The organism is Mycolicibacterium sp. XJ1819, assembly GCF_053483675.1.
This window is the reverse complement of record NZ_JBEFST010000011.1, coordinates 56,065-169,480: the sequence shown is the minus strand read 5'-3', so window position 1 is coordinate 169,480 and position 113,416 is coordinate 56,065. Positions and strand designations below refer to the sequence as shown.

At 67.5% G+C, this 113,416-nt stretch carries 113 protein-coding genes, 3 tRNA genes and 1 pseudogene (1 of these 117 cut by a window edge); 89 read left to right on the top strand and 28 right to left on the bottom strand.

Annotation, left to right across the window (positions count from 1 at the left end):
- The first annotated feature begins 126 nt into the window (after positions 1–126).
- The 11 genes from ABQE89_RS14185 to rplA all read left to right on the top strand — a co-directional run bounded on the left by ABQE89_RS14185 (position 127) and on the right by rplA (position 4,822).
- A tRNA-Thr gene (locus tag ABQE89_RS14185) sits at positions 127–199 on the top strand.
- A 35-nt stretch (positions 200–234) separates the two neighbouring features.
- Positions 235–308, top strand: a tRNA-Met gene (locus tag ABQE89_RS14180).
- Between the two features lie 37 nt (positions 309–345).
- Positions 346–513 carry a 50S ribosomal protein L33 gene (gene rpmG, locus ABQE89_RS14175; protein WP_448417531.1) on the top strand — a complete coding sequence of 56 codons (168 nt, stop codon included), beginning with the start codon at positions 346–348 and terminating at the stop codon, positions 511–513.
- A gap of 75 nt (positions 514–588) precedes the next feature.
- A complete protein-coding gene (gene hadA, locus ABQE89_RS14170) occupies positions 589–1,038 on the top strand; it encodes a (3R)-hydroxyacyl-ACP dehydratase subunit HadA (protein ID WP_448417607.1) in 450 nt (149 codons plus the stop codon).
- Entirely contained in the window at positions 1,025–1,453 is a 429-nt protein-coding gene (gene hadB, locus ABQE89_RS14165; protein WP_448417529.1) for a (3R)-hydroxyacyl-ACP dehydratase subunit HadB, read from the top strand. Before hadA ends, hadB begins: the two co-directional genes overlap by 14 nt.
- Positions 1,454–1,456: 3 nt before the next feature.
- The gene (gene hadC, locus ABQE89_RS14160) at positions 1,457–1,984 is read left to right on the top strand and encodes a (3R)-hydroxyacyl-ACP dehydratase subunit HadC (RefSeq protein WP_448417527.1); all 528 of its coding nucleotides are present in this window, start codon (positions 1,457–1,459) and stop codon (positions 1,982–1,984) included.
- A 146-nt stretch (positions 1,985–2,130) separates the two neighbouring features.
- A tRNA-Trp gene (locus ABQE89_RS14155) sits at positions 2,131–2,203 on the top strand.
- Positions 2,204–2,272: 69 nt separating this feature from the next.
- Positions 2,273–2,713 carry a preprotein translocase subunit SecE gene (gene secE, locus ABQE89_RS14150; RefSeq protein WP_448417525.1) on the top strand — a complete coding sequence of 147 codons (441 nt, stop codon included), beginning with the start codon at positions 2,273–2,275 and terminating at the stop codon, positions 2,711–2,713.
- Positions 2,714–2,741: 28 nt separating this feature from the next.
- Positions 2,742–3,527, top strand: coding sequence for a transcription termination/antitermination protein NusG (gene nusG / locus ABQE89_RS14145; RefSeq protein WP_448417523.1), 786 nt, complete (start codon positions 2,742–2,744; stop codon positions 3,525–3,527).
- 86 nt (positions 3,528–3,613) lie between these two features.
- Positions 3,614–4,042, top strand: a complete 429-nt coding sequence (gene rplK, locus ABQE89_RS14140; protein WP_448417521.1) for a 50S ribosomal protein L11 — start codon at positions 3,614–3,616, stop codon at positions 4,040–4,042.
- 60 nt (positions 4,043–4,102) lie between these two features.
- Entirely contained in the window at positions 4,103–4,822 is a 720-nt protein-coding gene (rplA, locus tag ABQE89_RS14135; RefSeq protein ID WP_448417519.1) for a 50S ribosomal protein L1, read from the top strand.
- Here rplA and ABQE89_RS14130 read toward each other — a convergent pair.
- Both ABQE89_RS14130 and ABQE89_RS14125 read right to left on the bottom strand, forming a co-directional pair.
- Positions 4,819–7,575, bottom strand: coding sequence for a helix-turn-helix transcriptional regulator (locus tag ABQE89_RS14130; RefSeq protein ID WP_448417517.1), 2,757 nt, complete (start codon positions 7,573–7,575; stop codon positions 4,819–4,821). The genes rplA and ABQE89_RS14130 overlap by 4 nt on opposite strands.
- A gap of 78 nt (positions 7,576–7,653) precedes the next feature.
- Positions 7,654–7,950 (bottom strand): hypothetical protein, encoded by a 297-nt coding sequence (locus tag ABQE89_RS14125; protein ID WP_448417515.1) that lies wholly within the window; start codon positions 7,948–7,950, stop codon positions 7,654–7,656.
- 183 nt (positions 7,951–8,133) lie between these two features.
- Here ABQE89_RS14125 and ABQE89_RS14120 point away from each other — a divergent pair, with 183 nt between their 5' ends.
- Complete coding sequence (locus tag ABQE89_RS14120; RefSeq protein ID WP_448417513.1) at positions 8,134–9,651, top strand: PE-PPE domain-containing protein; 1,518 nt, start codon at positions 8,134–8,136, stop codon at positions 9,649–9,651.
- A 15-nt stretch (positions 9,652–9,666) separates the two neighbouring features.
- Here ABQE89_RS14120 and ABQE89_RS14115 read toward each other — a convergent pair whose 3' ends face one another.
- The 6 genes from ABQE89_RS14115 to ABQE89_RS14090 all read right to left on the bottom strand — a co-directional run bounded on the left by ABQE89_RS14115 (position 9,667) and on the right by ABQE89_RS14090 (position 15,950).
- Positions 9,667–10,563 (bottom strand): cyclopropane mycolic acid synthase family methyltransferase, encoded by an 897-nt coding sequence (locus ABQE89_RS14115; protein ID WP_448417511.1) that lies wholly within the window; start codon positions 10,561–10,563, stop codon positions 9,667–9,669.
- A 118-nt stretch (positions 10,564–10,681) separates the two neighbouring features.
- On the bottom strand, positions 10,682–11,551 hold the full coding sequence (locus ABQE89_RS14110; RefSeq protein ID WP_448417509.1) for a cyclopropane mycolic acid synthase family methyltransferase: 870 nt from the start codon (positions 11,549–11,551) through the stop codon (positions 10,682–10,684).
- Between the two features lie 111 nt (positions 11,552–11,662).
- Positions 11,663–12,526 (bottom strand): cyclopropane mycolic acid synthase family methyltransferase, encoded by an 864-nt coding sequence (locus tag ABQE89_RS14105; protein ID WP_448417507.1) that lies wholly within the window; start codon positions 12,524–12,526, stop codon positions 11,663–11,665.
- 54 nt (positions 12,527–12,580) lie between these two features.
- The gene (locus ABQE89_RS14100; RefSeq protein WP_448417505.1) at positions 12,581–13,486 is read right to left on the bottom strand and encodes an alpha/beta fold hydrolase; all 906 of its coding nucleotides are present in this window, start codon (positions 13,484–13,486) and stop codon (positions 12,581–12,583) included.
- Positions 13,487–14,845, bottom strand: coding sequence for an ABC1 kinase family protein (locus tag ABQE89_RS14095; RefSeq protein WP_448417503.1), 1,359 nt, complete (start codon positions 14,843–14,845; stop codon positions 13,487–13,489).
- Positions 14,846–14,954: 109 nt separating this feature from the next.
- Positions 14,955–15,950, bottom strand: a complete 996-nt coding sequence (locus ABQE89_RS14090) for an oxygenase MpaB family protein (protein ID WP_448417605.1) — start codon at positions 15,948–15,950, stop codon at positions 14,955–14,957.
- A 94-nt stretch (positions 15,951–16,044) separates the two neighbouring features.
- On the opposite strand from ABQE89_RS14090, the gene ABQE89_RS14085 reads away from it, so the two are divergent.
- Both ABQE89_RS14085 and ABQE89_RS14080 read left to right on the top strand, forming a co-directional pair.
- Positions 16,045–16,641, top strand: coding sequence for a TetR/AcrR family transcriptional regulator (locus tag ABQE89_RS14085; RefSeq protein ID WP_448417501.1), 597 nt, complete (start codon positions 16,045–16,047; stop codon positions 16,639–16,641).
- A gap of 175 nt (positions 16,642–16,816) precedes the next feature.
- On the top strand, positions 16,817–17,155 hold the full coding sequence (locus ABQE89_RS14080; protein ID WP_448417499.1) for a hypothetical protein: 339 nt from the start codon (positions 16,817–16,819) through the stop codon (positions 17,153–17,155).
- Here ABQE89_RS14080 and ABQE89_RS14075 read toward each other — a convergent pair.
- The 3 genes from ABQE89_RS14075 to ABQE89_RS14065 are packed head-to-tail and all read right to left on the bottom strand — an operon-like array spanning position 17,079 to position 19,187.
- Entirely contained in the window at positions 17,079–18,050 is a 972-nt protein-coding gene (locus tag ABQE89_RS14075) for an alpha/beta fold hydrolase (protein ID WP_448417497.1), read from the bottom strand. The genes ABQE89_RS14080 and ABQE89_RS14075 overlap by 77 nt on opposite strands.
- Complete coding sequence (locus ABQE89_RS14070) at positions 18,050–18,658, bottom strand: DinB family protein (RefSeq protein ID WP_448417495.1); 609 nt, start codon at positions 18,656–18,658, stop codon at positions 18,050–18,052. The genes ABQE89_RS14075 and ABQE89_RS14070 overlap by 1 nt, the downstream gene beginning before the upstream one ends.
- Position 18,659: 1 nt before the next feature.
- Positions 18,660–19,187 carry a DinB family protein gene (locus ABQE89_RS14065; protein WP_448417493.1) on the bottom strand — a complete coding sequence of 176 codons (528 nt, stop codon included), beginning with the start codon at positions 19,185–19,187 and terminating at the stop codon, positions 18,660–18,662.
- Positions 19,188–19,249: 62 nt separating this feature from the next.
- Here ABQE89_RS14065 and ABQE89_RS14060 point away from each other — a divergent pair, with 62 nt between their 5' ends.
- On the top strand, positions 19,250–20,209 hold the full coding sequence (locus tag ABQE89_RS14060; protein WP_448417491.1) for a helix-turn-helix transcriptional regulator: 960 nt from the start codon (positions 19,250–19,252) through the stop codon (positions 20,207–20,209).
- On the opposite strand, the gene ABQE89_RS14055 is transcribed toward ABQE89_RS14060, so the two are convergent.
- Positions 20,199–20,750 (bottom strand): hypothetical protein, encoded by a 552-nt coding sequence (locus ABQE89_RS14055; protein ID WP_448417489.1) that lies wholly within the window; start codon positions 20,748–20,750, stop codon positions 20,199–20,201. The genes ABQE89_RS14060 and ABQE89_RS14055 overlap by 11 nt on opposite strands.
- 45 nt (positions 20,751–20,795) lie before the next feature.
- Between ABQE89_RS14055 and ABQE89_RS14050 the strand changes: the two genes are divergently transcribed.
- The 13 genes and pseudogenes from ABQE89_RS14050 (at position 20,796) to ABQE89_RS13990 (ending at position 44,002) form a co-directional block, all read left to right on the top strand.
- The gene (locus ABQE89_RS14050; protein ID WP_448417487.1) at positions 20,796–21,563 is read left to right on the top strand and encodes an endonuclease/exonuclease/phosphatase family protein; all 768 of its coding nucleotides are present in this window, start codon (positions 20,796–20,798) and stop codon (positions 21,561–21,563) included.
- 27 nt (positions 21,564–21,590) lie between these two features.
- Positions 21,591–25,745 (top strand): glycoside hydrolase family 38 N-terminal domain-containing protein, encoded by a 4,155-nt coding sequence (locus ABQE89_RS14045; protein WP_448417485.1) that lies wholly within the window; start codon positions 21,591–21,593, stop codon positions 25,743–25,745.
- Positions 25,742–26,290, top strand: a complete 549-nt coding sequence (locus ABQE89_RS14040) for a DUF7158 domain-containing protein (protein WP_448417483.1) — start codon at positions 25,742–25,744, stop codon at positions 26,288–26,290. Before ABQE89_RS14045 ends, ABQE89_RS14040 begins: the two co-directional genes overlap by 4 nt.
- Positions 26,290–27,192 (top strand): ROK family protein, encoded by a 903-nt coding sequence (locus ABQE89_RS14035; protein WP_448417481.1) that lies wholly within the window; start codon positions 26,290–26,292, stop codon positions 27,190–27,192. The genes ABQE89_RS14040 and ABQE89_RS14035 overlap by 1 nt, the downstream gene beginning before the upstream one ends.
- 58 nt (positions 27,193–27,250) lie before the next feature.
- Entirely contained in the window at positions 27,251–27,679 is a 429-nt protein-coding gene (locus tag ABQE89_RS14030) for an anthrone oxygenase family protein (protein ID WP_448417479.1), read from the top strand.
- 273 nt (positions 27,680–27,952) lie between these two features.
- On the top strand, positions 27,953–28,483 hold the full coding sequence (gene rplJ / locus ABQE89_RS14025) for a 50S ribosomal protein L10 (RefSeq protein ID WP_448417477.1): 531 nt from the start codon (positions 27,953–27,955) through the stop codon (positions 28,481–28,483).
- A gap of 51 nt (positions 28,484–28,534) precedes the next feature.
- Positions 28,535–28,930, top strand: a complete 396-nt coding sequence (gene rplL, locus ABQE89_RS14020; protein ID WP_448417475.1) for a 50S ribosomal protein L7/L12 — start codon at positions 28,535–28,537, stop codon at positions 28,928–28,930.
- Positions 28,931–29,125: 195 nt separating this feature from the next.
- Positions 29,126–30,211 carry an ABC transporter ATP-binding protein gene (locus tag ABQE89_RS14015; RefSeq protein ID WP_448417473.1) on the top strand — a complete coding sequence of 362 codons (1,086 nt, stop codon included), beginning with the start codon at positions 29,126–29,128 and terminating at the stop codon, positions 30,209–30,211.
- 21 nt (positions 30,212–30,232) lie between these two features.
- Positions 30,233–32,389: pseudogene (locus ABQE89_RS14010) on the top strand (molybdopterin-containing oxidoreductase family protein); the annotation flags it as partial.
- Between the two features lie 85 nt (positions 32,390–32,474).
- The gene (locus ABQE89_RS14005; RefSeq protein WP_448417471.1) at positions 32,475–34,226 is read left to right on the top strand and encodes an alpha/beta hydrolase; all 1,752 of its coding nucleotides are present in this window, start codon (positions 32,475–32,477) and stop codon (positions 34,224–34,226) included.
- Positions 34,227–34,312: 86 nt separating this feature from the next.
- Positions 34,313–36,220 carry a hypothetical protein gene (locus ABQE89_RS14000; protein WP_448417469.1) on the top strand — a complete coding sequence of 636 codons (1,908 nt, stop codon included), beginning with the start codon at positions 34,313–34,315 and terminating at the stop codon, positions 36,218–36,220.
- A 274-nt stretch (positions 36,221–36,494) separates the two neighbouring features.
- Entirely contained in the window at positions 36,495–39,995 is a 3,501-nt protein-coding gene (rpoB, locus tag ABQE89_RS13995; protein WP_448417467.1) for a DNA-directed RNA polymerase subunit beta, read from the top strand.
- Positions 39,996–40,039: 44 nt separating this feature from the next.
- The gene (locus ABQE89_RS13990) at positions 40,040–44,002 is read left to right on the top strand and encodes a DNA-directed RNA polymerase subunit beta' (protein WP_448417465.1); all 3,963 of its coding nucleotides are present in this window, start codon (positions 40,040–40,042) and stop codon (positions 44,000–44,002) included.
- Positions 44,003–44,063: 61 nt separating this feature from the next.
- Here ABQE89_RS13990 and ABQE89_RS13985 read toward each other — a convergent pair whose 3' ends face one another.
- Complete coding sequence (locus ABQE89_RS13985; protein WP_448417463.1) at positions 44,064–45,011, bottom strand: YihY/virulence factor BrkB family protein; 948 nt, start codon at positions 45,009–45,011, stop codon at positions 44,064–44,066.
- Between the two features lie 67 nt (positions 45,012–45,078).
- Between ABQE89_RS13985 and ABQE89_RS13980 the strand changes: the two genes are divergently transcribed.
- A complete protein-coding gene (locus ABQE89_RS13980; protein WP_448417461.1) occupies positions 45,079–45,831 on the top strand; it encodes a deoxyribonuclease IV in 753 nt (250 codons plus the stop codon).
- Positions 45,832–45,897: 66 nt separating this feature from the next.
- Positions 45,898–47,016 (top strand): phosphatase PAP2 family protein, encoded by a 1,119-nt coding sequence (locus ABQE89_RS13975; protein WP_448417459.1) that lies wholly within the window; start codon positions 45,898–45,900, stop codon positions 47,014–47,016.
- Here ABQE89_RS13975 and ABQE89_RS13970 read toward each other — a convergent pair.
- Complete coding sequence (locus ABQE89_RS13970; protein ID WP_448417457.1) at positions 46,941–48,182, bottom strand: hypothetical protein; 1,242 nt, start codon at positions 48,180–48,182, stop codon at positions 46,941–46,943. The genes ABQE89_RS13975 and ABQE89_RS13970 overlap by 76 nt on opposite strands.
- Before the next feature lie 142 nt (positions 48,183–48,324).
- On the opposite strand from ABQE89_RS13970, the gene ABQE89_RS13965 reads away from it, so the two are divergent.
- Genes ABQE89_RS13965 through ABQE89_RS13950 form a run of 4 tightly spaced genes read left to right on the top strand, consistent with a single transcriptional unit; the run spans position 48,325 to position 52,383 of the window.
- Complete coding sequence (locus ABQE89_RS13965) at positions 48,325–49,953, top strand: acyl-CoA dehydrogenase family protein (RefSeq protein WP_448417455.1); 1,629 nt, start codon at positions 48,325–48,327, stop codon at positions 49,951–49,953.
- Complete coding sequence (locus tag ABQE89_RS13960; protein WP_448417453.1) at positions 49,950–50,888, top strand: crotonase/enoyl-CoA hydratase family protein; 939 nt, start codon at positions 49,950–49,952, stop codon at positions 50,886–50,888. Before ABQE89_RS13965 ends, ABQE89_RS13960 begins: the two co-directional genes overlap by 4 nt.
- Entirely contained in the window at positions 50,888–51,622 is a 735-nt protein-coding gene (locus ABQE89_RS13955) for a PaaX family transcriptional regulator C-terminal domain-containing protein (protein WP_448417451.1), read from the top strand. Before ABQE89_RS13960 ends, ABQE89_RS13955 begins: the two co-directional genes overlap by 1 nt.
- Positions 51,619–52,383, top strand: a complete 765-nt coding sequence (locus ABQE89_RS13950; protein ID WP_448417449.1) for a crotonase/enoyl-CoA hydratase family protein — start codon at positions 51,619–51,621, stop codon at positions 52,381–52,383. The genes ABQE89_RS13955 and ABQE89_RS13950 overlap by 4 nt, the downstream gene beginning before the upstream one ends.
- Positions 52,384–52,395: 12 nt before the next feature.
- Here ABQE89_RS13950 and ABQE89_RS13945 read toward each other — a convergent pair whose 3' ends face one another.
- From ABQE89_RS13945 to ABQE89_RS13935, 3 genes are all read right to left on the bottom strand, one after another.
- Complete coding sequence (locus ABQE89_RS13945) at positions 52,396–54,051, bottom strand: glycine/sarcosine N-methyltransferase (protein ID WP_448417447.1); 1,656 nt, start codon at positions 54,049–54,051, stop codon at positions 52,396–52,398.
- A 296-nt stretch (positions 54,052–54,347) separates the two neighbouring features.
- Positions 54,348–54,755 carry a DUF3060 domain-containing protein gene (locus ABQE89_RS13940; protein ID WP_448417445.1) on the bottom strand — a complete coding sequence of 136 codons (408 nt, stop codon included), beginning with the start codon at positions 54,753–54,755 and terminating at the stop codon, positions 54,348–54,350.
- On the bottom strand, positions 54,752–55,180 hold the full coding sequence (locus ABQE89_RS13935) for a DUF3060 domain-containing protein (protein ID WP_448417443.1): 429 nt from the start codon (positions 55,178–55,180) through the stop codon (positions 54,752–54,754). The genes ABQE89_RS13940 and ABQE89_RS13935 overlap by 4 nt, the downstream gene beginning before the upstream one ends.
- A gap of 87 nt (positions 55,181–55,267) precedes the next feature.
- Between ABQE89_RS13935 and ABQE89_RS13930 the strand changes: the two genes are divergently transcribed.
- The 8 genes from ABQE89_RS13930 to ABQE89_RS13895 all read left to right on the top strand — a co-directional run bounded on the left by ABQE89_RS13930 (position 55,268) and on the right by ABQE89_RS13895 (position 62,660).
- Positions 55,268–55,801 (top strand): DUF3558 domain-containing protein, encoded by a 534-nt coding sequence (locus ABQE89_RS13930; RefSeq protein ID WP_448417441.1) that lies wholly within the window; start codon positions 55,268–55,270, stop codon positions 55,799–55,801.
- A 2-nt stretch (positions 55,802–55,803) separates the two neighbouring features.
- Positions 55,804–56,337 (top strand): DUF3558 domain-containing protein, encoded by a 534-nt coding sequence (locus tag ABQE89_RS13925; RefSeq protein WP_448417439.1) that lies wholly within the window; start codon positions 55,804–55,806, stop codon positions 56,335–56,337.
- 77 nt (positions 56,338–56,414) lie between these two features.
- Positions 56,415–57,032: a TetR/AcrR family transcriptional regulator gene (locus ABQE89_RS13920; protein ID WP_448417437.1), complete on the top strand. Its 618-nt coding sequence runs from the start codon at positions 56,415–56,417 to the stop codon at positions 57,030–57,032.
- 293 nt (positions 57,033–57,325) lie between these two features.
- Complete coding sequence (rpsL, locus tag ABQE89_RS13915) at positions 57,326–57,700, top strand: 30S ribosomal protein S12 (RefSeq protein ID WP_448417435.1); 375 nt, start codon at positions 57,326–57,328, stop codon at positions 57,698–57,700.
- Positions 57,700–58,170 carry a 30S ribosomal protein S7 gene (rpsG, locus tag ABQE89_RS13910; RefSeq protein ID WP_448417433.1) on the top strand — a complete coding sequence of 157 codons (471 nt, stop codon included), beginning with the start codon at positions 57,700–57,702 and terminating at the stop codon, positions 58,168–58,170. Before rpsL ends, rpsG begins: the two co-directional genes overlap by 1 nt.
- A gap of 81 nt (positions 58,171–58,251) precedes the next feature.
- Positions 58,252–60,357 (top strand): elongation factor G, encoded by a 2,106-nt coding sequence (gene fusA / locus ABQE89_RS13905; RefSeq protein ID WP_448417431.1) that lies wholly within the window; start codon positions 58,252–58,254, stop codon positions 60,355–60,357.
- A gap of 92 nt (positions 60,358–60,449) precedes the next feature.
- Positions 60,450–61,640 (top strand): elongation factor Tu, encoded by a 1,191-nt coding sequence (tuf, locus tag ABQE89_RS13900; RefSeq protein WP_448417429.1) that lies wholly within the window; start codon positions 60,450–60,452, stop codon positions 61,638–61,640.
- 159 nt (positions 61,641–61,799) lie between these two features.
- On the top strand, positions 61,800–62,660 hold the full coding sequence (locus ABQE89_RS13895; protein WP_448417427.1) for a cutinase family protein: 861 nt from the start codon (positions 61,800–61,802) through the stop codon (positions 62,658–62,660).
- Here the strand turns inward: ABQE89_RS13895 and ABQE89_RS13890 are convergent.
- A complete protein-coding gene (locus ABQE89_RS13890) occupies positions 62,626–64,017 on the bottom strand; it encodes an MFS transporter (RefSeq protein ID WP_448417425.1) in 1,392 nt (463 codons plus the stop codon). The two genes, ABQE89_RS13895 and ABQE89_RS13890, sit on opposite strands and share 35 nt — an antisense overlap.
- Positions 64,018–64,096: 79 nt before the next feature.
- Here ABQE89_RS13890 and ABQE89_RS13885 point away from each other — a divergent pair, with 79 nt between their 5' ends.
- From ABQE89_RS13885 to ABQE89_RS13875, 3 genes are all read left to right on the top strand, one after another.
- Positions 64,097–64,906, top strand: coding sequence for an SHOCT domain-containing protein (locus ABQE89_RS13885; protein ID WP_448417423.1), 810 nt, complete (start codon positions 64,097–64,099; stop codon positions 64,904–64,906).
- Positions 64,907–64,953: 47 nt separating this feature from the next.
- Positions 64,954–65,808: a mycofactocin-coupled SDR family oxidoreductase gene (locus ABQE89_RS13880; protein ID WP_448417421.1), complete on the top strand. Its 855-nt coding sequence runs from the start codon at positions 64,954–64,956 to the stop codon at positions 65,806–65,808.
- A gap of 61 nt (positions 65,809–65,869) precedes the next feature.
- Positions 65,870–67,042: an NAD(P)/FAD-dependent oxidoreductase gene (locus tag ABQE89_RS13875; protein ID WP_448417419.1), complete on the top strand. Its 1,173-nt coding sequence runs from the start codon at positions 65,870–65,872 to the stop codon at positions 67,040–67,042.
- Here the strand turns inward: ABQE89_RS13875 and ABQE89_RS13870 are convergent.
- The 3 genes from ABQE89_RS13870 to mftR all read right to left on the bottom strand — a co-directional run bounded on the left by ABQE89_RS13870 (position 67,037) and on the right by mftR (position 69,585).
- Positions 67,037–68,305 (bottom strand): VOC family protein, encoded by a 1,269-nt coding sequence (locus ABQE89_RS13870; protein WP_448417417.1) that lies wholly within the window; start codon positions 68,303–68,305, stop codon positions 67,037–67,039. The genes ABQE89_RS13875 and ABQE89_RS13870 overlap by 6 nt on opposite strands.
- Positions 68,302–68,820 (bottom strand): RNA polymerase sigma factor, encoded by a 519-nt coding sequence (locus ABQE89_RS13865; protein ID WP_448417415.1) that lies wholly within the window; start codon positions 68,818–68,820, stop codon positions 68,302–68,304. Before ABQE89_RS13865 ends, ABQE89_RS13870 begins: the two co-directional genes overlap by 4 nt.
- A gap of 138 nt (positions 68,821–68,958) precedes the next feature.
- A complete protein-coding gene (gene mftR / locus ABQE89_RS13860; RefSeq protein WP_448417413.1) occupies positions 68,959–69,585 on the bottom strand; it encodes a mycofactocin system transcriptional regulator MftR in 627 nt (208 codons plus the stop codon).
- Positions 69,586–69,679: 94 nt separating this feature from the next.
- Here mftR and mftA point away from each other — a divergent pair, with 94 nt between their 5' ends.
- From mftA to mftG, 7 genes are all read left to right on the top strand, one after another.
- Complete coding sequence (gene mftA, locus ABQE89_RS13855) at positions 69,680–69,775, top strand: mycofactocin precursor MftA (RefSeq protein ID WP_448417411.1); 96 nt, start codon at positions 69,680–69,682, stop codon at positions 69,773–69,775.
- The gene (gene mftB / locus ABQE89_RS13850; RefSeq protein WP_448417409.1) at positions 69,760–70,068 is read left to right on the top strand and encodes a mycofactocin biosynthesis chaperone MftB; all 309 of its coding nucleotides are present in this window, start codon (positions 69,760–69,762) and stop codon (positions 70,066–70,068) included. Before mftA ends, mftB begins: the two co-directional genes overlap by 16 nt.
- Positions 70,065–71,243 (top strand): mycofactocin radical SAM maturase, encoded by a 1,179-nt coding sequence (gene mftC / locus ABQE89_RS13845; RefSeq protein ID WP_448417407.1) that lies wholly within the window; start codon positions 70,065–70,067, stop codon positions 71,241–71,243. The genes mftB and mftC overlap by 4 nt, the downstream gene beginning before the upstream one ends.
- Before the next feature lie 2 nt (positions 71,244–71,245).
- Positions 71,246–72,439, top strand: a complete 1,194-nt coding sequence (mftD, locus tag ABQE89_RS13840) for a pre-mycofactocin synthase MftD (protein WP_448417405.1) — start codon at positions 71,246–71,248, stop codon at positions 72,437–72,439.
- A 133-nt stretch (positions 72,440–72,572) separates the two neighbouring features.
- Positions 72,573–73,316, top strand: coding sequence for a mycofactocin biosynthesis peptidyl-dipeptidase MftE (gene mftE / locus ABQE89_RS13835; RefSeq protein WP_448417403.1), 744 nt, complete (start codon positions 72,573–72,575; stop codon positions 73,314–73,316).
- Positions 73,313–74,725 carry a mycofactocin biosynthesis glycosyltransferase MftF gene (gene mftF / locus ABQE89_RS13830; protein ID WP_448417401.1) on the top strand — a complete coding sequence of 471 codons (1,413 nt, stop codon included), beginning with the start codon at positions 73,313–73,315 and terminating at the stop codon, positions 74,723–74,725. Before mftE ends, mftF begins: the two co-directional genes overlap by 4 nt.
- 7 nt (positions 74,726–74,732) lie before the next feature.
- A complete protein-coding gene (gene mftG / locus ABQE89_RS13825; RefSeq protein ID WP_448417399.1) occupies positions 74,733–76,193 on the top strand; it encodes a mycofactocin dehydrogenase MftG in 1,461 nt (486 codons plus the stop codon).
- Here mftG and ABQE89_RS13820 read toward each other — a convergent pair.
- Positions 76,086–77,759, bottom strand: coding sequence for an MFS transporter (locus ABQE89_RS13820; RefSeq protein WP_448417397.1), 1,674 nt, complete (start codon positions 77,757–77,759; stop codon positions 76,086–76,088). The two genes, mftG and ABQE89_RS13820, sit on opposite strands and share 108 nt — an antisense overlap.
- Positions 77,760–77,851: 92 nt before the next feature.
- On the opposite strand from ABQE89_RS13820, the gene ABQE89_RS13815 reads away from it, so the two are divergent.
- On the top strand, positions 77,852–78,484 hold the full coding sequence (locus ABQE89_RS13815; protein WP_448417395.1) for a TetR/AcrR family transcriptional regulator: 633 nt from the start codon (positions 77,852–77,854) through the stop codon (positions 78,482–78,484).
- On the opposite strand, the gene ABQE89_RS13810 is transcribed toward ABQE89_RS13815, so the two are convergent.
- On the bottom strand, positions 78,462–79,712 hold the full coding sequence (locus tag ABQE89_RS13810) for a cytochrome P450 (protein ID WP_448417393.1): 1,251 nt from the start codon (positions 79,710–79,712) through the stop codon (positions 78,462–78,464). The genes ABQE89_RS13815 and ABQE89_RS13810 overlap by 23 nt on opposite strands.
- Before the next feature lie 125 nt (positions 79,713–79,837).
- On the opposite strand from ABQE89_RS13810, the gene ABQE89_RS13805 reads away from it, so the two are divergent.
- The 33 genes from ABQE89_RS13805 to rplO all read left to right on the top strand — a co-directional run bounded on the left by ABQE89_RS13805 (position 79,838) and on the right by rplO (position 106,093).
- The gene (locus tag ABQE89_RS13805; protein ID WP_448417391.1) at positions 79,838–81,418 is read left to right on the top strand and encodes a carboxylesterase/lipase family protein; all 1,581 of its coding nucleotides are present in this window, start codon (positions 79,838–79,840) and stop codon (positions 81,416–81,418) included.
- Between the two features lie 412 nt (positions 81,419–81,830).
- Positions 81,831–82,136 (top strand): 30S ribosomal protein S10, encoded by a 306-nt coding sequence (gene rpsJ, locus ABQE89_RS13800; RefSeq protein WP_003883485.1) that lies wholly within the window; start codon positions 81,831–81,833, stop codon positions 82,134–82,136.
- Between the two features lie 23 nt (positions 82,137–82,159).
- Entirely contained in the window at positions 82,160–82,813 is a 654-nt protein-coding gene (gene rplC / locus ABQE89_RS13795; RefSeq protein WP_448417389.1) for a 50S ribosomal protein L3, read from the top strand.
- Positions 82,813–83,502 (top strand): 50S ribosomal protein L4, encoded by a 690-nt coding sequence (rplD, locus tag ABQE89_RS13790; protein WP_448417387.1) that lies wholly within the window; start codon positions 82,813–82,815, stop codon positions 83,500–83,502. The genes rplC and rplD overlap by 1 nt, the downstream gene beginning before the upstream one ends.
- A complete protein-coding gene (gene rplW, locus ABQE89_RS13785) occupies positions 83,503–83,805 on the top strand; it encodes a 50S ribosomal protein L23 (RefSeq protein ID WP_448417385.1) in 303 nt (100 codons plus the stop codon).
- 26 nt (positions 83,806–83,831) lie between these two features.
- Positions 83,832–84,674 carry a 50S ribosomal protein L2 gene (gene rplB, locus ABQE89_RS13780; RefSeq protein ID WP_448417383.1) on the top strand — a complete coding sequence of 281 codons (843 nt, stop codon included), beginning with the start codon at positions 83,832–83,834 and terminating at the stop codon, positions 84,672–84,674.
- A 38-nt stretch (positions 84,675–84,712) separates the two neighbouring features.
- Positions 84,713–84,994 (top strand): 30S ribosomal protein S19, encoded by a 282-nt coding sequence (gene rpsS / locus ABQE89_RS13775; protein ID WP_007167837.1) that lies wholly within the window; start codon positions 84,713–84,715, stop codon positions 84,992–84,994.
- Positions 84,991–85,626: a 50S ribosomal protein L22 gene (gene rplV / locus ABQE89_RS13770; protein WP_448417381.1), complete on the top strand. Its 636-nt coding sequence runs from the start codon at positions 84,991–84,993 to the stop codon at positions 85,624–85,626. Before rpsS ends, rplV begins: the two co-directional genes overlap by 4 nt.
- A complete protein-coding gene (gene rpsC / locus ABQE89_RS13765) occupies positions 85,626–86,519 on the top strand; it encodes a 30S ribosomal protein S3 (protein ID WP_448417379.1) in 894 nt (297 codons plus the stop codon). The genes rplV and rpsC overlap by 1 nt, the downstream gene beginning before the upstream one ends.
- A 3-nt stretch (positions 86,520–86,522) precedes the next feature.
- The gene (gene rplP, locus ABQE89_RS13760; protein ID WP_448417377.1) at positions 86,523–86,939 is read left to right on the top strand and encodes a 50S ribosomal protein L16; all 417 of its coding nucleotides are present in this window, start codon (positions 86,523–86,525) and stop codon (positions 86,937–86,939) included.
- Positions 86,939–87,172: a 50S ribosomal protein L29 gene (gene rpmC, locus ABQE89_RS13755; protein WP_448417375.1), complete on the top strand. Its 234-nt coding sequence runs from the start codon at positions 86,939–86,941 to the stop codon at positions 87,170–87,172. Before rplP ends, rpmC begins: the two co-directional genes overlap by 1 nt.
- On the top strand, positions 87,172–87,489 hold the full coding sequence (gene rpsQ / locus ABQE89_RS13750; RefSeq protein ID WP_448417373.1) for a 30S ribosomal protein S17: 318 nt from the start codon (positions 87,172–87,174) through the stop codon (positions 87,487–87,489). Before rpmC ends, rpsQ begins: the two co-directional genes overlap by 1 nt.
- 98 nt (positions 87,490–87,587) lie before the next feature.
- Positions 87,588–89,498 (top strand): hypothetical protein, encoded by a 1,911-nt coding sequence (locus ABQE89_RS13745; RefSeq protein WP_448417371.1) that lies wholly within the window; start codon positions 87,588–87,590, stop codon positions 89,496–89,498.
- Between the two features lie 130 nt (positions 89,499–89,628).
- On the top strand, positions 89,629–90,276 hold the full coding sequence (locus tag ABQE89_RS13740) for a ferritin family protein (protein ID WP_448417369.1): 648 nt from the start codon (positions 89,629–89,631) through the stop codon (positions 90,274–90,276).
- Positions 90,248–91,207, top strand: a complete 960-nt coding sequence (locus ABQE89_RS13735; RefSeq protein WP_448417367.1) for a ferritin family protein — start codon at positions 90,248–90,250, stop codon at positions 91,205–91,207. Before ABQE89_RS13740 ends, ABQE89_RS13735 begins: the two co-directional genes overlap by 29 nt.
- Positions 91,208–91,217: 10 nt before the next feature.
- Positions 91,218–92,804 carry an MmoB/DmpM family protein gene (locus ABQE89_RS13730; RefSeq protein ID WP_448417365.1) on the top strand — a complete coding sequence of 529 codons (1,587 nt, stop codon included), beginning with the start codon at positions 91,218–91,220 and terminating at the stop codon, positions 92,802–92,804.
- Positions 92,801–94,390, top strand: coding sequence for an FAD-binding oxidoreductase (locus ABQE89_RS13725; protein ID WP_448417363.1), 1,590 nt, complete (start codon positions 92,801–92,803; stop codon positions 94,388–94,390). Before ABQE89_RS13730 ends, ABQE89_RS13725 begins: the two co-directional genes overlap by 4 nt.
- Before the next feature lie 28 nt (positions 94,391–94,418).
- The gene (locus ABQE89_RS13720; RefSeq protein WP_448417361.1) at positions 94,419–95,936 is read left to right on the top strand and encodes a sodium:solute symporter family protein; all 1,518 of its coding nucleotides are present in this window, start codon (positions 94,419–94,421) and stop codon (positions 95,934–95,936) included.
- Positions 95,937–95,961: 25 nt separating this feature from the next.
- Entirely contained in the window at positions 95,962–96,315 is a 354-nt protein-coding gene (locus ABQE89_RS13715; protein ID WP_448417359.1) for a hypothetical protein, read from the top strand.
- Positions 96,312–97,631 carry an LLM class flavin-dependent oxidoreductase gene (locus ABQE89_RS13710; RefSeq protein WP_448417357.1) on the top strand — a complete coding sequence of 440 codons (1,320 nt, stop codon included), beginning with the start codon at positions 96,312–96,314 and terminating at the stop codon, positions 97,629–97,631. Before ABQE89_RS13715 ends, ABQE89_RS13710 begins: the two co-directional genes overlap by 4 nt.
- A gap of 114 nt (positions 97,632–97,745) precedes the next feature.
- Positions 97,746–100,097: a sulfatase-like hydrolase/transferase gene (locus ABQE89_RS13705; RefSeq protein WP_448417355.1), complete on the top strand. Its 2,352-nt coding sequence runs from the start codon at positions 97,746–97,748 to the stop codon at positions 100,095–100,097.
- A gap of 12 nt (positions 100,098–100,109) precedes the next feature.
- Positions 100,110–100,778, top strand: a complete 669-nt coding sequence (locus ABQE89_RS13700; protein ID WP_448417353.1) for a hypothetical protein — start codon at positions 100,110–100,112, stop codon at positions 100,776–100,778.
- Between the two features lie 17 nt (positions 100,779–100,795).
- Complete coding sequence (locus ABQE89_RS13695; protein ID WP_448417351.1) at positions 100,796–101,674, top strand: formylglycine-generating enzyme family protein; 879 nt, start codon at positions 100,796–100,798, stop codon at positions 101,672–101,674.
- Between the two features lie 200 nt (positions 101,675–101,874).
- Positions 101,875–102,243, top strand: a complete 369-nt coding sequence (gene rplN / locus ABQE89_RS13690; RefSeq protein WP_448417349.1) for a 50S ribosomal protein L14 — start codon at positions 101,875–101,877, stop codon at positions 102,241–102,243.
- Positions 102,244–102,564, top strand: a complete 321-nt coding sequence (rplX, locus tag ABQE89_RS13685; protein WP_448417347.1) for a 50S ribosomal protein L24 — start codon at positions 102,244–102,246, stop codon at positions 102,562–102,564.
- On the top strand, positions 102,561–103,133 hold the full coding sequence (rplE, locus tag ABQE89_RS13680; protein ID WP_448417345.1) for a 50S ribosomal protein L5: 573 nt from the start codon (positions 102,561–102,563) through the stop codon (positions 103,131–103,133). Before rplX ends, rplE begins: the two co-directional genes overlap by 4 nt.
- A 2-nt stretch (positions 103,134–103,135) precedes the next feature.
- Positions 103,136–103,321 (top strand): type Z 30S ribosomal protein S14, encoded by a 186-nt coding sequence (locus ABQE89_RS13675; protein ID WP_046753705.1) that lies wholly within the window; start codon positions 103,136–103,138, stop codon positions 103,319–103,321.
- 85 nt (positions 103,322–103,406) lie between these two features.
- Entirely contained in the window at positions 103,407–103,805 is a 399-nt protein-coding gene (gene rpsH, locus ABQE89_RS13670) for a 30S ribosomal protein S8 (protein ID WP_448417343.1), read from the top strand.
- Between the two features lie 15 nt (positions 103,806–103,820).
- Positions 103,821–104,360 (top strand): 50S ribosomal protein L6, encoded by a 540-nt coding sequence (gene rplF, locus ABQE89_RS13665; RefSeq protein WP_448417341.1) that lies wholly within the window; start codon positions 103,821–103,823, stop codon positions 104,358–104,360.
- A gap of 2 nt (positions 104,361–104,362) precedes the next feature.
- Positions 104,363–104,770, top strand: coding sequence for a 50S ribosomal protein L18 (gene rplR / locus ABQE89_RS13660; protein WP_448417340.1), 408 nt, complete (start codon positions 104,363–104,365; stop codon positions 104,768–104,770).
- 22 nt (positions 104,771–104,792) lie between these two features.
- Positions 104,793–105,464 carry a 30S ribosomal protein S5 gene (gene rpsE, locus ABQE89_RS13655; RefSeq protein WP_448417338.1) on the top strand — a complete coding sequence of 224 codons (672 nt, stop codon included), beginning with the start codon at positions 104,793–104,795 and terminating at the stop codon, positions 105,462–105,464.
- Positions 105,465–105,466: 2 nt separating this feature from the next.
- Positions 105,467–105,646, top strand: a complete 180-nt coding sequence (gene rpmD, locus ABQE89_RS13650) for a 50S ribosomal protein L30 (protein ID WP_448417336.1) — start codon at positions 105,467–105,469, stop codon at positions 105,644–105,646.
- A gap of 3 nt (positions 105,647–105,649) precedes the next feature.
- A complete protein-coding gene (gene rplO, locus ABQE89_RS13645) occupies positions 105,650–106,093 on the top strand; it encodes a 50S ribosomal protein L15 (RefSeq protein WP_448417334.1) in 444 nt (147 codons plus the stop codon).
- Positions 106,094–106,141: 48 nt separating this feature from the next.
- Here rplO and ABQE89_RS13640 read toward each other — a convergent pair whose 3' ends face one another.
- Positions 106,142–106,444, bottom strand: a complete 303-nt coding sequence (locus ABQE89_RS13640; RefSeq protein WP_448417332.1) for a PE-PGRS family protein — start codon at positions 106,442–106,444, stop codon at positions 106,142–106,144.
- Between the two features lie 150 nt (positions 106,445–106,594).
- Between ABQE89_RS13640 and sppA the strand changes: the two genes are divergently transcribed.
- Positions 106,595–108,388: a signal peptide peptidase SppA gene (gene sppA / locus ABQE89_RS13635; protein WP_448417330.1), complete on the top strand. Its 1,794-nt coding sequence runs from the start codon at positions 106,595–106,597 to the stop codon at positions 108,386–108,388.
- A 68-nt stretch (positions 108,389–108,456) separates the two neighbouring features.
- On the opposite strand, the gene ABQE89_RS13630 is transcribed toward sppA, so the two are convergent.
- Positions 108,457–109,110, bottom strand: coding sequence for an L-fuculose-phosphate aldolase (locus tag ABQE89_RS13630; protein ID WP_448417328.1), 654 nt, complete (start codon positions 109,108–109,110; stop codon positions 108,457–108,459).
- Positions 109,107–110,084, bottom strand: a complete 978-nt coding sequence (locus tag ABQE89_RS13625) for an NAD(P)-dependent oxidoreductase (protein WP_448417326.1) — start codon at positions 110,082–110,084, stop codon at positions 109,107–109,109. The genes ABQE89_RS13630 and ABQE89_RS13625 overlap by 4 nt, the downstream gene beginning before the upstream one ends.
- Before the next feature lie 30 nt (positions 110,085–110,114).
- On the opposite strand from ABQE89_RS13625, the gene ABQE89_RS13620 reads away from it, so the two are divergent.
- Positions 110,115–111,419 (top strand): xylulokinase, encoded by a 1,305-nt coding sequence (locus ABQE89_RS13620; RefSeq protein ID WP_448417324.1) that lies wholly within the window; start codon positions 110,115–110,117, stop codon positions 111,417–111,419.
- Between the two features lie 23 nt (positions 111,420–111,442).
- Complete coding sequence (locus ABQE89_RS13615) at positions 111,443–111,817, top strand: VOC family protein (RefSeq protein WP_448417322.1); 375 nt, start codon at positions 111,443–111,445, stop codon at positions 111,815–111,817.
- On the opposite strand, the gene ABQE89_RS13610 is transcribed toward ABQE89_RS13615, so the two are convergent.
- The gene (locus ABQE89_RS13610) at positions 111,807–112,718 is read right to left on the bottom strand and encodes a class I SAM-dependent methyltransferase (RefSeq protein ID WP_448417320.1); all 912 of its coding nucleotides are present in this window, start codon (positions 112,716–112,718) and stop codon (positions 111,807–111,809) included. The two genes, ABQE89_RS13615 and ABQE89_RS13610, sit on opposite strands and share 11 nt — an antisense overlap.
- Before the next feature lie 5 nt (positions 112,719–112,723).
- On the bottom strand, positions 112,724–113,416 hold the 3' portion of the coding sequence (locus ABQE89_RS13605) for a class I SAM-dependent methyltransferase (protein WP_448417318.1). The gene runs 222 nt beyond the window's last position; 693 of the gene's 915 nt are visible here — the last part of the coding sequence; the start codon falls outside the window, past its right edge — the gene reads right to left on this strand; its stop codon occupies positions 112,724–112,726.

Genomic DNA, 113,416 nt, shown 5'->3' with positions numbered 1-113,416 from the left:
TAGACCCGCCGAAATTGGGGGCCGAGGCGCCCGCCGGCGGTTCGGGTGCCAAGTGAACAGCGGTTTGGCGAGCCAATCCCGGAGAATGTACCCTCTTTAAGGCCCGCGGCACGGCAGGCGGGTCAGGCCCCCTTAGCTCAGTCGGCAGAGCGTTTCCATGGTAAGGAAAAGGTCAACGGTTCGATTCCGTTAGGGGGCTCGGTGGACGGGCCGCGTCGCTGCTCGGCCCATCGGGGCGGTGTAGCTCAGCTGGTTAGAGCGCACGACTCATAATCGTGAGGTCGGGGGATCGAGTCCCCCCACCGCTACAAGACAGCAAGTACGCGTAAACAAAGGACGACGGAAGTGGCCTCCAGTACCGACGTACGGCCCAAGATCACCTTGGCCTGCGAGGTGTGCAAGCACCGCAACTACATCACCAAGAAGAACCGCCGCAACGACCCGGACCGGCTCGAGCTCAAGAAGTTCTGCCCGAACTGCGCCAAGCACCAGCCGCACAAAGAGTCGCGGTAGGCAGCACTGACCTCGGTCCGCCGGACTGACTAGGTAGGTTCACCAAGCGTGGCGTTGTCAGATCAACTCGTCGGGATGCACTACCGCTACCCCGACCATTACATCGTCGGCCGGGAGAAGATCCGCGAGTACGCCACCGCGGTGAAGAACGACCACGCCGCGTTCTTCGACGAGAAGGCGGCCGCCGAGCTCGGCCATCGGGCACTGCCCGCACCGCTGACGTTCATCAGCGTCTTCGGCTACATGGTCCAGACGTCGTTCTTCGAATCCGCCAACATCCGCCTCACCGACATGAAGATCGTCCAGGTCGACCAGGTGCTCAAATACCTTCGGCCGATCTTCGCCGGCGACAAGCTCTACTGCGATGTCTACGTCGATTCCGTGCGGCAGGCGCACGGCACTGACATCGTCGTGCTCAAGAACATCGTCACCAACGAAGCCGGTGACGTGCTACAGGAGACATATACGACCCTGGCGGGTCGAACGGGCGACGGAGAAGAGGGTTTTTCAGATGCCACTGCGTGAGTTCGAAACGGTGAAGGTGGGTGACAAGCTTCCCGAGAAGGTGGTCCCGCTGACGCGCCAGGATCTGGTGAACTACGCCGGCGTTTCCGGCGATTTGAACCCGATCCACTGGGACGACGAGATCGCCAAGCAGGTGGGTCTGGACACCGCCATCGCGCACGGCATGCTGACCATGGGATTGGGCGGCGGATACGTCACCGAGTGGGTCGGCGACCCGGCCGCGGTCACCGAGTACAACGTCCGCTTCACCGCGGTGGTGCCGGTGCCCAATGACGGCGTGGGGGCCGAGATCGTGTTCAACGGCCGGGTGAAATCCGTTGAGCCCGAAACCAAGTCGGTGACGATCGCGCTCTCGGCGACCGCGGGGGGAAAGAAGATCTTCGGCCGCGCCGTGGCGACCGCGAAGCTGGCGTAGACGATGGCGCTCAAGACCGATATCCAGGGGATGGTCTGGAAGTACCCGGACACGTTCGTGGTGGGACGTGAGCAGATCCGCCAGTACGCCAATGCGGTCAAGTCCGACGCGCCGGCCAGCGTCGACGAGGACGCCGCCGCGCAACTGGGGCACAGCGGGTTGATCGCGCCGCTGACGTTCATGTCGATCTTCGCGGTGATGATCCAACGGCACTTCTTCCAGCACGTCGACGTGGGCCTGGAGACGATGCAGATCGTGCAGGTGGACCAGAAGTTCAAGTTCCACCGACCGATCCAGGACGGTGACCGACTCACCGGCGTGATGCACATCGAGACGGTCGACGAGCGATTCGGGGCCGACATCGTGACCACCCGCAACGTGTTGACCGACGACAACGGCGCGATCGTGATGGAGTCGTTCACCACGCTGATGGGCCATGAGGGCGACAACTCGATCTCGGTGAAATGGGATCCGGAGACGGGGCAGGTGGTACGCACGGCGGTCTCCGAGAACGGCCAAAAGGCTGATTAGTAACTGGGCCGGATAGCGCGGTACACTCGGACCTCGGGGTTTTCCCAGTCCAGCGCGCTGTCCGTACGGTTCCAGATCGACCGGTCGGGGAGCGCGCAAATTGTGTGAGCCCCGGAGCGGGTGGCCTGCCACCAGTGCCATCCTGAAGGGGCGTAGCTCAACTGGCAGAGCAGCGGTCTCCAAAACCGCAGGTTGCAGGTTCAAGTCCTGTCGCCCCTGCTCAACTGAATACTCGACAAGGTGTGGACACTGGAAGGTGACCACAGGACACCAGACGAAAGGCATGCGGTGAGCGATTCGGAGCCGGCAGGCCGTCGTTCGACAGGCGCCGAGACCGACGACACCACCGACGGGTCGTCGGCGATCGTGACCCGTCCGACCCGGCCCACTGGCAAGCGGTCGCGACGGAGTGCGGTCGGCGAGGACGCCGGCGACGCCGTCGACCTGGCGACCGGCACCAAGGCCGCGCCCACCAAGAACGGTGCCTGGGGCACGAAGAAGACCGCCAAGAAGCGCGGTGACGACGGCGGAGGTCGGCGCAACCCGATTACGCTCGTCTGGAACTACCTGATGCAGGTCGTCGCCGAACTGCGCAAGGTGATCTGGCCGAACCGCAACCAGATGGTCAACTACACCATCGTCGTGCTGGTGTTCTTGGCGTTCATGGTGGCGCTGATCGCCGCGGCGGATTACGGCCTGGCCAGGCTCGTGGGCCTGGTGTTCGGCTGACGAGTAGTAGATGTGAGAGGACTGACAAGTGACTAGCTTCGAGGGCGACACGCCTTCGGCCGAGAGCGTCGACGTGGTCGACGACTCCACCACTGACCCTGTGACGACGGAGGACGTCGAGGTCGCCGGTGACGCCGTGAGCGGCGACGCTGCCGACGAAGCGCCTCAGGAGGCCCAGGAGGAGCAGGAGGAGGAGGATCCGGCGGTCGCGCTGAAGAAGGAACTGCGGCTGCAGCCCGGCGACTGGTATGTCATCCACTCCTACGCCGGCTACGAGAACAAGGTGAAGGCCAACCTCGAGACCCGCGTGCAGAACCTGGACGTCGGCGACTACATCTTCCAGGTCGAGGTGCCCACCGAAGAGGTCACCGAGATCAAGAACGGCCAGCGCAAGCAGGTCAATCGCAAGGTGTTGCCGGGCTACATCCTGGTGCGCATGGAGCTCAACGACGAGTCGTGGGGCGCGGTGCGCAACACGCCCGGGGTGACCGGCTTTGTGGGTGCGACCTCGCGGCCCTCGCCGCTGTCGCTGGACGACGTGGTGAAGTTCCTGCTGCCGCCGGCGACCGCCAAGAAGCCGGGCAAGGCCGCGTCGACCTCGGCCGCCGCCGCCGATTCCGGTATCGAGCGCGCACCGATCGAGGTGGACTTCGAGGTCGGCGAATCGGTGACGGTGATGGACGGGCCGTTCGCCACGCTGCCGGCGTCGATCAGCGAGGTCAACGCCGAACAACAGAAGCTCAAGGTGCTGGTGTCCATCTTCGGTCGCGAAACACCTGTGGAACTGACCTTTACCCAGGTCGCCAAGATCTAGCCGGCGATTTGTGTGCGTTCAGGAGCGCTGACCGCAACGAAACGCACACAAGTCGCGGGAGAAACGAGAGAGGAACACCAACACCCATGGCTCCCAAGAAGAAGGTCATCGGGCTGATCAAGCTGCAGATCCAGGCCGGCCAGGCCAACCCGGCGCCCCCGGTGGGTCCGGCGTTGGGCCAGCACGGCGTCAACATCATGGAGTTCTGCAAGGCCTACAACGCCGCGACGGAGAACCAGCGCGGCAACGTGGTGCCCGTGGAGATCACGGTCTATGAGGACCGCAGCTTCACCTTCACCCTCAAGACGCCGCCGGCGGCCAAGCTGCTGCTGAAGGCCGCGGGGGTGCAGAAGGGTTCCGGCGAGCCGCATCTGAACAAGGTCGCGAAGGTGACCTGGGATCAGGTCCGCGAGATCGCCGAGACCAAGAAGGAAGACTTGAACGCCAACGACATCGAGTCGGGCGCCAAGATCATCGCCGGCACGGCCCGGTCGATGGGCATCACGGTCGAGTAGTGCGACCCGTGGGAGGGCTGGCATCGGCCCGCACCACAACTCTGAAATCAGGAGATGGCAATGAGCAAGAAGAGCAAGGCATACCGCGAGGCCGCCGAAAAGATCGACCGCGACCGGCTGTACACGCCGCTGGAGGCGGTCGGGCTGGCCAAGGAGACGTCGAGCAAGAAGCAGGACGCGACCGTCGAGGTGGCGATCCGGCTGGGCGTGGACCCGCGCAAGGCCGACCAGATGGTGCGCGGCACCGTGAACCTGCCGCACGGGACCGGTAAGACCGCGCGGGTGGCGGTGTTCGCGGTGGGGGAGAAGGCCGCTGAGGCCGAGGCCGCCGGCGCCGACATCGTGGGCAGCGACGACCTGATCGAGAAGATCCAGGGCGGGTTCCTCGACTTCGACGCCGCGATCGCCACACCGGACCAGATGGCCAAGGTGGGCCGCATCGCACGCGTGCTCGGTCCGCGTGGGCTGATGCCGAACCCGAAGACGGGCACGGTGACCACCGATGTGGGCAAGGCGGTCTCCGACATCAAGGGCGGCAAGATCAACTTCCGCGTCGACAAGCAGGCCAACCTGCACTTCGTGATCGGCAAGGCATCGTTTGACCAGAAGGCGTTGGCCGAGAACTACGGCGCCGCGCTCGACGAGATCCTGCGGGCCAAGCCGACATCGTCGAAGGGTCGCTATCTCAAGAAGATCGTGATCTCGACGACGACGGGACCGGGCATTCCGGTCGACCCGTCGATCACCCGCAACTTCACCGCCGAGACGACGGCGGCCTAACCTTCCTCGGTACCGACGATCGCGCGCCCGAGTTCGGCACGGGTCTTGATGCCCAGCTTGCGGTAGATGCGCGCGAGGTTTGCTTCCACCGTCTTCGGGCTGATGAACAGTGCCGTGGCCACGTCGCGAGTCGTCATGCCCTTGGCCGCGAGTTCGGCGACGCGCCGCTCCGCCGGTGTGAGCCCTTCGGTCTTGCCCGACGTGATGGTGAAGCGCTCCAATTCGGCGCGCGCACGGTCGGCCCACAGTGGCGCCCCGAGGGATTCGAAGGTCTGCAGTGCCTTGGTCAGCGTCTTGCGTGCGGCGTCCTTCTTGCGGTGCCGGCGTTGCAACTGGCCGAGCAGAAGCTGCGTCCGCGCGTGCTCGAACGGCATCGGCAGCCGCTTGTGATGGGCCAGTGCCTGTTCGGCCATCTCGCACGCGGCGCCGATGTCACCGCGCGCCGCCAGCAACAGGCTGCGACCGCGTGCGCCCGTGGCCAACATCCACGGCCGATCCACCAACCGGCCATTGCTCTCCAGCGCTTCGATCATCGGTTCAGCCTCATCGGCGCGGCCCAGTGCGATCAGTGCCTCGATCGCGTCCGGCGCGTAACCCACGGTGATGATCTCGGTGCCCGGCAGCAACTCGAACCTCGCCGTCAGCGGTTTCAGCGCCTGCACCGCCTGCTCGTAGCGGCCGAGTGACACCTCGAGAAATCCCAGGCTGACCGACGCCCAGTCCGCCAGTCGCGGTGACTGGCAGCGGTAAGCCAAATCAATTGCTCCGGCGGCCTTTTCGCGGGTCTTCGCCTGATCGCCCGCATACGCTGCCACCGCAGCCGACACCGTCATCGCAATGATGCGCATGTGATCTCCGCCGAGCTGCTGCGCCCTCTCCACCGTCTCCGCCGCAACCCGGGCCGCTTCGTCGTATCTGCCGCGCCAAATCTCGGTCAACGCGCTGAACACGGCGACGAAAATCAGGTCGGTTTCCGCGCCGCGCTCGATGCAGCGACGGCGCACCTCGGCCAACAACTCGCTGGACTCGTCGAGGCGCCCTACCCACGCCAACATCAAGGCGTTGTTGGCGCTGGCCCGAAACGCGATCGGCGCGTCACTGTTGGGCTCTTCCAACGCCAACGCACGGCGCAGACTCCCCAGGTCGACGCCGCGCCCGCACATGCAGGCGATGGTCGCCCGCACGGCCAGCACCTGGCTGGTGAGATCGGGATCGCCGACGTCCTCCGAATACGACGCAGCACGCTCGACGTTCTGCAACGCCTCGGCGAACTCACCGGCGTTGAGCCGCGCATACGACAACAGCAGCAGGGTGCGCACCCGAACCTCACGGTCACCCTCGGTGTTGTCGAGTGCTTCCTCGAGCATGCTGACGGCGCGGGTGAAGCTGTTGTGGTGAATCCTCATGGCGGCCAGCAGGTTCAGCGCCATCGCCCGCTCGATTCCCGGTGGGATTCGATCGATGATGCTGTCCAGCAGGGTGTAGGCGCGCTCCAGGTCTCCGGCGTGCAGGCAGTGGTCCGCGGCGCGGATGCGCCGGGTCGGTGCGTCACCGCCAAGTCCGATGGCCAGGTCGAGCAGTTCGGCAGCGGTAGACGGGGCGCCGCGCTGGGAGGCCACCGCGGCGGCGTCGTCGAGGGCTTGCAGCGTATCGGGATCGGCGCTCGCCGCGGCCAGCGCCATGTGCCGGGCCCGCACCTCGAGCGGCTCAAGAGTCTCCGACAGCGCTCGGTGCATGGCTCGGCGCGCACCCGGCGTCGCATCGGTGTATACGCTGCGCGCCAGCAACGGGTGCGTGAACCGCACCGAATCGCCGTCGATTGCGATGATGCCCTTGGCTTTCGCCTCGCCCAACAGATCGACGGCGCGCTCCGTCGTCGTCCCCGTCACCTGTGCGAGCAACCCGACCGTCGGTGCCGCGGCGCACGCGGCGGCCAGCAACAGATCCTGGGTCTCGTCTCGCAACCGACCGATCCGCTGCCGCATCAACTCCGCAAGCGTCGCGGGCAGCAACGACTCTTTGGCGCCCGCCTCGATGGCTCGCGCCAATTCCAGGGCGTAGAACGGGTTTCCGCCGGAGATGTCCGCGATGCGCACCATCGTCGGGCGCGGAAACGACCGCCCCAACCGCTCGGAGACCAGCGCGTGCAGACCTCCCAGGCTCAGCGGGCCGACGTGTACCGTCCGCACGCCGTCCGGAATGGCCAACTGCAGCCCCTGGGCCGCGCTCGGGCCTTCGTGCGCCGTCCGCTCGGTGAACAACAGCCCGACCCGCCCGCTGAACCGTCGGACCGCGAACGTCACCACGGACTGACTAGACGCGTCGAGCCACTGCACGTCATCGACCGCCACCAGCACCGGCGCGTCTTCAGCCAGCCGGTCGACGATCGCCGCCACGGCGGCGGCGACCACCCCTTCGTCTGTCGGTGGTCCTGCGCCGGTGGCCCGAAGCAGGACGCGGTCGACGGCGAGGCGCTGCACGTCGGGCAATGCGGCGATGACCGCCTGGTCGACGTCGGCGAGCAGATCGGCCACCGCCGCATAGGTGAGCGCGGTCTCGGCTTCGGCGGCGCGGGCGGAGAACACCCGGAATCCGCGCTCACGTGCCTTTTCCACCCCGGCCAGCCACAGCGTCGTCTTGCCGATACCCGCCTCGCCGTCGATGACGAGACCGGACGGCTGTCGTGCTGTCGAGTCCAGAAACTCCACAACGGTCCGGAACTCGGCAGGACGTTCGACGACGCCCGAAGCCATGACCTACCCCCTGGTTAAAGCGAGTCGAGGGTACAACGAGCCGGTGACGCCTCGTCAGGCGTCAGACACATGGCGACGTCAGGCGAGTTCTCGCCGTATCCGGGTGCCGACGTGGCCGGACAACCGCTGATGCGGAACTCCCGCCTGCATGCACGTCCGCGACACGATGTCCAGGGAGGAGGCGCCGAACACCCCGTAGAGCACTTCGTCGCCGGGAACCGCGACGGTGACCAGCAGTTGGACCGGTGACCCCTCGTCGCTGACGGTGGCGGCTGCGGCGTCGAGGCGCGTGACGATGTCGTCGACCGACTGCTTCGTCAACTCCGGCAGGTACCACTCGGCGAGGTAGCACGCCGGGTCTTCAACGCCGTCCATAGCAGGACACGGTAGCGGCGTGCGGCGTCGAGGGAATCGGGTGTTTCCCTATGTATTCGCGAAGTATTCGCACCGCATGATCACAATTTCGGCACGGCGGTATTTCGGCAGGCTCGGTCAGTTTTCGTCGGAAAGTTTCTCCGATCGCCCAACGGTCCGTGCGCAAAGTGCCATTGTTGACACATGCGTAAGGGGATACGCCTCGTCGGTCTTTTCCTGCTCGGATTGTTCAGCACCGCGGTGATGGGTGCGGTGGCCGCGCTGATGTCGGCGATCAGCCTGGCCGCCACCGCGCTGATCGTTCCGGGGACCGGCACACCGGACGCCAACAACGTCGAGTTCTACCGTGAGCATTTCGTCGACCGCTACAGCGCGCCGTTCAATCCGTCGTGCACGTCGACCAACGGCTGCAATCTGCAAGGCATCGACTACCCGGCGTCGTTCTTTCCGCTGATCATCTTCCCCACCTGGTGCCAACCGGGCCGGTGCGATACCTGGAACGATTCGGTGGGGCAGGGCGTCGACGGTCTGGTCGGCGCGGTGCAGAACCTCACCGACCCCGACGGCGCACTGGTCCTGGGCTACTCGCAGGGTGGTGCCGTGGTGTCGGATGCGCTGCGGCGACTCGCGGAGAATCCCGAGCTGCTGGAGAAGGTGGCCGGCGTCGTGCTCATCGGCAACGCCTACAACCCCGACGGCGGGCTGTTCACCCGGTTCGGCTTTCTGCCGACGATTCCGTTCTTGGACATCACATTCGGCCCGGCGACCCCGGTCGAGTTGGCCGAGGACATCGGCAAAGCGATGGACTTCATCGGATACGAATTCGACCCGGTGATGTATGCGCCGGTGAATTTCGGCAACGTGCTGGCGTTGATCAACGCGTTTGCGGCCTTCGAGGACGTGCATGGCTACTACCTGACGCCGGATGGAAACGGTCCCGACGATCCCATCGCCTACGGCTACTCCGAGGACGAGATCGCCGAGATCCTCGACGGCGACTGCCCGGGAGCCAACTGCCGCGTCGACTCCTACGGCAACCGGTACTGGATGCTGCCCGCCAAGGGGCTGCCGATGTACAACCTGCTGCTGTCGTCGGTGCCCGCCCCGTTGGACGCGCTGATCAAGCCGCTGGTGGACCTCGTGACACCGGCGACCGAGGTGCTGATCAAACTCGGCTACGACTGGAGCGGTGACCCCGGTAAGACGCGGTGGGCCACGCCGCTGCCGTTCAACCTCGACACGAACTGGATCCAGGTCGGCGTCGACCTCATCGGTGCCATCGGTGAGGGCATCGAGAACGCCTTCGGCGGTGGGACGACCATGATCGCCCCGCCCGAGCCGGAAGTGCTGGCCTTCGGTGCGCAGCAGCGCAGCTTCGGCGACAAGACGTCCGACGAGGCGATCATCGACGAGTCGACCGACCCGCCGGCCGACGAGACGACCGGTCCGCGCGGCGAAGACGAGCTCGGCGACACGGACGACACCGGAATCGACGATGACGGCGGCGGAGACGACATCGTCATGAACGACATCGACGCGGCCGGACAGGACCCGGTGGGTGCCGACGACGCAACGGTGGCCAACGCCCCCGGTGGCACCGTCACCAACGATGTCACCGACGCCGTCAACGACGACGTCACCGACGGCGAGGGCGAGGATGGAGCGGTCGGGGCCGCTAAAGCCCCCGGCGCCGCGGCCTGACGCCCGAGCGAGGACCTACGCCGCCGCGCCCGGCTTGAGGTAGGTGACCAGGCTGACGTCGATGGCCTCGTCGACGAAGTAGTACTGGGCGCCGGTGAGGTACCGCATGTAGCGGTGGTAGTTCTCCTCGTCGGTGGCGGCGATGGCCTCGTCCTTGTGCTGCTCGAGCCTGGCGGCCCAGATGCCCAGCGTCTTGATGTAGTGATTCCGCAGCGACTGCGGCTCGGGCACCACGAAGCCGGCCTTCTCGCCATGCTCGACCATCATCTTCGTGGTCGGCAGCCGCCCGCCCGGGAATATCTCCGTGATGATGAACTTGACGAACCTCGCCAGATCGAACGTCAGCTTCTTACCGCGCTCGGCCAGGTCATAGGGGTGATAGCCGACGCTGCTCTGGATCGTCATCCGGCCGTCGTCGGGCATGATGTCGAAGCACGTCTTGAAGTAGTCGTCGTAGCGCTCGAAACCGAAGTGCTCGAACGCCTCGATCGACACGATGCGGTCGACGGGGGAGTGGAACTGCTCCCAACCCTCCAGGCGCACGTCGAACGTGCGCTTGCTGTCGACCCTGCTCAGCAGCTCGTTGCAGTAGGCCTGCTGGTTCTTGCTCAGCGTCAGGCCGACGACGTTGACGTCGTACTTCTCCATCGCCCGCTGCAGCGTCGGCCCCCAGCCGCAGCCGACCTCCAGCAACGTCATCCCGGGCTTGAGATCCAGCTTGTCGAGGTGCTGATCGACGTTGGCGATCTGGGCCTCGGACAGCGTCACGTCCGGGCCGGTGAAGTACGCGCAGCTGTACTTGCGCGTCGGGTCCTGGAACACCCCGAAGAAGTCGTCCGACAGGTCATAGTGGGCCTGGATGTCCTCGAAATGCGGCGTCATGTCCTTGGTGCCGGATGAGTTATCAGACATATTTCCCCTGGTTAGCGTCCCTGGGCGGCGGCGTAGAGCGGCGTCGTCACCCTTTGGTCTGGTGGTACCCTAGCGTTTCGTTTGCGCCTGGACGCAATCCCCGCCGTAACGCGGTGTGTTACTTCTGCAAGGTGAACTGATTGACGTCGATGTAACCCGCGCGGAAGCCGTGTGCGCACCCCGTGAGGTAGTGCATGTAGCGATCGTAGACCTCCTGGGACTGGACCTCGATCGCCTCGTCCTTGTGCGCGGCCAGCGCCTCGGCCCAGGTGTCCAGGGTCCGCGCATAGTGCATCTGCAGTGACTGGCGACGGGCCAGCGCGAAGCCGGCCTTGGCCGAATGCTCCTCGACCTTCTCGATCGAGGGCAGCCTGCCCCCGGGGAAGATCTCGGTGAGGATGAATTTGACGAAGCGCGCGACCGCGAACGTCAGCGGGATGCCCCGATCGGCCATCTGCGGCAGCGTCAACGCCGTGATCGTGTGCAACAGCATCACGCCGTCGTCGGGCAGCGCGCTGTGCGCCATCGTGAAGAAATCGTCATAGCGGTCGAAGCCGAAGTGCTCGAAGGCACCGATCGACACGATCCGGTCGACCGGTTCGTCGAACTCCTCCCAGCCCGCCAGCAGCACGCGTCTGCTGCGCGGGCTGTCGGAGCTCGCGAAAAGCCTTTCGACGTGGTTCTTCTGGTGCGCGCTGAGCGTCAGGCCGACGACGTTGACGTCGTGGCGTTCGACCGCCCGCATCATCGTCGAACCCCACCCGCAACCGACGTCGAGTAGCGTCATCCCCGGCCGCAGGGCGAGCTTGCCCAGGGCCAGGTCGATCTTGGCGAGCTGGGCTTCTTCCAAGGTCATGTCGTCGCGTTCGAAATACGCGCAGCTGTAGGTCTGCGTCGGATCCAGCCACAGCCGGAAAAAGTCGTCGGACAGGTCGTAGTGAGCCTGAACATCTTCGAAATGCGGTCGCAAATGTGTTGATTTGGCCATCTAGTGGCGCCTTCCTGGCGGATCAGTGACTCCGGGCGTTCGGGTACTCGCAGGCGCTGAATTGTGATGAGCCACCGATGCTACGCGCTCGTTGCCGTAGCTAACTAGTCGCTACTTGTGCAGCGTGAACTGATTGACGTCGATCGACCCGTTGCGGAAAAGATCCGCGCAGCCGGTCAGGTACTTCATGAACCGCTCGTAGACCTCGTCGGACTGCAGTTCGACGGCCCGGTCGCGGTTCGCCGCCAGGTTGGCCGCCCAGGTATCGAGGGTGCGCACATAGTGGGGCTGCAGCGATTGCGTGCGGGTCAGGGTGAACCCTGTTCTGGCCACGTGCTTTTCGATCAGGTCCGCCGACGGCAACTGGCCGCCGGGGAAGATCTCGGTGACGATGAACTTGATGAACCGGCAGATCTCGAACGTCAGCGGCAGACCGCGCCGGTGCATCTCGTAGGGGTGGAACCCGCAGATGGTGTGCAGCAGCAGCACGCCGTCGTCGGGCAGTGCGCGATAGGTGGTGTCGAAGAACGCCTCGTACTTGCGGTGGCCGTAGTGCTCCATCGAGCCGATCGACACGATGCGGTCGACCTTCTCGTCGAAGTCCTCCCAACCCTGTAGCCGCACGTCGACGGTGCGCTGCGTCGGAATCTTGGCCAGCCGGGCCTCGGCGGCCGCGCACTGGGTCCTGCTCAAAGTCAGGCCGATCACGTTGACGTCGTAGCGCTCGACCGCCCGCTGCAGTCCGCCGCCCCAACCGCAACCGACGTCGAGCAGGGTCATGCCGGGCTCGAGCCCCAGCTTGGACAGCGCCAGATCGAACTTGGCGTTCTGGGCCTCGTCGAGCGTCATGTCGTCGCGCTCGTAGTAGGCGCAGGTGTAGCCCATGGTCGGGCCGAGGAACAGTTCGTAGAAGTGGTCGGAGATATCGTAGATCGACTGCATCAACTCGAAGTCGGGTTCAGACACTGCTGTCACTGACGACTCGATTCGCTGCGCTGTGCGGTTTGCTGTCGAGCGCAGGATAACCGCTCAGCCGGCCTGGTGCTCGGCGAACCTGGTCTTCAGTTCGCCGACCACGTCGTCCCACAGTTCACGCGGCAGGTCGTGGCCCATCCCGTCGAACAGCACCAGACGCGCCCCCTTGACGGCCCGGGCGACGGCGCGGCCACCGGCGGGCCGCATGAGTTTGTCGGCCCTGCCGTGGATGACGACGGTCGGGGCGGTGATCCGCCGGCCGTACGGGCGCAGGCTGCCACTGCCGAGGATCGCGCTGAACTGGCGGGCGATGCCGGCCGGATAGTAGGAGCGGTCGTAGGCCTCGATGGCCTCGACACGCAGGCGCTCCTCGGGCGCCGGATAGCCGGGGCTGCCGATGATTTTGCTGACCCGGATGGCGTTGTCGATGATCGCCTCGCGAGTGCCGTCGGTGGGCCGTCGCAACAGCGCCAGCAGGTGCCTGGGCGCCGGCGGCGGCAACAGCGCCTGGTTGTTGCTCGAGAAGATCACCCCCAGCGTCCTGGTGCGTGAGGCATGCCGGGCCGCGAAGACCTGGGCGATCATCCCGCCCATCGAGGCGCCGACGACGTGGGCACCGTCGATGTTCAGGTGATCGAGCAGCGCGGCGGCATCGTCGGCCATGTCCTCGAGCGTGTAGGGCGCCGGGCTACGCATCCCGAGAAGCGAGCGGAGCATCCGTGGCAGCAGTGCGCCGCCGGTGTGGCCACCCACTTTGGTGGACAGGCCGGCGTCGCGGTTGTCGTAACGGATGACGCGCAGGCCCTGGTTGACCAGCTTCTCGCAGAAGTCCTTGCGCCACAACAACAATTGCGCGCCAAGGCCCATGATGAGCAGCACCGCGGGATCGTTGCGGTCGCCCATGTCCTCGTAGTGGATGTCGATGTCGCCGGACTTGGCGGTGCCGGTACGGATCTGCATCTAGGCCTGCATCCCGCCGTCGAGTTCGTCGTCGTGCTCGCGACGGACCTCCACCATGAAGTTGGCGAAGTAGCCGGTCAGTTGCGGATCGCTCATCATCTGCCACCTGGGGGCGAGCAGTTTCATGTAGCGCTCGACGTAGAGGAACTGCTTGCCGATCAGCACCAGTTCGCGCGGCAGTTTGACGTCATAGGCCTCGGCCAGCGCGGACAGTTGCTTGCCGATCTCGGCGTAGCTCATGTCACCCAGCGTCGACATCGTCAGCGGCGTGGCGAACTTCTCCAGATCCTTGGCGGCCTGCGCCTCGGGTTTCATGGTGCCCACCGCGCCCATCAGCACGACGATCTTGCCTGCCGCGGCGTGGTCCTTCTTCACCAGCAGGGCGTAGACCAGTTCGCGCAGCAGCCAACGGGTGCGCGGGTCGATGCGGCCCATGATGCCGAAGTCGAAGAACACGATCTTGCCGTCGTCGTCGACGTAGAGGTTGCCCGCGTGCAGGTCGCCGTGGAACAGGCCGTGCCGCAGTCCGCCCTCGAACACGCTGAACAGCAGCGCCTTGACCAGTTCGGTGCCGTCGAAGCCTTTCTTGCGGATGGCGGCGACGTCGTCGATGCGGGTGCCGTTGATCCGCTCCATCGTCAGCACCCGTTCGCTGGTCAGATCCCAATACACCTGCGGCACACGGATGTTGCGGCCCAACGGGGAGGCGTGCATGTGTGCGACCCAGGCGTCCATCGACTGTGCCTCGAGCCGGAAGTCGAGTTCCTCGGCGAGGTTGTCGGCGAAGTCGGCGACGACGTCCTGCGCCGAGAGCCGCTGGCCCAGCTTGGCGAACTCCACCAGCCGCGCCCCACGCTTGAGGATCTGCAGGTCCGCCGCGACGCGCCTGCGGATGCCCGGCCGCTGGATCTTGACGACAACTTCCTCGCCACTGTGCAGGGTGGCGTAGTGCACCTGCGCGATGGAGGCCGATGCGAACGGTTTGACGTCGAAACTCTTGAACAGGTTGGCGGGCTCGTCCCCGAGATCCTCGCGGAACAGCCGATAGACCTGATCGGGGTCGGCGGGCGGCACCCGGTCCAGCAGACTGCGGAACTCCCTGGACAGCGGCTCGCCGAACGCTCCGGGGCTCGACGCGATGATCTGGCCGAACTTGACGTAGGTGGGGCCGAGGTCGGAGAACGTCTTCGGGATCTCCCTGACGATCTTCTGCTGCAACGAGCCGCGTCCGACGAGCTTGCTGACGACCCGCGCCCCGGTGCGGGTCACCTGCCAGCCCGTCGCGCCCATCCGGGCCGCCTCGACCGGCAGCGGTACCCGGTCCAGCTTGGCGCCGTCGCGCTGCTTCGTCGTGTTCATAACGGCCAGTGTCTCAAATTTGCCGGTGGCGCCGCGAAAGCTGTGGATCGGCTCACATCACGCGCGCCTGCGCGAGCGGTCTCACCCCGACTCCGAGGGGCTGGTGGCCTCAGACCGAGGCGAAGCTGCGCTCGATGTCCTCTCGGGTGCGCGCCGGGTCGCTGCCGGGGGTGTAGGTCGGCAGGGTGTGCGGCACGTCGGTGCCGGCCTCGACCCGGGCCTGGGCCTGCCGGAACTCCGGGATCGGGCCCTGCGCGACGTGCAGACCGTTGATGACGGCCCACACCGCGGCGCGGCGGGAGGTGCGCTCGAAGATGTTGGGGTCCTTGTGCTGGATCAACTGCTTGGCCCACCTGGGCATGGTGTCGCGAACGGCCCAGTTGACCGCGCTCTGCGCCAGCGGCAGGTCGGGTCCGGTGGCCACGGCGGTGCCGTGGGTGACCGCCAGTCGGGGCAGGTAGGACTCCAGGCACTCGAGGGTATCGGCCTTGGTCTCGGGGAGGTCGGTGCCGCCCAACGCATGACCGACACGCACGAATTCCCCGTAGTAGCGGTCGATCTCCTTACCGCGCAACGGGTTCGGATGATACAGCTGGTGTGCGGTGGCCAGCCCCCACACCACCGTGGCGTAGTTCCAGCGCAGCCATTCGGGGTCGTCGGCGTCGTAGCGGGCGCCGTCGGGCCGAGTGCCCTTGATCGTGTGGTGCATGGCCCGCACGGTTTCGGCGAGCCGCTCGGCGGTCTCGGTGGAGCCGTAGGCGGTGCCGATGAAGAAGGCGATCGAGTGACCCAGGCGCACAACGGCCCCCTTGGGATCGATCTCCGGGCGTGCCACGCCGTTCTCGTCGCGCTTGACCAACCGGGAGTGGTGCATCCCCATCCAGTAGATCGACGGGTCGAGCCGCTCCATGAACGCCGCGCACTGCAGTCCGAAGATCAGTGCCTGCATATGGGAGTGCACGTGCCACACGGCGCTGCCCGGTCCGAACCAGCCGGGGTCACCGACGGGGGCGGCGAACTCCATCCCGCGGAAGTAATTGCGGCGGATGTCCTTGTCGAAGCGTTGATTGAGGAACTCTCCGACGAACTGGTGGGGCAGCAGGATCACGGCGGCTCCCTTTCTGGTCACGGCTGTACCCAGAATACAATTTGGATACGCATGTGACCAGATGTACCCGGTTTCGGCCTACGCTGTCGTGGTGACCAGTCCGACCCGCTGGGCCGGCGTTCCGCTGACGGACCGCCGCGCCGAACGCCGCGCGCAGCTGATCGACGCGGCGTTGCGGCTCTTCGGCGACGGTGGTGAGGCCGCGGTGTCGGTGCGTTCGGTGAGCCGCGAATGTGGACTGAACACCCGCTACTTCTACGAGAGTTTCGCCGACACCGACGATCTGCTCGGCGCCGTCTACGACCAGGTGAGCGCGCAGCTCGCCGAGGCGGTGGAGGCCGCGATGGCGGTGGCGGGGGAGTCGTTGCGCGCCCGCACGCGGGCGGGGATCGCCGCGGTGCTGGGGTTCAGTTCGCAGGACCCGCGGCGGGGCCGGATTCTGTTCACCGACGCGCGCGCCAACCCGGTGCTGACGGCGCGCCGGGCCGCGACCCAGGACCTGCTGCGCGAAGGCGTGCTGACCGAGGGCTGGCGGCTGCAGCCGGGGTCGGACCCCGTGGCGGCACAAGTGGGCGCCGCGCTGTACACCGGCGCGATGGCCGAGTTGGCACAGCAGTGGCTGGCCGGCCGACTCGGCACCGATCTGGACGCGGTGGTCGACTACGCGGTGCAGATGGTGCTGCGATAGGGGCCGGTCTACGGGGCGGTAATAGTCGTCGTGCCAACCTCTGAGCGATTTACTCGCTGAAGTCACTCTGGTCGGTAGTAGTTGAGCGACAAACTCGCTCAGAGGTTGGCAACGCAGGGGGTTACCAACCGGGGCTTCACCGGAAGTTGTCACTGCCGCGTGTCACGGTGTCGCCATGACCGGGCCGAAACTGTTGCGCGGCATCGAACTGCGCTACGTGCTGACGACAAACCTCGCCGTGCACGGCGCCGCCACCATCACCGAGATGATCGACCTTCTCGAGTTTCAGGGCTTCGCCGTGGCCGACCCCGCGCCCAAGAGCGTGTCCGACGCCTTGCGCTGGGAGGTGCGCCGCGGCCGCGCGCGCTGGCTGCGCCGCGGCCTTTACGGCCCCGGCCAGATGCCGCGCTCGACCGAGCATTACATCCACAAGCGCGTCATGGCCCTTCGCGACGAAGCCCGGCGGAATGGCAGTCGCGAGGAGAACGCGTACCAGTTCTGGCTGCGGTCGTGAGTCCGAAGTTCTCCGCCAGCGCCTCGGTGACCGGGCGCCACACCGGCTCGGGCAGGTCGTGGCCCATCCCGTCGACGACGATGTATCGCGCGCCGTCGATCACGCGTGCCAGGTTGCGGCCATTGCGCGGGCGCACCATCGGGTCCTCGGTGCCGTGAATGACCACCGTCGGTGCGGTGATGTTGCGGGTGTAGCGCGACAGGCTGCCGGTGCCGAGGATCGCGTCGAACTGCCGCAGCATGCCCTGCGGGTAGTCACTACGGACGCGCAACTCCTCGACCCGCCGACGCAGTTGGTCAACGGGCGGAAGGAAATTCGGGCCGTTGATGATCGACACGTTGCGTACCTCGAACGCCAGCCGCTCCTCCCACGACGCATCCCTGGCCGGCGCCCCGAACGCCAAGCGGATCACCCGCCACTTCGGTAGCGCCGAGAACGCCTTGCCCGAACTCGACATGACGATGCCCAGCGACCGCACCCGATCCGGATGGCTGCCGGCCAGCACCTGCGCGATCATTCCGCCCATCGACGCCCCGACGACATGCGCACGGTCGATGTCCAGATAGTCCAGCAGGCGCCTGGCGTCGTCGGCCATGTCGACGAGCGTGTAGGGCACCGCACTGGTGCGTCCCACCAGATACCGTGCCACCCGCCGATAGACCGACCCCTCGGCGCGCAGGCCCGACAACTTCGTCGAGAGCCCGATGTCGCGGTGGTCGTAACGGATCACCCGAAAGCCCCGTTTGATCAACTGGGCGCAGAACCCGTCGGGCCACATCGGCAGCTGAGCGCCGACGCCCATGATCAAGAGCACCGCCGGGTCGGCAGGGTCGCCGAGGTCCTCGTAACACAGCGAGACGTCTTTACAGACCGCCATCCCGCTTCGGGTTTGCATCAGTCGACGGTACCGCCGGCCGGTCTCCAGCGCTTGATCCATTCGGTCTCCGGCCACTGCTCGTGCGCCGCTATCAACTCGTACATCGTTGCGCCGTCCAGTGATTCGCGGATGATGTCGGCGTGGCCCGCATGCCGGGACAACTCCTCGACGAGATGCAGAATCACCCAGCGCACCGACCAGTGGCCGACGTCCTGCGGAAACCACGGCACCTCGGGTGGCACCGGGACCGGCGTGGTCAGCTCTGCCGCGGCGAACACCCGCAGCGTCTCGGCGCTCTGCGTCTTGAGGCCGTCGAGCAACTGCTCGAGGGTCTCGTCGTCGCGCATCACGTACTGATCGGCGTACTCGGCCATCACCTCCGCCATCGGACGGTCGTCCTTGGGCGGGAGTTCCGGAGCCCACGCCGCCCGCTCGGTCCAGCCCTTCTGCACCCCGGCGGCATGCTTGACCAGCCCGCCGATCGACAGTGAACTCACCGACGGCGTCGCCCTGGCCTGTTCGTCGGTCAGGCCGTAGGCGGTGGCGAAGAACGCGTTCTGCTGGAAGTTCAGGAACTCCAGCAGGCTCTGGCGCTCGTCGGGGGCGGGTGGCGGCATTCCTGGCATCTCAGCGGTCTCCCTTGTTGACGGTGTGTGCGTAAAGATCTCTGATACAGGCGATTTCGGCACCATGATGGATGACCTCACGGTTGATGTGCAGCACCAGTGCAGCCAGCGGATAGTCAGCGTACGGTCCCTCGGCCGGCCCGCACGGCCGCTCGAGATCCTCATCGGACAATCCGCGCACCCCGTCGATCCATCTCCGGTACTGCTCGTCGAGTTGGTCAAGCGCGCTCGCCGCGTCGGTCGCGTACGGCCAGGTGTCGTAGCCGGCCGCCGGCGCGCCGAAATGCGAGTGGTTACGCATCGCGAGGACACCGACGATGACGTGGGCGAGTCGCCAGGCGATCGTGGTGAACGGTTCGGGCTGAGGCGGCGGATAGGCGAAATCGATCGACCCGTCGCGGTGCAGAGTCCAGCAGTCCGACACCGGACACCAGAAGTACTCATCGTCGGACAGCCCGTCGAACCGCGCCCTGAGTTGGTGCGTCCAGTGCCAGTCGAGTTGATCGGCCATCAGATGCGAGATGTTCATGACCCCCACAGTGACAGCGGTATAGGACAGTTTCGGTCCTATGAGTGCGGCAGAATCGGCGTATGGCCGAGACGACGGGTCGGGTGCTGCAACTGCTCGGGTTGCTGCAGTCGCGGCGGGTGTGGACCAGCGAGGAGCTCGCCGACCGGCTAGGTGTGACGACCCGCAGCGTGCGCCGCGATGTCGAACGCCTTCGCGAGTTGGGCTACCCCGTCCACGCCAGCAGGGGCCACGGCGGCGGCTATCGACTCGGTGCGGGTGCGGCGCTGCCCCCGCTGCTGCTCGATCCCGACGAGGCGGTGGCCGTCGCCGTCTGCCTGCGCCTCGCGGCCGGCGGCACGGTCGCCGGTGTCGGCGAATCGGCGCTGCGCGCGCTGAGCAAGCTCGACCAGGTGATGCCGTCGCGGCTGCGCGAACAGGTGTCGGCCGTGCACGACGCGACGGTCACGCTGACCTCACCGTCGTCGGACCCGCCCGTCGAACCCGAGGTGCTGATGACCCTGGCGCGCGCGTGCCGCGACCGCGAGCACGTCAATGCCGGCTACGTCGACATCCGCGGAAACGCCACCCGGCGGCGGTTGGAGCCCTACCAGCTCGTCACCACCGGGCGACGCTGGTACCTGCTGGCCTACGACCGCGACCGGCACGACTGGCGCAGCCTGCGGCTGGACCGGATGTCGGAGGTCGAGGCGCTGGGCAGCACCTTCGCCGGCCGCGACGCACCCGACGCGGCCGAGTACGTACGCCGGGCGATCACCGCCTCGCCGTACCGTTATGTGGCCCGCGTCCGGTACCACGCACCGGAAAGCGTTCTCGCGCAGCATTTTTCGACAGCATCGGTGACGATAGAGCCGGACGGGCCCGACGCGTGCGTCGTCATCGCGGGTGCCGACGACCCAGAGCGGATGGTCCTGCATTTCGCCTCCGTCGGCCACGACTTCGAGATCCTCGAACCGGTCGAGGTGGTGCAGGCGGTCACGGCGGTGGCACAGCGGTTGCGAAGGGCCGGCGTCAGTCGGTGAGCCCCAGCCGGTCGGCGAGCACCAGAAACGCCACGGCGAAATCGTTGTCGGAGGTGGCCTCGCGAATGTGCGGCCAGTCGAGTTGTTCACGCACCGCGCGCACGGCGGGCAACAGCCTGGTGAAGTCGCAGTGGTGTTCGTTGAGCGCGTTGAGCTTCTGCGTCAGCACCGACGTCGGCGCGAGAACCCGCATCCGCACCGCGAGCACGTCGTACTCTTCGGCGGCCAGAATCGCTCCGGCGTCGACCGGAACCCCGTTGAGCCGGTGCAGCACGTCGATCACGAAGTCATCGCCGACGCACGCCTTGAACAACCAGTCTTCCGGCGTGCGCTCGATCCGGAACCCGGCCGCCTCCAGGGTGGCCGCCGCCTTCTCCGCGTCGGGTTCGGCGACGACGAAGTCCACGTCGTGCACCGGCTCGGGTCCCCCGAAGACCCACAGCGCGTAACTGCCGGCCAGCGCGAAGTCCGGCCCGTCGGCGCGAAGCGCGGCCGCGGCGCGTTTGAGTGCGTCGCGCAGATCGTCGTTTCTCTGGGGCACATCTCTCCTGATCGGCCGGCGGTGATTGTGGGTATGGGAGTACCCATGCGGATGGCCACCTTCAACATCCTGCACGGACGCAGTGTTCACGACGGCGTCGTCCAACACGACCGGCTCGTCGAGGCCGTCAAACGCATCGATGCCGACATCCTCGCGCTGCAGGAGGTCGACTTCGATCAGCCGCGCTCGGGCAAGGCCGATCTGACCGCCGTCGCCGCCGAGGCGATGGGGGCGGTCAGCCACCGGTTCGTCGCCGCGATCTCGGGCACGCCGGGGGCGACCTGGATGGCCGCCACCGGTGACGAACAACCCGGCACCGCGGCGTACGGCATCGCGCTGCTGTCGCGCTATCGGGCCGAGTCCTGGCAGGTGCTGCGGCTGCCGCGGATTCCGACCAGGTTTCCGATGTATCTGCCCGGCCCCAACCGCGTGCAGATCGTCGACGAGGAGCCCCGCGCGGCGATGCTGGTGGCGCTGGACACCCCGTTGGGCACGCTGACCGTGGCCAACACCCATCTGTCTTTCGTGCCGGGCTGGAACCGGGTGCAACTGCGACGGCTGGTTCGCGACCTGCGTGGCTTCGCGTCGCCGCGGGTGCTGATGGGTGATCTGAACATGCCGCCGCCACCGGTCGCGCGCTGGACTAGGTGGCGGGCGCTGGGGCGGGCGCCGACGTTTCCCGCCGACGCGCCCGACCGCCAGCTGGACCACATCGTCACCGACGACCGCGGGCTGCGGGGCGACGGGTGTCACGCGCCCGCGCTGGCGATCTCCGATCACCGGGCGCTGGTGGTCGACGTTTCGCGGCCGTGAGGCCGTGATCGCACGTAGGGTCTTGGGGTGCGCGTCATTTCGGCGGAGTCGACAGAATTGTTCGTCGGGCGCGAAGATGCGCCGTTGCAGTTGGTGCGCGTCGGATACACCGGCGGCGCCGCGACGGTGCGTGTCGAAGGCGAGGGGCTGTCCGGGCGCGTCCGGGCCGCGGCGGGCGACGGCAGCATCGAGGTTCCCGTCACGGTGGCCGACCCCGTCGTCGGTCAACAGCGCGAGGCCCGCGTCGTCGCGGGCGACTCCATCACCCCGTTCGTCTTCACCGTCGCCGAGCCGGGCTGGACGATGTACATGGTCAGCCACTTCCACTACGACCCCGTGTGGTGGAACACCCAGGCGGCCTACACCAGCGTGTGGAGCGAGGACCCGCCGGGACAGTGCAGGCAGACCAACGGCTTCGACCTGGTGCGCGCGCACCTCGAGATGGCCCGCCGGGAGCCGGAATACAAATTCGTGCTGGCCGAGGTCGACTACCTCAAGCCGTACTGGGACACCCATCCCGAAGACCGCGCAGATCTGCGGAGGTTGCTCGCCGAGGGCCGGGTGGAGGTGATGGGCGGGACGTACAACGAGCCGAACACCAACCTCACCAGCCCGGAGACGACGATCCGGAATTTCGTGCACGGCATGGGGTTTCAGCGCGCGGTCCTGGGCGCCGACCCGGCCACCGCCTGGCAACTCGACGCGTTCGGACACGACCCGCAGTTTCCGGGACTGGCCGCCGACGCCGGGCTGACGTCCAGTTCGTGGGCGCGCGGACCGCACCACCAATGGGGCCCGATGGCCGGCGGCGGGGACGCCGAGCGCATGCAGTTCTGCAGCGAGTTCGAGTGGATCGCCCCCTCGGGCCGCGGCCTGCTCACCCACTACATGCCCGCGCACTACGCGGCCGGGTGGTGGATGGACTCGTCGGCGACGCTGGAGGAGGCCGAGGACGCCACCTACGAACTGTTCGCCTCGCTGAAGAAGGTCGCGCTCACCCGTAACGTGCTGCTGCCGGTGGGCACCGACTACACTCCACCGAACAAGTGGGTCACCGACATCCACCGCGACTGGGCGGCGCGCTACACCTGGCCGAAGTTCGTGTGCGCCTTGCCCAGTGAGTTCTTCGCCGCGGTGCGCGCCGAACTGGCCGAGCGCAACATCGCGGCGTCCCCGCAGACGCGTGACATGAACCCCATCTACACCGGCAAGGACGTCTCCTACATCGACACCAAGCAGGCCAACCGGGCAGCCGAGGAGGCCGTGCTCGACGCGGAGAAGTTCGCCGTGTTCGCGGGTCTGCTCACCGGCGCCACCTACCCGCAGTCCGCGCTGGCCAAGGCTTGCGTGCAGCTGGTCTACGGTGCCCATCACGACGCGATCACCGGATCGGAATCCGACCAGGTCTACCTCGATCTGCTGACGGGATGGCGCGACGCATGGGAACTGGGCACCCGCGCCCGCGACAACGCGTTGGCGCTGCTGTCTCGGGCCGTCGACGCACCGGTGGTGGTCTGGAATGCGGTGGCGCACAACCGTACCGACGTGGTGACTGCCCGGGTCGACGGTGCGGTCCGGGTGTTCGACGCCGACGGCGCCGCGCTGCCCACCCACGTCGACGCCGGATCGGTCAGCTGGCTTGCCCGCGACCTGCCGTCGATCGGCTGGCAGTCCTATCGGATCGAGCCCGCGGACGCGGCGAGCGGATGGGAAGCCATGTCCGGCACCGAGATCGGCAACGAGCACTACCGCCTTCGCGTCGACCCGGCCCGCGGCGGCGGAGTCTGCTCGCTGACCGAGACCGTGACGGCCCGCGAACTGATCGGCAACGGACGCGTCGGCAACGAACTGGCCGTCTACGAGGAGTATCCGGCGCATCCGGAGGCCGGGGAGGGCCCGTGGCACCTGCTGCCCAAGGGGCCGGTGGTGTGCTCGTCGGCCGAACCCGCGACGGTGCAGGCCTACCGCGGCCCGCTCGGCGAACGCCTGGTGGTCACCGGCCGCATCGAGGACCTGCTGCGATACCGGCAGACGCTGACGCTGTGGCACGGCGTGGCCCGCGTGGAGTGCCACACCACGATCGACGAGTTCACCGGCGCCGACCGGCTGTTGCGGCTGCGCTGGCCCTGCCCGGTGCCGGGGGCGCTGCCGGTCAGCGAGGTCGGCGACGCGGTGATCGGGCGCGGATTCGGGCTGATGCACGAGCGCGGCACCGAATCCGCCGTCGACTCCGCGGTGCATCCCTGGACGCTGGACAACCCCGCCTACGGCTGGTTCGGGTTGTCCTCGGCGGTGCGGGTGCGGGTGGGCGCCCACACCCGCGCCGTGTCGGTGGCCGAGGTGGTGTCGGCTGCGGAGTCGACGTCGGCGCAGGTGGCTCGCGACCTGATGGTCGCGCTGGCCCGCGCCGGCGTCACCGCCACCTGCAGCAGCGCCGACAAGCCCCGCTACGGCGACCTCACCGTCGACTCCAACCTGCCGGACGCTCGGATCGCACTTGGCGCGCCCGACGAGAATGCTTTCACCGCAGCGGTATTGGCCGACGCCGACCCCGTCTACACCGAGGAACTCAAACGCCAGCTCTACCACAGCGGCCAAGCCAGGGTGTGGGTGCCTGCCGTCGCGCCGCTCGTCGATCAGTGGACGCCGGGCGCGGACCTTCGCGGGACCCGGGCCCTACCGGTGCTCGTCATCGCGGGTTCCGCGCTGGACGACGCGGTGCGCGCGGTCATCGACGACCTGACCGGCTTCGAGGTGCCCGTCACCCAGGACGCGCCGTCGGGTCTGGGCCCGTTCGAATCCCGCACCGTCGCTGTGCTCAACCGTGGAATCCCCGGTTTCGCAGTCGATTCCGACGGCACCTTGCACCTGTCGCTGATGCGTTCGTGTACCGGTTGGCCCTCGGGAACCTGGATCGACCCCCCGAGGCGCACCGCGCCCGACGGGTCGAACTTTCAGCTCCAGCACTGGACCCACAGTTTCGACTACGCCGTGGTCTCCGGCGACGGCGACTGGCGCGACGCCGAAATCCCCGCCCGCAGCGCGGAGTTCTCCCGGCCGCCGGCGGCGGTGTTCAACGGGCATCACGACGGCGGGCTGCCGCCACGGGGATCGCTGCTGCAGGTCGAACCGGCCGGTGCGGTGCAACTCGGCGCGCTCAAGGCCGCGGGCAATCCGCTGGCCGGTGGCAGCGGCCGCACCGTCGACCCGTCCGACGGCGTCGCGATCCGACTGGTCGAAACCCACGGCCGCACAACCGACGTGGTGGTCAGGTCCGGATTGCACAGGGTGGCCGCCGCGGCCCGGGTCGACCTGCTCGAACAGCCACGGATGCAGGAGCTGGCCGACGACCGGCTGACCCTGCACGGCTACGAGGTGGCCACCGTGCTGACCCGGTTCGACATGCCGCAGGTCTTCGGCGCCGACCACAGCGCGCTGGCACCCGACGCGGAGGCCGCCCAGCCGTTGTACGCCCGCTACTGGCTGCACAATCGGGGACCGGCCCCGCTGGGCGGCCTGCCCGTCGTCGCCCACCTGCATCCGCACCGCCTCGACGCACAGCCCGATTCGGCCATCTCGCTGCGGCTCACCGTCGCCAGCGACTGCACCGACGCGGTCCTGCACGGCAAGGTGCGGCTGGGATGCCCGGACGGGTGGAGCGCCGATCCACCGGAACTGTCGTTCATGCTGCCCGCCGGCGACTACCTCGCCACCAATGTCGAGCTGACCGCACCCGCCGACGCCCGGCCGGGCCTGTACCCGCTGCGGGCCGAACTCGCGGTGACCGGCAGCCATGTCCCGGCCGCGTGGCGTCAGGTCGTCGAGGATGTGTGCGTCGTGTCGCTGAGCGCACCCGCCGAGGACCGGTTGCTGCGTCTGGTCGCCGACCCGGAGGCCGTCGACGTCACCGCGGGGGCCACGGCGCCGCTGACCGTCACGGTGGCCACCGACGCCCATGCGGGTGTCGCCGTCGAAGCCCACCTGATCAGCCCGTGGGGCACATGGGAGTGGATGGGGCCCGCGGCGATCGGGGCCGAACTGCCCGCGCGAAGCTCCGTCGACCTGGTCTTCGACGTCGCACCGCCGCCGGACGCACCGCGCGGCCAGTGGTGGGCGCTGATCCGGGTCGCCGGCGGCGGGCAGGTGCTGTACTCGCCCGCGGTGCGGGTGAGGGTGCGATGAGTGTCGCGGCGACGGTCGCCGGTGTCGGGGTGTCGGTGGCCGAGGTCGACGCGCGCGAGGCGCGGCTGCGGGAGGCGCGGCCGCCGTCGTCGCTGCCCCGCCCCGGCACCAGCGAAGGCCGCCAGCTGCGTCGGTGGCTGACCCAGGTGATCGTCACCGAACGGGTAATCGCCGCCGAGGCCGTCGAGCGGGGTTTGCACGCAACCGACGCGCCCACCGAGGCGGAGTTGCTGCCCGACACGGTGGTGCGGCTGGAGCTCGGAAGCGTGGCCGCCTCGGTGCTGGCCGATCCCGTCGCTCGAGCGCTGTTCGTCGCCGTCACCGCCGACGTCGACGTGGCCGACCGGGAAGTCGAGGACTATCGCGCCCGAAATCCGCTGCGGTTCAACGATTCTGCTGAAGTCGCCGCACACCTGCGCGGCGCGGCGAGGCGGCGGGCGTTCCGGCGGTGGCTGGATGCCAGGTGCGCGGCGCTCGTCGACCTCGCGCCCGGCTACGAGCATCCCGGCGATCCGCGTCAACCCGACAACACCCACCGCCACTGATGACGACCCTGGCGCTGGACATCGGCGGCACGAAGATCGCCGCCGGTCTGGTCGACTACGCCGGTGAGCTGGTCCATCACGCCAAGCTGCCGACGCCGAAGGGTGATGCCGAGGCGGTGTGGGCGGTGATCGACCGGTTGCTGGCCGAGGCGCTCGCGGTGGCCGGTGGTGGCGTTCGTGCCGTCGGCATCGCCTCGGCCGGGCCGGTCGACCTCGCGGCGGGCACCGTCAGCCCGATCAACATCACCGGGTGGCAACGCTTCCCGATCGTCGACCGGGTGTCGGCCGTGGTCGGCGCGCCCACCCGGCTCGGCGGCGACGGGCTGTGCATGGCGCTGGGGGAGCGCTGGCGCGGAGCGGGCCGCGGCGCGCAGTTTCTGCTCGGCATGGTGGTGTCCACCGGCGTGGGCGGCGGATTGGTGCTTGACGGCGTGCCCTACGACGGCCGCACGGGCAACGCCGGGCACGTCGGCCACGTCGTCGTCGACCCGGACGGTGCGCCGTGCACCTGCGGGGGGCGCGGATGTGTCGAGACCATCGCGTCGGGCCCGCGGATGGCGCGGTGGGCCCGCGAGCAGGGTTGGGCCGCACCGCCCGAGGCCGGCGCCAAGGAACTGGCCGATGCGGCCAACGCCGGTGATGCCGTGGCGCTGCGGGCGTTTCGGCGCGGGGCCACGGCCGTCGCCGCGATGATCGCGTCGGTGGGTGCGGTGTGCGATCTGGACCGCGTGGTGATCGGCGGCGGCGTGGCGAAATCCGGCGCCCTGCTGTTCGACCCGGTGCGCGAGGCGCTGGGCTCCTACGCCGGGCTGGACTTCATCCGCGATATGCGGGTGGTGCCCGCGGAACTTGGGGGCGAGGCAGGGTTGGTCGGCGCCGCTGCGTTGGCGATTTCGGCGTGAGCAGTCGCGCTGACCGCGACTGACTGCACCCAAATCCCATACGTGGCACGGTCGAGGGATGAGGCAAACCCTCGAAACAATCGCCCTGCTGGTGACCGGGCCGATGGTCGGAGTCGAGATCGCCGTCGCCGTCTTCGCCAACCCGGTGCTGGACAAGCTGCCGGACGACGGGTTCTGGCAGGCGCGCCGAGACAGCGGTCGACTGCTGGGCAAGGTCATGCCGTTCTGGTACATCGCGACGCTGGTGGCGCTGGTCGCGGCCGCCGTCGTCACCTGGCAGGACTGGCTGGTCACGACCGCTGCGGCGGTGATGGCGCTGGTGGTGCTGATGACGGTCACGCTGATGGTGCCGGTCAACAACCGCATCGGCCGCTGGGCCGAAGCCGGCGATGTCGACCGCGACCTGGCCCGGCACTGGGACCGGTTGCACTGGCGGCGGGTGGCCCTGCTGATCGTCGTGTTCGCCCTGCTGGTGATTTCGGTGTGACGGGTCGCGCTGAGCGCGACTAGCGACGCCGAAATCGCATGGGTTTTGGCTGATGGGCGGCGGGCAGGCTATTCTTGTCGGCGTTCCACCGAAGACCGTCGGTCACCGAGAAATCGGTTGAAGGTCCCGGATCGCCCGGGCGGCCCACGCAGGAGGACGAGGCTGACGCTGTATTTGCGCGCCCCGACCCGTCTGCGTCGGGGCGTTCGTCGTTTTCCGGCCCCTCAGCGCCTTCTCTGCCGACCGATGGTCACCCACCACGAGGAGGCATGCATGGCCAAGGCTGAAAAGGTCACCGCGGTCGCCGACATCGCCGAGCAGTTCAAGGACTCGACGGCGACGCTGGTCACCGAGTACCGCGGCCTGACGGTGGCCAACCTCAAGGACCTGCGCCGATCGCTCGGTGATTCCGCCACCTACACCGTCGCCAAGAACACGCTGGTCAGGCGTGCCGCGGCGGAGGCGGGCATCGAGGGGCTCGACGAACTGTTCGTCGGTCCCACCGCGATCGCGTTCGTCCGGGGCGAGGCCGTCGACGCCGCCAAGGCGATCAAGAAGTTCGCGAAGGACCACAAATCGCTGGTCATCAAGGGCGGCTACATGGACGGCCGGCCGCTGAGCGTGGCCGAGGTCGAGCAGATCGCCGACCTGGAGTCGCGCGAGGTGCTGCTGGCCAAGCTGGCCGGCGCGATGAAGGCCAATCTGACCAAGGCCGCCGGCCTGTTCAACGCTCCCGCGTCGCAGGTCGCCCGGCTGGCCGCCGCACTGCAAGAGAAGAAGTCCGCCAAAGAAGAAGCTGCGTAGCAGCCGCACTACCACCCACAAGCCCAGAAGAAAGTAAGGAAGGACCACACCATGGCCAAGCTGTCCACCGACGAGCTGCTCGACGCGTTCAAGGAACTGACGCTGCTGGAGCTCTCCGAGTTCGTCAAGAAGTTCGAGGAGACCTTCGACGTCACCGCCGCCGCTCCGGTCGCCGTGGCCGCGGCACCGGGTGCCGCCGCCGGTGGCGCCCCCGCCGAAGCCGCCGAGGAGCAGTCGGAGTTCGACGTCATCCTCGAGGGCGCCGGCGACAAGAAGATCGGTGTCATCAAGGTTGTCCGCGAGATCGTCTCCGGCCTGGGCCTCAAGGAGGCCAAGGACCTCGTCGACGGCGCACCCAAGCCGCTGCTCGAGAAGGTCGACAAGGCCGCTGCCGAGGAGGCCAAGACCAAGCTCGAGGCCGCAGGCGCGACGGTCACCGTCAAGTAGGACACGTAGCACACGCCCTGTGGGGCCGATCCAGCAAACGGATCGGCCCCACAGTGCTGTCTACGGGTTCTTTGCAAACGATCACATTTAGGCCAGGGCAATATTTCGTGTCGAGACGGCGTAGGCTACAGTGACTCAAGCCACAAGCGGTCAGGCGTGTGGTCTGGACAGATTTTCTTGGCGGGAGGACGTCGCGTGGGCATTGGCATTCAGGTTGAGGGACTGACCAAGTCCTTCGGGCCCCAGCGAATCTGGGAAGACGTCACGTTGGACATCCCGCCGGGTGAAGTCAGCGTCCTGCTCGGCCCGTCCGGTACCGGTAAGTCGGTGTTCCTGAAGTCGCTGATCGGCCTGCTGCGTCCCGAGCGCGGCAAAATCATCGTCGACGGCACCAACATCATCGAGTGCACCGCCAAGGAGCTCTACGAGATCCGCACGCTGTTCGGCGTGATGTTCCAGGACGGTGCGCTGTTCGGCTCGATGAGCCTCTACGACAACACCGCTTTCCCCTTGCGTGAGCACACCAAGAAGAAGGAAAGCGAGATCCGCAACATCGTCATGGAGAAGCTCGAGCTGGTCGGTCTGGCCGGCGACGAGAACAAGTTCCCCGGCGAGATCTCCGGCGGTATGCGCAAGCGCGCCGGCCTGGCCCGCTCGCTGGTGCTCGACCCCCAGATCATCCTCTGCGACGAGCCCGACTCCGGTCTCGACCCGGTCCGTACCGCGTACCTGAGCCAGCTGCTCATCGACATCAACGCGCAGATCGACGCCACGATCCTGATCGTCACGCACAACATCAACATCGCCCGTACCGTGCCCGACAACATGGGCATGCTGTTCCGCAAGAAGCTGGTGATGTTCGGTCCGCGTGAGGTGCTGCTGACCAGCGACGAGCCCGTCGTCAAGCAGTTCCTCAACGGTCGCCGGATCGGCCCGATCGGCATGTCCGAGGAGAAGGACGAGTCGACGATGGCCGAAGAGCAGGCCATGTTCGACGCCGGCCACCACGACGGTGGTGTCGAGGAGATCGAGGGTGTGCCGCCGCAGATCGTCGCCACGCCGGGCATGCCCGAGCGTAAGGCCGTGGCCCGTCGCCAGGCCCGGGTGCGCGAACTCATGCACACCCTGCCGCCCAAGGCGCAGGAAGCGATCCGCGAGGACCTCGAGGGCCAGCAGAGCTACGCGACCAGCAGCGTCGGCGCCGACCCCGACGCCACGGCTCGCCACCGCCAGCTCGACGACGACGCGCCCACGGGCGCGATCCCGCGCGCCGAAGGCTAGCCAACGAGCGTCCAGACGCCGACGTTCTGCCGGATCTGCGAGCCGCTGTGCGGCATGATCGCGACCGTCGAAGACGGCCGTCTGACCGCACTGCGACCCGATAAGGACCACCCGGTCTCGGCGGGTTTCGCCTGCCAGAAGGGCATCGCCTTCACCGAGGTCGTCAACGACCCCGACCGCGTCACCACGCCGCTTCGGCGGTGCGCGGACGGGTTCGAGCCGGTCAGCTGGGACGAGGCGATGTCCGACATCGCCGACCGGTTGGCCGCGATCCACCGCAGCCACGGCTCCGGCGCGATCGGCTGGTACTTCGGCAACCCCGGGGCGTTCAGCTATTCGCACACGCTGGCCGTCAACACGTTCATGCTCGGATTCGGCCGGCGTCTGCACCTGTTCACCGCCGGATCCCAGGACGTCAACAACCGCTTCGTCGCCAGCCAGCTGCTGTACGGCACGCCGCTGGCGCTGCCGGTGCCGGATCTGAACCGCACCGACCTGCTCGTCGTCATCGGCGCGAATCCTGTTGTGTCCCATGGCAGCGTGTTGACGGTGCCGCGGATCAAGGACCGCATGCACGACATCGTCAAGCGCGGCGGGCGGGTGCTGGTAATCGACCCGCGCAAGACCGAGACCGCAGCCCAGTTCGAGTGGCTCGGGATCGTGCCCGACGGCGACGCGTACCTGCTGTTGTCGCTACTGCACGTGATGTTCGGCGAGAACCTCGTCGACCGCGCGCGGCTGGCCCGCCAGGCCGACGGCGGGGAGTGGCTGGAGCGGCTGGCCCGGCCGTTTCGCCCCGAGGCCACCCGCGTGCACACCGGCGTCGACCCCGACAGCGTGCGGTCGCTGGCCCGTGACCTGGCCCGCACCCCGCGCGCGGCGGTATACGGCCGCGTCGGCACCAGTACCGGCGAAAACGGAACGCTGACAACCTATCTGCTCGACGCGGTCAATCTGGTCGCCGGCAACCTCGACGTCGCGGGCGGCAGCATGTTCGGCCGCTTCGGGCTGCCGGGTGAACGCCTGCTGGGCAAGGCGGGCGCGGCGCTGTTGCGGACGGTGTACTCCCGCAGGCGCTCGCGTATCGGTGGATTCCCGTCGGTGCTGGGGTCCGAGCCCGCTGCGCTGATGGCCAAGGAGATCACCACCCCGGGGCGCGGCCAGGTCAAGGCGTTGTTCGTCAGCGCGGGAAACCCGGTGCTCTCGGTGCCCAACGGTGACGAATTAGAGACGGCGTTGAAGTCCTTGCAATTGATGGTCGGCATCGACCTGTATGTCAACGAGACGCTCGCGCACTGCGACTACGTGTTGCCGGCCACCACCATGTATGAGCGCGACGACTTCCCGCTGCCGTTCCAGACGCTGCAGCCCACCCCGTTCCGGCAGGCCACCGAGGCCGTCATCGCGCCGGTCGGGCAGGCCAGATCCGAGTGGGAGATCGTCGACGACCTGACCCAGCGGCTGTGGCGTCGGGCGCCGGGGTTGACGATGCTGGCCGCTGCCCGGAAGGCTCTCGCGGCGTTCGGGATTCGGCTCAACCCGCGGCTGCTCGTCGACGCCGTGATCCGGTTCGCCGAGGGCGGTGATCGCTTCGGGCTGCGCCGCGGCGGGTTGTCCTTCTCGCGGCTGACGACGAGGCATCCGCACGGCACCGTGCTGGCGACCCACCTGCGCGACGGCGTGCTGGGTGAGGTGGTGGTCTACCGCGGCGGGCGGGTGCGGTTGCGGCACGCCGACATCGCCGCCGAAGTCGACAAGCTGTCACGACGACGCACCCCAGCCGGATATCCGATGCGGTTGATCGGGATGCGTGAAGCCCGCTCGGAGAATTCCTGGATGCACAATTCGCCGCTGCTGATGCGCGGCGGGCGCATCCAGCACGCCCGCGTGCACGTCGATGACGCGGCCGCGGCGGGCATCGTCGACGGGGACGTGGTGCGCATCGCGTCGCCGCACGGCGAGATCGAGTTGCCGGTGATGGTGACCAAGGACATCGTCGCCGGGGTGGTCGCCGTTCCGCACGGCTGGGGGCACAAGGGCACCGCCGGGTGGCGGCTGGCCAACCGGGCCGCCGGTGCGAACGTCAATCAGCTGATGTCCAGTGCGCCCGAGGACATCGAGCGACTGGCCGGGATGGCGCGGCTGACCGGTGTGCCGGTCCGCATCGCGGCTGTCTAGCGTCCCCGCGCGACCCGGAATTTGTTAATGTCCATTCCGGGCAAAGTCACCAACAAGCTCGCGTTCGCACCATAGATTTGCCCGCATGGGCGAAGGAATTCTGAGGTGGTTCGGCGCGGGCGTACTGGCCGCCGGGCTGATGACAGCAACGATCGCCGGTGCGGGGGCGGCGGGCGCGACCGAGGGCTCGTCGACAGAGGGCGCCACCGCGACGGCGTCGCAGCCGAAGGACACCGCCGACGCGGACGCCGAGAAGACCGACGCGGCGACCGAACCGGCCGACGAGGCGCCTGACGAGTCGGCCGACCAACCGGGTGACGAGCCGGGCGAGGAGCTCGGTGACGACCTCGGCGACCTCGGCGACCTCGGCGACGAGATCGACGAGATCGGCGAGGAACCCGTCGGTCTGGGTGCCGACGACCTCGACCAGGCACGCGGCAGCGACCGACAGCCCGCCGGCACGAACACGCCTGCGGCCGATCTGAATCTCGTCGACACCGACGACGGGGTCCTCACCGGTGAGCCGGAAATCGACGATCTGGTGGTGGCCGAACCCCAGCCGCAACACCGCCGGACCGACAAGACCGAGCAGCCGCAGGAACAACGCCTGTCGGTGTTCGTGGCACGGACGCTCGTGGACGCCGACGAAATCCAGGAGACCAAAGCCGTCGCATTCGCGGCACCCGAGGAGGCCGCCGCCGACGCCACCGCGGGCGCCCCGCAGATTCCCGGGATCGTCCGGATGATCGGCACGATCGTGTTCAACCTGTACGGACTGGCCACCAAGCTCGTCGGCGGGCCGCCGATCCTGCCCGCCAACAGCACGGTGACGGTGCGCACCTCCACCCTGTTCCTCGACTGCGGGTGTGACGACGGCGAGGGCTACGAGGTTCAGGCCGACTGGTACTTCCCGGAGGTCGAAGAAGGCCAGCAGCAGCCGAATCAGTTGATCTACCTGCAGCACGGCTTCCTCGCCCGGGGCCCGTGGTACAGCCACACCGCGGCGGCCCTGGCCGAGCAGACCAACAGCATCGTCGTGGCGCCGTCGATCACGTCGAACTTCCTCGCCGCCGACGCCTGCTGGCTGGGCGCGCCGGTGATGCACAAGGCCATCGCGGATCTGTTCCGCGACGACAACGGGGCGCTCGCCGAGAGCGCGCTCGCCGCCGGGTACGCGGACCCGATCCCGAACCGTGTCGTGCTGATGGGCCACTCGCTCGGGGGCGGCGCGGTCTCGGGCGCCGCCGGCTTCATGTCCGGCAACGCGAGCATCGACAAGCTGGCCGGGGTGGTGCTGCTCGACGGTGTCGGGCTCGACGCCCCCGACAAGATGTTGCAGTCGCTGAAGCAGGTGCCCGACGAAATCCCGATCTACCAGTTGGCGGCCCCGGTCTACTTCTGGAACAACTTCGGCGTCGGCATCGACGCGTTGGTCCAGGCGCGCCCGGGGACGTTCGTGGGCGTCACCTTGGTCGACGGATCGCACGTCGACTCGATGCGTGGAGGCAACCCGCTCATCCAGTTCGCACAGGAATTGGTCGCCGGCTATTCGCACCCCGAGAACGGGGCCGCGGCCGAAATGCTGATGGTCGGCTGGGTCAAGGACATGTTCGCCGGAAACAAGGACCACGGCATCTACGGGGACCTCGGCGAGGAGATTTCGATCGTCACCCCCAAGGGGCCCGCGACCGCGGTGGCGCTGCCCAACTCGCTCACCCGAGATTTCATCTTGAACCCGTTGCAGCAGTTCGTCTCGCTCAGCGGCGGGATTTTCACGTTCGAACCGACATGCGTGGCCGACGCGATCGGGCAGTGTTCCGAGTCCATCGCCGCCTGACCGATAAGCGCTCCGTATAAATCCGCCGACTCGGTGGTGGACCCGGTTATCGTTTGCTGCGGGGACGGGCGGCAGCGGGAGTGGCGATGGCAGACCGGTTCTTGGCGTGGCTGAGCGCCGGGATTCTGGCTGCCGGATTGTCGACCGGCATGCTGCTCAGCGCGGGGATCGCGACCGCCGGACCGGACGCCGGCGCAGACGGCGGTTCGGCGTCGGGCGACTCTGATACCAGCATGTCGCAGTCGTCGAATTCCACTGACGCGCAAACAGATTCGGCTGACAATGCGGATCTCGACCCGACATTGCAGGACCGGGCCGATAGCTCTGTCGACGTGACACAACCCGTGGACGACCAGACCGACACCGACGCTGAGGACCAGGGCGGCGCGGGGCTCGATGATATCGACGTCGACGGCGAGACGACCGAAGAAGGCGCCGGAGAAGGCGAGGTCGTCGGCCGGGGATCGACGTTGGACACCCCGAAGTCAGCCTCCAACGGCCCTGCGAATGCGCGAACGTTCATTACCGATCGAAATTTTGCCGAAATATCGCGCGGTAATGAACGTTCGCCGGCGGGGGGCGAGCCGGCGGGGGGCGAGCCGGCGGGGGGCGAGCCGGCGGGGGGTGAGCCGGCGGAAAGGGGCCCGGCGAACGAGGACCTGTCCGGAACTGTCAAGACTGTCGAGACGAAGACCGTCGAGACAAAGCTTGCCAAGACCGCCGCCGAAGACACTCCAGACGCCCCCGACGAACCCGCGGTGTACGCGCTCGCCGCCCCGGTCGAGACCGAACAGCAGATGACCGGTCCCACGCTGCTCAACGTCATCGGGACCCTCGCCTGGAGTCTGTTGGATTTCGTCGTCAAGCTCGTCGAGGCGCCGCCCGTGGTGCTGCCGGAAAGGTCAGTGACCGCGGGCCGATCCACCCTGGAGATCGACTGCGGCGACGGGTACACGGCGGACGCCGACTGGTACTACCCGAAAGAAGGGGAACCCGACAAGCTCATCTACTTCCAGCACGGCTTCCTGGCGCGGGCGTTCGTCTACGACCGCACGCTGACCGAGCTTGCGGAGCGCAACAACGCGATCGTCGTCGCGCCGTCGATCACCTCGAACTATTTCGCCTGCGACGGATGCAGCCTCACCGCCGACCCGATGCACGCCGCAGTGGCGCGCCTGTTCGAGGGCGACCGCGGCGCGCTGCTCGCCAGCGCACAGGCCGCCGGATACGAGGGCACGCTTCCGACGGAGTTCGTCCTCTCCGGGCAATCCGCAGGCAGCATGCTGGCCGCCGGTGCCGCCGGCCACTACTACGACTCAGCTCCGGGGGCGGAGAAGGCCAATATGGTCGGTGTCCTTCTCTACGACGGCTCTGCGGCAAACGGTGCGCTGGGCCGGGCCCTCGACAAGCTGCCGCTGTCGGTGCCGGTGCTCAACATCGCTGCAGAGCCCGTGGTGTTCAACTATTACGGCGCCGCGAACCAGCTGTTGTCCACCGAGCGTCCCGGCCAGTTCAGCGGTGTCCAGCTGATCAACGGTGCACATTCCGACGCGTTCCAGAGCAGCGCCTACTTCGGCATTGTCCAGGCGTTCGTCGGCCTCGTCTTCGGGACGTCGGCCCCGGAGAACGTCGAGGCCGTCCAGGTCCTGTCCCAGGGTTGGCTGACCGATATGTACGCCGGTCGGGTGTATGACCCGGCGACGCGGACCGGTATCTACGGCACCCCGGGTGAGCCGGGCCAGACCGTCGTCGACATCCCCACCGAGGCCGGCCTTGCCCGCGGCTACGTGTTGCCGGGCCCGCCACATGCGCTGTCGCCCTTCGAGCGGATCTTCGCCGCGCTCGTGCACTCGATCAACTCCAACGACTTCGTCACCTGTTCGACGGTCGCCCCCGCCCCGCCGGCGCAAAACTCCACACCAAACACCGCGTTATCTCTTGACGGACGCGCGATCACGCGCCAGTCTGTTGGGCAGCATGTATGTATGGGTTGAGGACGCCAGCCAGCGCCCGCCCAGTCGTCGCATGCCGTGGTTGAGGAATGCGCCGTCCTGCGCTATTGTTGGACGTTGCGCTGGCTGCGTCCTGCCCACCTAAACCCGCACCTGACACCGATGTCCTGGCCTGAGCTCCGGCTCAGTGATCTGGCTGCGTGTCGTGCGTTCGGGAAGTCGTGGTCGTGAGTGGCCAGCCGAACCGACGCAGATACGCGATTTTGAAGGAGTCGGCGCTCAAGCCCCTTTGAGGCCTTCCTGATAGTCGCTTTAGGTGCTGGAAGGATGCATCTTGGCAGGGTCCCGCCAATCCAAGTCAGCAGTAGCTACCAATGGCTCCGTACCAGGAGCGCCCAATAGAGTTTCCTTCGCCAAGCTTCGCGAGCCGCTCGAGGTTCCGGGGCTGCTCGACGTGCAGACCGAGTCCTTCGAATGGCTGATCGGCTCCGATGAGTGGCGCGAGAAGGCCAAGGCGCGCGGCGACGAGAATCCCGTCGGCGGCCTTGAGGAAGTGCTCTCCGAACTGAGCCCGATCGAGGACTTCTCGGGCTCGATGTCGCTGTCCTTCTCCGATCCGCGCTTCGACGAGGTCAAGGCCCCCGTCGACGAGTGCAAAGACAAGGACATGACGTTCGCGGCTCCGCTGTTCGTCACCGCCGAGTTCATCAACAACAACACCGGTGAGATCAAGAGCCAGACGGTCTTCATGGGTGACTTCCCGATGATGACGGAGAAGGGCACCTTCATCATCAACGGCACCGAACGTGTCGTGGTGAGCCAGCTGGTCCGCTCGCCGGGGGTGTACTTCGACGAGACCATCGACAAGTCCACCGAGAAGACGCTGCACAGCGTCAAGGTGATCCCCGGCCGCGGCGCGTGGCTGGAGTTCGACGTCGACAAGCGCGACACCGTCGGCGTGCGCATCGACCGCAAGCGCCGTCAGCCGGTGACCGTGCTGCTCAAGGCGCTCGGCTGGACCAGCGAGCAGATCACCGAGCGGTTCGGCTTCTCCGAGATCATGATGTCGACGCTGGAGAAGGACAACACCGCCAATCAGGACGAGGCGCTGCTGGACATCTACCGCAAGCTGCGCCCGGGCGAGCCGCCCACCAAGGAGTCCGCGCAGACCCTGCTGGAGAACCTGTTCTTCAAGGAGAAGCGCTACGACCTGGCGCGTGTCGGCCGCTACAAGGTGAACAAGAAGCTGGGCCTGGCGCCGGGCGAGAAGATCACCACCACGACGCTGACCGAAGAGGACGTCGTCGCCACCATCGAGTACCTGGTGCGCCTGCATCAGAACGACGACACGATGACGGTGCCCGGCGGCGTCGAGGTGCCTGTCGAGGTGGACGACATCGACCACTTCGGTAACCGCCGTCTGCGCACCGTGGGCGAGCTGATCCAGAACCAGATCCGGGTCGGCCTGTCGCGGATGGAGCGCGTCGTTCGCGAGCGGATGACGACCCAGGACGTCGAGGCGATCACGCCGCAGACCCTGATCAACATCCGCCCGGTCGTGGCGGCGATCAAGGAGTTCTTCGGCACGTCTCAGCTGTCGCAGTTCATGGACCAGAACAACCCGCTGTCCGGGTTGACCCACAAGCGTCGCCTCTCGGCGCTGGGCCCCGGTGGTCTGTCCCGTGAGCGCGCCGGCCTGGAGGTGCGTGACGTGCACGCCAGCCACTACGGCCGGATGTGCCCGATCGAGACGCCGGAGGGTCCGAACATCGGCCTGATCGGTTCGCTGTCGGTGTACGCGCGGGTCAACCCGTTCGGGTTCATCGAGACGCCGTACCGCAAGGTCAAGGACGGCATCGTCACCGACGAGGTCGAGTACCTGACCGCCGACGAGGAAGACCGCTACGTCGTCGCCCAGGCCAACTCGCCGATCGACGACAAGGGCCACTTCCTCGAGGAGCGCGTGCTGGTCCGCCGTAAGGGCGGCGAGGTCGAGTACGTCTCGTCGGCCGAGGTGGACTACATGGACGTCTCGCCGCGCCAGATGGTGTCGGTCGCGACGGCGATGATCCCGTTCCTCGAGCACGACGACGCCAACCGGGCTCTGATGGGCGCCAACATGCAGCGCCAGGCGGTTCCGCTGGTGCGCAGCGAGGCGCCGCTGGTCGGCACCGGTATGGAGTTGCGTGCCGCGATCGACGCCGGCGACGTCGTCGTCAACGACAAGGCCGGTGTGGTCGAGGAGGTCTCCGCCGACTACATCACCGTGATGGTCGACGACGGCACCCGGCACACCTACCGGATGCGCAAGTTCGCCCGCTCCAACCACGGCACCTGCGCCAACCAGCGCCCGATCGTCGACGCAGGCGACCGGGTCGAGGCCGGCCAGGTCATCGCCGACGGGCCGTGCACCGAGAACGGTGAGATGGCGCTGGGCAAGAACCTGCTCGTGGCGGTCATGCCGTGGGAGGGCCACAACTACGAGGACGCGATCATCCTCTCCAACCGCCTGGTCGAAGAGGACGTGCTGACCTCGATCCACATCGAGGAGCACGAGATCGACGCCCGCGACACCAAGCTGGGCGCCGAGGAGATCACCCGGGACATCCCGAACGTCTCCGATGAGGTGCTGGCCGACCTCGACGAGCGCGGCATCGTCCGCATCGGCGCCGAGGTCCGCGACGGCGACATCCTGGTCGGCAAGGTCACCCCGAAGGGCGAGACCGAGCTGACCCCGGAGGAGCGTCTGCTGCGCGCGATCTTCGGCGAGAAGGCGCGCGAGGTGCGCGACACGTCGCTGAAGGTGCCGCACGGTGAGTCCGGCAAGGTGATCGGCATCCGGGTGTTCTCCCGCGAGGACGACGACGACCTGCCCGCCGGCGTCAACGAGCTGGTCCGGGTCTACGTCGCGCAGAAGCGCAAGATCTCCGACGGTGACAAGCTGGCCGGACGCCACGGCAACAAGGGCGTCATCGGCAAGATCCTGCCAGTCGAGGACATGCCGTTCCTGCCCGACGGCACCCCGGTGGACATCATCCTCAACACCCACGGTGTGCCGCGACGGATGAACATCGGCCAGATCCTGGAAACCCATCTGGGCTGGGCCGCGCACAGCGGCTGGAAGGTCGACGGGAAACCGGAGTGGGCCGGCCAGCTGCCCGACGACCTGCTGGAGGCCGAGCCGAACACCATCGTCTCGACGCCGGTGTTCGACGGCGCCACGGGCGACGAGCTGCAGGGCCTATTGGCCTCGACGCTGCCCAACCGCGACGGCGAGAAGCTCGTCGACGCCGACGGCAAGGCGATGCTGTACGACGGCCGCTCCGGCGAACCGTTCCCGTATCCGGTGACGGTCGGCTACATGTACATCCTCAAGCTGCACCACCTGGTGGACGACAAGATCCACGCCCGCTCCACCGGCCCGTACTCGATGATCACCCAGCAGCCGCTGGGCGGTAAGGCGCAGTTCGGTGGCCAGCGGTTCGGCGAGATGGAGTGCTGGGCGATGCAGGCCTACGGCGCGGCGTACACGCTGCAGGAGCTGTTGACCATCAAGTCCGACGACACCGTCGGCCGGGTCAAGGTGTACGAGGCGATCGTCAAGGGCGAGAACATCCCCGAGCCGGGCATCCCCGAGTCGTTCAAGGTGCTGCTCAAGGAACTGCAGTCGCTGTGCCTCAACGTCGAGGTGCTGTCCAGCGACGGCGCCGCGATCGAGATGCGCGACGGCGACGACGAGGACCTGGAGCGCGCTGCGGCGAATCTGGGAATCAACTTGTCCCGCAACGAATCTGCTTCCGTAGAGGACCTTGCGTAGATATTTCTTCAGTTTTCTAGTCCCGAAAGGGGAAAGGGAGTTACGTGCTAGACGTCAACTTCTTCGATGAGCTCCGGATCGGCCTCGCCACCGCCGAGGACATCCGGAACTGGTCCTACGGCGAGGTCAAGAAGCCGGAGACCATCAACTACCGCACGCTCAAGCCAGAGAAGGACGGCTTGTTCTGCGAGAAGATCTTCGGTCCGACCCGCGACTGGGAGTGCTACTGCGGTAAGTACAAGCGCGTCCGCTTCAAGGGCATCATCTGCGAGCGCTGCGGCGTCGAGGTGACCCGCGCCAAGGTGCGTCGCGAGCGGATGGGCCACATCGAGCTGGCCGCTCCGGTGACTCACATCTGGTACTTCAAGGGTGTGCCGTCGCGTCTGGGCTACCTGCTGGACCTGGCGCCCAAGGATCTCGAGAAGATCATCTACTTCGCGGCCTACGTCATCACCGAAGTGAACGACGAGATGCGCCACAACGAGCTGTCGACGCTGGAAGCCGAGATGGCCGTCGAGCGCAAATCCGTTGAGGATCAGCGTGATGCCGATCTGGAGGCGCGTGCGCAGAAGCTCGAGGCCGACCTGGCCGAGCTGGAGGCCGAAGGCGCCAAGTCCGACGTGCGTCGCAAGGTGCGCGACGGCGGCGAGCGCGAGATGCGTCAGCTGCGCGACCGGGCCCAGCGTGAGTTGGACCGGCTCGAGGAGATCTGGACCACCTTCACCAAGCTGGCCCCCAAGCAGCTGATCGTCGACGAGAACCTCTACCGCGAACTGGTCGACCGCTATGGCGAGTACTTCGAGGGCGCCATGGGTGCCGAGGCGATCAAGAAGCTCATCGAGACCTTCGACATCGACGCCGAGGCCGAATCGCTGCGGGAAACCATCCGTAGTGGCAAGGGCCAGAAGAAGCTTCGCGCGCTGAAGCGGCTCAAGGTGGTCGCGGCGTTCCAGCAGTCGAGCAACTCGCCGATGGGCATGGTGCTCGACGCGGTGCCGGTGATCCCGCCGGAGCTGCGTCCGATGGTCCAGCTCGACGGTGGCCGCTTTGCCACCTCCGACCTCAACGACCTGTACCGCCGCGTGATCAACCGCAACAACCGGCTCAAGAGGCTGATCGATCTCGGTGCGCCCGAGATCATCGTCAACAACGAGAAGCGCATGCTTCAGGAGTCGGTGGACGCGCTGTTCGACAACGGCCGCCGCGGCCGTCCGGTCACCGGGCCGGGCAACCGTCCGCTGAAGTCGTTGAGCGACCTGCTCAAGGGCAAGCAGGGCCGGTTCCGCCAGAACCTGCTCGGTAAGCGCGTCGACTACTCGGGCCGTTCGGTCATCGTGGTCGGCCCGCAGCTCAAGCTGCACCAGTGCGGTCTGCCCAAGCTGATGGCGCTCGAGCTGTTCAAGCCGTTTGTGATGAAGCGATTGGTCGACCTCAACCACGCGCAGAACATCAAGAGCGCCAAGCGGATGGTCGAACGCCAGCGTCCGCAGGTGTGGGACGTGCTCGAAGAGGTCATCGCCGAGCACCCGGTGCTGCTGAACCGCGCACCGACGCTGCACCGCCTCGGCATTCAGGCCTTCGAGCCGCAGCTGGTGGAGGGCAAGGCCATCCAGCTGCACCCGCTGGTGTGTGAGGCGTTCAACGCCGACTTCGACGGCGACCAGATGGCCGTGCACCTGCCGCTTTCCGCGGAGGCGCAGGCCGAGGCACGCATCCTGATGCTGTCGTCGAACAACATCCTGTCGCCCGCGTCGGGCCGCCCGTTGGCCATGCCGCGTCTGGACATGGTGACCGGTCTGTACTACCTGACGACGATGATCGACGGCGAGCCCGGCGAGTACACGCCGGCCGCCAAGGATCGTCCGGAGACCGGGGTGTACGGCTCGCCCGCCGAGGCCGTCATGGCGATGGACCGTGGTGCGCTGTCGGTGCGCGCCAAGATCCGGGTGCGGCTGCCGCAGCAGCGTCCGCCCGCCGACGTCGAGGCCGAACTGTTCCCGGACGGCTGGAAGCCCGGCGACGTCTGGTCGACGGAGACCACGTTGGGCCGGGTGATGTTCAACGAGCTTCTGCCGCTGGACTATCCGTTCGTCAACGAGCAGATGCACAAGAAGGTCCAGGCCCGGATCGTCAACGACCTGGCCGAGCGCTACCCGATGATCGTGGTCGCGCAGACCGTCGACAAGCTCAAGGATGCCGGCTTCTACTGGGCCACCCGCTCGGGTGTCACCATCGCCATGTCCGATGTGCTGGTGCCGCCGCAGAAGAAGGAGATCCTCGACCGCTACGAGAAGGAAGCCGACGGGATCGAGAAGAAGTACCAGCGTGGCGCGCTCAACCACGATGAGCGCAACGAAGCGTTGGTCAAGATCTGGCAGGACGCCACCGAAGAGGTGGGTCAGGCGCTGCGCGAGCACTATCCCGACGACAACCCGATCATCCTGATCGTGGACTCGGGTGCCACGGGTAACTTCACGCAGACCAGGACGCTGGCAGGCATGAAGGGTCTGGTGACCAACCCGAAGGGTGAATTCATCCCGCGTCCGATCAAGTCCTCGTTCCGCGAGGGCCTGACCGTGCTGGAGTACTTCATCAACACCCACGGCGCCCGAAAGGGTCTGGCGGACACCGCTCTTCGTACCGCCGACTCGGGTTACCTGACCCGTCGTCTGGTCGACGTATCCCAGGACGTCATCGTTCGCGAGACCGACTGCGAGACCGAGCGCGGCATCACGGTGACGCTTGCCGAGACGCAGGGCTCCGGCAAGGACGCGACCTTGGTGCGCGATCAGCACATCGAGACCTCGGCCTACGCACGCACTTTGGCGACCGACGCCGTCGACGCCAAGGGCAACGTGATCGTCGAGCGCGGCCACGACCTGGGCGACCCGGCGATCGAGGCGCTGTTGGCGGCGGGCATCACCGAGGTGAAGGTGCGCTCGGTGCTGACGTGTGGCACCGGCACCGGTGTGTGCGCGATGTGCTACGGCCGTTCGATGGCGACGGGCAAGCTCGTCGACATCGGCGAGGCCGTCGGTATCGTCGCCGCGCAGTCCATCGGCGAGCCCGGCACCCAGCTGACCATGCGCACGTTCCACCAGGGCGGCGTCACCGGCGGTAGCGACATCACCGGTGGTCTGCCCCGCGTGCAGGAGCTGTTCGAGGCGCGTGTCCCGCGCGACAAGGCGCCGATCGCCGACGTCAGCGGGCGGGTGCAGCTCGAGGAGGGCGAGCGCTTCTACAAGATCACCATCATCCCGGATGACGGTGGCGAGGAAGTGGTCTACGACAAGCTCTCCCGTCGTCAGCGGCTGAAGGTGTTCAAGCACGCCGACGGCACCGAGCGTCTGCTCGCCGACGGCGACCACGTCGAGGTGGGCCAGCAGCTGATGGAAGGCTCGGCCGACCCGCACGAGGTGCTGCGTGTGCAGGGCCCCCGCGAGGTGCAGATCCACCTCGTCAAGGAGGTCCAGGAGGTCTACCGTGCTCAGGGCGTGTCGATCCACGACAAGCACATCGAGGTGATCGTCCGGCAGATGCTGCGCCGCGTGACCATCATCGATTCGGGCGCGACGGAGTTCCTGCCCGGCTCGCTGACCGAGCGTGCGGAGTTCGAGGCCGAGAACCGTCGGGTGGTCGCCGAGGGCGGCGAGCCCGCGGCGGGTCGCCCGGTGCTGATGGGCATCACGAAGGCGTCGCTGGCCACCGATTCGTGGCTGAGCGCGGCGTCGTTCCAGGAGACCACGCGTGTGCTGACCGATGCGGCGATCAACTGCCGCAGCGACAAGCTGCAGGGTCTGAAGGAGAACGTGATCATCGGCAAGCTGATCCCGGCCGGTACGGGTATCAACCGGTACCGCAACATCCAGGTGCAGCCGACCGAGGAGGCCCGGGCCGCCGCGTACACGATCCCGTCCTACGAGGATCAGTACTACAGCCCGGACTTCGGCCAGGCCACCGGTGCCGCGGTGCCGCTGGACGACTACGGCTACAGCGACTACCGCTGACCAGTCACGAAAAAGCCCCCGGTCTCGGCCGGGGGTTTTTTCGTCGCCGACGGGTGTGGGGTCAGCCGGTCCTGGTGTGCGGCCACATCTTCTCGATCTGGGCGTTGAACTCCGCCCCGAGCAACACCGCCAGCGCGGTGATGTAGAGCCACAGCACGACCGCGATCGGCACCGCGAGCTGGCTGTACACGGTGCCCTCGCGAAGGCTCACCGCCAGATAGGCGCGCAACGCCGCCGACGCCACCAGCCACAGCACCACCGCCAGCACGGCCCCGGGGATGTCGCGACGCCATGGCGTGCTCCATGGCACGCCGACGTGGTAGAGCGTGACCAGCCCGACCAGGATCAGCAGCGCGATTCCCGGCCAGAACAACACGTCCAGCGCCCGCAGCGTGGTGTCGGTCAGCGGGTCGGGGGTCAGCCATTTCACGACCTTGGGTCCCAGTACCAGCGGCGGCAGGATCGCGACCGCCCCGATGAGCGCGGCGACCGTCAATCCCAGCGCGAGCAGCCGCCGACGCCAGGCGGGCCGCGGTTCGACGCCGTAGGCGATGGTGACCGTCTCCACGCAGCGGTTCACCGCCCTGGAACCGGTCCACACGCTGAGCAGGATGCCGACCGAGATCACGCTGCCGCGACGTTGTTCTAGTGCGGCCTCGACCACCTCCCGGTACGACGCGAACGTCCGCTCGGCGAGCAGGGACTGCGGCACCTCGAGCACGAGGCGGTGCAGTTCGGCGGTGCCTTGCGGGCCAAGTACTTCGGCGATGTATCCGAGCGAACCCAGGCCGGCGATCAGCAGCGCGGGCAGCGAGATCAGCGTGAACAGCGCGACCTCGGCGGCCAGGCCGGGCACGCGGTCCCTGATGGAGTCCAGGACGGTGCGGGCGATCAACCGCCAGGCCTGCCGCAATGGCCTGGGCGCACGGTTGAGCATCGAGATGGCCCGTCGCTGCAGCGTCGAACCGAGGGCGGCGAACCCGGCGAGCCACGACGACAGCGGTGCCACGCTTGTCGAGGGTAGGTGGTCGCCGCGGGTGGCGGCGGGCGTCGGGGCGGCAGCCTAGACTGGCCGCGTGTTGATCGGTTCGCATGTCCACAACGAAGACCCGCTGGCCGCCGCGGAGGCCGACGGCGCCGATGTCGTGCAGTTCTTCCTCGGCAACCCGCAGAGCTGGAAGAAGCCCAAACCCCGCGAGGACGCCGAGGCGCTCAAGGCCTCCAGCGTGCCGCTGTATGTGCACGCGCCGTATCTGATCAACGTCGCATCGGCGAACAACAGGGTGCGCATCCCGTCGCGCAAGATCCTGCAGGACACCTGCGATGCGGCCGCCGAGGTCGGGGCGACGGCGGTGATCGTGCACGGCGGGCATGCCGACGACAAGGACTGGGAGGCCGGGTTCGAGCGCTGGGTCAAGGCGCTGAAGTACCTCGAGACCGACGTACCGGTCTACCTGGAGAACACCGCAGGCGGCGATCACGCGATGGCCCGCCACTTCGACACCATCGCCCGGTTGTGGGATCACATCGGCGATATGGGCATCGGCTTCTGCCTGGACACCTGCCATGCGTGGGCTGCCGGGGAGGCGCTGATCGACGCCGTCGACCGCATCAAGGCGATCACCGGGCGAATCGACCTGGTGCACTGTAACGACTCGCGGGACGCGGCGGGCTCGGGCGCCGACCGGCACGCCAACTTCGGCACCGGCCAGATCGACCCGCAACTGCTGGTCGCGGTGGTCAAGGCGGCCGAGGCCCCGGTCATCTGCGAGACCGCCGACGAGGGCCGCAAGGACGACATCGCCTTCCTGCGCGAGCACCTGGGCTGATCACGAAACGCTAACTGAACTGCCGTCTACCTGGCAGTTACGCCCCGGTGAACTAGATTCTTGGGAGTGTCTGCAGTTGACGAGTCGTCAATTGCGCTGCCGCACGTCCTGGATCCGGTCGACGCCCGCGACCGATGGCTGACCATCGCGCGGCGGACCGCGATCGCCACCTGGGCCGTCATCGTGGTCTACCGCACGATCACGACGGGGTTCGCATTCAACCGCGAACTGCTGCTGCTCTACATCTCCACCGGTCTGCTCGCGGCGAGCATCGGGCAGGGCCGGCGCATGCTCTTCGTCATCCGCGACTGGCTGCCGTTCGCGCTGGTTCTCATCGCCTACGACCTGAGCAGGGGCGCCGCCGGCCTGGTCGGCCGGCCGACGCTGTGGCACTGGCAAATCGACGCCGACCGGTGGATGTTCTTCGGCACCGTGCCCACGGTGTGGCTGCAGGAACGGCTGAAATCGCCGCACCCGCCGTGGTGGGAAGTGGTCATCAGCTCGGTCTACATGTCGTTTTTCATCCTGCCGTACGTGATCGCGGCGATGCTGTGGCTGCGCAACCGCGAGGAGTGGAAGTCGTTCGTCCGATTGTTCGTCGGGCTGTCCTTCACCGCGCTGGTGATCTATGCGCTACTGCCCGCCGCCCCGCCGTGGGCGGCCGCCAGGTGCACGTCCGTCGACGTCGCGGGCGGACCGTCGGGCCCGCGCTGCATGTTCCGCTCGGCGCGCGGCGTTCCCGACGGTGGACTGCTCGGGGCCATGTCCAGCGCCCAGGACGGCGCCAACGGCTGGATCGAGCGGATCGTCGGCCGCGGCTGGGGCAAACTCAACCTGCATTCGGCCAGCGCGCTGATCGACCAGGGCCAGGCCAGCGTCAACCTGGTCGCGGCCATCCCGTCGTTGCACGCCGGGCTGTCCCTGGGGATCGCGGCGTTCCTGTGGACCCGCGTGCAGCGCGGCTGGCGGCCGATCCTGGTCGCTTACGTGCTGATCATGGCGTTCACACTGGTCTACACCGCCGAGCACTACGTCGTCGACATCCTGCTGGGTTGGGCGCTGGCGGCCGTCGTCATGGCCGCGCTCAACCGTTTCGAGACCCGCCGGGCTCAGCGTCGACGAACGATCAGCGTGCCGCCGACGAAGCCGGCCTCCGACGAGCCGGTGATGACGCCGGACAGTTGATCGTCGAGCCAGGCCAGTTCCATGGTGTTGGCGCCCCGACAGCGCGGGTCGGCGCCCGGCTTCAAAGTCGTTTCCACGGTGAGGGTTTCGGGGGTTCGGTTCGTCTCGTTGACCGCGCTGTTGCAGGTGAGGTCGCCCGACCTGGTGACGATGCTGCCCGTCAACGGGTCGGACACGTCGACGTGCAGTGCGGCCGCACCCGTCCCGGTCAACCCGGCCGAGAAGTAGCTGCCCGACCACGTCCCCTTCATGTCCGGCCGATGCGAGAAGTCCTGCGGGCGGTTGTAACCCACCACCCGTGACGTCCACCCCACCAGCATCGTCCTGCCCGCCGGGACCAGGTCGATGCCAGACACCGGCAGCGGTGCGGGCGTGTCGCCCTCCCTGGTGCCGACCAGCCACAGCTCACCGCCGTCGTCGACGTACGCGACCCGCGTCGCGTCGGGGCTGGCCACCGGGTTCGCCACGGTCGTCGAGTTGCCCGTGGGCAGAAGCGGAATCCCGACGGCCGAATCGCAGTTGCGAAGGCCAGGCGTGTCGCCGATGTCGGTCTTGAGGATCTGTCGCCCGTCGCCGGACACATGCAGATACTCGGCAGGGGAGAGCCAACTGGCCGCGAAGGTCGGACACCACACCGCGTCGAACAGCCGGCCCGCGCCGTCGCGTTTGAACACGACGTCGTCGCCGTCGGGCAGATACGGCACCGGTTCGCCGCCGTCGCTCTGTCCGGCCCGCACCAGATGCACCCCGCCCGACCCCCGGTAGAAGAAGTTCCCGAGGCCGTCGAAGCCGATCGCCTCGCCGCCGTCGACATCGGTGAAGTTGCTCTCCGGATCGACCCAGCCCGCCCGCTTCGCGCCGTCGACCTCGCGTGTCACCGCATACCGCGACCAGTCCGGAGCCAACCTGATGTCGCCGGGATTGGCGACACTGAACGACTCCGGCGACACGTTGAGCGTCGCCGCGTGCGAGTACTTTCCGGACGACGGGTCGATGAACCCGACCACCGGTGAGGCCGGATCCTCCACCGCCACCACGACGATTCCCGAGCCCGACGGTGTCGGAGTCGTGGTCGGCACCGGGGGCGCGCTCTGTGAGCACCCGGCCAGCACCACGGAGACGACGGTCGCGGAGACGACAACTGCACGCATACGCGCGGACATCATGGCTGGTTCCTCCGCGACGATTGCCGGTAGCAACGGTTGGCAGCAGGTTAACCCACCCACCCCCGGCTACGAGGTAGCCCGGGCTGGCCGCACGCGTATTACAGCTATTGTGCAACTGTCGGCAAACTGTAATATGAAGGCCATGTCAGACACGCACGTCGTCACCAATCAGGCCCCGCCGCTTCAGGACCACAACCCCGCCACCTCGCCGGTGCTGACCGAGGCACTGATCCGCGAGGGCGGCGAGTGGGGCCTCGACGAGGTCACCGAGCTCGGGGCGCTTGCCGGTAGTGCCAAGGCGCAGCGCTGGGGTGAACTGGCCGACCGTAATCGGCCGATCCTGCACACCCACGACGCGTACGGCCACCGCGTCGACGAGGTCGAGTACGACCCCGCCTACCACGCACTGATGGCGGTCGCCGTCGGGCACGGACTGCACGCCGCGCCGTGGGCCGACGACCGACCGGGCGCCCACGTGGTGCGCGCGGCCAAGACCTCGGTGTGGACGCCGGAGCCCGGCCACATCTGTCCGATCTCGATGACCTACGCCGTCGTGCCCGCACTGCGGCACAACCCGGACCTGGCGGCCACCTACGAACCGCTGCTCACCAGCCGCGTCTACGACCCTGAACTGAAGGTGCCCACCACCAAGGCCGGCATCACCGCGGGGATGTCGATGACCGAGAAGCAGGGCGGCTCCGACGTCCGCGCGGGCACCACCGAGGCCACCCCCAACGGCGACGGGACGTACTCGTTGCGTGGCCACAAGTGGTTCACCTCCGCGCCGATGTGCGACATCTTCCTCGTGCTCGCGCAGGCCCCCGGCGGGTTGAGCTGCTTCTTCCTGCCGCGGATCCTGCCCGACGGCAGCCGCAACCGGATGCTGTTGCAACGGCTCAAGGACAAGCTCGGCAACCACGCCAACGCCTCCAGCGAGGTGGAGTACGACGGTGCGGTGGCGTGGCTGGTCGGCGAGGAGGGGCGCGGGGTGCCGACCATCATCGAGATGGTCAACCTCACCCGGTTGGACTGCACGCTGGGCAGCGCCACCAGCATGCGCAACGGACTGGCCCGCGCGATCCATCACGTCCAGCATCGAAAAGCCTTCGGCGAGTATCTGATCGACCAGCCGCTGATGCGCAACGTGCTGGCCGACCTCGCCGTGGAGGCCGAGGCTGCGACCGTCGTCGCGATGCGGATGGCCGGCGCCACCGACGCCGCGGTCCGCGGTGACGAGCGTGAGACGCTGTTGCGCCGCATCGGCCTGGCGGCCAGCAAGTACTGGGTGTGCAAGCGCGCCACCCCGCACGCGGCCGAGGCGATGGAATGCCTGGGCGGCAATGGCTATGTGGAGGACTCCGGTATGCCGCGGCTGTACCGCGAGGCGCCTCTGATGGGCATCTGGGAGGGCTCGGGAAACGTCAGCGCGCTGGACACGTTGCGCGCCATGGCAACTCGGCCGGAATGCGTCGACGTGTTGTTCGACGAGCTCGCGGGCACCGCAGGGGTCGACCCGCGACTGGATGCGTTCGTGGGTCAGTTGCGGCCCGCGTTCGGCGACCTCGAGACCATCCAGTACCGCGCCCGAAAGGTCGCCGAGGACATCAGCCTGGCCCTGCAGGGCTCGCTGCTGGTGCGCCACGGCCACCCCGCGGTCGCCGAGGCCTTTTTGGCCACCCGGATGGGCGGTGCGTGGGGCGGCGCCTTCGGCACCCTGCCGACCGGCCTGGACCTCGCGCCGATCCTCGAGCGCGCGATGGTGAAGGGATGACGCACGCGATCAGGCCCGTCGACTTCGACAATCTCAAGACGATGACCTACGAGGTCACCGACCGGGTTGCGCGCATCACGTTCAACCGGCCGGAGAAGGGCAACGCGATCGTCGCGGACACACCGCTGGAGTTGTCCGCGCTCGTCGAGCGCGCCGATCTGGATCCGAATGTCCACGTGATCCTGGTATCCGGTCGCGGAGAGGGCTTCTGCGCCGGTTTCGACCTGTCGGCGTACGCCGAGGGGTCCTCGTCGGCAGGCGGCGGCAGCCCCTATCGCGACACCGTGCTCTCGGGTAAGACCCAGGCGGTCAACCATCTGCCGGATCAGCCGTGGGACCCGATGATCGATTACCAGATGATGAGTCGGTTCGTCCGCGGTTTCTCGAGCCTGTTGCACGCCGACAAGCCGACCGTGGTCAAGATCCACGGGTACTGCGTGGCCGGCGGCACTGACATCGCGCTGCACGCCGATCAGATCATCGCCGCGGCGGACGCCAAGATCGGCTACCCGCCGACCAGGGTGTGGGGCGTGCCCGCAGCGGGGATGTGGGCACACCGGCTCAGTGATCAGCGTGCGAAACGTCTGCTGCTGACCGGTGATTCGATCACCGGGGCCCAGGCCGCCGAGTGGGGGCTGGCGGTCGAGGCGCCGGACCCCGCCGACCTCGATGAGCGCACCGAGCGACTGGTCGAGCGGATCGCCGCGGTGCCGGTCAACCAGCTGATCATGGTCAAGCTGGCGATGAACTCGGCGCTGTTGAACCAGGGCGTGGCCAACAGTGCGATGGTCTCGACGGTGTTCGACGGGGTCGCCCGGCACACGCCGGAGGGCCACGAGTTCGTCGCGTTGTCGCGTGAGCACGGCTTCCGTGAGGCCGTCCGCAGGCGTGACGAGCCGTTCGGCGATCACGGCCGCAAGACCTCCGGGGTGTGATGCCGAGGTCGTTGTCGCGGTTGACGGCCCGCTCCGTCGTGCTGAGCGTGCTGCTCGGCGCGCATCCGGCATGGGCGACGGTGAGCGAATTGATCGCGCTGACAGCCGACTTCGGCATCCGCGAATCGACGCTGCGGGTGGCGCTGACCCGGATGGTCGGCGCCGGTGACCTGGTGCGCTCCGAGGACGGCTATCGGCTCTCGGACCGCCTGCTGGCCCGTCAGCGCCGCCAGGACGACGCGATCAACCCCAGGTTGCGGGATTGGACTTCAGAGTGGAAGACCGTGGTGATCACCAGCGTCGGCACGGATGCCCGTACCCGGGCCGGCCTGCGGACCAGCCTGCAGCACAACCGCTTCGGGGAACTGCGCGAGGGTATCTGGTTGCGTCCGGACAACCTGGAGATGACCCTGCCCGCCGATGTGCTCGACCGGGTCCGGGTGCTGCGATCGCGCGACGCCGATCCCGCCGATTTGGCTGAGCGGCTGTGGAACCTGCCCGAATGGGCGCAGATCAGCCATCAGCTCTTGGATGACATGCATTCCGCGACCGGTATTCCCGGCAGATTCGTCACCGCGGCCGCGATGGTGCGCCACCTGCTGACCGATCCGGTGCTGCCCGCCGAGTTGCTGCCAGACGACTGGCCCGGCGAGGCCCTGCGTCGAGCCTACAACGACTTCGCCGCCGAGCTGTCCGCGCGGCGCCACACCGAGCAACTGATGGAGGCGACATGACCGACGCTGTGCGGGTCTCAAAGGACGGCCCGGTGACCACGGTGATCATGAACCGGCCGACGGCCCGTAACGCCGTCAACGGCCCGACGGCCGAGGCGTTGTACGCCGCGTTCGACGCATTCGACAAGGACGACTCGGCAGCGGTCGCGGTGCTGTGGGGTGACAACGGAACGTTCTGCGCCGGAGCCGATCTCAAGGCAATTGGCACTCCGGACTCCAACCCGGTGCACCGCACCGGCCCCGGCCCGATGGGGCCGACGCGAATGGTGTTGTCCAAGCCGGTGATCGCCGCGGTCAGCGGCTATGCCGTCGCGGGTGGACTCGAGTTGGCCCTGTGGTGCGATCTGCGGGTGGTCGAGCAGGACGCGGTGATGGGCGTGTTCTGTCGCCGCTGGGGTGTCCCGCTCATCGACGGCGGCACGGTGCGGTTACCGCGGCTGATCGGCCAGAGTCGCGCCATGGACATGATCCTCACTGGCCGGGCGGTCGACGCCGACGAGGCGCTCGCGATCGGTCTGGCCAACCGAGTCGTACCGAAAGGTCAAGCGCGCCAACAGGCTGAGGAACTGGCCGCCGAACTCGCCAAGTTCCCGCAGCAGTGCATGCGGTCGGATCGGCTGTCGGTGCTCAACCAATGGGGAAGTCCGGAAGCCGAAGCCATGGACTTCGAGTTCGGCAGCATGTCGCGGGTCGCCGCCGAGTCGCTGGAGGGCGCGGCGCGGTTCGCGGCGGGTGCGGGCCGCCACGGCACCTCCGCCTGAGAGCCGGGGGAACTACTCCGGCTTGCGGAAAACCTGGATGCCCCAGGCGAGGTGACCCCGGTCGGCGGCCTGCACCCAATGCCTGAGCCCGGTCAGCATCCGGTCCAGGTATTCGGCCGAGGACTTCTCCTCGAGCTCCGCGCGCCGCGCCGTCAACTCCTCACCCACCCGTTGGTAATGGGTGCGCAGGTTGTCGACCAGATCGATCTGGTCCACCACCTCGAAACCGATGGCCTGGGCGGCCTTGCGGTAGAACCGCATCGAGCCCAGATCCCGCAGATTGAGCCGTTCGTAGACCGGCCGCAGCACCCCGTCGGGCACGTCGTCGATCTGCATCGGGTCGGTGAAGATGAGTTCACCGCCGGGTTTGAGCACCCGGAACGCCTCGGCGATCACCTTGCGTCGGTTGGGAGCGTGCAGGAACGCGTCCTGGGACCACACGACGTCGTAGCTGTTGTCCGGTTCGGGCACGTCATCGAAGCTGGCGTGCACCACCTGGATCTTGTCCTCGAGACCGGCCGCCGCAGTCTTTCGCCGGTTCGTGTCGTTCTGCGCCTCGGAGATGTTGATACAGGTCACCGAGCAACCGTGCTGACCGGCCAGCCGACGGGCGGACCCGCCGTAGCCGGACCCCAGGTCGAGCACCCGGCTGGTGCTGTCGAGCCTGGACAACCGGCCCACCATCCGGTCCACCGTCTCGACACTGGCGGCGCGGATGTCCCCGGTGTTCTCGTAGCAGCCGACGTGAATGTCCTCGCCGCCCCAGACCATCGAGTAGAACGCGTCGGCGTCGTCGCTGTCGTAGTAGGCCTCGGCCTCGTTCTGGGCGCTGGCCGCTTCGGGCACCGACTTCTCCGCCACGTGGATGAAGAAGTCCGGGTCGCTGTCCTGGTAGGTCTCCTGGAAATCGCCGTAGGTCCGCACCCGCTCGAAACCGGCCTCCCGGATCAGCCTGCGCAGGTAATTCTTTCGCAGCGGGAACATGTTCAACGTGTACTCGGTGTCGTCGGGGAACGTGTACTTGAACCGCGCAAGGCCCTCGTCGATGTGCTCGGGTTCCGCGGTGACCTGATCGCCGCAGTAGTAGTACTTGTGCTTCGACTTGAAGCCGTTGTCGAGCATTTCGTCGTAATTGCGCTGGTCGATGATCAGGATTCCGTCGTGCCGAAGCGCCGCGTAGAACTCGGCAAGCGCGCGCCTGCGGTCCTGCTCGTCATGAAGGTGGGTGAACGAGTTGCCCAGGCAGATCACGGCGTCGTACTTGCCGATGATGTCGCGGTTGAGGTAGCGCCAGTCGGCCTGCACGGTCTTGAGGATCAGGCCGCGTTTGGCCCCGTTCTCAAACGCCTTGGCGAGCATGGCCGCCGAACCGTCGGCGCTGGCCACATCGAAGCCGGCCTCGGTGAGCCGCACGGAATGAAACCCGGTGCCCGTCGCGACATCGAGAATGTGGTGCTTGTTGCGGGCCCGCAGCACATCGATGAAGAACTGCCCTTCGGACTGCGCGCGGGCGTCCCAGTCGATCAGCTCGTCCCACTTCTCCACGAAGCTCATGACGTATTCGGCCCGGTACAGGTCGGTGTCGCGGTCCGCGAGCGGATCCTCACCGTAATTCTGTTCGCGCAACCGCAGCTCCGCGTTGTCTTGCACATTCGAAAACGTCGACATTTCGCCTCTTCCTCTGCGCTACCCGTCGCCGCAACCGGGCTCCGAACCGCGCCACCGACCCGTGACACGGCAAGATCGATGCCGTCGGCCGACGCGGAGCGGGCTCATTCACAACGACTCACCAAGCGGCGGCGAACGGAGGATCTCAAAGCCCGCGAATTCCGCCGGGCATTCACCGCGCGACGCCATGTCCGGTCGTGCGCTGGCACTGACCGCTCGAAGGGACAGTCTATGACATGGCAAATAACGGCGGCACGGCCGGTGCGTCCGCGCGCGATGAAATCCGTTGGGAACGGCTAATTTTTGCGGATGTTGTTGTTCGTGCCGGTGTCGTTGATCGTCGGGTCGCCGTCTTTGTAGGTGACGGTGTTGTTCAGGCCCACGACGCTGATCTCCTTGTCGACCTTGTCGAACGTGACCTTGTTGTCGGCGCCGCCGATGTTGACGTTCGCGCAGGTACCCGTGACGGTCAGCGTGTTGTTGGAGCCGCCGATGTTCAGTGACTTGCCGTCGGCGCAGTCGATGTCGGCGGTGGTGCCGAACGACCCGTAGTTGATGGTGTTGCCGATCTCGAGCTGCGCGCCCGATGTGCCCGCCGTCGCGGTCGGGGTGTTCGTATCCCCGCTGTCCGAACCGCAGCCGGCCAGCGCAAGCGTCGCGGCAACGGCGACCGGCAGGGCCGTCAGCGCCAGACGCGCCCTCATGCGGGCACCTGCGAGATGCGGTTGGTCATCCCCAGTTCACGGCCGCGGTCGGACACCAGGGGCGCGCCGTTCTTGTACAGCACGGTCTGATCCCACCCGTAGACGGTGATGTCGTTGACGACGTTGTCGGCCACCACGACGTTCCCGTTGCCCTGCAGGGTCACGGCCCAGCACGAACCCAGCGCGGTGATCTGGTTGTTCGCCCCGTTGACGAGCAGCGTGGAGTCCTGGCAGTCGATCGTCTGCACCACGCCGATGCCGGTGATGGTCGTGTCCTGCCCACGGTGGCCCCCGACGACGCCGGGCTTGGCGCATTCCCGCAGCACCGGATTGCACACCACCGGTTCGGCCTGCGCGGGCGCCGCCGCGGTCAGCGAGAGCGGGATGGCGATGGCCAGCGTCCAGGCCGCAGTGGTCCGCGTCATGGGGGAGAGCGTACTTCGCGGCGATGCCGTGATGGCAGGGTTCGTCCGAGTCGCCAATACCGACGGTGCTCGGTAGCGTGAAGTGCGATGGGTTGGCGTGTCAATCCGGTTGCTGTCGTCGCGGTCACGGCGGTAGCAGCCGTTGCTGGGTGTGCTACGACCGTCAGCGGGACCGCGCTGCGGGCGCAACCCGGCGTCCCCGATCCCGACCGCAGTTATGCCTACGTCGACAACCGCTGCGGACTGCTGCTCGACGAGACGGTCCGCGAAACCCTCGGCGCCGACCACGTGGTCCGGCCCTACAGCGGCGCGGTCTGCCAATACGTGCTGACCCGGGCCGACGCGACCGTCGACGTGACGTTCTCCTGGTTCGAATCGGGAAGCCTGGAGCGTGAGCGCAACCTGGCCGCCGACCGGGGCGCGACGGTGACCGACGCCGACGTCGAGCGGCACAGCGCGTTTCTCGCACGACGCGACACCACCGGCGTGGCCTGCTCGGCGACGTCGGCGGCGGGCACCGGCGTGGTCAGTTGGTGGGTGCAGATCCGCGGCCGGTCCGACGGAGATCCCTGTGCCGATGCCCGATCGCTGCTGGCGGCCACGTTGAGCTCGGACATGTGACGATGTCGGATCTTCGGTTCTGGATCGGTGCCGTCGTCCTCTGCGCGATCGCGCTCGGCGGTTGCGCCGCCGATGGCGACCCCGACCGCTCGGCCGGGCCCGCCCCGGCGCCGGCGTCTGGCGACGGATTTCGCAGCGGCGACTGCAACGGCGTCACCGACGCCGACATCGCGGCCGCGGCCGGCGGCGGCTTGTTCACCCCGGCAGCGGTCAGCGACGCCGGCTGTTTCTGGCAGGAGAACACCGTGTTCGGCACCGTCGGAGCCGGGATGGGGATCTCGACGTGGTGGTACCGGGGCAGCGACATGGACACCGAACGCAAGCTGGAGGCGCAGGCCGGCCGCGACCTCACCGAGCTGTCGCTGGACGGCAACAAGGGGTTCAAGGCCTTCGACGGCAACGCCTGCAGCATCTATGTGGCCAAGGGCGGTGACGTCATCACCTGGTCGATCCAGACGATGAACCCCGCGACGCTGCCCGACCTGTGCGCGATCACCGAGCGATTGGCCAGCATCAGCCAGCAGCGTGTGAACTGACCTCGCCAAACTAGAGGTGTTAGCTTTGCCGTGGTCCGATCGGGCCGACAGACGATGAATTCGAGGGGGCGAAGCGCGTGGCACCACCATCCGAATCGCACTCTCCTGCGGCGGCCCGATCCTCGGGTTCCGGGCGGCGGCCGGCCAAGCTCAGCCGCGACGCGATCGTCAACGCGGCCCTGACGTTTCTAGACCGCGAGGGCTGGGATGCGCTGACCATCAATGCGCTGGCCACCCAGCTGGGCACCAAGGGCCCGTCGCTGTACAACCACGTGCACAGCCTTGAAGACCTGCGCAGATGCGTGCGGATGCGGGTGGTCGGCGACATCATCGACATGCTCAACACGGTCGGTCAGGGCCGCACCCGCGACGACGCGGTGATCGCGATGGCCAGCTCCTACCGCAGTTACGCCCACCACCACCCGGGCCGCTACTCGGCGTTCACCCGGATGCCGCTCGACGGCGACGATCCCGAGTTCACCGAGGCCACCAGGGCGGCCGCCGCGCCGGTGATCGACGTGCTGGCGTCCTACGGACTCGACGGCGAGAACGCGTTCTACGCGGCGCTGGAGTTCTGGTCGGCCATGCACGGGTTCGTGTTGCTGGAGATGACGGGGGCGATGAACGGTATTGACGCCGACGCGCTCTACAGCGATATGGTGATGCGGTTGGCGGCCGGCATGGAACGCCGCTAGATCCCGGCTGGTCAGCGCGGCTTTGACGCGCTTTGACCTGCGCTGCCGTGGCCAGGTATTGTGGACGATCGTGCCTGGCAGATAAGGCGCTTGCGGTATGCGAAACCGCAGGCATGCCTGCACGCCGGGCTAATTCGCGTGTCGCCATGCCCTGAGAATTAGGCAGTTTGTCGTCAAATTGCCTTCGAATTGTCAGGCGGGCGCGTGCGACACACCCGGTCGCGGGGTACGTGAGCGGGAGATAACTGCAGTACAGCGACTTACAACAGCAGAGAAACACAGAAAGCCGGTAGATGCCAACCATCCAGCAGCTGGTCCGCAAAGGGCGCCGCGACAAGCCAGGCAAGGTAAAAGTTGCGGCCCTCAAGGGCAGTCCGCAGCGCCGCGGCGTGTGCACCCGCGTGTACACCACCACGCCGAAGAAGCCGAACTCGGCGCTTCGCAAGGTCGCGCGCGTGAAGCTGACCAGCCAGGTGGAGGTCACCGCCTACATCCCCGGTGAGGGCCACAACCTGCAGGAGCACTCGATGGTGCTGGTGCGCGGCGGCCGGGTGAAGGACCTGCCGGGTGTGCGCTACAAGATCATCCGCGGCTCGCTGGACACCCAGGGCGTGAAGGGCCGCAGGCAGGCCCGCAGCCGTTACGGCGCCAAGAAGGAGAAGAGCTGATGCCGCGTAAGGGACCCGCGCCCAAGCGTCCGTTGGTCAGCGATCCCGTCTACGGATCGCAGCTGGTCACCCAGCTGGTCAACAAGGTTCTCGTGCGAGGGAAGAAATCGTTGGCCGAACGCATTGTTTACGATGCGCTCGAACAGGCCCGCGACAAGACCGGCACCGACCCGGTGGTCACCCTCAAGCGCGCTCTGGACAACGTCAAGCCCGCGCTGGAGGTGCGTAGCCGCCGTGTCGGTGGTGCGACCTACCAGGTGCCCGTCGAGGTGCGGCCGGAACGGTCCACCACGCTGGCCCTGCGCTGGCTGGTGACCTTCTCACGGCAGCGTCGGGAGAAAACCATGGTCGAGCGCCTGGCGAACGAGATCATGGACGCCAGCAATGGCCTGGGTGCCGCCGTCAAGCGGCGCGAGGACACCCACAAGATGGCCGAGGCGAACCGCGCCTTCGCGCACTACCGCTGGTGAGTATGCGCCCGCGAGCAGTGCGGCTGCGGGCGATCCACCAAGGCTGACAACAGCAACTATCAAGCGAGAGAGAAGACTTCTGTGGCACAGAAGGACGTGCTGACCGACCTGAACAAGGTCCGCAATATCGGCATCATGGCGCACATCGATGCCGGTAAGACCACGACCACCGAGCGCATCCTGTACTACACCGGTGTCAACTACAAGATGGGCGAGACGCACGACGGCGCTTCGACCACCGACTGGATGGAACAGGAGCAGGAGCGCGGGATCACCATCACGTCGGCCGCGGTCACCTGCTTCTGGAACGACCACCAGATCAACATCATCGACACCCCCGGCCACGTCGACTTCACCGTCGAGGTGGAGCGCAGCCTGCGGGTGCTCGACGGTGCTGTCGCGGTGTTCGACGGCAAAGAGGGTGTCGAACCGCAGTCCGAGCAGGTGTGGCGGCAGGCCGACAAGTACGACGTGCCGCGGATCTGTTTCGTCAACAAGATGGACAAGATCGGCGCGGACTTCTACTTCACCGTGCAGACCATCAAGGACCGCCTGGGCGCCAAGCCACTGGTCCTTCAGCTGCCGATCGGCGCGGAGGCCGACTTCGAGGGCATCGTCGACCTGGTCGAGATGAGGGCCAAGGTCTGGCAGGGCGAGACGAAGCTGGGCGAGACCTACGAGGTCACCGATATCCCGGCCGACCTCGTGGAGAAGGCCGAGCAGTACCGCAACGAATTGCTCGAGGCCGTCGCCGAGACCGACGAGGAACTGCTGGAGAAGTATTTCGGCGGTGAGGAACTCTCGATCGAGGAGATCAAGGGCGCGATCCGCAAGCTGACCGTCAACAGCGAGGTCTACCCGGTGCTGTGCGGCAGCGCGTTCAAGAACAAGGGCGTGCAGCCCATGCTCGACGCGGTCATCGACTACCTGCCCTCGCCGCTGGACGTCGAGTCGGTTCGCGGCCACGTCCCCGGCAAGGAGGACGAGGAGGTGCTGCGCAAGCCGTCGGTCGACGAGCCGTTCTCCGCGCTGGCGTTCAAGATCGCCGTGCACCCGTTCTTCGGCAAGCTGACCTACGTGCGGGTGTACTCCGGCACCGTGGAGTCGGGTTCGCAGGTGATCAACGCCACCAAGGGTAAGAAGGAACGGCTGGGCAAGCTGTTCCAGATGCACTCCAACAAGGAGAACCCGGTAGAACGGGCCTCCGCTGGGCATATCTATGCGGTGATCGGCCTCAAGGACACCACCACCGGTGACACGCTGTCCGACGCCAATCAGCAGGTCGTGCTGGAGTCGATGACGTTCCCGGATCCGGTGATCGAGGTCGCCATCGAGCCGAAGACCAAGAGCGACCAGGAGAAACTCGGCACGGCGATCCAGAAGCTGGCCGAGGAAGACCCCACCTTCAAGGTGCACCTGGACCAGGAGACCGGCCAGACCGTGATCGGCGGCATGGGCGAGTTGCACCTGGACATCCTGGTGGACCGGATGAAGCGCGAGTTCAAGGTCGAAGCCAACGTCGGCAAGCCGCAGGTGGCCTACAAGGAGACCATCAAGCGCAAGGTCGAGAAGGTCGAGTTCACCCACAAGAAGCAGACGGGTGGTTCGGGCCAGTTCGCCAAGGTCATCATCGACCTCGAGCCGTTCACGGGCGAGGACGGGGCGACCTACGAGTTCGAGAACAAGGTCACCGGTGGCCGTATCCCGCGGGAGTACATCCCGTCGGTGGACGCCGGCGCGCAGGACGCCATGCAGTACGGCGTGTTGGCGGGCTACCCGTTGGTCAATCTGAAGGTCACGCTGCTCGACGGTGCCTACCACGAAGTGGACTCGTCGGAGATGGCGTTCAAAGTCGCGGGTTCACAGGTGCTGAAAAAGGCTGCCAGCCAAGCTCAGCCGGTGATCCTGGAACCGATCATGGCGGTCGAGGTGACCACACCCGAGGACTACATGGGTGAAGTGATCGGTGACCTGAACTCCCGCCGTGGTCAGATCCAGGCCATGGAGGAGCGGGCAGGTGCGCGCGTCGTCAAGGCGCTCGTTCCGCTGTCGGAGATGTTCGGCTATGTCGGCGACCTTCGGTCGAAGTCCCAGGGCCGGGCTAACTACTCCATGGTGTTCGACAGTTACGCCGAGGTTCCGGCGCAGGTGTCGAAGGAGATCATCGCGAAGGCGACGGGTGAGTAAGTTCTGACCCGTCGTTACCGCGGCGAACAACAACTGCAAAGATCAACAACTGCTTTCCAACAAGCACCGACACAGTCCAGGAGGACACCACAGTGGCGAAGGCGAAGTTCGAGCGGACGAAGCCGCACGTCAACATCGGGACCATTGGTCACGTTGACCACGGCAAGACCACGCTGACCGCAGCAATCACCAAGGTTCTGCACGACAAGTATCCCGAGTTGAACGAGTCGCGCGCATTCGACCAGATCGACAATGCGCCCGAGGAGCGTCAGCGCGGTATCACGATCAACATCTCCCACGTGGAGTATCAGACCGAGAAGCGTCACTACGCCCACGTGGACGCCCCCGGTCACGCTGACTACATCAAGAACATGATCACCGGTGCCGCCCAGATGGACGGTGCGATCCTGGTGGTCGCCGCCACTGACGGCCCGATGCCGCAGACCCGCGAGCACGTGCTGCTCGCCCGTCAGGTCGGTGTGCCCTACATCCTGGTCGCACTGAACAAGTCGGACATGGTGGACGACGAGGAGCTCATCGAACTCGTCGAGATGGAGGTCCGCGAGCTGCTGGCCGCCCAGGACTTCGACGAGGAAGCCCCGGTCATCAAGGTCTCCGCGCTCAAGGCGCTGGAGGGCGACGAGAAGTGGGTCGAGTCGATCCTCGAGCTGATGAAGGCCGTCGACGAGTCGATTCCGGACCCGGTCCGCGAGACCGAGAAGCCGTTCCTGATGCCCGTCGAGGACGTCTTCACGATCACCGGCCGCGGCACCGTGGTCACCGGTCGTGTCGAGCGTGGCGTGGTCAACGTGAACGAGGAAGTCGAGATCGTCGGCATCCGTCCGGAGACCACCAAGACCACGGTCACCGGCGTGGAGATGTTCCGCAAGCTGCTCGACCAGGGTCAGGCCGGTGACAACGTCGGTCTGCTGCTGCGCGGCATCAAGCGTGAGGACGTCGAGCGCGGTCAGGTCGTCGTGAAGCCCGGCACCACCACGCCGCACACCGAGTTCGAGGGTCAGGTCTACATCCTGGCCAAGGACGAGGGTGGCCGGCACACGCCGTTCTTCAACAACTACCGTCCGCAGTTCTACTTCCGTACCACCGACGTGACCGGTGTGGTGACGCTGCCGGAGGGCACCGAGATGGTGATGCCCGGTGACAACACCGACATCTCGGTCAAGCTGATCCAGCCCGTCGCCATGGACGAGGGCCTGCGGTTCGCGATCCGCGAGGGTGGCCGTACCGTCGGCGCCGGCCGGGTCACCAAGATCATCAAGTGATCTAGGTTCTGCCGTAAAGCGGCGCTCACCCTTTGGGGTGGGCGCCGCTTTCGTTTCTCTTCTCGTCGAGATCTCGCGGGCCCGCCGGTGTAACGGCTGTGACCACCGAGACGATGTACATCGCGTATGCCCTGGTCGGGAGTAGAAGGGTTGGGCTTGATGTTCGGTCGTATCTCGGCGCTGACGTGCGCCGCAGCCGTCGCCGGTGCAGCGCTGATCGGTTCGTCAGCGGTCGCGCTGGCCGAACCCACCTGCCCCGACGTGCACTGGATGGGCGCCGCGGGCTCCGGTCAGCGCGACGGCGACCTGACCGCGAACGCCGGCATGGGCGACGACATCTACCAGTCCTACCTCGATCTGGCTGAACTGGTGGCCGCCGACGGGCGCACGATGACCGCCGAGGCCGTCGAATACCCCGCCGTGGCCGTGCCCGATGACGACGGCGGCATCGGGGAGTGGCTGGGCTTCATGAGCAGTGTCGACACCGGCGCCGCCGCGCTGGGCGCCCAGTACGCCGCGTTCACGCAGCGCTGCCCGGAGTCCAAGGTCGTGCTCGCCGGTTATTCGCAGGGCGCGATGGTCGTGCACCGCAACCTGCACGCGATGGGCGCCAACCCCAACATGGTGGCCGCGCTGTTGATCGCCGACGGCGATCGTCTGCCCGCCGACCCCACCATCAACATCGGCTCGGTCACCAGCGTTCCGGGCGCCGGCAAGGGTGTCGCGCAGGACTGGCCGATTCTGGCGCGCGCGCCGCAGCCGCTGCCGCCGGCCATCGGCGCCCGCACGATCAGCGTGTGCGAACTCGGTGACGCGGTGTGCGACTACGACCCGGACGCCGAGGAGGTGTCGAAGGTCTCGACGCTGATCCACACCGGCTACACGACCGCCGCCGGCGGGTACCGCTGGACGCAGCCGTTGTATCAGCTGGTCGGCCCGGCGCCCCAGACGCCGTCGCTGCCGTCGGTTCCCGAAGCGGAGCCGGTCATCCCGCTGTCGGCGACGACACCCGCGCAGTAGACCTCTGCCGGGCCAGCGACAGCACTACCACACCGGCGGGCAGCAGGATCGCGGCCAATGCCGCGAGCACCGTGTCGATCGCGCCGGCCTGCGACGCGCCGGCGCGCTCAAGCATCTCGACCACCGTGCCCGACACCGCCACCCCGACCCCGGCGACGGTGACCAACGCGGTCAGCGTCACCCCGGCTGCCTCACCCGCGCGTTCGGGCCGCACGGCCGCCTGGGTGGCGACGGTCGTAAAGGCATACACCAGGCCCAGACTCAGCCCACACGCCGTCAGCGCGGGCAGATACACCGACCATTGGCGAGCGGCCGCGAGCACGCCCACCGAAACGGCCGCGGCCACCGTCGTCACCCCCATCACCACCGGCGGCCGACGGGTCGTCAACCGCCCGGACAGTACGCCGCCCAGTGCCGCGCCCGCCGACGGTCCGAGAAACACCAGGCCCGCGATCAGCGGGTCCAGCCCGCGCGCCTCCTGCAGGTACATCGTCGACAGGAAGATCGTCACCGCGTACGCGATGTTGGCGATCGTGCCCGCGACCACCAGAACAGTGAACCGCGGATTGCGCAGCAACGACATATCGACCAGTGGCCAGCGCACACGGTTCTCGACGGCCACGAACAGCGCCAGAGCGGCCACTGAGCCGACGAAGGCCGACGCGGTCCACACCGAGAGCCATCCCAGGCTCGGCGCGCGGTCAAAGGTCAAGGTGAACAAGCCGATTCCCGCGGTGATGAGCGCCAGCCCGGTGACATCGATACGACGCGGTGCGGTCTCGTCGGAGGACTCGGTGATGGCGGAGGCGCCGATCGCCAGCGACACCAGCGTCAGCGGCACGTTCAGCCAGAAGATCCACCGCCAGCCGATGGTGTCGGTGAACAGGCCGCCGATCAACGGGCCCGCGGCGTTACCCAAACCCGCTATGCCATAGGCCAATCCGATTGCGCGCCCGGCGCTGACCGCCGGGAACGCATTCGTCAGCACACTCACCGAGACCGGGAAGATCAGCGCCGCACCGAGCCCCTGCAGGACCCGGGCGGCGATGATCGCCGGTGCCGACGGGGCCAGGGCGCACAGTACCGACGCCACCCCGAACATCGCGATGCCGACCATCAGTGCGCGGCGACGGCCGAAGATGTCGCCCAACCGACCCGCGGGGACCATGAAGGCCCCCAGTGCGAGCATGTAAACGCTGATGACCCACTGCAAGTCGGTGGCGGTGCTGTGCAGATCGGAGGCCATCCTCGGCAGCGCCAGGTTGATCGCGAAGTAGTCGATCTGGACGCAGAACAACGCCATGGACACCGCCGCCAGGACCAGGCGTGGTCGGACCGATCGGGTTCCCGGTGTCACCGCCCGACGATACGGCGCACCACCGCCGAATTGGCGCTAATCTGACACGGAAAAATTCGCGGCGACGGGAGCATGGCCGATGTCGACATTCTGGCGGTACCTCCGGATCCAGGCGTTCGTGTTGCTGTGCGGCATCGTCGGACCGATCTTCCTTGTCGTCTACTTCGCCATGGGCGCCGATCCGATGCTGCAGTGGATGTTCTGGGTCGGCCTGCTGATCACCGCTTTAGACGTGTTGATCGCGCTGGCGATCACCGCGATGGGGGTGAAATCGAAGGCGCGCACCGCCGCCCTCGAACAGACCGGTGTGCTGGCGCTGGCCCAGGTGGTCGGCATCCACGAAACCGGTACCCGGATCAACGAACAACCGTTGGTGAAACTCGATCTGCAGATCTCCGGGCCCGGTCTGGCGCCGTTCGCCTCGCAGGACCGGGTGATCGCGTCGATATCCCGGTTGCCGATGATCACCAATAGGAAACTGGTGGCGCTGGTGGATCCGACGACGAACTCCTACCAGATTGATTGGGAGCGAAGCAGTTTGGTCAGCGGCCTGATGCCTGCGACGTTCACCCTCGCCGACGACAACAGAACCTATGACCTGACCGGGCAGACCGGCGCGCTGATGGAGATTCTGCAGATCCTCAAGAGGCACGGCATCGGGCTGGACAGCATGATCGATGTACGCTCCAATCCTGCGGCCCGCCAACAGATTCAGGAAGTGGTCCGGCGCGCATCGGCACCGCCGGCCGCGGTGTCCGCCCCGCTGCCGACCCCGCCGGAACCGTCGACCGCACAACGCCTCCAGGAGTTGGAGACCCTGCGCGCCACCGGCGCGATCTCGGCGGAGGAGTACACCGACAAGCGCCAGCAAATTCTCGCGGACCTCTGAGGCCGGTCGACTAGAACACGTTTCAGTTCTGCTGTTAACCTGGTCCGGTGGCGGCGACGAACGGGCCCCTGGACGGGCGAGTGGCATTCATCACCGGAGCGGCCCGCGGTCAGGGCCGAGCGCATGCGATCCGGCTGGCCGACGACGGCGCCGACATCATCGCGATCGACATCTGCGGCCCGATCTCCGAGACCGTCAGCTATCCGCTGGCCACCGCGGACGAACTCGCCGAAACGGTACGGGCCGTGGAGGCCACCGGCCGCAAGGTACTGGCCCGCCAGGTCGACGTTCGGGACCTGGCCGCGCTACAACAGGTGGTGGCCGACGGCGTCGAGCAGTTCGGTCGGCTCGACATCGTGGTGGCCAACGCCGGCGTGCTGAGCTGGGGCCGGGTCTGGGAGATGTCCGAGGAACAGTGGAACACCGTCATCGACGTGAACCTCAACGGCACCTGGCGCACCCTGCGCGCCGCGGTGCCCGCGATGATCGAGGCGGGCAATGGCGGATCGATCATCGTCGTCAGCTCCTCGGCCGGGCTGAAGGCCACGCCGGGCAACGCCCACTACTCGGCGTCCAAACACGGCCTGACCGCGCTGACCAACTCACTTGCGTTGGAGGCGGGGGAGTTCGGCATCCGGGTCAACTCCATCCACCCGTACTCGATCGACACCCCGATGGTGGAGAAGGACGCGATGATGGCGTTGTTCGCCAAGCACCCGTCGTTCATCCACGCCTTCGCTCCGATGCCCTACCATCCGGTCAACCACCAGGGCAAGAAGGGGCTACAGGAATTCATGACCGCCGAGGAGGTTTCGGACGTGGTGGCATGGCTGGCCAGTGACGCCTCGGCCACGATCTCGGGCAGCCAGATCGCCGTCGACCGCGGCACCATGAAGTACTGACCCGTCCCCAACGACGGGGTGGCGTGCAAAACGCCGGGCGCATCGTGTAAGAAATCTGGCCATGAGCATCAATGGCGGCATCGTCATCGTCGGAGGCGGGCTGGCCGCCGCCCGCACGGCCGAACAGCTGCGAAAATCGGAGTACACCGGCGCCATCACCATCGTCAGCGACGAGACCCATCTGCCGTATGACCGGCCACCGCTGTCGAAGGAGGTGTTGCGCTCCGAAGTCGACGACGTCACGCTCAAGCCGGCCGAGTTCTACCAGGACAACGACATCACCGTCCTGCTGGGCAACGCCGCGCGCTCGCTGGACACTGCCGCGCGCATGCTCACCCTCGCCGACGGCACCGAGGTCACCTATGACGAGCTGATCGTCGCGACCGGCCTGGTGCCCAAGCGAATTCCGTCGTTCCCGGAGCTCGGGGGCATCCACGTACTGCGCTCCTACGACGAGAGCATGGCACTGCGCCAGGAAGCCGGCTCGGCGCGCCGGGCCGTGGTGGTCGGTGCGGGCTTCATCGGCTGCGAGGTGGCGGCCAGCCTGCGCGGGCTCGGCGTCGACGTGGTGCTTGTCGAACCACAGCCGGCGCCGTTGGCGACCGTGCTGGGGCCGCAGATCGGCGAGCTGGTCACCCGCCTGCACCGCGCCGAGGGGGTCGACGTGCGCTGCGGCATCGGGGTCTCCGCGGTCAGCGGCGCCGAGCGGGTGGAAAAGGTCGTCCTCGGCGACGGCACTGAGGTGGACGCCGACCTGGTGGTCGTCGGCATCGGCTCGCGTCCGGCCACCGATTGGCTCGAAGGCAGCGGTATCAAGCTGGACAACGGCGTGGTCTGCGACGAGCGTGGTCGGTCCAGCGCCGAACACGTGTGGGCGGTCGGCGACGTGGCGTCGTGGCGCCACGATCTCGGACACCAAGTGCGCGTTGAACACTGGAGCAACGTGGCCGATCAGGCGCGGGTGATGGTGCCTGCGATGCTGGGCGCAGACGTGCCCAACACCGTGTCGGTGCCGTACTTCTGGAGCGACCAGTACGACGTGAAGATCCAGTGCCTCGGCGAGCCCGAAGCCCGGGACGTGGTGCACATCGTCGCCGATGACGGCCGCAAGTTCCTGGCCTATTACGAGCGCGACGGCGTGCTGGCCGGCGTGGTCGGCGGCGGCATGCCAGGCAAGGTGATGAAGATGCGCGCCAAGATCGCGGCGGGCACCCCGATCGCCGACGTCCTATAACTGACCGAGGTAGAAGCGGGTGTTCTGATCGTCGGTGCACAGCGCCGACTGCCCGTACGGTTGCCGCGAGGGCTCCTCGAGCACGGAGCCGCCGGCCTCCCGGACCCGCGCCACGGCCGCGTCGATGTCGGCGACCGTCCACATCGGCACGGTCACCGGGTGGGGGCTGCCGCCGGCCACGCCCGCCATCGGGTGGGTGTGCTGGATCTGCCAACCGTCGTCGATCCGGCCGGGCTGATAGGACCAGAACAGGATCCGGCTGTAGAACGCCCGAAACGCACCGGAATCCACCACCTGATAGGTGATGTACGAAAGTTCGCCCGGCCTTGAGCCGTTGAGTTCCGGTCGCGCTGTGCCGGCGACGGGTTCGAACACCGCGAACGCCATGCCCGCGGGATCGACGGCGTCCAGCATCGCGCCGAAGTCGAAGCGCTGCACCGCGCCGACGGTGCCGCCCGCCTCCAGGATCGACTGCCTGGCTCCCGCCAGGTCGGTGACCGCGTAGCAGCACAGCATGCCCTGGCGGCTGTCGACGCTGAACAACCCGATGGGCTGGCGGGTGTTGGTGATCCGGTGCGACACCGGGTCGTAGGTCCAGCCCAGCACGTGACCGTAGAACGCCGCGGCCCGGTCGGCATCGGGTGTCCACAGCGAGACGTAGCCGACGTCGCCGTGCGCGATACCCACGGCAGCCCCGGTCACCGGTCCGCTCAGCATCCAGCGGTGCCCGAACGGGTCGGTGATCGTGGCGTTGCGTGAACCGTGGGCCTCGTGAACCTCCTGGCCGACGACCGCGCCGTTCTGCCTGGCCCGGTCGAGCGCCGCGTCGGTATCGGCCACCTCGATCATCAGGCTCACCGAAACCGCTTGCGGATCAGGGGCCTTCAGGCCGATCTCCGGGTACTCGTCCGCCAGGTAGAACACCCCGCCGGACAGCGCGAGTTCGGCGTGCCCGATGCGGCCGTCGTCCATCACGACGGGTTCGGAGATCACGGTCGCGCCGAACGCGTCGACATACCAATCGATCGCGTCGCGCGCGTTGGCCACCGTCAGATACGGCAGCGCGGCCGACCGAGGTACGGTGGTCGCGGACAGTTCGGCGATCGCGGTATCGGTGCCGCTCATGACAACTCCTCGAGTTCGATGGGGAAGGGACACAGCTGATTCCAGGCGTGCCCGCAGCCGTGCGGCGAACGCCGGATCGGGCTGCACCGGAAGGTCGTGGCGCTGCAGCACGGTCAGCGGATCGATGCTGTCGGTCATGACGTGCCTCCTTCCGGGTAATGCGCTCTGAACGCGCGCCGGGCCCGCACCAGTAGCGCTTCGGTGGCGTGCACGGTGCGGCCGATCAACTCGGCGCACTGGGGCACCGAGCAGTCGTCCATGTAGCGCAGCGCCAGCACGGTGCGATGCTGCTCGGACAGCTTGGCCAGCACGCTCTCGGCGACGATGCGGTCCAGTTCGGCGTCCCAGTCGTCGGCGCCGTCGACGGCCTCGGGCACCTCGGCGACGGGAACGGAAAACCGGTCGTGGCGGCGGCGGTAGTGGTCGGCGAGCTTGTGGCGCGCCACCCCGAGCAGCCACCGCACCGAAATCGGTGGCACCACCTGCTTGCGGGCGGCGTCCATCGCCGCGAGGAACGTGTCAGACGTCAGGTCCTCGGCCGTCGCTCGGTCGCTGCAGCGACGGACGAAATACCCGTAGACCACCGGCAGTGCCTCGTCATACAGCGCCAGCAGGGCCCGCGGAGCGTCGTCGCCATCCGATTCGGCGCTCACACCCTCATCGTCGCCGTCGAGGCCCCGACTCCGACACCCCAATCGCGAAAAGATTGTCGAGGGCTCAATGGGGTACGCATTCGGGTGCCAAAACCGTATGAGGGTGAGCGCTCGCGGGAATTTCAGCCGGCGCGGGCTTCACCGTTCCAGCGCGTCGAGGGCCGCCAGGCCGTCGCTGACGGTGTCGAACGCGTCACCGAGCGCGCGGGCCAGCGGCACCGACTCGTCGGCCAGCCAGTACTCGTAGGCGGACAGTGCGACCCCGAGCATCGTCCACGCCACCGTCTGGGGCACCAGATCGTCGGCCTTGACGCCCAATCTCTGCGCGACGAACCCGGCCACCACCGCGCGCCACCCCGCATACATCGTCATCGAATAGGCCTGCAGCGCCGCGGTCTGCAGAATCACCCGCATCCGCTGCCGGTGGCGAGCGGTCTCGGCTTCGTCAAAGGTGTTGAACGCCAGCAGCGCTGTGCGCAGCGCGTCGCGGACCGGCACGCCGGGGTCCAGGCTGCCCAACAAGTCGCGCATGCGGTCCAGGTGCGCGTCGAAGTCGCCCCATGGCAGCGCGTTCTTCGACGGGTAATAGCGAAACAGCGTGCGTCGGGCGATCCCGGCGGCCTCGGCCACGTCGTCGACGCTGACCTCGTCGAAGCCGCGCGCGGCGAACAGGTCGATCGCGATGTTGCTCAGGTGCTCCCACGATGTCGTGCGCCGGCGGCCCACCCGGTGACGATCCTCGCGTCGCTGGGGATTCGGCCGCATTCTCCACCCCGCCCTTTCGTTATGGCACTCGATGCCATATTATGGCGATCTCGATCACAAATGTCGAGATTCAGCGAGTGGAAAGGTGCAGATAGTGGAGCAGAATCAGCACGCGGAGACGGACACCGAACTCGTCGCCGAGATCCTCGTCGAAGAGGTGTCGATCGACGGAATGTGCGGGGTCTACTGACGGTGACCCTGTCTGCCGAACAGACAGTGGCGTTCGACCCGGACCGGCGCTGGCGGCTGCACCATCAGGTCGCGGTGCGGCCCGAGCCGTTCGGCGCGCTGTTGTATCACTTCGGCACGCGCAAGCTGTCCTTTCTGAAGAACCGGACGATCGTCGAGGTGGTCAACTCGCTGAGCGACCACCCCGACGCTCGCTCGGCCTGCCGCGCCGCCGGCATCGACGACGCGCAGCAGGCGCCGTATCTGCACGCGCTTGATGTACTGGCCCGATCGAAAATGCTGGTTCTGCAATGACTTCCACGACAACTACCCAACCTGTGCCGCGGCTCATCGAGCAGTTCGAGCACGGCCTGGACGCCCCGATCTGCCTGACCTGGGAGCTGACCTACGCCTGCAACCTCGCGTGCGTGCACTGCCTGTCGTCGTCGGGTAAGCGCGATCCGCGTGAGCTGACGACGCAGCAGTGCAAGGACATCATCGACGAACTCGAGCGGATGCAGGTCTTCTACGTCAACATCGGCGGGGGCGAACCGACTGTGCGCTCGGACTTCTGGGAGCTCGTCGACTACGCGACCGCCCACCACGTCGGGGTGAAGTTCTCCACCAACGGGGTGCGCATCACCCCCGAGGTGGCCACGCGACTGGCGGCCAGCGACTACGTCGACGTGCAGATCTCCCTGGACGGTGCCACCGCCGAGATCAACGACGCGGTACGTGGTGCGGGGTCGTTCGCGATGGCGACGACGGCATTGCAGAACCTCGCGGACGCCGGATTCAAGGATGCCAAGATCTCCGTGGTGGTGACCCGCCACAACGTCGAACAGCTCGACGAATTCGCTGCCCTTGCAGCGCGTTACGGAGCGACGCTGCGGATCACCCGGCTTCGACCGTCGGGACGCGGCGTCGACGTGTGGGACGAACTGCACCCCACCGCCGAGCAGCAGGTGGCGCTGTATGACTGGCTGGTCGCCAAGGGCGAGGGGGTGCTGACCGGTGACTCGTTCTTCCACCTGTCCGGGCTGGGCGAGCCGGGCGCGCTGGCCGGGCTGAACCTGTGCGGCGCGGGCCGAGTGGTGTGTCTGATCGATCCCGTCGGGGACGTGTACGCGTGCCCGTTCGCCATCCACGACCGTTTCTTGGCTGGAAACGTGCTGTCCGACAGCGGGTTCGAGAACGTCTGGAAGAACTCCAAGCTGTTCCGCGAACTGCGTGAGCCGCAGTCGGCCGGGGCGTGCGGTAGCTGCGAACACTACGACAGCTGCCGCGGCGGCTGTATGGCCGCGAAGTTCTTCACCGGCCTGCCGCTGGACGGGCCGGACCCCGAATGCGTGGAGGGCCACGGCGCCCCCGCGCTGGCCCGCGAACGGGTGAAGCCCAAGCCCAGCGTCGACCACTCCCGCAGCCAACCGGTGATGCTGAAACTGTTGACCAAGCCGCCGGCCCGGCTGTGTAACGAAAGCCCGGTGTAGCCATGGCGCGAGACACCTGGTTCGAAACCGTGGCCTTCGCCCAGCAGAAGGCCAAGAAGCGACTGCCCAAGGCGGTGTACGCCGCACTGATCGCCGCCAGCGAGAAAGGCGTCACCGTCTCCGACAACGTCGAGGCGTTCGCCGAACTGGGCTTCGCACCGCACGTCGTCGGCGCGACCGAGAAGCGCGACCTCGCGACAACGGTGATGGGACAAGACATCTCGATGCCCGTGCTGATCTCGCCGACCGGCGTGCAGGCGGTGCACCCGGACGGGGAGATCGCCGTCGCGCGGGCGGCGGCCGCCCGCGGCACCGCGATGGGGCTGTCGTCGTTCGCCAGCAAGCCGATCGAGGAAGTCATCGCCGCCAATCCCAAACTGTTCTTCCAGGTGTACTGGCTCGGCGGCCGCGACGCGATCGCCGCGCGGGTGGAGCGTGCGCGCGAGGCGGGCGCGGCCGGTCTGATCGTCACCACGGACTGGAGCTTCTCGCACGGTCGCGACTGGGGCAGCCCGAAGATCCCCGAGCAGATGGACCTGCGCACCACGGTGCGGATGCTGCCGCAGGGCCTGACCAGGCCGGCCTGGTTCTGGCAGTGGGCCAAGACCATGCGCCCGCCGAACCTGCGGGTGCCCAACCAGGCGTCCCGGGGCGAACCGGGGCCGCCGTTCTTCGCGGCGTACGGCGAGTGGATGGGCACCCCGCCGCCGACGTGGGACGACATCGCCTGGCTGCGCGAACAGTGGGGCGGTCCATTCATGCTCAAGGGTGTGATGCGGGTCGACGACGCCAAACGCGCTGTGGATGCCGGGGTTTCGGCGATATCAGTGTCCAACCACGGCGGTAACAACCTGGACGGGACGCCCGCGTCGATCCGCGCACTACCGGCCATCGCCGATGCGGTCGGTGATCAGATCGAGGTGCTTCTCGACGGCGGTATCCGGCGGGGCAGCGACGTGGTGAAGGCGGTTGCTCTCGGTGCGCGTGCGGTGATGATCGGCCGGGCCTATCTGTGGGGCCTGGCGGCCAACGGCCAGGCCGGTGTGGAGAACGTCCTCGACGTCCTGCGCGGCGGCGTCGACTCGGCGCTGATGGGTCTCGGCCGTGCGTCGGTGCACGACCTCGTTGCCGACGACGTCCTCGTGCCGCCCGGGTTCGCCCGGACGCTGGGGGCGCCCGGCAACGCGACCCGCTGACGTCCGGTCACCGGGTAGGCGAAGATGCTGGTACAGGCGTGGCGCAGGGGGCTGGCGTGATTGTCCGACCCCGCCCGCGGCAGATTTCCGGAAATCAACTGCCGCGCATGCGTCAACAATTGGCGCACGCCAGGTGAATTCGTCCTACCATCGGCGGGTGGCCTCTGTCAGTGACCTCGGTATCGCGACATCGAGTCAGCTGAACGGCACGTCATCGGCGTTGATCATCCCGGTCGGGTCCACCGAACAGCACGGACCGCACCTGCCGCTGGACACCGACACCCGGATCGCCACCGCGGTGGCCCGTGCAGTTGCTGACGGGGTGGCCGCGCGTGACCCGCGGCAATGGCTGATCGCCCCGGCGATCGGATACGGCGCCAGCGGCGAACACGAGGAGTTCGGCGGGACGGTGTCCATCGGCACCTCGGCGCTGCGCCTGTTGCTCGTCGAGTTCGGCCGGTCGGCGGCGCGCTGGGCCGACCGCCTGGTCTTCCTCAACGGACACGGCGGCAATGTGGAGGCGCTGGCAGGCGCGGTGGCGCTGCTCCGATACGAGGGACGTGAGGCGAGCTGGTCCTCCTGCAGCGCCGTCAACGCCGACGCGCACGCCGGGCACACCGAAACTTCTGTATTGCTACATATTTCGCCGCAGCAGGTACGCCTGGACCAGCGGGTGCCGGGAAACAGCGCGCCGCTGGCAGAGTTGATGCCCGAACTGCGTCGCGGTGGCGTCGGGGCGGTCAGCAAGGTGGGCATCCTCGGTGACCCCACCACCGCGACCGCCGACGAAGGTGCACGCATCTTTGCCGAGATGGTGGACGGTTGTGTTACACGCATCCGGCGGTGGCAGCCGGACCGGGACGGGATGCTGACATGACCGGCCCGAGGCTGCCCGACGGCTTCGCGGTGCAGGTCGACCGCCGGGTGAAGGTGCTCGGTGAGGGCTCCGCTTTGCTGGGTGGATCGCCGACCCGCCTGTTGCGACTGGCCCCGGCCGCCCAGACGATGTTGTCCGGTGGCCGACTCGAGGTGCACGACGCGGTCAGCGCGCAACTGGCTCGCACCCTGCTCGACGCGACAGTCGCGCATCCGCGCCCACCCAGCGGCCCATCGCATCGCGATGTCAGCGTCGTTATTCCCGTGCGCGACAACCTATCCGGAGTGCAGCGGCTGGTTTCGGCACTGCGCGGTATGCGGGTCGTCGTGGTGGACGACGGTTCGGCCGTCGCCCTGCAGCAGTCCGATTTCGCCCACATGCACTGCGACGTGAAGATCCTGCGCCATACCCGTAGCAGGGGGCCGGCCGCGGCTCGCAACACCGGCATGGCGGCATGTGACACCGACTTCGTCGCCTTCCTCGACAGCGATGTCGTGCCGCGACGCGGCTGGCTCGAGGCGCTGCTCGGCCACTTCTGCGACCCGGCCGTGGCGCTGGTGGCGCCCCGCATCGTGGGCCTGGGGGAGTCCGACAACCTGGTGGCGCGCTACGAGGCCGTGCGTTCCTCGCTGGACCTCGGACTGCGCGAGGCGCCGGTGGTGCCCTACGGCACCGTGTCCTACGTGCCGAGCGCCGCGCTCATCTGCCGTCGCTCGGTGCTGACGCAGGTCGGCGGCTTCGACGAGACGCTGACATCCGGCGAGGACGTCGATCTGTGCTGGCGGATGGTGGAGGCCGGCGCGCGGCTACGCTACGAACCCATCGCACTGGTCGCCCACGAGCACCGGACGCATCTACGAGAGTGGTTCGTGCGCAAGGCATTCTATGGTGAAGCGGCGGCGCCGCTGACCGTGCGACATCCGGGCAAGACCGCACCTCTGGTGATCTCGGGGTGGACGCTGGTCGCATGGATGCTGATGGCGATGGGCTCGACCTTCGGCTATCTGGCGTCGGTCGTCGTCGCGACGATCACCGGACGCCGCATCGCCAAGTCGCTGGCGACCGTGGAGACCGAACCCAAGGAAGTCGCCGTGGTGGCCGCGCACGGGCTGTGGTCGGCGGCTCTGCAACTGGCGTCGGCGATCTGTCGGCACTACTGGCCGATCGCGCTGATCTCGGCGTTGCTTTCGCAGCGGTGTCGCCATGCGGTGTTGATCGCGGCCGTGGTCGACGGCGTGGTGGATTGGATCACCCGCAACGGCAACGCCGATGACGACACCAAACGCCTGGGCCTGGTGACCTACATCCTGCTCAAGCGCCTCGACGACATCGCCTACGGCACCGGATTGTGGACCGGAGTGGTGCGCGAGCGTCATCTGGGCGCGCTCAAGCCCCAGATCCGGACCTGAAGCGCCCTTGTCGCAATCCTCCGTCGTCCCACCGTTCAGTGACGTCCTCATCGTCGGTGCAGGTAGCGCCGGATCCGTGCTGGCCGAACGACTTTCCGCCGATGCACGGTGCCGGGTCACCGTGGTGGAGAGCGGACCGGCACCGACCGACCCCAGGGTGCGCGAGCAGATCAGCAACGGTCTGCGGTTGCCGATCGGTGATGCCAGTTCGGTGGTGCGTCGGTACCCCACGACGCTGACCGACGATCCCCCGCGGCACGCGCAGATCATGCGCGGGGCGGTGGTGGGCGGATCGGGCGCGGTCAACGGCGGCTACTTCTGCCGCGGATTGCCCACCGACTTCGACGGCTGGGGCGTGCCCGGATGGACGTGGCGCGAGGTGTTGCCGCACTTCGTCGCGATCGAGACCGACGTCGATCACTCGGGTCCGCTGCACGGCGTCGACGGACCGATACGTGTGCAGCGGGTATCTGAATTCGACGGCTGCACAGCATTATTCGTCCAAGCGGCAAGGGACGCCGGGTTTCCGTGGATCGACGACCTGAACGGGTCCACCGCGCAGTCGCCGCTGCCACCCGGTGTGGGCGCGGTGCCGCTGAACATCAACGGCGGCACCCGCCTCGGCCCCGGTGGGGCGTATCTGCAACCGGCGATGGGCCGGGCCAATCTCACGCTACTGACCGGAACCCGGGTGAAGCGGGTCCGGATCGTCAACGGGCGCGCGGTCGGGGTGCACTGCGTCGGCCCCGACGGGCCACTCGATCTGGCCGCCGACCGAATCATCCTGTCCGCAGGCGCCATCGGCTCGGCACACCTGATGATGCTCTCGGGTCTCGGCCCGCGGGAAGTGTTGGAGCAGCACGGAGTACCGGTGGTGGCCGATTTGCCGGTCGGCACGGCAACGGTCGACCACCCGGAATGGGTGCTTCCGGTGAGATGGTCTGAATCTCATGGGCTGCCCCCGCTGGAGGCGGTGTTGACCACCTCTGATCCCCTCGAGATCCGCGCCTACACAGCTGGTTTCGGTGCCATGGTCAGCGGCCGTCGCGACGACCCCGGCGACCACCCGCATCTCGGGGTCGCGTTGATGCGGCCGCGGTCACGCGGCAGGGTCCGGTTGGCATCGGCGGATCCGGACGTGCCCCCGATGATCGAGCACCGCTATGACAGCGAACCGGACGATGTCGCGCTGCTGCGGGCGGGCACCGAACTTGCGCGTGAACTCGCGGGCGCCGAGGGGCGAGACGCGACCGTATCGTGGTCGACGTCGCAGCACCTGTGCGGCACGGCGCCGATGGGTACCGAGGACGACGACAACGCGGTGGTGGACCCGCACTGCCGGGTGCGCGGTGTCGAGGCGCTATCGGTGGTCGACGGCGCGGTGCTTCCCGCCATTACGAGTCGGGGGCCGCACGCGACGATCGTCATGATCGGCCACCGCGCCGCCGAGTTCGTCGGACGGTCGTGAGGTGAGCCGGGCGACGAAGCCGAACTGCTTTCCGTCGCGGCCCGGCGCCCACAGCGCGACGAATGCCGCTGCCACCACCGACACGGCGGAGAGCACCACGAGCGACAGATCCATCGACTTCATGAAGGCGTCCTGGGCCAGCGTGGCAAGCGCCGCGCCCTGCGGCCCGATCTGGGCGGCGACCTCGAGCGCCTGGGCGATGGAATCCAATGCGGGGGCGCGGATCTCGTCGGGGAATGCGGCCAGCCCCGGCGCCAGTGCGCCGGTGTACTCGGCGGCCAGCACCGAGCCCGCAACCGCGATGCCCACCGCTGCACCGACTTCGCGCGTGGTGTCGTTGACCGCCGAAGCGACGCCCTGCTTCTCGTCGGGGACGGCGTTCATGATCGCCGAAGTCGTCGGCGCGACGCACAGACCGATGCCCGCACTGGTGATGAGGAACGCGATCACGAGGTCGGGGTAGGTGGAGTACGCCGACAGATAACGCATGGCGAACAGCCCCACCCCGATGAGGAACAGGCCGAGCGCCACCGAGAACCGCAGGCCGATCTTGGGAAGGTACAGGTGCAGCGTCGCGCCCAGCACCATGATCGGCACGGCCAGCGGGGCGAGCGCGAACGCGGTCTGCAGCGGGCTGTAGCCCAGGATCAACTGCATGTACTGCATTGCGATGAAAAAGAATCCGAAGTTGGAAAAGAACAGGACCGTGACGCCCAGCGCCCCGGTGGCGAAGTCGGGGCGGGCGAACAACCGGATGTCCAGCAGCGGATGGCGCATTCGCAGTTCGACCGCTGCGAAGGCGACCGCCAACGCCACGCCGGCGGCCATGCAACCCCACACCATGGGATGGGTCCAGCCCCGGACCGGCGCCTCCACCACACCGAACACGAAGACCGCGACCGCGGCGCCGATCAACACCGCGCCGCGCCAGTCCAGGGCCGCGGCGGTGTCGTCTTTCGACGACGAGATCGTGCAGGTGGCGATGAACATCGCGATGCCCGCCGCGGCGAACGCATAGAAGATCGACTCCCACGAGAAGTAGCGCAGCAGCAGTCCGGTGCCCATGAAGCCCACGATCGCGCCCGAACTCGCCACGCCGGCCCAGATGCCGACCGCCTTGTTGCGCTCGGATTTGGGGAAGGCCGCGGTCAGCAGCGACAGCGTCGCGGGCATGATCAGCGCCGCACCCGCGCCCGCCACCGCCCGCGCGACGATGATCTGCACGGGACTGCCGAGGAAGACCGGCGCGACCGAGGCCAGCGTGAAGATCGCAAGGCCGACCAGCAGCGCGCCGCGGCGCCCGTAGCGGTCACCGATCGCGCCCGCGGGAAGCAGCAGGCATGCCAGTACCAGGGTGTACCCGTCGACGATCCAGGTCAGCTGGGTCTGGGTGGCGGCGGTCTCCACCGCCAGATCGGGCAGCGCGGCGTTGAGCGCCACCATCGACGAGATCACCAGCAGCACGTCGAGTCCGGCCACCACCAGCAGCCAGAGCCGCCGACGGGGAGACAGGGTGGTCGAGTCGGCCTCGCTACCCTGGTCGGACAGTGTGAGGGTGTCGACCATCGTCGTCGCTCTCTTTCGCCGGGTATTTTTGAGACTAGCGGTCTCGCTACGAGACCACCAGTCTTGTTCCCCAGGAGGAGGGGGCCTAAACGATGAGCGAGGACCCGCGGCCGGCCCGCTCGCGGGCGCGTTTGCTCGAGGCCGCGACGGCGCTTCTGCGTTCGGGCGGTCCCAGCGCGGTCACGATCGACGCGGTCACCCGAAGCGCCAACGTAGCGCGGGCCACTCTGTATCGCCACTTCGCCAGCGCAAATGATCTGCTGGCGGCCGCGTTCATCGGGCAGTTGCAGCGCGCGCCGATGCCACCGGCCGAGGGCAGCCTGCGGGACCGGTTGATGGCGGTCGTGGTGGGCTGGGCCGAATCGATCGCCGAGGCGCCTGCGGTGGTCACCGCCATGACCTGGCTGGCGTCTGGTCCCGACGCCGGATCCTATTCCGATGTGCGCCAGGGTGACTCAGACGCCGTCGGTACCCTGCGGGCGCGCATCATCCAGTTCTACTCGGTGCCCTTCGACGCCATCTTCGACAGCCCGCAGGCCGCCGCCGAGCTCGAGGAGGTGGACCGCATCGCGGCGATCGCCCTGCTGATCGGTCCGCTGATCCTCGGAAAGCTCTCCACGGTGGCCGATTTCGACTATCACCGGTGTGCCGAGGCGGCCGTCGACGGCTTCCTGGCCACCCACCGCAAAAGCGATCCGCCCGTCAGCGCACCGAGTACCGAATAGGCAGGCGTTTGAGGCCGCCCACGAACGTCGTCGCGGTCAGTTGCGGCTCGCCGGCCAACTCGATGGACTCCAACCGGGAGAGCAGTTCGGTGAAGAAGGCGTTGATCTCCATCCGGGCCAGCGCCGCGCCCAGGCAGAAGTGCACGCCGTAGCCGAACGCCAGATGCTTGTTGGGGTCACGGCCGACGTCGAACTTGAACGGCTCGTCGAAGATCTCTTCGTCGCGATTGGCCGAAACGTAAGCGAGGTAGGCGGATTCGCCCTCCTTGATCGGTACGCCACGCACCTCGGTGTCAGCGGCGGCGGTGCGCATGAACTCCTTGACCGGAGTGGTCCAACGGATCATCTCCTCCACCGCGGTGCCCATCAATTCCGGGTTGGCCTTCAGCCGGGCGAGCTGGTCGGGGTTTTCGATCAGCGCCCGCAGCCCCCCGGAAATGGCGTGGCTGGTGGTGTCGTGTCCGGCGGTGGCCACGATCACGTAGTAGGACAGGCAGTCGACCTCGGAGAGCAGTTCCCCGTCGACGCGACCGTTGGCGATCGCCGACGCCAGATCGTCGGTGGGGTTCGCCCGGCGTGACTCCGTCAGCTCCCTGAAGTAGTTGAAGAAGTCCACCAGCACCTCCATCTGCTCTTCGGGTGTGGTGCCGCGTTTGTATTCGTCCTCGTCGCCGCCGAACAGCTCCTGGGTGAGGCGCAGCATGCGCGGGAAGTCCTCCTCGGGCAGACCCAGCAGCGACATGATCACGTACAGCGGGTAGTAGACCCCGATGTCGTTGACGAAATCGCATGCCGGGCCGATGTCGCGCATCTTGTCGACGTAGCGCTTGGCCAGCTCGTCCACGCGAACCTTCAGCTCACGCATTGCCTTGGGGCGGAACCAATCTGCGCCGATGGCGCGGACCTTGCGATGGTGCGGGTCGTCCATGTGGATCAGCGTGCGCAGTCCCATGCCCGCCTCGAGCTGCGCCTTGGCGAGGTCGTCGGCCTGCGCGGTGGCCAGCAGCGGGCGCGGTTCGGACAGCCACAGTTCGTTGTCGCGTTCGATGGCCATGATGTCGGCGTGCTTGGTGATCGCCCAGAACGGCCGGTACGGCGGATTGTCCACCCACGCCACCGGGTTGTTGGCCCGCAGATGGGTCAGCGCCGCGTGCAGGCTCTCGTCGTCGGCGTAGGCCTTCGGATCGGCGAGGACTTTCGCGGCGGGATCCATCGTCCGCGTGCTCATAGGGGCTCCAATCATCCCGGGGAAAAGTTGACGGGTGTCAAATTCGCAGTCTATGTGACGGGAGCCACGGCGGGTAGGGATCGGTCGAAGTCCGCCCCGGTGCGCGCTCAGTACCCTCGGAAATCGTGACACCGGCATCGTTTCGACGCGGATTGCGCAGCGCGTTGGTGTTTGTCGCGGCGACGCTGATCGCCGTCGGCTGCAGTCAGGTCAAGAGCGCCCCGTCGCCGGCGGAGTTGGTGCCGACGGCGTCGGGCGCGGTCAGCGGCGTGGTCAAACCGACCTACCGGCTGTTCGCCGGCATCCCGTATGCGGCGCCGCCGGTCGGATCGCTGCGGTGGCGCCCGCCGGAGCCCATGCCCCGATGGTCGGGCGTGCGCAACGCCGTCAAACCGGGACCGGGTTGTATCCAGGGCCCCGTCGGCGATCCCGATTTCGCCAAGCAGACCGACGAGGACTGCCTGACCCTCAACGTGTGGACGCCGCCGGAGGACGGCAGGCAGCGGCCGGTGATGGTGTGGATCCACGGCGGTGGGTTCACCGCCGGGGCCGCCCAGATCTACAACGCGCGATGGCTAGTCGAGCGCGGCGACATCGTCGTCGTCACGATCAACTACCGGCTCGGCGCGCTGGGCTTCCTGGCGCACCCGGCGCTGGGCCCGCCCGGAGACGTCGGCAACTACGGTCTGGCCGACCAGCAGGCGGCGCTGCGCTGGGTCCAACAGAACATCGCGCACTTCGGCGGCGACCCGGGCCGGGTGACCGTGGCCGGCGAATCGGCGGGCGCCATCTCGATCTGCGACCACCTGGTGGCGCCGGGGTCGGCCGGACTGTTTCGCGCGGCGATCATCCAGAGCGGGCCGTGTCAGGCGCAGGGCACGCTGCCCACGGCCGAGGACGCCAGCATCGCCTATGCGGCCAAGATCGGGTGTGAGGACCCGCGCGCCGCGGCCGATTGCCTGCGCGCGCTGCCCGCCGACACGCTGCGTCGACACGTCTTCTACTACCGGTTCGCCGGGGTGGACCTGACCGGCCCGGTCAGCGGCAGCGCGGTGCTGCCCGTCGATCCGGTGACGGCCATCGACGACGGCCGCGCCGCCCGGGTGCCGGTGCTGATCGGCACCAACCGCGACGAGTTCACGGCGTTTCTGGCCAATCTGTACAACGAGGAGGACTTCGGGCCGGAGGACTATCCGGGGCTGCTCGACGAGGCCTTCGGCGCCCACGGTCCCGCGGTGCTGGCCCAGTATCCGCTCGACGGCCACGACAGCGTGCCGTCGGCGTACTCGGCGGCGCTGACCGACAGCGTGTTCGCCTGCTCGAGCGACCGGGTGGCCGATGCGCTGGCCGAACACGCGCCGGTGTACGCCTACGAGTTCAACGACCGCACCGCGCCCAAACCCGACTCGCTAAACGAGCTGCCCTTCCCGGCGGGTGCCGCGCACGGTTTGGAGTTGCGCTACCTGTTCGACATGGGTGGGGCGCCGAAGTTGAACAACGCGCAGCAACGGCTCTCCGACGAGATGATCCGGTACTGGAGCGAGTTCGTGAAGACCGGTTCGCCGGGCCCCGACTGGCCGGCCCTGCGGGGCGGCCAGGGCGGAGATGGCGGCGAGGTCATGTCGCTGCAGCTGGACGGCAGCCGCCTGACCACCACTTTCGAGCAGACCCACCGTTGCCCGTTCTGGGCGGAGGTTGAGGGCTGAGCCCCGAGATGGCAGGGTTGGCGAGCCGCGGGGATGGTTGGCGGCGGCGCTGACGCCGAGATCGACGTTCTGGCGCGAACCGCCCGCACTTTCTCGCCCATATGTCCGTTTGGGCGGAAGAGCAGCGGAGATTTGGAGCGAACCAGGCATCTAGGGCATACTGTTCGGGTTGCCTTGAGCCGGGACGGTGCCTCTTCGAGACTGCCCGGCGGGGGGCATACGACCAGCATCCGCACGGATGCGTCCGGTCCAGACCTCGATCGCGTCGATTTTTCGACACACCCGAGCGCGGGGGCCGGTGAACCACAGACAGGTAAACAGCGGCGGCATAGCTGCGCGACCGGGTTGGTCTCGGCGCTCGGCAGGAAACCAGGCCCAACCGGGCCCGTTAGTAGTGAGGTAGGAAAACAGCGTGGCGGGACAGAAGATCCGCATCAGGCTCAAGGCCTACGACCACGAGGCGATCGACGCCTCGGCGCGCAAGATCGTCGAGACGGTCACCCGTACGGGCGCCAGCGTTGTCGGCCCGGTGCCGCTGCCGACCGAGAAGAACGTGTACTGCGTCATCCGGTCCCCGCACAAGTACAAGGACTCGCGGGAGCACTTCGAGATGCGCACTCACAAGCGACTGATCGACATCCTCGATCCCACGCCGAAGACCGTCGACGCGCTCATGCGCATCGACCTGCCGGCCAGCGTCGACGTCAACATCCAATAGGCATCCCAGGAGATCCCACAGAAATGGCACGTAAAGGCATTTTGGGCACCAAGCTGGGTATGACGCAGGTGTTCGACGAGAACAACCGGGTCGTCCCGGTGACGGTCGTCAAGGCCGGCCCCAACGTGGTGACCCGGCTGCGCACCCAGGAGCGCGACGGCTACAGCGCGGTTCAGCTGGCATACGGCGAGATCCGCCCCCGCAAGGTGAACAAGCCGCTGTCGGGGCAGTACGCCGCGGCCGGGGTGAACCCGCGACGGCACCTCGCCGAGTTGCGGCTCGACGACGAGGCCGCGGTCGCCGAGTACGAGGTCGGCCAGGAGCTGACGGCCGAAATCTTCAGCGACGGCAGCTATGTCGACGTGACCGGCACCAGCAAGGGCAAGGGCTTCGCGGGCACGATGAAGCGCCACGGCTTTTCCGGTCAGGGCGCCAGCCACGGCACCCAGGCGGTGCACCGGCGGCCGGGATCCATCGGCGGCTGTGCCACCCCGGGTCGCGTGTTCAAGGGCACCCGGATGGCGGGCCGCATGGGCAACGACCGGGTGACCACGCTGAACCTGTTGGTGCACAAGGTCGATGCCGAGAACGGCGTGTTGCTGATCAAGGGCGCCATCCCCGGCCGCAACGGCGGACTGGTGATGGTGCGCAGCGCAATCAAGCGAGGCGAGAAGTGATGGCTGCCAAGAAGACAGACGCCGCGAAGGCGCTCAAGATCGACGTCCACACTCCGGGCGGTAAGAAGGACGGCTCGGTGGAGTTGCCCGCCGAGTTGTTCGACGTCGAGCCGAACATCGCGTTGATGCATCAGGTGGTCACCGCGCAACAGGCCGCGGGCCGGCAGGGCACCCACTCCACCAAGACCCGTGGCGAGGTGCGCGGCGGCGGCAAGAAGCCCTACCGCCAGAAGGGCACCGGCCGTGCGCGTCAGGGCTCGATCCGGGCCCCGCAGTTCACCGGCGGTGGCATCGTGCACGGCCCCAAGCCGCGCGACTACAGCCAGCGCACGCCCAAGAAGATGATCGCCGCCGCATTGCGCGGGGCGCTGTCGGACCGGGCGCGCAACGGCCGCATCCACGCGGTCACCGAACTGGTGGAGGGCCAGACGCCGTCGACCAAGAGCGCCAAGGCGTTCCTGGCGACGCTGACCGACCGCAAGCGGGTGCTGGTGGTGATCGGCCGCGCCGACGAGACCGGCACCAGAAGCGTGCGCAACCTGCCCGGCGTGCACGTGGTCTCGCCGGATCAACTGAACACCTACGACGTGCTCAAGGCCGACGACGTGGTGTTCAGCGTGGACGCTTTGAACAGCTACATCTCGGCGCACACGGCCAACACGCAACGTGCTGAGGAGGTTTCGGCGTAGATGGCGACCATCACTGACCCCCGCGACATCATCTTGGCCCCGGTCATCTCGGAGAAGTCCTACGGGTTGATCGAGGACAACGTGTACACGTTCATCGTGCACCCGGACTCCAACAAGACGCAGATCAAGATCGCGATCGAGAAGATCTTCAAGGTCAAGGTCGCGTCGGTGAACACCGCTAACCGGCAGGGCAAGCGCAAGCGCACCCGCACCGGCTTCGGCAAGCGCAAGGACACCAAGCGGGCCATCGTCACGCTGGCTCCTGGCAGCAAGCCGATCGACCTGTTCGGAGCACCGGCCTAGCCGGCTAGCAGAGAGACCCAGACAACATGTCAATTCGCAAGTACAAGCCGACGACACCGGGGCGTCGCGGTGCCAGCGTCTCCGACTTCAGCGAGATCACCCGCGACCATCCGGAGAAGTCGCTGGTCCGTCCGCTGCACAGCAAGGGCGGGCGCAACGCGCACGGCCGGATCACCACCCGGCACCGGGGCGGCGGCCACAAGCGCGCCTACCGGGTGATCGACTTCCGCCGCCACGACAAAGACGGCGTGAACGCCAAGGTGGCGCACATCGAGTACGACCCGAACCGCACCGCCAACATCGCGCTGCTGCACTACTTCGACGGTGAGAAGCGCTACATCATTGCGCCGCAAGGACTGTCGCAGGGTGACGTCGTCGAGAGCGGTCCCAACGCCGACATCAAGCCCGGTAACTGCCTGCCGCTGCGCAACATCCCCGCCGGCACCACGGTGCACGCGGTGGAACTGCGTCCCGGCGGCGGCGCCAAGATGGCGCGGTCGGCGGGCGCGTCCATCCAGTTGCTCGGCAAGGAGGGCAGCTACGCCTCGCTGCGCATGCCGTCCGGTGAGATTCGGCGCGTCGACGTGCGCTGCCGCGCCACCGTCGGCGAGGTCGGCAACGCCGAGCAGGCGAACATCAGCTGGGGCAAGGCCGGTCGTATGCGCTGGAAGGGCCATCGGCCGTCGGTCCGCGGTGTCGTGATGAACCCGGTCGACCACCCGCACGGCGGCGGCGAGGGCAAGACTTCCGGTGGCCGTCACCCGGTCAGCCCGTGGGGTAAGCCCGAGGGCCGCACCCGCAAGGCCAACAAGCCCAGCGACAGGCTCATCGTCCGACGCCGGCGCACCGGCAAGAAGCACCACCGGTGACCGATGAGCGCTGCGAAGAGTATTTAGGGAGCTAGGTAATGCCACGTAGCCTGAAAAAGGGACCGTTCGTCGACGACCATCTGCTCAAGAAGGTCGACGCACAGAACGAGAAGAACACGAAGCAGGTCATCAAGACCTGGTCGCGTCGGTCGACCATCATCCCCGACTTCATCGGCCACACCTTCGCGGTCCACGACGGCCGCAAGCACGTGCCGGTGTTCGTCACCGAGGCGATGGTCGGGCACAAGCTCGGCGAGTTCGCGCCGACGCGCACTTTCAAGGGTCATATCAAGGACGACCGGAAGGCCAAGCGGCGATGAGCGCTCCAGTGACCGAGTATCCGACCGCGACCGCCAAGGCGCGGTTCGTGCGTATCTCGCCGACGAAGGCGCGCCGGGTCATCGACCTGGTGCGCGGCAAGTCGGTCACCGACGCGCTGGACATCCTGCGCTGGGCGCCGCAGGCGGCCAGTGAGCCGGTCGCCAAGGTGATCGCCAGCGCCGCGGCCAACGCGCAGAACAACGAGGGCCTGGACCCGTCCACTCTGGTGGTCGCCACGATCCACGCCGACGAGGGCCCCACCGCCAAGCGCATCCGCCCCCGCGCGCAGGGTCGCGCGTTCCGGATTCGCAAGCGCACCAGCCACATCACGGTGATCCTGGAAAGCCGGGCGAGCCGCGACGAGCGCGGCGGCGGATCGTCGGCCAGTGCCACGCGGGCCCGTCGCGCCCAGGCCAGCAAGGCCGCGGCGTCGAAGAAGGCCACCGGCGCGACCGCAACCGCGGAGAGCACCGAGACCGCGAATAAGGCGCCCGCGAAGAAGGCTGCGGCCAAGAAGGCCGGCGCGGAGAAGGCGAGCGCGGAAAAGGCGCCCGCCAAGAAGGCGCCGGCCAAGAAGGCCGCAAAGAAGACTGCTGAAGCTTCCGATGAAGCGAAGGGAGGCTCGCAGTAGTGGGCCAGAAGATCAACCCGCACGGCTTCCGGCTCGGTATCACCACCGACTGGAAGTCCCGGTGGTACGCCGACAAGCAGTACAAGGACTACGTCAAGGAAGACGTGGCGATCCGTCGGCTGCTGGCCACCGGTCTCGAGCGCGCAGGCATCGCCGATGTGGAGATCGAAAGGACCCGGGACAGGGTTCGAGTCGACATCCACACCGCGCGGCCGGGCATCGTGATCGGCCGCCGCGGCACCGAGGCCGACCGCATCCGGGCCGACCTGGAGAAGCTGACCGGCAAGCAGGTGCAGCTGAACATCCTGGAGGTCAAGAACCCCGAGTCGCGGGCCCAGCTGGTGGCCCAGGGCGTGGCCGAACAGCTGAGCAACCGCGTCGCGTTCCGTCGCGCCATGCGCAAGGCGATCCAGTCCGCGATGCGCCAGCCCAACGTCAAGGGCATCCGGGTGCAGTGCTCGGGTCGCCTCGGCGGCGCGGAGATGAGCCGTTCGGAGTTCTACCGTGAGGGCCGGGTGCCGCTGCACACGCTGCGCGCCGACATCGACTACGGCCTGTACGAGGCCAGGACCACCTTCGGCCGCATCGGCGTGAAGGTGTGGATCTACAAGGGCGACATCGTCGGTGGCAAGCGTGAGCTCGCCGCGGCGGTGCCCGCAGGCGCCGACCGTCCGCGCCGCGAGCGTCCGTCGGGAACCCGGCCGCGCCGCAGCGGTGCATCGGGCACCACCGCGACCGGCACGGAAGCCGGTCGCGCCGCCTCCGGTGGCGACGCCGGTCGTGCTGCGGCGCCCGCGGGCGTCGAACAAGCTCCCGCGGTCGCCGAGGCGGCGGCGGGTACCGAGGCGGCTGCCGGCGAGGCCGCGCCCGCCACGGAGAACACGGAGAGCTGAATCATGTTGATTCCCCGCAGGGTCAAGCACCGCAAGCAGCACCACCCGAGGCAACGCGGCATCGCCAGCGGCGGTACCACGGTGAGCTTCGGTGACTACGGCATCCAGGCGCTCGAACACGCCTATGTCACCAACCGGCAGATCGAGTCCGCTCGTATCGCCATCAACCGGCACATCAAGCGTGGCGGCAAGGTGTGGATCAACATCTTCCCGGACCGCCCGCTGACCAAGAAGCCCGCCGAGACCCGGATGGGTTCGGGCAAGGGTTCGCCGGAGTGGTGGGTGGCCAACGTCAAGCCGGGCCGCGTGCTGTTCGAGCTGAGCTACTCCGACGAGAAGACCGCGCGCGAGGCGTTGACGCGCGCCATCCACAAGTTGCCGATCAAGGCACGCATCGTCACCCGAGAGGAGCACTTCTGATGGCAGTGGGAGTGACGCCGGGCGAACTGCGCGAACTGTCCGACGACGAGTTGCGAGACAAGCTGCGCGAATCCAAGGAAGAGCTGTTCAACCTTCGCTTCCAGATGGCGACGGGTCAGCTCAACAACAACCGTCGGCTTCGCACGGTGCGCCAGGAAATCGCACGGGTTTACACCGTGCTCCGTGAACGTGAGCTGGGCCTGTCCGCCGGGCCCGCAGGTGAGGGATCGTGATGGCTGAGACCAAGAGTGACTCGAAGGCCCAGAAGGGGCCGAAGTACACCCCGCGCACGGAGAAGCCGCGCGGACGACGCAAGACCGCGATCGGCTACGTGGTGTCGGACAAGATGCAGAAGACCATCGTGGTCGAGCTGGAGGACCGGGTGAAGCACCCGCTCTACGGCAAGATCATCCGCACCACCAAGAAGGTCAAGGCCCACGACGAGGACGGTGCCGCCGGTGTCGGCGACCGCGTCTCGTTGATGGAGACCCGACCGCTGTCGGCGACCAAACGCTGGCGGCTCGTCGAGATTCTCGAAAAGGCCAAGTAGACGCACTCGGAAGGCCCCGCACCCTCACCGGTGGCGGGGCCTTTCGGCGTTGAGCAGCACATTTGGCATATGCCGAGGTTTGGTTAACCTGGGTCGAGATGGGGGTGGGCAATATTCGCTTGGTTCGCGCCGCCGCACTGTGCGGCGTGCTGGTCGTCACGGCGTTGCTCGGCCCGGCGCCGTCGCACGCCGCACCCGGCGACGGCGGACGCGTCGCCGATCGGCCGACTCTGAACCTGACCGCGCTCGGATCCGGCCCCGACGTCTCGCTGTACGGGCTGCAGGGCACCCAGACGCTGAGCCTTCCGGTGCCCAGGGGGCTTCGTCCCAGCGCGCTGACCGCCAACGTCGACCTCCCCGCAAATGTCCGCGGCGGCAACGTGATCGCGACCCAGCAGGGCCGCACGCTGTCGCGCGTCGAACTGCTGCAGGCCGATGACACGCCGATCACGATCCCGTTGACCGGCGCGCGCGTCGTCGACGACACCCTGACCTTCCAGATCCGCAGCCGGTTGCTGCCCGCCCCCGGCGAATGCCTGTATGACCCGGCGATTCCGCTGCAGTTGACGGACGCGGCGATCGCGTTCAGCGGCAGGGAGAACCCGCCGACCGTCGTCGCGGATTTCCTTCCGCCGGTCCTGCACCGGCTGACGATTTTCCTCCCGCGCTCACCCACACTTCCCGAATCCCAGGCGGCGGTGCGGTTGACGACGGCCGTGGTCAACCGCTACGGCAGCCAGCACACCGATGTCGACATCGCGCCGCTGTCCCCTGGCCGGGCCGTTCCGCCGTCCGGCCCGCTGGAACGCAACGTCGTCATCCGGGAAGGGCCCGACGCCGCGGTCTGGATGCAGGGCGGCGACGGGGTGCCCGCACTGCAGATTTCCGGGACCGGCGACGCCCTCGTCGACCAGGTCGGGCTGTTGACCAGTGATCTGTCGAACCTGGCGTTGTCGTCGAAAGCCGTTGCCGGCCGGATCGAGTCGAAAACCTCAGCGCCTGCCAACCCGGTGGCCATCGGCGATCTCGGTCAGAGCGGAGTCGACGCCGTCGCCTTCAATCCGCAGGTGTTCGTCGAAATCGACCAGACCCGGCTGGGCAGGCCGGTGCGCGGCGTCCGGGTGCACCTGAAGGGCTCCTACACCCCGCTGCCGCCCAACGTCGGCGGGCAGATCGTCGCGGCGATCGGCGATCGGACCATCGACCGGTGGACCATCGACTCCAGCGGTGACATCGATCATTCGGTCGACATCCCGGACGCACTGCTGCAGCGGTCGACCGACCTGCGGGTCGCGGTCGACATCGCGGGGGAGACCGGGCGCTGTGGCGAGTTCGAGCCCGTCACACTGCGGATCGACGATTCGACGAGTATCGAATACGCGCCGGATTCGCCTGTCGCCGAGGGTTTTCAAGCGCTGCCGCAGGCGCTGATGCCCGAGGTGAAGGTCGGCATCGGGCCCGATTCGTTCACCGACACCACCCGCGCAGCGACACTGTTGGAGGGCCTGCAGCGGCTCAGCCGATCGCCGCTGGACCCGTCGCTGGTCTCCCTGCAGGAGGCCATCGACAGCCGGTCGCCGGCGATCCTGGTCTCCGCGGGCGGTTGGCCCGACGAGAATCTGACACCACCGGTGCGGACGTCGCCGGACGACGGGCGCATCGCGGCGGCGTTGACGCTGGAGTCGGCGCCGCGGTTCGGTTCACTTCAGACGCTGCGCGACAACGGCCGCACCGTGCTCGTCGCCACCTCCGACGACGCGCCCGGCCTGCTCGATTCCCTGCTGGCATGGTTGGACGCCGACCCGACCCGGTGGTCCGCGCTCGACGGCACCGCCGTGCTGGCCCCGCCGGGGCGTGACCCGGTGGTCATCGAAGCCGATGTGGCCCAACAATACTCACCCAACACAGACGGCGGGGTGAGTGCGGTGCTGTGGACCGCCGCGGGTGCGGTCACGCTCGCCGGGCTGGCTGTCGCGGCGACCCTGGTGCGCCGCAGACGTCGCCGCTGACCTTCGCTGCCGCCCTGTTCACGCGGGGCAACGGGGGTTCGGTTCATCAAGAATCAAACGGTTTCCGGCGCTTCGTCGGCCGTCTACTTTCGCTCTGTTAGCCGTGCTGTTCGCTGAACAAGGAGCGTTGATGGTCGTCACCCCCCGCGATGTCAAAGTGGGTGCCCAGGATGTGCATCGCTGGATCCAGGACATGGGCTGGACCTCGCCGTCCATTCGGTCGAAGTATCCGACGAAGTACCAATTCGACGGGGGAACAAGGGAACAGTTCAAGCTGATCGTCGGCGAGTACTGCCGGATGGAGAACGAGAAGGACGACAGGCAGTACGGATCGCTGGTCGACAGCCTGGCGCGGCTTCAGGCGGGCGGACGCATCGAGCCGCGCTGGGCCGAGATGATGAAGTTCGTCAGCTCGTTTCTCGAGCTGGGGGAGTACGTGTCGATTGGCGGGTCGGCGATGCTGTACGACGCGGTGCTCTCACCCGAGCAGCGCAACGGTTACCTCGCCCAGGTCGAGGACGAGGTCCGGCACACCAATCAGCTTGGCTACCTGAAGAAGTACTTCGCCTCGCAGTACTACGATCCGGCCGGCTTCACCGGACCCCGGCAGCACCGGCACGGCAATCCACTGTTCTGGAACAACCGCCAGCAGGCGTGCGAGACCTTCGTGTCCGGCGACCCGGTGCTGATCTCACTGAACCTGCAGATGGTGGCCGAGGCGTGCTTCACCAAACCCGCTGGTGGTGGCGATGACCGAGTGGGCGGCCGCCAACGGTGACGAGGTGACCCCGACCGTGTTTCTGTCGATCCAGTCAGACGAGCTGCGCCACATGGCCAACGGCTACCAGACCATCGTGTCGGTCATCGAGAACGACCACAACATGCAGTACCTGCAGACCGACCTGGAGAACGCCTTCTGGATCCAGCACCGTGGCTTCAGTTCGATGATCGGCCGCGCGTTCGAGTACGGCGCCGTGAACAGGGCCGAACCCTGGGCGGAGACCTGGAACAAGTGGGTCATCGAGGACTGGGGCGGCATCTGGATGGGTCGGTTCTCCCGATTCGGGCTGGAGTCCCCGCGCAATCTGGCCGACGCGCGCCGCGACGCCTACTGGGCACACCACGACGCGTTCGCCATCGCCTACGCACTGTGGCCGTTCGTCGGATGCCGGCTCGAACTGCCGCGCGAGACGGACAAGGACTGGTTCGAGCGGCACTACTCGGGATGGCATTCGTCGCTGGGCTGGGCCTTCGACCGGTGGCAGGAGATCGGCGTGGAGGATCCGGCCAACCGCACCAGCCCCATCGAGCATCTGATCGAACAGGGCAAGGCGCTGCACTTTTGCCGCGTGTGCCAGTCACCGCTGCTGCAATTGCGGCGGCAGGCGCCCGCCGACAGCCACGCCGCGATCACCAGCCGGATCATCGACTACGGCGGTCGGCGGCACACGCTGTGCTCGGACTGGTGCGAGCGGCTGTACCTGCAGGAACCGGAGCGCTACACCGGCGAGAACTTCTTGGAGATCTTCGACGGTTGGGAGCTCTCCGAGATTGTGCGCGCCACCGGGGGTGTCCGCAGCGACGGCAAAACCCTTGTCTCCCAACCGCATCTGCACAGCGAACGGATGTGGACCGTCGACGATCTGGCGGCATGCAACGTCGTCGTGCGTGACCCGCACGTCGCAGGTGTCAGCTTCGAGAAGTTCTGAGGGGTCACCGGTGACCAATACCTACCGGCGCAGCCTGCTCAATCCCGAGCACGACGGCGAGCGCACCCCACTGGAAACTCAGCGCACCGCATTGCATTTCGCCAACCCGTACCGCAGGCGGATCTCCGAGTACGAACAGGTGCTCCTGCACACCCAGCCCAACCCGGACTGGGTACGCGGCGGCATCGGTGTCGGCGGCTGGACCACCCGCTTCCCCGGCGGGCGGGGACCGTGGGAGAACTACTTCACCGAGGCGCGCTGCACCGACTGGTTCGCGTTCCGGAATCCCGAAGGCCGTTGGCAGAAGCCCTATGTCGCGGAGAAGGCCGACGAATGGCGCTCGACCAGCCGGTTGTTTACCACGTTCAGCAACCACGGCCTGCACCGCGACGGCGACCCGCAGTGGTTCCAGACCGTCGTCGGCGAACACCTCGGCGCCCTGGTGCTGCACGACTACGGCATCTTCATGGCTCTGGCGTCGCCCATCCGCGACGTTCTCGTCGACACCCTGCGCGTCGCGGTCGTCAACTGGGCGGTGGACTTCCTGGACAGCGCCCAGCAGATCCAGGCCGAGAAGGTCTTCCTCGGCCAGGTGCTCTCCGAGTCGATCGCCGACCTCGAGCCATCACGGCGCCGGTGGCTCGAAGACCCCGCTTACGCGGGCGCGCGGACATTCGTCGAGCATCTCTGGGGCGACGGTTATGACCACATCGAGGTGCTCTTCGCGCTGTCGATGATCTACGAGCCGCTGTTCGGCCGGGTGGTTCGGCGCGAGTTCTACTACCGCTCGGCCCCCCTGCACGGCGATCAGCTCACACCGCGCGTGCTGTGGCCGTCGTTTCGGTCCGCCGAAGCGGCGGGCACCTGGACCACCGAACTGTTCGGACGGCATCTGGGCGCCGACGCGGAATTCGGCGACTACAACCGCAGGCTGATGGGGTGGTGGACGCGGCGCTGGTTGCCCAGGGCGGTGGCCGCGATCGCCGGGCTGTCCGGACTGTTCACTGCGACCGCAACCCTGCGCGGTTCGGCCTCGGCGTCGCCTCGGGACATCTTCGAGACCGCGGCGCGGGACTGGCTCGGCGAATACGGACCCCTGTGGGCCTCGGAGCTGACCGTTGACGACCTTCTGCAGCTCTACGACCGAGCCCCCGCGGTGGGGGAGCGTGGCGTGACCGAGCGCAACCCCGACACGCCGGGATCCCATCAGGCCGCTGTCGACCGGCGCGTCGCCAGCATCGACGCCGAGGCGTTGCGGGCGAAGCTGTTCAGTGACGACGCCGTGGTCGAAAGCCGCCGGGTGGTACTGACTTTGACCAAGGCCGACGAAATCGAGGCGACGGTGGAGTGGCTGGCCGACCGGTATGCCGAAGACACCAGCTTCACGATCGAGGACAGCGGAACCTACTACCGCATCGACTGCGAGGAGGGTTTCGAGATCGACGCCGACGAGATCGCCGAACTGTTGGGCCATCCGTTCTCGGTGTACGACCTGCTTGTCAATGTGTCGACGACGATCGGCCGGGCATACGTCAACGGCAGTGTCTTCGCGATCACCACCGAGCTGATCGGCTGGGAGAGCGAGGTGCCGCGGTGAGCCAGGAGCACAAGCTCGCGCTCACGTTCGAAGGCGCCGAGCGCATCGACATCGTGTGCCGGGAAGACGAGGACGTCGTCACCGCGGCCTTCCGCCAGGGCTATCTGTTGCTCACCGAATGCCGCGAAGGCAGCTGCGCGACTTGTCGGGGCTTCCTCGTCGACGGCGACTACGACGAGCTGCTGCCCCACAGCCCGCACGCCCTCAGCGACCACGAGGAGGACGACGGCTACATCCTGGCCTGCCGCCTGCAGCCCCGCAGCGACCTGGAGATCGACTTCGACTACCCGCTGGATCGCGTCGGTCGCTATGACGAGCAGACCCGGTCGGGTCAGGTCGTCAGTGCCGACCGGCTGTCGACCGGTGTGGCTCGAATAGTGGTGCGCACAAACGCGTCTCAGGACCCGCTGCGTTGGGAGGCCGGCCAGTACGTTCAGGTGACCATCCCGGCCATCGGGGCGACCCGCTCGTATTCGATGGCCAACCTGTCCGACGGTGGGCGCGAACTGGAGCTGTTGATCCGGCTGTTGCCCGGCGGCCGGTTCTCGGGCCACGTGGCCGCCGGGCTGGCGACCGGTGAGCCGGTGCGGCTTCGGGGACCGTTCGGAAACTTCACCTTTCGTGGTGACCGGAGACCGGTGTTCGTCGCGGGAGGCACCGGGATCGCGCCGATCCTCGCGATGCTGCGGTCGCTGGCCCGCACCGAACCGGCGGTCGAGGCGAGGCTGGTCTTCGGTGTGGCCACCGAGGAAGACCTCGTCGTCACCGACCTGTTGGCCGAACTCGGTTCCGCGCTGCCCAACCTCGACGTCGTGCCCACCGTCGAGTGGCCGGGGCCGTCGTGGACCGGGGCGGTGGGGGTGGTCACCGACCACCTCGGTGTGCCCGACCCGGACAGCGCGTACTACCTGTGCGGGCCGCCGGCGATGACCACTGCGGTCGAGGCCCACCTCGCCGGCGTCCCCCCGCGACCGCATCCACACCGAACGGTTCGTCGAGACAGGAGATCAGCCGTCATGACCAGGAACAGAAAAGCCGTCGCGGCGGGCGCGGCGCCTCGAACCGAATATCCGCCCTACGGCGATCAGGACCTGCGGCGGGAATGGACCGAACGCCTTGCCGGCGTCGCCGATCTGGACACCGCGGTCGATCTGCTTCTCGGCTGGCGCCGCGGGTCGGCGCGCGGCGCCCTGGAGGAAGCCGATGCGCTGTGGATCGAGGCCCGCATCGAAGACCGTGTCGCGGTACGCAGGTTCGAAGAACTCAGCGGGGACTGCATCGACACCACCACGCTGACCGGCGAGTCGATCGCGGATGCCTGCGAAGCCGCGGTCCACGCGGCGAGAACCGCGACCGACGTACCCGCACTGGAGGCGGCCGTGGCGTCGTTCCGGCGCACGTACAAGCCGCCGGTGATGCCCACCGTGCCGTTCTTGCGGACCGAGACCGAACTGGCCGAACTACTGATCCTGCGCCGCTCCAAAAGCTGGTTCGACGAGCCGCTGGCCGAACTGCGCCGCCGCCGCTCGGCGGTGCTCATCAGCGACGCGGCCGACCCGGCAGCACTGACCGCCACCCGGCCCTGACCGGCTCATCGACAAGGAGACCCCAGCCATGCCAACCCTCGAATTCTTCCAGCAGTCCCCCACATTGGGCTATGCCCTGCTGTTCGGCCCCGGCATCGTCCTGCTGCTGATCGCACTGGTCGTCCGCGGCGCCATCAAGACCACCCACAACTTCGTCATCTCGGGTCGCCTGCTGGGCTTCGGCTTCGGGGTGGCCTCGCTGATCTCGGTGTGGACCTGGTCGATGGCGGTGATGCTGTCCTCGGCACAGGCCTACACGTGGGGCACCTCCGGGCTGATCTGGTTCATCGTGCCCAACGGCCTCGCGGTGATCATCATGGTGCCGTTCGGGCTCAAGGTGCGCCAGAAGATGCCCGCCGGCTACACCCTCGCCGAGTTCATCAGGGCCCGCTTCCAGACCGGCATCAGCAGCGTGGCCACTCTGGTGTTCCTGATCGGAGCGCTCCTGGGCGTCATCATGATCAACCTGGCCGGCCTGGTCCTGGTGATGCACACCGTCTTCGGGCTCACCCCGATCAGCATCGTCATCACCGGCATCATCGTCGTCACCGCATACTCCTACTTCGGTGGCCTGACCACCTCGGCGGTCACCGGCACGGTCAACACGCTGCTGCTCGGGGTCGGCTCCTCGGTGGTCGTGCTCTACGCCTTGGCCAAGGCCGGCGGTGCGGACCTGGTGTTCACCGAGGTGCAGGCCAAGGGTGGCGACTACCTCAACCCGCTCGACCCCGTCACCGCGGCGAGCTTCGGCCTCGCGCTGGCGCTCGGCCTGCTGACCAACGTGATCGCCGATCAGTCGTTCTGGCAACGGGTCTGGGCGATCCGGCCACGCGACCTGGGCCGCAGTTTCCTGTGGGCGGGCATCTGGTTCTATCCCATTCCGCTGGCGCTGGGCCTGCTCGGCTTCATCGGACTGGCCGCCGGTGTGACGCTGGACGACCTGGGTGCGTTGGGCGCCGGTTCGGTCGGTCCGTATGTGATCGCCAGTCTCGGCCTGCCGGTCATCATCATCGGCCTCTACACCCTGGTGGTGGTCAACGCCTGCTTCGCGGCGATCGACGGCGCGCTGTCGGGGGTCACCTCGCTGGTGGCCGTCGACATCGTGCACCGCTACTGGCCGCGGGTATCCGAACGCACCCTGTTCGCCATCACCAAGACGAGCATGATCGTGGCGGCCGCGATCGCCGGCGGCCTCGTGCTGACCGGCATCGACTACGTCAATCTCGTTACCACGGTGTACTTCTACGGAACCAGCCTGCTCATCCCGGTCACCCTGAGCATCTTCTGGTCGCGGATGACGGGGCAGGGGTACGTCGCCGGGGTGCTAGCGGGCATCCTGGCCGGCGGGCCCCTGCGCGAGACGCTGGGCCCCACCTACGGTCCACTGTTCGGAATCATCGGCCTGATCGTGGCGTCCGCGGTGGTGTCGGTGGCGGTCAGCCTGCGTCAGAACGTGCGGTTCGACTTCGACAGCCTGGCCGCGGGCAAGCCGGTCCTGCTGGAGCGCCAACCCGCGCCCGTCGCCGAACCCGCAGGCCAGCAATAGCATCTCCAAACAGGAAGGCATCACCATGCTTCTCTCTTCCATCGTCGCCGCCATCGGCGTCGTGCTCGCCATCACCTATCTGGCCCTCGGCACGGTCAGCTTCCTTCGGATCCGCCGGGAGTTGTCGCTGGGCAACCCCGTTGCCACCGCGTTCGAAGCGCAGGACGGTGATTCCGCCGAGGAGGTCTCGGTGGTGCCCGGCTTCGGCTGGAAGGCGTCGATCGCCGTGGCGACATCGTTTGTCCTGCTGGTCGTCGCCTCGTTCAGCGGCCAGTTCTGGTACGTCCTGGCCGTCAGCGGGCTGGGCACCGCGGTCGCGGTGATCGTGGCGTTCGTCCTGGAACTGCGCAGCGATCGACTCCGGACGCTGGTGCCATGACCAAGACGAAGATGCACCTGCTGGGCTTCGTCCAGCACGGGGTGATGAACCACGCGTCGACGATGTGGGCGCACCCGCGCGACAAAGTCGGCTACCAATGGTCGCGTCCGGAGTACTGGCGCGATCTGGGCCGCACCATGGAACGCGGGCTGTTCGACGCGATGTTCATCGCCGACGAACTCGCGCCCTACACCACCTACAAGGGCAGTTCGGATCCGGTGGTCAAGTACGCGGGCCAGTGCCCGGTACACGAACCCGCCACGCTGGTGCCGCTTGTCGGGGCGTTCACCAAGCACCTCGGCATCGGTATCACCCTGTCGACTTCCTTTGTGCCGCCGTACATGATGGCCCGCCACCTGTCCACGCTCGATCATCTGACCAATGGTCGGGTGGGCTGGAACATCGTCACCTCCTACTCCAAGAGCGAGTTCCAAGCGATGGGCAGGGAGAACCTCACGCCGCGGGACAAACGCTACGAGGTGGTCGAGGAGTACATGCAGCTGTGCTATCAGTTGTGGGATTCCTGGGACGACGACGCGATCGTCTACGACCGCGAGGCGGGGGTGTTCGCCGACCCGGCCAAGGTGCGCGAGGTCGACTTCCGCGGTGAGTTCTTCCGGTCCAAGGGGCGTCACTTCGTCGCGCCGTCCCCGCAGCGCCGCCCGGTGCTGTGGCAGGCCGGCTCGTCCGAGCAGGGCCGTGAGTTCGCGGCCAAGCACGCCGAATCGGTGTTCGGGATCTTTCCGACGCCCAAGAGCATGCGCGCGTATGCCGAGGACATCCGCACGCGGGCAGACGATTTCGGACGCGACCCCGGGTCGGTGAAGTTGATCTACGGCCTGCAGACGGTCATCGATCGCGACAAGTCCCGCGCCAACGATCGCTATGCGGAGTTCGTGGAGAAGGTACAAATCGAAAGCGCGCTCGGAATCCTGTCCGGCCACACCGGTTTCGATTTCTCCACGTTGGGTCTCGACGACAACGTCGTCGATGCCGACGTCCAGGGCATCCGCGGCCTGTTCGACGCGATCCTGGAGGCCAAGGACGGCGCCCCGGTGACCGTGCGGGAGGCCGCGCAGATCTACGGAGTCTCGATGGGCGCGCCCGTCGCGGTCGGCACACCGTCGGAGGTGGCCGACCAGATGGAGCAGTACATCGACGAGGGTGGCTGCAATGGCTTCATGATGTTGGCCACCGACACCCCGGGATGCTTCAACGACATCACCGAACTGCTGGTGCCCGAACTTCAACGCCGCGGCCGCTACCGCACCCGGTACCCCGGCACCACGCTGCGCGAGAGCCTTCAGGAGTACTGACCGTGGAGGCCGGCGGCCCTGTGCTGCCTGGCGCTCGCGTCAATTTCGCGGAAATTCGACCGTGGGCCGCGGTAATCTCTGGCGACCACACGGTGATCGAGGACCAGGGGCGCGATGGCGACGGAATTCACGGGCAAGATCGAACTGGACATCCGCGACTCCGAACCCGACTGGGGTCCCTACGCCGCGCCGACCGCCCCGGAGGGCGCCCCCAACATCCTCTACCTGGTGTGGGACGACGTCGGCATCGCGACCTGGGACTGCTTCGGCGGTCTGGTGCAGATGCCCGCGATGGGCCGCATCGTGGACCGCGGGGTGCGGTTGTCCCAGTTCCACACCACCGCGCTGTGTTCTCCGACGCGCGCGTCGTTGCTGACCGGGCGCAACCCCACCACCGTGGGCATGGCCACCATCGAGGAGTTCACCGACGGCTTCCCCGGCTTCAACGGCCGCATTCCCTTGGACACGGCCCTGCTCTCGGAGGTGCTCGCCGAACGCGGCTACAACACCTACTGCGTCGGCAAGTGGCATCTCACTCCGCTGGAGGAGTCGAATCTGGCGTCCACCAAACGACATTGGCCGCTGTCGCGGGGATTCGAACGGTTCTACGGCTTCATGGGCGGTGAGACCGACCAGTGGTATCCGGAACTCGTCTACGACAACCACCCCGTCGCGCCGCCGGCAACGCCCGAGGACGGCTATCACCTGTCGAAGGACCTCGCGGACAAGACGATCGAGTTCATTCGCGACGCGAAGGTGATCGCCCCGGACAAACCGTGGTTCACCTACCTTTGCCCCGGCGCCGGCCATGCGCCCCACCACGTCTTCAAGGAGTGGGCCGATCGGTACGCGGGCAGGTTCGACATGGGCTACGAGCGCTATCGCGAGATCGTGCTGGAGAACCAGAAGAGGATGGGTCTGGTGCCGCCCGACACCGAACTGTCGCCGGTCAATCCGTACCGAGACGTCACGGGGCCCGACGGCCAACCGTGGCCGGAGCAGGACACGGTGCGACCGTGGGACTCGTTGACCGACGACGAGAAGCGGCTGTTCGCCCGGATGGCCGAGGTGTTCGCGGGCTTCCAGAGCTACACCGACGCCCAGATCGGCCGCGTGCTGGACTATTTGGAGGAGTCCGGCCAACTGGACAACACGCTGGTGGTGGTCATCTCCGACAACGGCGCCAGCGGCGAAGGTGGGCCGAACGGTTCGGTTAACGAGGTCAAGTTCTTCAACGGCTATATCGACACCGTCGAGGACAGCATGCGCCACATCGACGACCTCGGCGGCCCGGAAACCTACAACCACTACCCGATCGGGTGGGCGATGGCGTTCAACACGCCGTACAAGTTGTTCAAGCGCTACGCGTCGCACGAGGGAGGCATCGCCGACCCCGCGATCATCTCCTGGCCCGACGGCATCGCCGCCCACGGTGAGGTCCGCGACAACTACATCAATGTCTGCGACGTGACCCCGACGGTGTACGAACTGCTCGGCATGACCCCGCCCGACACCGTCCGGGGAATACCCCAGAAACCGCTGGACGGGGTGAGTTTCAAAGCCGCACTGGATGATCCGACAGCCGTCACCGGAAAGCAGACGCAGTTCTATACGATGCTGGGCACCCGCGGCATCTGGAACGACGGCTGGTTCGCCAACACCGTGCACGCCGCGTCGCCGTCGGGTTGGTCGAACTTCGACAAGGACCGCTGGGAGCTGTTCCACCTCGAGGCCGACCGCAGCCAGTGTCACGACCTGGCCGCCGAGCACCCGGACAGGCTCGAGGAACTCGAGGCGTTGTGGTTCCGCGAGGCCGAGAAGTACAACGGGTTGCCGCTGGGCGACCTCGACGTGCTCGAGACGTTGTCGCGATGGCGACCACACCTGTCGGGCACCCGCGAGTCGTTCACCTATTACCCCGGCACGGCCGATCTCGGCGCGGGCGCCGCGGTGGAGATCGGGGGCCGCTCGTTCGCGGTGATCGCCGAGGTGTCCGTCGATGCGCCGGACGCGCAGGGGGTGCTGATCAAACACGGCGGTGCGCACGGCGGGTACGTGTTGTTCATGCGCGACGGGCGGCTGCACTTCGTCTACAACTTCCTCGGCGAACAGGAGCAGGCACTGGCGTCGCCGGGTGCGGTGCCGCCGGGCAGGCACACGTTCGGGATGGCCTACGCGCGCACGGGCACCGCGGAGGGCAGCCCTACGCCGGTCGGGGACACCACGCTCTACATCGACGGCGTCGAGGTGGCGTCGGAATCCGGCGTCCGAACCCATCCCGGCACCTTCGGACTGGCCAGCGCCGCCCTGAGCGTCGGACGCAACTCCGGATCGCCGGTGTCGCGGACCTACACGCCGCCATTCGCGTTCAGCGGGGGCACCATCACCAAGGTGAACGTCGACGTCTCGGGTAAGGCGTACCCAGACCTGGAACGTGACTTCGCCCGTGCGTTCGCCAGAGATTGAGGCCGCGGGCCGATGAAATGGGCGTGGTGGGTCGGGGTCACGGCGTCGGTTCTGCTGAGCGCATGTGTGCGGACCGGCGACGGGGTGCCCGTCGCGGCGGACCCGAACACGGCGGGGGCGCCCGCGCCGTCGTCGCGCACCATTCCGACACCGCAGGCCGAACTGGACGAACCCGGTGTGCTGCCGACCGAGAAGACCCAGATACCGGCGCCGGGTCACACCTGCGCCACGGCGGAGCCGCCCCCGGTCGGCACCGTGGCAGCGGTCGCCGACCCCGCGGCGCCCAGGATCACCGTGGCATTGCCGACGGGCTGGGCCGTTTCCAAGGGGGAGGGTGACGTGGGGGCGCGGCTGACCGGGCCCGACGGCGCGTCGGGGGCGGTCACGATCGCGGTGACCACGCTGGACCCCGCGGCCGCGTTCAAGAAGTACGCCGACGACGCGATGGCCGCCGCGACGATGAGCACCGTCAGCGTGCTGCCCGCCGACCTGTGCGGATACAGCGGCCAGAAACTGCTCGGCACGTGGTCGGGCGGGCAGACCGTCGAGTTCGGCGACCGCCTCGCCCACATCTGGACCAACACCGACAACTATCTGGTGGCGGTGCATATAGAAGGTTCTGCAGGCTTCGAGCCGTTGACGTCGCCGCTGCTCGGCGACTTCGGCATCGAGATCCCCTGAGAAATATCCTCAAGCCCATGCTCACCGAGCTCGTCGAGGTGCCCGGAGGCGCGTTTCGCATGGGGTCGACGCGGTTCTACCCCGAGGAGGCGCCCGCGCACACCGTCACGGTCGGGCCGTTCGCGATCGAACGTCATCCAGTCACCAATGCGCAGTTCGCCGAATTCGTCGACGCCACCGGCTATCTCACCGTCGCCGAGCAGCCGCTGGATCCCGCGCTGTATCCCGGGGTCTCGCCGAGTGAGCTGGCCCCCGGGGCACTGGTGTTCCGGCCCACCGACGGCCCGGTCGACCTGCGCGACTGGCGGCAGTGGTGGCGCTGGGTCCCGGGGGCGTACTGGCGCCAACCGTTCGGCCCGGGCGTCGTCAGTTCCGCCGACCGCCCCGACCATCCGGTGGTGCAGGTGGCCTATCCCGACGCCGCCGCCTACGCGCGGTGGGCCGGGCGGCGGCTGCCCACCGAGGCCGAATGGGAGTACGCGGCGCACGGCGGTGCGGACACCACCTACCCGTGGGGTGAGGACCCCGTGCCCGGCGGCCAACTGATGGCCAACACCTGGCAGGGGTGCTTCCCGTACCGCAACGACGGGGCGCTGGGGTGGACGGGCACCTCGCCGGTGGGCACCTATCCGCCCAACGGGTACGGATTGCTCGACATGATCGGCAATGTGTGGGAGTGGACGACCACCCGGTTCGTCGGCCACCACCAGCTCGGCGGCGCGGTGAAATCCTGCTGCAGCCCGTCGCGCCCGGATCCCAGCATCAGCCAGGCCCTCAAGGGCGGCTCCCACCTGTGCGCCCCGGAGTACTGCCACCGCTACCGGCCCACCGCGCGGTCCCCGCAGTCGCAGGACACCGCGACCACGCACATCGGTTTCCGCTGCGTAGTCTCGTAACGTGGCCCTCACGGAGTGAGGCCTGGAGGCTGACCAGCGGCGATTTTGTTCCTCGCAGGTCGTCACCTAGAATCAAGCGGTTGCCTTGGGCAGACCTCGGCTCTCCGTGAGGAAAGCCCCGCGTGCCCTTCGGTGACAGCAAGACCGCGCATGTCAGGTCGGTATCTGCCATGCACACATAACCAGGTCGAGGAGATCGAGTGATTCAGCAGGAATCGCGGGTGAAGGTCGCCGACAACACGGGCGCCAGGGAAATCCTGTGCATCCGGGTTCTCGGTGGCTCGTCGCGACGCTACGCCGGCATCGGAGATGTCATCGTGGCGACCGTCAAGGAGGCCATTCCCGGCGGCAACATCAAGCGCGGCGAGATCGTCAGAGCCGTGATTGTGCGCACCGTCAAGGAACGCCGCCGCGCCGACGGCAGCTACATCAAGTTCGACGAGAACGCCGCCGTCATCATCAAGAACGACAACGATCCGCGCGGTACCCGCATCTTCGGACCCGTCGGTCGCGAGCTGCGTGAGAAGCGCTTCATGAAGATCGTCTCGCTGGCTCCGGAGGTGTTGTAGATGAAGGTCCACAAGGGCGACACGGTGCTGGTCATCTCCGGCAAGGACAAGGGCGCCAAGGGCAAGGTGCTGGTGGCCTACCCGGCGCGCAACAAGGTGCTCGTCGAGGGCGTGAACCGGATCAAGAAGCACACCGCGGTGTCGAGCAACGAGCGCGGCGCGCAGTCCGGCGGCATCGTCACCCAGGAGGCGCCCATCCACGTCTCCAACGTGATGGTCGTCGGCTCCGACGGCAAGCCCACCCGGATCGGATATCGCCGGGACGAAGAGACCGGCAAGAAGGTCCGCATCGCCAAGACCAACGGCAAGGACATCTCATGACCACTACCGAAGGCACCGTGAAGACACTGCCGCGCCTCAAGCAGCGCTACCGCGAGGAGATCCGCGGCGCATTGCAGTCCGAGTTCGGCTACGGCAACGTCATGCAGATCCCGGGCGTGGTCAAGGTCGTGGTCAACATGGGTGTCGGTGACGCCGCCCGAGACGCCAAGCTGATCAACGGCGCGGTCAACGATCTCGCGCTGATCACCGGCCAGAAGCCGGAGATTCGCAAGGCCCGCAAGTCGATCGCCCAGTTCAAGCTGCGCGAGGGCATGCCGATCGGTGCGCGGGTCACGCTGCGCGGCGACCGGATGTGGGAGTTTCTCGACCGGCTGATCTCGATCGCACTGCCGCGTATCCGTGACTTCCGCGGGCTGAATCCCAAGCAGTTCGACGGCACCGGCAACTACACCTTCGGGCTGACCGAGCAGTCGGTGTTCCATGAGATCGACGTGGACTCCATCGACCGGCCCCGTGGCATGGACATCACCGTCGTCACCTCGGCGACGAACGACGACGAAGGACGAGCGCTGTTGCGGGCGCTGGGCTTTCCGTTCAAGGAGAACTGAGCATGGCAAAAAAGGCATTGGTCAACAAGGCCAACAAGAAGCCGAAGTTCAAGGTGCGCGGCTACACCCGTTGCAGCAAGTGCGGCCGCCCACGCGCCGTGTTCCGCAAGTTCGGCCTGTGCCGGATCTGCGTGCGCGAGATGGCGCATGCCGGCGAGCTGCCAGGCGTTCAGAAGGCCAGCTGGTGACGGCACATTCAGGACCAAACATCGGAGAAGAGTTGCGGCAGGCCCTCGTTGAGGGAACCACCGCGAGGAAGGTGAACCGGCTGTCATGACGATGACGGACCCGATCGCAGACTTCTTGACGCGTCTGCGCAACGCCAATTCGGCGTACCACGACGAGGTGACGTTGCCGCACTCGAAGCTGAAGGCCAACATCGCCGAGATCCTCAAGCGCGAGGGCTACATCGCCGACTACCGCACCGAGGATGCTCGGGTGGGCAAGTCGCTGGTGGTGCAACTGAAGTACGGCCCCAGCCGTGAGCGCAGCATCGCCGGCCTGCGCCGGGTGTCCAAGCCCGGTCTGCGGGTCTACGCGAAATCGACCAACCTGCCCCGCGTTCTCGGTGGACTGGGCGTGGCGATCATCTCCACGTCGTCGGGCCTGCGGACCGATCGGCAGGCGGCGCGAGAGGGCGTGGGTGGGGAAGTCCTCGCCTACGTCTGGTGAGGGAGATCTAGAGCTATGTCGCGAATTGGTAAGCAACCGGTCCCGGTTCCGGCCGGGGTCGACGTGACGATCGACGGCCAGAGCGTCTCGGTCAAGGGCCCCAAGGGCACCCTGGCGCTGGCGGTGGCCGAACCGATCAAGGTGGCGCGTGACGACGACGGCGCCATCGTGGTGACCCGTCCGGACGACGAGCGTCGCAGCCGCTCACTGCACGGCTTGTCGCGCACGCTGGTGGCCAACCTCGTCACCGGCGTCACCGAGGGCTACACCGTCAAGATGGAGATCCACGGCGTGGGCTACCGCGTGCAACTCAAGGGCAACAGCCTGGAGTTCTCGCTGGGATTCAGCCACCCGGTGGTCGTCCAGGCTCCCGACGGCGTGACATTCGCGGTGGAGTCGCCGACGAAGTTCTCGATCTCGGGCATTGACAAGCAGAAGGTCGGCCAGATCGCGGCCAACATCCGCCGCCTGCGCAAGAGCGATCCCTACAAGGGCAAGGGAATTCGCTATGAGGGTGAGCAGATCCGTCGCAAGGTCGGAAAGACAGGTAAGTAAGCATGGCTGCTAACACGAACGACACCGCGAAGCGCAAGACCGTGGGGCAGAACGTGTCCGAGATCCGGCGGATCTCCCGGCAGCGTCGGCATGCCCGGTTGCGCAAGAAGGTCTCGGGCACGGCAGAGGTGCCGCGCCTGATGGTCCACCGTTCTTCGCGGCACATCCACGTGCAGTTGGTCAACGACCTCAACGGCACGACGTTGGCCGCGGCCTCCTCCATCGAGGCGGATGTGCGCGCGATCGACGGCGACAAGAAGGCACACAGTGTGCGCGTCGGACAACTCATCGCCGAACGCGCGAAGGCCCAAGGTATCGAGCAGGTCGTGTTCGACCGCGGCGGGTACACCTACGGCGGCCGCATCGCCGCGCTGGCGGATGCGGCGCGCGAAGGCGGGCTGAAGTTCTGATGATGAATTACGGAAGGACTGCATGATGGCCGAGCAGGCAGGCGCCCGCGGCCCGGCGACCTCGGACGGGCGGCCCCCGCGGGGTGACCGCGAGGGCCGAGGCCGCCGTGACGACCGGGGCGGCCGTGGCCGCGACGGTGGCGACAAGAGCAACTACCTCGAGCGCGTCGTCTCGATCAACCGGGTGTCCAAGGTGGTCAAGGGTGGCCGCCGGTTCAGCTTCACGGCACTGGTGATCGTCGGCGACGGGCAGAGCATGGTCGGCGTCGGCTACGGCAAGGCCAAGGAAGTCCCGGCCGCCATCGCCAAGGGCGTCGAGGAAGCACGCAAGAACTTCTTCCGGGTTCCGCTGATCGGCGGCACCATCACCCATCCGGTGCAGGGCGAAGCCGCCGCCGGTGTGGTGATGCTGCGTCCGGCCAGCCCCGGTACCGGTGTGATCGCCGGCGGTGCCGTTCGCGCGGTGCTGGAATGCGCTGGCGTGCGCGACATTCTGGCCAAGTCGCTGGGTAGCGACAACGTGATCAACGTGGTGCACGCCACCGTTGCCGCACTCAAGATGCTGCAGCGACCCGAAGAGGTGGCGGCGCGCCGCGGGCTGCCCATCGAGGACGTGGCGCCGGCAGGCATGCTGCGGGCGAGGCGGGAAGCCGAGGCGGTTGCCGCGTCGGCCGCGCGTGAAGGATCGGCGTAACCATGGCAGAACTCAAGATCACCCAGGTGCGCAGCACCATCGGTGCGCGCTGGAAGCAGCGCGAGAGCCTGCGCACGCTGGGGCTGCGACGGATCCGGCAGTCGGTGGTTCGTGAGGACAACGCGCAGACCCGCGGACTGATCAATACAGTGCATCACCTCGTAGAGGTAGAGGAAGTTTAAGAAATGACGCCCATCAAGCTTCACGATCTGAAGCCGGCGCCCGGCTCGAAGACCGCCAAGACCCGCGTCGGTCGCGGTGAGGGCTCCAAGGGCAAGACCGCCGGCCGCGGCACCAAGGGCACCAAGGCCCGCAAGAACGTCCCGGCGACGTTCGAGGGCGGCCAGATGCCGATCCACATGCGGCTGCCGAAGCTCAAGGGCTTCCGCAACCGGTTCCGCACCTCCTATGAGGTGGTCAACGTCGGCGACATCAACAGGCTGTTCCCCGAGGGCGGCGATGTCGGCGTCGACGAACTGGTGGCAGCCGGTGCGGTGCGCAAGAAGTCGTTGGTCAAGGTGCTCGGCGACGGCAAGCTGACCGTCAAGGTCAACGTGACCGCGCACAAGTTCAGCGGCAGCGCCCGCGAGAAGATCAGCGCCGCAGGCGGCTCAGCGACCGAACTGTAGCGATTTGTGTGCGTTGTGTTGCGCTCAGCGCAACACAACGCACACAAATCACGGGTTCCACTCGAAGCAACCGACGCCCGGTACGCAGCCGCCACCGCCCCACGGGCCGCCGTGCCCGCAGATACCGCTGGCCGTGCAGCCGCCGCCACCTTGCGGGCCGCCGTGGCCGCAGGTGCCGTCGGCAGTGCATCCACCGCCGCCATCCGGGCCGGCGTGGCCGCCCTGACTGGCAGAGATCGTGATACCGGGCAGGCCCGCCGCCACGCCCGTCGCCGTGGCAGGCGCTGCGGAGATCCATGCTGCGGTCGCACCGGCCAGAAGAAGCGGAGCGACGCGCATCAACTTCGCCATCATGGCCCCTTGTCTACCACCAAGATCAGCCAGTTAAAACACCTAATTTTCAGCGAAGCCGCGGGATCCCCTCAGCTGCGGAATCGGTTCTGCAGCAAGGTGTTCGTTGTCCGGGCATCCGCATCGGTAGCGCATCGGTAGGCTCACAGGATGTTCGCATTCCTGCCCGGTCTCCCCGGTATCGACGACCTTCGCGCGCTCGGCAGGCGGGTCGACACCGCCCGCCACCGCGGGGTCCCCGACGGGTGTGTGCTCGAACTGGACCTGTTGTCGGCACCGCCGGAGACCGGCGGCTTCGACCCGCTCGCGATGATCACCAGCGGCGGCAAGCCGATGGTGCTGCGTGATGCCGTCGCCGCCATCCACCGCGCCGCAGACGATCCCCGGGTGGCCGGCCTGATCGCCCGGGTGCAGCTACCCGTCGCTTCGGCCGGGCCGGTGCAGGAGTTGCGCGCGGCGATCGCCGCGTTCAGCGACGTCAAGCCGACGGTGGCGTGGGCCGAGACCTACCCGGGCACGCTGTCGTACTACCTGGCGTCGGCGTTTCGCGAGGTGTGGATGCAGCCGTCGGGCACCGTCGGACTGGTCGGCTTCGCCACCAGCGCGCTGTTCCTGCGCGACGCGCTCGACAAAGCCGGTATCGAGGCGCAGTTCATCGCGCGTGGCGAATACAAGTCCGCGGCAAACCTTTTCACCCAGGACGGCTACACCGACGCGCACCGCGAGGCCGACACCAGGTTGATCGAGAGCCTGCACGCCCAGGTGCTGGAGGGGGTGGCGGCTTCACGTCACCTGCAGCCGTCGGACATCGACGCGCTCGCCGACAAGGCGCCGCTGCTCCGGGACGATGCGGTCACCGCGGGCTTGGTCGACCGCATCGGTTTCCGTGACGAGGCCTACGGCAGGATCGCCGAACTCGTGGGTGCGCCAGGCATTTCCGCCGAGCTTGGTGATCCGGACTCCGAGGACGCTCCGCCGCGGCTGTACCTGTCGCGGTATGCGCGCGCGACGGGGCCGCGCAGTACGCCCGTCCCGTCCATTCCCGGGCGCGCGGGCAAGCCGGCCATCGCCGTCGTCACCGTGCACGGCCCGATCGTCAGCGGGCGCGGCGGCCCCCAGTTGCTGCCGTTCGGCAATTCCAGTGCGGGCGGCGACACCATCGCCGCAGCGCTGCGTGAAGCCGCCGCCGACGACGACGTGACGGCGATCGTGCTGCGTGTGGAGAGTCCCGGCGGTTCGGTCACCGGATCGGAAACCATCTGGCACGAGGTCAGTCGGGTGCGAGACCGGGGCACGCCGGTGGTCGCCTCGATGGGCGCGGTGGCGGCCTCCGGCGGCTACTACGTGTCGATGTCGGCCGAGTCGATCGTCGCCAACCCGGGCACCATCACCGGATCGATCGGCGTGGTGACCGGCAAGCTGGTGGCGCGCGAGCTCAAGGACCGCCTCGGTGTCGGCTCCGACGCGGTGCGGACGAATCCCAACGCCGACGCCTGGTCGATCAACCAGCCGTTCACCGACGAGCAGCACGCCCACGTCGAGGCGGAGGCCGACCTGTTCTACACCGACTTCGTCGAGCGGGTCGCGGCCGGGCGCAATATGACACCCGCTGATGTCGACGCGATCGCGCGCGGCCGGGTGTGGACCGGTGCCGACGCATTCGAACGCGGCCTCGTCGACGAACTGGGCGGCCTGCGCACCGCGATCGACCGCGCGAAGGTGCTCGCCGGGCTCGCGGTCGACGACGACGTCAGGCTCGTCAGTTATCCCGGCTCGTCGCTGCTGGAAATGCTGCGGCCCAAGGCGTCGTCGCAACCCGCGGCCGCATCGGTGCCCGAGGCGGTGGGCGCGCTGGTGGGCCGCTCGGTGGCCGGGATGCTGGGCCAGGCTGAGCGGTCGCTGACCGGCGTCAGCGCGCTGTGGCTGGGGGAGCACCGCTTCTAGCGCGGCGAAACGTGCGTTAACGAGAAAAAGTGCGAGAGGGGGTCTCGTTAACGTACATCTCGCGGCCGTTACGTCTGCGAACGCAGATAGGTGTACACCGAGGCGAAGTTCTTGTTGACCTCGTCGGGAATGGGCACCGGCCCACCGAGACCCCTTGCACCCCAGACGATCTGCGCGGTCCGCTCGACCAGCGCGGTGACGTGCAGCACCTTGTCGGGCCGCGGCCCGACCGCGACCAGCCCGTGGTTGGCGATCAATGCCGCGGCGCGGCCCTCCAATGCCTTCACGGCGTTGTGGCCGACGTCGGGGGTGCCCGAGGCGGCGTAGTCGGCGCAGCGGATGTCGCCGCCGCAGTACACCGCGAACTCGTCGACGCATGCCGGTATCGACTGCCGGGCGACGGCGAACATCGTGGCCCACACCGGATGGCTGTGGATGACGCTGCCGATGTCGTCGAAGGCGTGGTAGCACGCCAGGTGCAGCGACATCTCGGTCGACGGTGACCGACCGACCGCGGCGGCCAGCACGCCGCCGTCGGGGTCGACGAGCACGAGGTCGTCGAGGGCCATGTCGCGATAGTCCACCGACGACGGGGTGATCACGATGGTGCCGTCTTCGCGCCGGGCCGAGATGTTGCCCGCCGTGCCCTCGACGAGTCCGCGCCGCAGCATGTCCTTGGCGGCGTCGAGCACCGCCTGTTCGGGGTTCTCGACGAACTTCACGAGGTCAGCACCTCCGGGTTGACGATGTGCGCGGGCCGACGTCCCGCCAGCAGCGCGTCGAGACCGTCGGCCACCATGTCCGCCTGCCGCGCCTCAGTGTCCCATGTGGCGCCGCCGATGTGGGGCGTGAGCACCACGTTCGGCAGCGTGGTCAGCGGATGGTCGACGGGCAGCATCTCGCCGACGAAGTGGTCCAGCCCCGCCGCGGCCACCGTGCCGCTGCGCAACGCGTCGACGAGCGCGTCGGTGTCGTGCAGTTGGGCGCGGGCGGTGTTGAGGAACACCACGCCGTCGCGCATCGCGGCGAATTGGTCGGCGCCGATCATGCCGACGGTCTCGTCGGTGACCGGCGCGTGCAGCGAGACGACGTCGGCCTCGGCCAGCAGCTCGTCGAGGCTGTGACGGGCCCCGTCGTGATACGGGTCATGGGCGATCACCGTCATCCCGAGGCCCTGCAACCGCCACCGCAACGCGCGGGCCACCGCGCCCAGACCCACCAGCCCCGCCGTGCGCCCGGCTACCTCCCACGCCCGGAACCGCTGGTAGGGGATGGTGCCGTCGCGGAACACCTGCCCGGCGCGGACATCGGCGTCGGCGGTCAGCACGTGGCGGGTGGCCGCGAACAACAGCGCGATGGCCATCTCGGCGACGGCGTCGGCGTTGCGGCCTGGTGTGTGCAGCACCGGGATACCGGCCGCTGTGGCGCCGGCGACGTCGACGTTGTTCGGGTCGCCGCGCGTCGACGCCACGGCCCGCAACGCTAGATCGAGCACCGGCCCGGTCACCGAATCTGCCTCCACGACAAGGATGTCCGCCTGTTCGGCACGGGCCCGTTCGGCGAGCTGCTCGGCGGTGTAGAGGCGAAGCGGGCGCTGCTCGATCCACGGGTCGTACACCACGTCGACCAGCTGCCGCAGTCTGATGAGTCCGGCACCGCGGAGCGGGGCGGTCACCAGCGCGCGAAGTCGGGTCACGAGACCACATGCTGGCGTACGGTGACGGCCGTGTCAGCCAAAGGCACCACAATCGGCATCGACATCGGCACCACCGCCGTCAAGGCCGTGGCCGCCGACGAAGACGGCCAAGTGATCGCGCGGGCCCGGATCCCACACCGGTTGCGGGTGCCCGAAGCCGGCCGGTTCGAACACGACGCCGACGAGGCGTGGCGGCGTGGCCCGCTGGCCGCCCTGGCGCAATTGGGCAGGCCCGAGGCCGCGGCGGTCGCGGTCACCGCGATGGTGCCGTCGCTGACCGCCGTCGACGACGACGGTCGTCCGCTCACCCCCGGCCTGCTCTACGGCGACCGTCGCGGCCACACAACCACCAAGACCGACCCCAAGTTCCTCACCGGGGAGGCGACGGAATTTCTGCATTGGACGGCCACCCGCTCGCCCGATGCGCACGGATACTGGCCGGCCGCGGCGGTGGCCAACTACGCGCTGGCCGGCGAGGCGGTCATCGACCACTCGACGGCGATCACCGCCTATCCGTTGTACGACGGCACCGCCTGGACCGAGCAGGCCGACCGGATGCCCCGCGTGGAACCGACCGGCACCGCGGCGGGCGGGGTGCACGGCAGTGACGCGGTGCTGGCGGCCGGGGGAGTGGACGCGGTGTGCGAGCAACTGGTCGCCGGCGCGGACGCCGACGGAGATGTGCTGGTGCTGTGCGGAACCACGCTGATCGTGTGGGTGACGGTGCCCGACTATCGCGAGGTGCCCGGGTTGTGGACGCTGCCGCACACCGCGCCGGGCAGGTTCGTGATCGGCGGGCCGAGCAACGCCGGCGGGTTGTTCCTCAATTGGGTCGACGGACTCGTCGCGCCCGGCGGCGCGGCCGAACCGGGACGGGTGCCGGTGTGGGCGCCGTATATCCGTGGCGAGCGGGTGCCGCTGCACGACCCGGACCGCCGCGGCCTGCTCGACGGCCTCGACCTCACCCACGACGGCGCCGCGGTGCGGCGTGCGGCGTTCGAGGCGTCCGGATTCGTCGTGCGCCAACTCATCGAGATGAGCGGGGTGTCGGTGCGGCGCATCGTCGCGGCCGGCGGCGGCACGCGCGTCGGCCCGTGGATGCAGGCGATCGCCGACGCCACCGCAACACCGGTCGAGGTGTCTGCGGTCGCCGAGGGCGCCGCTCTGGGCGCGGCGTTCCTGGGCCGGATGGCCACCGGCCTGGAGACGTCGGTCACCGACGCCGCACGGTGGGCGCGCACCGAATGCGTCGTCGACCCGGATCCGACGTGGAGGACCGCCGTCGAGGACCGCTACGGAAGGTTCCTCGAGCTGGCCGGCCGGCAGCAAGGATGAGCGGAATATTCGATGCTGCAGCGATGGTCTCGACTGTCTTGCGGGTAGCTGACGTCGGCCTCTCGGTGGCGTGGTATCGCGAGAAGCTCGGTCTGGAGCCGCTCCACGTCGGTTCGGATGGGCCCGACCACCCGGTGGCGGTGTATGTGATCGCGGGTGCTGTCGTGTCGTTGTGGCAGCTGCCCGCAAACCAGACCCGCAACACCGAGGAGAACGACCGCAACTCCTACGTGGTCATCGTCATGGACGGCGACCTGGATCCCATTCGCCGCACCCTGCTGTCCCGTGGAGTCGACGTGACAGAAATCCGGCGCAGCGCGAACAACGAGTTCCTGTGGTTCAACGACCTCGACGCCAACCGCTTCGAGCTCAGCAGGCCGCTGGTCATTAGCGCTTGACCGCAGCGACGTAGCTCATGTCGGTGAAGAAGCCCATCGCTCCGTCTTCGGGATACTCGAAACCGTTGTCGGCGAAGGCGTCCCGCACCAGCCGCGCCGTCACATCCCAACCGTGCGCCGTCAGATAATCGACGACGTCGTTGCGCTCACCGTGATAGATGAGGTCAGCCATCTCGATGTCGCTGCCGTACTTGCGGAGTCGGTCGGCGATCTCCTGTGACCGTTCGTCGGAGAACATGCTCACATCGGGGATGTGCTCGGTGGCGACGCGGCTGCCCGGTGCGCTGAGCTCGTCGATCCGGTCGAACAGCAGGTCCTGCGCCGGCGGCGGCAGGTAGATCAGCAGGCCCTCGGCGATCCACGCGGTGGGCTGGCTGGCGTCGAACCCGTTGTCGCGCAACGCCTGCGGCCAGTCGTCGCGCAGGTCGACTCCGATCGCAAGGCGATGCGCCGCTGGTTGGGCGCGCAGTCCGGCCAGTGTGTCGCTCTTGAACGCGATGACGTCGGGCTGGTCGAGTTCGTACACGGTGGTGCCGTCGGGCCAGTCCAACCGGTAGGCCCGCGCGTCCAGACCCGCTGCCAGGATCACCGCCTGCCGGACGCCGGTGGCGGCCGCGTCGGTGAACAGCTTGTCGAAGTGACGGGTCCGCACCGCCATCGACTCGGCGGCGCGCCGCGGGTTGAACTGCGGGTCGAGGTCCTCGAGTTCGATCTCACCGTCGAGCGCGCGCACGAAGAAGTCGAGGCCGACGGCGCGCACCAGCGGTTCGGCGAACGGGTCGTCGATCAACCCTTCCCGGTGACTCAACGCCCGCTGCGCGGCCACCATCGTGGCCGTCGAGCCGACGCTGGATGCCAGGTCCCACGTGTCTCCAGGATGCCGCTTGTCGCTGCGGGCCATTGTTCCTACTTCCCGTACGTGCCGGTGATGTACTGCGGTTCGCCGAAGCGGGTGTGGTCCTCGTCCAGTGCAGGCAGGTCGTTGTCCGCCAACAGCTTGGGCACGCTGTGCCGGGTCACGCTCCAGCCGTGATCGGCCAGATAGTCGGCCGCGTCGTTGCGGTCGCTGAGGTACACCAGATCGGCGAAGTCGACGTCGAAGCCCTGCTCTCGCCACCGCTGTGAGGCCTCCCGCATCCGCCCGACAGCGTCTGGCTGGTCGGCGGGATCGATCGACGGCACGGCGTCGATCGCCACCCGGCTTCCGGGCGCGCTGAGCGCGGTGATCGCGTCGAGCAGCCGGTCTTGGGCCTCCGGCGGCAGATAGCCCAGCAGTCCTTCGGCGCTCCACGCCGTCGGCAGGCTCGGATCGAAGCCCGCCGCCGTCAACGCCGACGGCCAGTCGAAGCGCAGGTCGACCGCGACGGTACGACGGGTAGCGGTCGGTTGCGCACCGAGTTCGGCCAGCGTGCGGGTCTTGAACTCGATGACGTCGGGCTGGTCGATCTCATAGACCGTGCTCCCCGCCGGCCAGGCCAGCCGATAGGCGCGCGAATCCAGGCCCGAGGCCAGTATCACGGCTTGCCGCACGCCCGACGCGGTGAAGAACTCGTCGAAGAACTTGGTGCGGACCGTCATGGAGGCGTTGAGCCGCTGCAC

Excerpts from the sequence above, each read along its gene's own strand:
- hadA (WP_448417607.1), top strand. The coding sequence starts at position 589 with ATGCACTACCGCTACCCCGACCATTACATCGTCGGCCGGGAGAAGATC.
- hadB (WP_448417529.1), top strand. The coding sequence starts at position 1,025 with ATGCCACTGCGTGAGTTCGAAACGGTGAAGGTGGGTGACAAGCTTCCC.
- hadC (WP_448417527.1), top strand. The coding sequence starts at position 1,457 with ATGGCGCTCAAGACCGATATCCAGGGGATGGTCTGGAAGTACCCGGAC.
- rplK (WP_448417521.1), top strand. The coding sequence starts at position 3,614 with ATGGCTCCCAAGAAGAAGGTCATCGGGCTGATCAAGCTGCAGATCCAG.
- rplA (WP_448417519.1), top strand. The coding sequence starts at position 4,103 with ATGAGCAAGAAGAGCAAGGCATACCGCGAGGCCGCCGAAAAGATCGAC.
- ABQE89_RS14130 (WP_448417517.1), bottom strand. The coding sequence starts at position 7,575 with ATGGCTTCGGGCGTCGTCGAACGTCCTGCCGAGTTCCGGACCGTTGTG.
- ABQE89_RS14125 (WP_448417515.1), bottom strand. The coding sequence starts at position 7,950 with ATGGACGGCGTTGAAGACCCGGCGTGCTACCTCGCCGAGTGGTACCTG.
- ABQE89_RS14120 (WP_448417513.1), top strand. The coding sequence starts at position 8,134 with ATGCGTAAGGGGATACGCCTCGTCGGTCTTTTCCTGCTCGGATTGTTC.
- ABQE89_RS14115 (WP_448417511.1), bottom strand. The coding sequence starts at position 10,563 with ATGTCTGATAACTCATCCGGCACCAAGGACATGACGCCGCATTTCGAG.
- ABQE89_RS14110 (WP_448417509.1), bottom strand. The coding sequence starts at position 11,551 with ATGGCCAAATCAACACATTTGCGACCGCATTTCGAAGATGTTCAGGCT.
- ABQE89_RS14100 (WP_448417505.1), bottom strand. The coding sequence starts at position 13,486 with ATGCAGATCCGTACCGGCACCGCCAAGTCCGGCGACATCGACATCCAC.
- ABQE89_RS14095 (WP_448417503.1), bottom strand. The coding sequence starts at position 14,845 with ATGAACACGACGAAGCAGCGCGACGGCGCCAAGCTGGACCGGGTACCG.
- ABQE89_RS14080 (WP_448417499.1), top strand. The coding sequence starts at position 16,817 with ATGACCGGGCCGAAACTGTTGCGCGGCATCGAACTGCGCTACGTGCTG.
- ABQE89_RS14075 (WP_448417497.1), bottom strand. The coding sequence starts at position 18,050 with ATGCAAACCCGAAGCGGGATGGCGGTCTGTAAAGACGTCTCGCTGTGT.
- ABQE89_RS14070 (WP_448417495.1), bottom strand. The coding sequence starts at position 18,658 with ATGCCAGGAATGCCGCCACCCGCCCCCGACGAGCGCCAGAGCCTGCTG.
- ABQE89_RS14065 (WP_448417493.1), bottom strand. The coding sequence starts at position 19,187 with ATGAACATCTCGCATCTGATGGCCGATCAACTCGACTGGCACTGGACG.
- ABQE89_RS14060 (WP_448417491.1), top strand. The coding sequence starts at position 19,250 with ATGGCCGAGACGACGGGTCGGGTGCTGCAACTGCTCGGGTTGCTGCAG.
- ABQE89_RS14050 (WP_448417487.1), top strand. The coding sequence starts at position 20,796 with ATGCGGATGGCCACCTTCAACATCCTGCACGGACGCAGTGTTCACGAC.
- ABQE89_RS14040 (WP_448417483.1), top strand. The coding sequence starts at position 25,742 with ATGAGTGTCGCGGCGACGGTCGCCGGTGTCGGGGTGTCGGTGGCCGAG.
- ABQE89_RS14035 (WP_448417481.1), top strand. The coding sequence starts at position 26,290 with ATGACGACCCTGGCGCTGGACATCGGCGGCACGAAGATCGCCGCCGGT.
- ABQE89_RS14030 (WP_448417479.1), top strand. The coding sequence starts at position 27,251 with ATGAGGCAAACCCTCGAAACAATCGCCCTGCTGGTGACCGGGCCGATG.
- rplJ (WP_448417477.1), top strand. The coding sequence starts at position 27,953 with ATGGCCAAGGCTGAAAAGGTCACCGCGGTCGCCGACATCGCCGAGCAG.
- rplL (WP_448417475.1), top strand. The coding sequence starts at position 28,535 with ATGGCCAAGCTGTCCACCGACGAGCTGCTCGACGCGTTCAAGGAACTG.
- ABQE89_RS14005 (WP_448417471.1), top strand. The coding sequence starts at position 32,475 with ATGGGCGAAGGAATTCTGAGGTGGTTCGGCGCGGGCGTACTGGCCGCC.
- ABQE89_RS14000 (WP_448417469.1), top strand. The coding sequence starts at position 34,313 with ATGGCAGACCGGTTCTTGGCGTGGCTGAGCGCCGGGATTCTGGCTGCC.
- ABQE89_RS13970 (WP_448417457.1), bottom strand. The coding sequence starts at position 48,182 with ATGATGTCCGCGCGTATGCGTGCAGTTGTCGTCTCCGCGACCGTCGTC.
- ABQE89_RS13965 (WP_448417455.1), top strand. The coding sequence starts at position 48,325 with ATGTCAGACACGCACGTCGTCACCAATCAGGCCCCGCCGCTTCAGGAC.
- ABQE89_RS13960 (WP_448417453.1), top strand. The coding sequence starts at position 49,950 with ATGACGCACGCGATCAGGCCCGTCGACTTCGACAATCTCAAGACGATG.
- ABQE89_RS13955 (WP_448417451.1), top strand. The coding sequence starts at position 50,888 with ATGCCGAGGTCGTTGTCGCGGTTGACGGCCCGCTCCGTCGTGCTGAGC.
- ABQE89_RS13950 (WP_448417449.1), top strand. The coding sequence starts at position 51,619 with ATGACCGACGCTGTGCGGGTCTCAAAGGACGGCCCGGTGACCACGGTG.
- ABQE89_RS13945 (WP_448417447.1), bottom strand. The coding sequence starts at position 54,051 with ATGTCGACGTTTTCGAATGTGCAAGACAACGCGGAGCTGCGGTTGCGC.
- ABQE89_RS13940 (WP_448417445.1), bottom strand. The coding sequence starts at position 54,755 with ATGAGGGCGCGTCTGGCGCTGACGGCCCTGCCGGTCGCCGTTGCCGCG.
- ABQE89_RS13935 (WP_448417443.1), bottom strand. The coding sequence starts at position 55,180 with ATGACGCGGACCACTGCGGCCTGGACGCTGGCCATCGCCATCCCGCTC.
- ABQE89_RS13930 (WP_448417441.1), top strand. The coding sequence starts at position 55,268 with ATGGGTTGGCGTGTCAATCCGGTTGCTGTCGTCGCGGTCACGGCGGTA.
- ABQE89_RS13925 (WP_448417439.1), top strand. The coding sequence starts at position 55,804 with ATGTCGGATCTTCGGTTCTGGATCGGTGCCGTCGTCCTCTGCGCGATC.
- rpsL (WP_448417435.1), top strand. The coding sequence starts at position 57,326 with ATGCCAACCATCCAGCAGCTGGTCCGCAAAGGGCGCCGCGACAAGCCA.
- rpsG (WP_448417433.1), top strand. The coding sequence starts at position 57,700 with ATGCCGCGTAAGGGACCCGCGCCCAAGCGTCCGTTGGTCAGCGATCCC.
- ABQE89_RS13895 (WP_448417427.1), top strand. The coding sequence starts at position 61,800 with ATGTTCGGTCGTATCTCGGCGCTGACGTGCGCCGCAGCCGTCGCCGGT.
- ABQE89_RS13885 (WP_448417423.1), top strand. The coding sequence starts at position 64,097 with ATGTCGACATTCTGGCGGTACCTCCGGATCCAGGCGTTCGTGTTGCTG.
- ABQE89_RS13875 (WP_448417419.1), top strand. The coding sequence starts at position 65,870 with ATGAGCATCAATGGCGGCATCGTCATCGTCGGAGGCGGGCTGGCCGCC.
- ABQE89_RS13870 (WP_448417417.1), bottom strand. The coding sequence starts at position 68,305 with ATGACCGACAGCATCGATCCGCTGACCGTGCTGCAGCGCCACGACCTT.
- mftR (WP_448417413.1), bottom strand. The coding sequence starts at position 69,585 with ATGCGGCCGAATCCCCAGCGACGCGAGGATCGTCACCGGGTGGGCCGC.
- mftC (WP_448417407.1), top strand. The coding sequence starts at position 70,065 with ATGACTTCCACGACAACTACCCAACCTGTGCCGCGGCTCATCGAGCAG.
- mftD (WP_448417405.1), top strand. The coding sequence starts at position 71,246 with ATGGCGCGAGACACCTGGTTCGAAACCGTGGCCTTCGCCCAGCAGAAG.
- mftF (WP_448417401.1), top strand. The coding sequence starts at position 73,313 with ATGACCGGCCCGAGGCTGCCCGACGGCTTCGCGGTGCAGGTCGACCGC.
- ABQE89_RS13820 (WP_448417397.1), bottom strand. The coding sequence starts at position 77,759 with ATGGTCGACACCCTCACACTGTCCGACCAGGGTAGCGAGGCCGACTCG.
- ABQE89_RS13815 (WP_448417395.1), top strand. The coding sequence starts at position 77,852 with ATGAGCGAGGACCCGCGGCCGGCCCGCTCGCGGGCGCGTTTGCTCGAG.
- ABQE89_RS13810 (WP_448417393.1), bottom strand. The coding sequence starts at position 79,712 with ATGAGCACGCGGACGATGGATCCCGCCGCGAAAGTCCTCGCCGATCCG.
- rplC (WP_448417389.1), top strand. The coding sequence starts at position 82,160 with ATGGCACGTAAAGGCATTTTGGGCACCAAGCTGGGTATGACGCAGGTG.
- rplD (WP_448417387.1), top strand. The coding sequence starts at position 82,813 with ATGGCTGCCAAGAAGACAGACGCCGCGAAGGCGCTCAAGATCGACGTC.
- rplW (WP_448417385.1), top strand. The coding sequence starts at position 83,503 with ATGGCGACCATCACTGACCCCCGCGACATCATCTTGGCCCCGGTCATC.
- rplB (WP_448417383.1), top strand. The coding sequence starts at position 83,832 with ATGTCAATTCGCAAGTACAAGCCGACGACACCGGGGCGTCGCGGTGCC.
- rpsS (WP_007167837.1), top strand. The coding sequence starts at position 84,713 with ATGCCACGTAGCCTGAAAAAGGGACCGTTCGTCGACGACCATCTGCTC.
- rplV (WP_448417381.1), top strand. The coding sequence starts at position 84,991 with ATGAGCGCTCCAGTGACCGAGTATCCGACCGCGACCGCCAAGGCGCGG.
- rplP (WP_448417377.1), top strand. The coding sequence starts at position 86,523 with ATGTTGATTCCCCGCAGGGTCAAGCACCGCAAGCAGCACCACCCGAGG.
- rpmC (WP_448417375.1), top strand. The coding sequence starts at position 86,939 with ATGGCAGTGGGAGTGACGCCGGGCGAACTGCGCGAACTGTCCGACGAC.
- rpsQ (WP_448417373.1), top strand. The coding sequence starts at position 87,172 with ATGGCTGAGACCAAGAGTGACTCGAAGGCCCAGAAGGGGCCGAAGTAC.
- ABQE89_RS13745 (WP_448417371.1), top strand. The coding sequence starts at position 87,588 with ATGGGGGTGGGCAATATTCGCTTGGTTCGCGCCGCCGCACTGTGCGGC.
- ABQE89_RS13740 (WP_448417369.1), top strand. The coding sequence starts at position 89,629 with ATGGTCGTCACCCCCCGCGATGTCAAAGTGGGTGCCCAGGATGTGCAT.
- ABQE89_RS13735 (WP_448417367.1), top strand. The coding sequence starts at position 90,248 with ATGACCGAGTGGGCGGCCGCCAACGGTGACGAGGTGACCCCGACCGTG.
- ABQE89_RS13720 (WP_448417361.1), top strand. The coding sequence starts at position 94,419 with ATGCCAACCCTCGAATTCTTCCAGCAGTCCCCCACATTGGGCTATGCC.
- ABQE89_RS13715 (WP_448417359.1), top strand. The coding sequence starts at position 95,962 with ATGCTTCTCTCTTCCATCGTCGCCGCCATCGGCGTCGTGCTCGCCATC.
- ABQE89_RS13710 (WP_448417357.1), top strand. The coding sequence starts at position 96,312 with ATGACCAAGACGAAGATGCACCTGCTGGGCTTCGTCCAGCACGGGGTG.
- ABQE89_RS13705 (WP_448417355.1), top strand. The coding sequence starts at position 97,746 with ATGGCGACGGAATTCACGGGCAAGATCGAACTGGACATCCGCGACTCC.
- ABQE89_RS13700 (WP_448417353.1), top strand. The coding sequence starts at position 100,110 with ATGAAATGGGCGTGGTGGGTCGGGGTCACGGCGTCGGTTCTGCTGAGC.
- ABQE89_RS13695 (WP_448417351.1), top strand. The coding sequence starts at position 100,796 with ATGCTCACCGAGCTCGTCGAGGTGCCCGGAGGCGCGTTTCGCATGGGG.
- rplX (WP_448417347.1), top strand. The coding sequence starts at position 102,244 with ATGAAGGTCCACAAGGGCGACACGGTGCTGGTCATCTCCGGCAAGGAC.
- rplE (WP_448417345.1), top strand. The coding sequence starts at position 102,561 with ATGACCACTACCGAAGGCACCGTGAAGACACTGCCGCGCCTCAAGCAG.
- ABQE89_RS13675 (WP_046753705.1), top strand. The coding sequence starts at position 103,136 with ATGGCAAAAAAGGCATTGGTCAACAAGGCCAACAAGAAGCCGAAGTTC.
- rpsH (WP_448417343.1), top strand. The coding sequence starts at position 103,407 with ATGACGATGACGGACCCGATCGCAGACTTCTTGACGCGTCTGCGCAAC.
- rplF (WP_448417341.1), top strand. The coding sequence starts at position 103,821 with ATGTCGCGAATTGGTAAGCAACCGGTCCCGGTTCCGGCCGGGGTCGAC.
- rplR (WP_448417340.1), top strand. The coding sequence starts at position 104,363 with ATGGCTGCTAACACGAACGACACCGCGAAGCGCAAGACCGTGGGGCAG.
- rpsE (WP_448417338.1), top strand. The coding sequence starts at position 104,793 with ATGATGGCCGAGCAGGCAGGCGCCCGCGGCCCGGCGACCTCGGACGGG.
- rpmD (WP_448417336.1), top strand. The coding sequence starts at position 105,467 with ATGGCAGAACTCAAGATCACCCAGGTGCGCAGCACCATCGGTGCGCGC.
- rplO (WP_448417334.1), top strand. The coding sequence starts at position 105,650 with ATGACGCCCATCAAGCTTCACGATCTGAAGCCGGCGCCCGGCTCGAAG.
- ABQE89_RS13640 (WP_448417332.1), bottom strand. The coding sequence starts at position 106,444 with ATGGCGAAGTTGATGCGCGTCGCTCCGCTTCTTCTGGCCGGTGCGACC.
- sppA (WP_448417330.1), top strand. The coding sequence starts at position 106,595 with ATGTTCGCATTCCTGCCCGGTCTCCCCGGTATCGACGACCTTCGCGCG.
- ABQE89_RS13615 (WP_448417322.1), top strand. The coding sequence starts at position 111,443 with ATGGTCTCGACTGTCTTGCGGGTAGCTGACGTCGGCCTCTCGGTGGCG.
- ABQE89_RS13610 (WP_448417320.1), bottom strand. The coding sequence starts at position 112,718 with ATGGCCCGCAGCGACAAGCGGCATCCTGGAGACACGTGGGACCTGGCA.